Genomic DNA, 113068 nt, shown 5'->3' on the forward strand with positions numbered 1-113068 from the left:
GCCCGACCTCCGTCTCGTCGTGATGTCGGCGACGCTGGATGGCGAACGCATCGAGCGGTGGTTCGGAGCCCGGCGCATCGGCAGTCCGGGGCGAAGTTTTCCCGTGCGCATCGACCATCCACCGGCACGGCCGCAGGAAACCGTCGAGCAGCATCTCGTGCGTACGATCGGGCAGGCGTTGCGCGAAACGGACGGCGATGTGCTCGCCTTCCTTCCGGGACGTCGCGAGATCGAGCGAGCGCGCGGCATGCTGGAACGCCAGTCCGAAAGCGTCGAAGTCGTCGCGTTGCATGGCGAGCTCTCGCTCGCGGAACAACAACTCGCGCTTACGCCGGCCGATCCGGGTACGCGCCGCATCGTCCTCGCCACGAACGTCGCGGAGTCGAGCGTGACGCTCCCGGGCATCCGCGCGGTGGTCGACTCGGGGCTGGCGCGCGAGCCCCGCTTCGATCCGCGATCCGGCTTCGCGCGCCTCGAGACGGTGACGATCTCGCAGGCGTCGGCGGACCAGCGTGCCGGCCGCGCGGGCCGCGTCGCCGAGGGCGTCGCCTATCGCCTGTGGCCGCAGAGCCGGAGGCTGGAGCCCTCGCGAAGCGCGGAGATCGAGCACACGGAGTTATCCGGTCTCGCGCTGGAGCTCGCCGGGTGGGGCAGCGACGACCTGCCATGGCTGGACGCGCCGCCGGCGGGCGCGATGAGTCAGGCCCGCGATCTCCTTCGTCGACTCGGCGCGATCGACGACGCCTCGTCGATCACGCGCCTCGGGCGCGACATGCTCGCGCTCGGTGCGACGCCGCGTCTGGCGGCTGCCGCATTGCGCGCTCCGGTAGCACAGCGGGCACTCGTCGCCGACCTGCTGGCGCTCATCGAAGCGCGTTCGCCGTTGCGAGGCGAGCAAGGGCGCACCGACGACTTTCGCCAGCGGCTCGCCGCGCTGCACCTCTGGCGCGACGGCGGCGCCCGTGCGGCGCGCAACGGCGGCGCCGACGTCGGCGCGCTGGCGGCGATCGAAAAAGCATCGGCGGGCTGGCGTCGCCGCCTCGATGCGAGGACCGCGGCGAGCGGCGTGCCCACCGCTCATGCGGTGGGCGATCTGCTGGTTCACGCGTTTCCCGACCGCGTCGCGAAGCGCGACGATGCGAATCCGTCGAGGTACGCGCTGGCCAACGGTCGCGGCGCCCGTCTGCACGAGGCCAGCGCGCTTCACGGCGAGCCCTGGCTGGTCGTCCTCGACCTTCGCCTCGACGCACGCGACAGCCTGATCTTCGCTGGAGCGCCGTTCGACGCCGACGTGCTCGCGCGCGACCATGCGGACCGTTTCGTCACCGAACGCGTATTGCGATGGGATGAGGACCGCCAGATCGCCGAGGCGTTCGAGGAACGCCGCTTCGACGCCTTGCTCGTCGAACGCCGTGCGGTTCCTCTCGATCCGGCCGATGCCCTGCCTCTGTTGTTGGCGGCCATCCGGACACGTGGCATCGAAGCCTTGCCCTGGAGCGACAACGCGCGCGTCCTCCGCGCGCGCATCGGCGCGCTCCGTCTGTGGCGACCGGAACTCGATCTGCCCGATGTCGGCGACGACGCGTTGCTGCGAACGCTCGAGGCATGGCTCGCCCCGTACCTGCAGGGAAAGCGGCGCCTGGAAGCCATCGAGGCCTCGGAGCTCGGCGAGGCGCTCGCGTCGATGCTGGACTACGACCAGCGCAGGGCGCTCGACGCCCACGCGCCGGAGGCGCTGACGGTCCCCAGCGGCATGACGCGCCGGCTCGCCTATGGCACGCGCGACGACGATGCCGGCGCCCCGCCCATCCTCGCCGTGAAGCTGCAGGAGCTCTTCGGTCTCGCCGACACGCCGCGCGTCGGCGACGGAAGGGTGCCCGTGATGCTCCACCTCCTTTCGCCCGCCGGGCGTCCCATCCAGGTCACGCAGGACCTCGCGGGCTTCTGGAATCGCACGTACCCGGAAGTGAAGAAGGAACTGAAGGGCCGCTATCCGAAGCATCCGTGGCCGGACGATCCCTGGACGGCCACGGCGACGCACCGGGCGAAACCACGAGGCACCTGATCGTCCGGGCGTCCGCCCGGAGCGCCTCGTCGTTCGGCACCCTCCCGACGGTCGGGCGGAGCCCGACGGCTCGCGACCGACGACGACGCTACGTTTCGCGGGCTACGGAGCCAAGAATGGCCGGGCCGCGATCCACGCGGTCTGACAAGGACGATCATGATCTCAGGAGTAAGGGTTATGGCCAGCGCGCCCCGACGAGGGAGGCCTCGCGTTTCGCCGCGCATCCGGTACGCACTTGCCGTCGCGCTCGCATTGCCGGGCACGACCGTCGCCGCCGCGACGCTCGATCAGGGGTTCGGATACTCGACCGAGCCTGTGCCGTCCGAAGTGTTCTGGCGAAAGGACGCGGTGCTCGCCCTCCTGCGGGAGTACGCGGCGGCGGGGCAGACGCATGCCTACATCAACGAGTCGACCGATGCCTCCTACTCGCGATGGGTGTTCGGCGGCGACGAGACGCCTTATGCCGAACTCAGGGAGAACGTCTCGCTCTCACCGGTCGACGAACCGACGCGGGAGGCCATGTACCTCGTCGCGGAAGGCCGCGAAGCCATGACGCAGCGGCAGTTGCATGACTGGAAAGTCCGCGACCTCGGTTACACCAAGGCCACCGCGATGCGTGAAGCGCCTGTGCCGGACGACCTGCGCGACGGTGCGTGGGGCGTTCCCCACATCCTGAAGGCGGGTGTCGATGCGGATATCTACAAAGCGTGCATGCGCGGCATACTCGATATCGGCCGGCCGGCGATGCAGGCCAATTACGCGATGGCCCTGCAGGTGCTGCGAGAGAGGCTGCTCGGCACGCCGCGGGACGCCTGGTACGAGCGAGGTCTGCGCAGCGACGTCATCGGACGCTTCCTCGATCCCGCGCGTCATGGCCAGCCGCACCGGTCCGACATGCACTATCTGATCCAGCTCCTCGACGGCGAGCTCTCGACCTGGCGCGCGACGAGCGGCACCAATCGATACGGGTTCCCGGCGCTGCCTGCCAACCTGCGACTGGCGCGAATCGCGGCCGCGTATCGGGAGGGCATGCCGGGCGGCACCGACGCCTGCCTGCCGAACGGCAGGCACGATCCCGCGAAGGCCGGCATGGGCGGCGCGGATCCTCGCCCGCTGTGCCTTGCCGACGCGACCGACCGCGCGATCCACCGGTGGTACGGGCAGGCGATCATCGATGAAGTGCTGGCTGTCGGCGACATCTCCGGCGAGAGCCTGTCGACCCCGCTTCAGAACCTTGCCTCACCCCTGCAATCCAGCAGCCTGGGGCACCTCGGCATTCCACTCGACGGCCAGCTGGACGGCATCGTCAGTCTGGACATGGCGGAGGCCAAGGCAGCCAACCGGTTGGTATCGGTCGGCCAGATGTCCATGCGACAGGGCGACATGGTGCTGCGGCACGTCTCCATGAAACAGTGCGGGAGGACGCCATGACGCCGTCCACCATTCCCTCCTGGCGCCGGAGGTCCCTTTTCCGGCGCCGCATGCTGGGCGCGGCGATGCTCGCCACGCTCGTTGTCGGGGGCCTGCCGCGCCACGCGGAAGCAGGCGGGGACGGCAGGGTCACCATGCTGGCGGTCGCGAACGACGACGAGTACTTCATGCAGACATGGCTCGCCGTGCCCATGCGCCGCTATGCTTTCGGCATGCGGCGATGGTTGCAGGAAGCCTTCGCGGGCCACGGCGGACGCGCCGCCGACGCGGCCGAATTGCTGCGCTTCCAGCAGCAGATCCGCCGCGCCACCTTCTCGCATTTCCAGTACACCTATACCGTGGAGGGTGTGGAACACGCGCGCATCTATCTGGGTGTATCGGGCCGCCCCTTTTCCGAGCTCATCAATACGGCCTATCGCGGCGCGCGACACCTCGAGGTGCCGCCGATGCCGACGAGGAACTATTTCAACGAGGACAACGTCGTCAGCTTCGGTTCCGTCGGTGCGCCCACCTGGTCGGACGTGACGCCGCAACCGGTCACGCCCGGCACGCCGAATCGCGCCAACGACGCCGAGATCAAGGTCTTGCAGGCGATCATGCGCGACATATCCAGCGGTTTGATCCCGGCGGGCGGACGCCTCCTCGGGTTCGTCAGCCAGCAGCCATGCCCCTCCTGCCATGCCGCCTTCCAGCAGTTCTCGGTGGAAGCCCGGGCGGACGTGCACATCAACTACGTCGAAGGCAGTCCGCATTCGCCGCAAACGATGACGCCGGCACTCGCGGTCATCCGCAACCTGCGGAACGTCCTCGCCGACGAACTGACCACGCACTTCGCTCCGCCGGTCAACGTCGTGAGGATGAGTTCCGAGGTCGAGTCCACCGACGAAGCCTCCACGTCGATGTGCACGAACCGCTAGCTCCGCCGCGGACGTCCGCTCAGCCCAGGGGCCGCACGCGAAAGCTGCGGCCCTTGATCTTTCCGGCGCGCAGGCGCTCGAGGGCCTTGTTCGCGAGGTCCCGCCGGATCGCGACATAGGCGCGCGTGGCGTAGACGTCGATCTTGCCGATGTCCTTGCCGTCGAGACCGGCATCGCCGGTGAGCGCGCCGAGGATGTCGCCGGGCCGCATCTTGTCCTTGCGTCCGCCATCGATGACGAGGGTCTTCATCGGGGCGAGGTTCAGCACCTTGCGTGCCTCGTTCGCCGGTTTCGCCGGATGTCGCGGCAGCGGCGCGCCGATGCGTTCCTCGATCGCCCGCAGCTTGTTCAGTTCGCGCGAGCCGGCGAGCACGATCGCCAGCCCGCTCGCACCCGCGCGGCCCGTACGGCCGACGCGGTGCGTGTGCGTATCCGGATCGTGCGCCACGTCGAAGCTCACGACGAGCGGCAGGCCGGCGATGTCGAGGCCTCGCGCCGCGACGTCGGTCGCCACGAGCACCCCGCAACTGTGGTTCGCGAAGCGAACGAGCACCTCGTCGCGATCGCGCTGGTCGAGGTCGCCATGCAGGGCCAGGGCAGAAAAGCCGCGGCGGTCCAGTTCCGCCGCGACGGCTTCGGTGTCCTTGCGCATGTTGCAGAAGACCAGTACGGCCTCCGGCTTCTCCTGCGTGAGGATACGGGCGAGCACGTCGACCTTCACCGGCGGTTCGACCTCGACCACGCGCTGTTCGATCGTGGTCGCGTCGTGGCCTTCCTCGACGGTCACCTCCAGCGGATCCTTTTGCACCCGCCCGCTCACCGCGCGAATCGCATCCGGATAGGTCGCGGAAAACAGGAGCGTCTGGTGGTGCTTCGCGATGCGGCCGACGATGTCGTCGATCGCTTCCTCGAAGCCCATGTCGAGCATCCGGTCGGCTTCGTCGAGCACCAGCACCTTGATGCCGCCGCCGTGCAGGCTGCCGCGCTTGAGGTGCTCCTGCACGCGGCCGGGCGTGCCGACCACGATGTGCGGATCGTGTTCCAGCGACGCCAGCTGCGGACCGAGCGGCATGCCGCCGCAGAGGGTGAGGAGCTTGACGTTGGGGATGTTGACCGCGAGCCGGCGTATGGCCTTGCTGACTTGATCGGCGAGCTCGCGCGTGGGACAGAGCACGAGCGCCTGCAGGCGGATCTGCGAAACGTCGATGCGCTGGAGCAGGCCGAGGCCGAACGCCGCCGTCTTGCCGCTGCCCGTACGGGCCTGCGCGATGACGTCGCGGCCCTGCAGGATGGCCGGCAGGCTTTCACGCTGGATGGCCGTCATGCCGCCGTACCCGAGGGACTCGACGGTGGAGAGAAGGGCCGGATCGAGGCCGAGGGTCTGGAAATCGTTCATTCGCCCATGATCGCATGCCGCGAAAGATGGCGTGCGATCACGCCCGGCTACCAGCGCGTCCGGTCGGGCAACAGGCCCTTCAGCTCGGCCTCGGTGAGGTTGCGCCACTGGCCCACCTTCAGATGACCCAGCTTCACGTTGATGATCCGCACGCGGCGCAGTTGCGTGACGCGGTAGCCGAACGCGGCGGCCATCAGGCGGATCTGCCGGTTCAGGCCCTGCGTGAGCACGATGGAGAAACCGAACTTGGCGATGCGCCGCACCTTGCACGGCTTCGTCATCTGTCCGTGGATACGCACGCCGCGCGCCATCCCGGTGAGGAAGTCGTCCGTCACCGCCTTGTTCACCGCGACGAGGTATTCCTTCTCGTGGTTGTTCTCGGCACGGAGGATCTCGTTGACGATGTCCCCGTTGCTGGTCAGCAGGATCAGGCCCTCGGAATCCTTGTCCAGGCGGCCGATCGGAAAGATGCGCTGGGCATGGTCGACGAAATCCACGATGTTGCCGCTGACCGTGGTGTCGGTGGTGCAGGTGATGCCCACGGGCTTGTTCAGCGCGATGTACACGCCTCGGCTCTTCGCCGGGCTGGCGACGAGCGTGCGCGCTACGACGACCTCGCCGTCGACCTTGACGACGTCGCCGTCCAGCGCCTTGGCGCCCATGCCGACGACCTCGTCGTTGATCGTGACGCGCCCGGCGACGAGGAGCTCGTCGGCCTCGCGGCGGGAGCAGAGGCCGGCTTCGCTGATGTACTTGTTGACGCGCATCGCGGTTCCGTTACGAGCGGAGGCCGACGCCGCGCTTGAGCAGGCGCAGGGCGACCGCGGAAAGTCCGACGACGAACACGAGCATCACGACGAACGCGGTGGCGATCGGCACGTCGCTGACGCCGAGCACGCCGAAACGGAACGCGTTGACCATGTACAGGATGGGGTTCACCAGCGAGATGCTGCGCCACGGCTCGCCGAGGAGGTCCACCGAATAGAAGACGCCGCCGAGGTACGTCAGCGGGGTGAGCACGAAGGTCGGCACCAGCGCGATGTCGTCGAACTTCTTCGCGAACACGGCGTTGACGAAGCCGGCGAGCGAGAACACCGTGGCGCCGAGCATCACCGAAAGGAACGTGGTGACCGGGTGCGCGACGTGCAGGTCGGTGAAGAACAGGGCGATCACCAGCACCAGCGCGCCGACGATCACGCCGCGCGTCACCGCGCCCGTGACGTAGCCGAGGAGGATCACCCAGTTCGGCATCGGCGACACCAGCATTTCCTCCACGAAACGGCCGAACTTGGCACCGAAGAAGGAGCTGGAGATGTTCCCGTAGCTGTTCGTGATGATGCTCATCATGACGAGGCCCGGCACGATGTACTGCATGTACGTGAAGCCGTGCATCGTGCCGATGCGGCTGCCGATCAGCTTGCCGAAGATGACGAAGTAGAGCGTCATCGTGATCGCCGGCGGAATCAGCGTCTGCGTCCAGATGCGCAGGATGCGCACGATCTCGCGGCGGACGATGGTGCCCAGCGCGACGAGGTTGGTGGAGGCGCTCATGCCGCATTCTCCCGGCCGTGCTCGACCAGCCGCACGAAGAGTTCCTCCAGGCGGTTGGCCTTGTTGCGCATCGACGTCACGGTGACGCCATGCGCCGAGAGGGCCGCGAAGAGGGAGTTGAGGTCGTGCGATCGGGACATTTCGGCTTCGATCGTATGGTCGTCCAGCGCGCGGAGCACGACGCCGGGCAGGCTGGGCATGTCGGCGGGCACGCCGGAGACGTCGAGCACGAACGTCTCGACGTCGAGGGTGGCGAGCAGACTCTTCATCGACGTGTTCTGGACGATGCGGCCCTGGTCGATGATCGCGATGTTGCGGCAGAGCTGCTCCGCTTCCTCGAGGTAGTGTGTGGTGAGGATCACCGTGGTCCCGGCCTCGTTGATGCCGCTGACGAACTGCCACATGGAACGGCGGATCTCGATGTCGACGCCCGCCGTGGGCTCGTCGAGGATCAGCAGCTTCGGCTCGTTCATCATGGCGCGCGCGATCATCAGCCGGCGCTTCATGCCACCCGAGAGCATGCGCGCCTGGTGGTGCGCCTTGTCCCACAGGCGCAGCTCCTTCAGGTACTTCTCGGCGCGCTCCGACGCCTCGGCCCGGCCGATGCCATAGAAGCCGGCCTGGTTCACGCAGATGTCGAAAGGCTTCTCGAACTGGTTGAAGTTGATCTCCTGGGGTACCAGGCCGATCAGCCGCATGGCCTCGCTGCGGTTCCGGTGGATCGATACGCCGAACACCTCGGCGTCGCCCGACGAGGCGTTCACGAGGGACGAGAGGATGCCGATCAGGGTCGACTTTCCGGCGCCGTTGGGGCCCAGCAGGGCGAAGAAATCGCCGGGCTGGACGGTCAGGGAGATGCCCTTGAGGGCCTCGACCCCGTTGCCGTAGGTCTTGCGTAAATCGTTGACGTGCAAAGCGGGAGTGGTCATGGGCTGCGCCGGGATGACAAGCCGCCTATTATACCGGGCTTTGCCGGGCCGCCCCGTTCCCCGGCGTCAACAGAGACTTTCCATGGCCGAACAATTCCAGCTCCGCCTCGCCGACAGCTTCATGCTGGCGCCGACGGTGCGGCACCTGTCCTTCGAGCGGGTGGACGGCCAGCCGCTGGCCTTCGTGCCCGGCCAGTTCCTCCAGGTCCACTTCCACTACGACGACGGCAAGGCCACCAAGCGGAGCTATTCCGTGGGCACGGTGGGCGACGGCAAGAGCCCGGTGGACCGCATCGAGATCGCCGTGAGCTACGTCGAGGGCGGGGCCGCGACGAAGCTGCTCGGGGAGCTGGAGCACGGAGGCACGATCGACGCGAGCGGCCCCTACGGCCGCTTCTGTCTCATGGACGGCGACACGAACCGGCGCTACATCCTGATCGCCACCGGCACGGGCGTGACGCCGTATCGCGCCATGCTGCCGCAGATCGAGGCGCTGATCGCCAGCCGCGGCTGCCGTTTCGTGCTGCTCTACGGCGCGCGCAACGAGGGCGAACTGCTCTATGGCGAGGAATTCGAGGCGTTCGCGCGCGAACACGAGGGATTCGATTTCCACGCCTGCCTCTCGCGGGGCGCGCGCCCGAATCCGCGCCCACACGATCGCCTGGGCTACGTGCAGGACATGCTGGCCGAGCTCGAGCCGAGCGCCGAAGGTGACATCGCCTACCTGTGCGGAAACCCGAACATGGTGGATGCCGCGTTTTCGGCACTGAAGGAGCACGGGCTCGCCGTGCAGCACATCCGTCGCGAGAAGTACATCTCGTCGCGGTGATCCCGGGGCCATCGGCCTATACTTCCCGACCATGCACGCCCAGGCCGCCCCGTTCCACCTTTCGCCCGAGATGCAGCGTTACGCGGCGCTCGACCAGCGCCTGCTCGCGGCGGTCCGCACCATCCGCATCCTGCCCACGATTTCGTGGCCCGCGTCGGTCGAAGAGCGGCTGATCGCCGAATTTGGGGCCGGCCGGCTCTCGCTGCCCGACATCCGTTACAGGCCGCCCGACCTCGGCGACACGCGCGCTGAGCTCGAGGCGATCGAGGCCGAGGCCGACGAAGATCACCCGATCGCCGAATACCTCCGGCGGACGGCGGAATCCTGGCGCGTCGCGACTGGGATGCTGGACGCGGCAGGCACCGATGGCGTGACGCAGGCCTCGGTGGCGCTCTACGGGAAGCCTGGCGACGCCATCCCCGGCAGCAATCGCAGCAATCTGGACGCGGCCCGTTACTTTGTCGACCTGGCGGACGAGCTCGGCGCCGATCTCGAAACGGAGGACGCGACCGGCACGATTCCGGCCGAGGAACTGCGCCGCGACATGACCGAGCGGCTGGACGCGTTCTTCGCGCCCGGCACGATCGCCGTCGAGGTCGATCCCGAGCTCACCGCGAAGGCCGCGGCCGGCGCGACGCGCATCCGCCTGCGCGGTGGCGTGCGCTTCACGGAGTACGACCGTCACCAGCTGCTGGCGCACGAAGCGTTCGTGCATTCGCTCACGGCGCTCAACGGCAGGGAACAGCCGGTGCTCGCATCGCTGGCACGCACGTCGCCGCGCGTCACGGCGACACAGGAGGGCCTGGCGGTGTTCGCCGAACTGATGTCGGGCGCCATCGACATCTCGCGCCTGAAACGCATCAGCCTGCGCATCCTCGCGATCGACATGGCGCTCAACGGCGCCGATTTCGTGGAGGTGTTCCGTTACTTCCGCGAATGCGGCCAGAACGTCCCCGACAGCTTCCACTCCGCGCAGCGCGTGTTCCGTGGCGTGCCGCTGACCGGCGGGTCGGCCTTCGCCAAGGACAACGTCTACCTGAGCGGCCTGCTCGCCGTGCACACGTTTTTCCGCTGGGCGCTCCGCCAGCGTCGGCTCGATCTCCTGCGCAACCTGTTCGCCGGCAAGCTCGCGTTGCACGATGTGCTGAGCCTCGAATCGCACTTCGTCGCCGGCGACATCGCCGAACCGCGGTACCTGCCGCCATGGATGCAACACGTGCATGGACTGGCCGGCAAGCTCGCGTTTTCCCTGTTCGTCAATCACATCCACATGGCGGGCGTGGAGGCCGAGGAAATTTCCCTCGGCCTCTGACCGTTCGCTCAGCGGATTTCGATCTCCGGCGACAGCGCGAAGAAGCGACCGTCGGCGCATTCGACACGCAGGCGTGCGTTCCGAGTCGGCGTCATCTCCGCGGGGAGGGTGACGGTGGCGCGGCCCTTGTTGGCCACGGCGACCGCGAGTGGCGTGGCGAGGAACGTCTTGCCACCATCGACCGAGAGATCGATGTCGACCTTGGGGCAACCGATGGGAGCGACGGCGGTGCCGGCCACATTCCAGCGCACCTGTCGGGCCTTGCCGCGCCTCAGCACGGTGCCCGCGGCCGGAGCCTCGATCGCGAACGCCTCGCCCGTGTCGACCACGCGTACCGTGCGGTCGGCGCTCACGACGTGCGACCGGTGGTCGCGGTTGTCGCGTGCCGTCAGGCGGAAACGCAGGTTGCGGTCGTACTGCGGCAGGGCGTCGCCGAGACCCTCCGGCTCGTTGCCGAGCAGAACGTCCATGGCAGGGAAGGTCTGCTCGCCGCGGGCCTGCGGCGGTCGCGAGCGGAACAGGGCACCGCGCCTCAGGTCCACCAGATCCTCGTCCGCGGGCTGCAAGGGCCCCTTGTCCATCTGCTCGAAGGTATAGGTGATGTTCGCGCGCGGATCGGCGAACGATGCCACCGCCTGCAGGCGGAAAGGAGTCTGTGCGGGCACCAGGACCGGCTTGTTCCACCCCGTGGTATCGATGACGGGCACCGGCGCCGTATTGGGTCGCGTGGCGGCGCATTCGCCACCGATGCCGTCGAGCCACGTACCGATCTGCTCGATGCTGGCGGCGTGGAAGTAGGGGTCGCTATGGGCCTGCAGGTTGTTCCGGGGACAGATGCCCGCGTATCCCATGATCGTGGAACCGCTGCCCGGCTCCACGTTGGAGTCGGTGTCCTCGTGATCGCCGGTGCAGCCGTTGAACGTGTGGTGTGCGCCGAACTGATGGCCGAGTTCGTGCGCGACGAAGTCGACGTGGAACGCGTCGCCGAACGGATGCGCGCTGCCCGTCATGCCGGCCGCCTTCGCCTGGTGCAGGCGTGCCTCGTCACCCGACCACGGCATGCAGGTGTTCCCGATCTGGCCGGCCACGCCGGCATCCCGCCGGCCATCGAGCAGGTGGCCCACGTCGAACGCGTCTTCCCCGAGCTTTTCCCGGGTGACGAGGACGTTCATGGTGGCGGCGTCGAAGTCGGACAGGCCGGCGCCCGGCGCTGCGAGCTCGAACGGGTCGAGTGCCTTGTTCGGGAAAACGAGACGGTCGTTGTTCTCCGCGAGGACGAAGTGCACGCCGAGATCGTTCTCGAAGATCGCGTTGACGCGGTTGACCGTGCGAACGATGCCGGCGAGCCCGTCCTCGATCGTGCCGCCCATCTTCGCGGTGTAGCTTGATGTGGCGGTCATGGCCAGGCGGAACGTGCGCAGCACGGGTGTACCCTCCGGAGCGGCGCCACGGCGGAACGGTGCGGCGCCTGGGGCGATCGTGGCCGCGCTGCCGATGCCCGCGCTTTCGGTCCAGGCCGACATGGGCGCATCGGCGCGACGGAAGACGATGTGGCGATCGGCGCCCTTCGCGCGGCTACCGCCCGCGGATTCGGGGCGAAGCATCCAGTCGCCGGCTTCGTCGCGGACGATGGCGTGCACGCCATCGCGTGCGATGTCGAGGCGGACCTGGCGGCCCGCCGCGTCCTTGCCCTTGAGGCTTCGCAGGTTCGGGTATTTCGCCGCGAGGGAGGCCGGAAGGACGTTCGCGTCCTCCAGCTCGAACACGGTCTGCCCGCCATCGGGCAGCGGCAGTTCGAGGCGCGCGGGAGCCGCGCCGCGAGCGGAGCGCGTCGCCGCCAGCCCGGCCCGGTCGAGGATCACGCTGCGGTAGCGCGACGGCATGTCGGTATCCGCGGCCCGGGCCGCGGTCGTCGAGACCGTCGGGCCGTCACGCCACAGCGAGGCGGCGGTGGCGCTCATGGAGGCGGTGCCGAGGCATGCCGCGATGGCTAAGGAGAGCGTTGTTTTCAGGCGCATGGAGTGGACCTTCCTGGTGAGAACCGGCGGGAGCCGGAAAGGTGCCCATGAGGCCAGACGGGGCGGCGGTCGTGATGTCGGCGTCACCCGCAGTCAATGTCAGCGCGCCGCGCGCTTCACGACGGAAAAGTCCGACGTCGTCACTGCGAAGAACGGACGTCTGTCGCACCGGACCCGCACGCGCGCACGATCGCTGGCGATGTGGTCCGGCAACACCGGCGCCGCGTCGCCGTCGTTCGGTTCGTCCACGGCGATCGTGGTCCAGTCGTCACCGCCATCGAGCGACAGGTCGACGTCGACGAAGTGGCAGGCGATCGGGTCGGCATCGGTGCCGGCGACGTTCCAGCGCAGCGGCATCGGTTCGCCAGCCGTCGCCGTAGCGGGAACGTCGACGGCGAAAGCCTGGCCGGTATCGACGACGTGCACGCGCGCGTTCGCCTGGGCGAGCGTCGACGACTCGCCCGCGTTGTCGCGGACGGTCAGCGTGAAATCCAGCGTGCGCGTCGCCGTGGGCAGGCGCTCGCCCGTTCCGCCGTCCTGACCGCGCAACGCGTCCGCCATGCGCGGAAACGTGCGCCGGCCGGACGTGGTGGGCGGCCACGAGCGGAACAGGATGCCGTCGGTGTCCGTACCTGCGCCGCCATACGCGCCCATCTGTTCCCACGCGTACGTCAACCGGCGGCCGCGCTCGCCGGGTGTGGCGAGCGCCTCGAGCGCGAAGGGCGTGCGCGCGGGCACGACGATCCATTCGTCGAGCTGGCGTGGGTCGATCCACGGCGCGGTCGCACCGTTCAGCCGCTTCGTCGCACAGCGGCCGCCGCGCGACGAAAGCCAGTCGTGCATCTGGCCGATGCTCACGGCATGGAAGTAGCGATCCGCGCGCGCCTGCAGCGTCGCGGCGGGCGCGCAGGTCGCCGACGCGTATCCCATCGCCGTGCTACCGCTGCCAGGTTCGACCGCGTGATCGCCTAGCGCGTCGCGCTGGCACCCCGCGGCCGTCGGCCACGCGCCGAGCTGGCGCCCGAGGACGTGGATGAAGAAGTCGAGGCCCTGCGGCGACGTCGCCAGTTCCTTCGTTCCGCTCCATGCGGCCGCCTTGTGGGTCGCCATGAAGTCGGCGTCGCGGGCGTCGGTGCACGAGGTGCCGACCTCGCTTTGTCCGCCCGACATGTCCAGCAGCGCATGACCGATGTCGTAGTTCGCCCCACCGACGATGCCGTCGATCCATTCGACCGCCGTGGGGACGGGATCGCCACGCAGGAACGGATCCTGGCGTGCCCGTATCGGGATCAACCGGTCGCTGTCTTCCACGAGCGTGAAGTGGACGCCCATGTCCGTTTCGAACACCTCGTTCGCCCGGTTGACGAGGTGGACCACCTCGCCGAGCGTCTGCGCGACGGTACCTCCGGCCTTCGTCGCGTACCCGCTGTCCGTGGCGACCGCGAGGCGGAAGTCGTAACGCACGCCGCCTTGGGCACGGGCGTTGGCCCCGGACGCGTGTTCCTTGCGCGAACCCGCCTCGCCGGCGCCGAGGACTGGCGGCACCACCTTCGCGTCGGCCGTGTTCGGCGACGCCGGCGCCGTCCATCCGCCCCCCTTCGTGGCACGCGCCACCCATTCGTTCGCGCCGTCGCGGACCGCGAGCCGGAGATCGTCGTTCGCCAGATCGAGCCGGGCCGTGCGGCCGAGCGGATCCACGCCCCGGAAACTCCGCAGTCCCGGGAAGCGTCGCGCGAGGCCGGGCGGCACGGTGCGCGAATCGCGCATTTCGAAGGTGGACGAGGCGCCGTCGCCGACAGGCAGCTCGGCCGCCACGCCCGAATCGGGTGCGCCGATGGGCGGCGCGAGCAGGGCGTCGCGCAGGGCGTCGGGCGAGGCGTCGGTCGCCACGGCGGCGGGTGACGCGATGACGGCGAAGAGGGTGAGGAGCAGGGCGAAACGGCGCATGACGGCTCGTGCTTGCGAGAGGAGCCGGCGAGCGTACGCAGCCGCACGGCCGCGCAATGCCGGCACGCGTCCTTTCGAAAGGTCGTTTTCGATATCACTGCTTGTCGCAATGCATCACAACGTCGAGGGCGGAGCCCGCGTGGGGCGGTGCTACCATGGCCGCTTGCGCGGAGCCCGACGGCCCGCCAGCGCTCTTCCTTCCGTTATCACGTCCCACAGGATCCCATGGCCATCTCCGAGGAACTGAGGCAAGCCGCTCTCGAATACCACCGCCTTCCCCGTCCGGGAAAGATCAAGGTCACGCCGACCACGTCGCTGCTCACCCAGCGCGACCTGTCGCTCGCGTACTCGCCCGGCGTCGCCGCGGCGTGCGACGCGATCGTGGCCGATCCGCGCGAAGCGGCCGACCTGACCGCGCGGTCCAACCTCGTCGCCGTGATTTCCAACGGCACCGCGGTGCTCGGACTGGGCAACATCGGCGCGCTGGCGAGCAAGCCGGTGATGGAAGGCAAGGGCGTCCTGTTCCAGAAGTTCGCCGGCATCGACGTGTTCGACATCGAGATCAACGAGAACGATCCCGACAAGCTGGTCGACATCATCGCCAGCCTCGAGCCCACGTTCGGCGGGATCAATCTCGAGGACATCAAGGCACCCGAGTGCTTCATCGTCGAGCGCAAGCTGCGCGAGCGCATGAAGATCCCCGTGTTCCACGACGATCAGCACGGTACCGCGATCATCGTCGGCGCCGCCGTCATCAACGCGCTGCTCGTCACCGGCAAGAAGATCGAGGACGTGAAGCTGGCGACCACCGGCATGGGCGCGGCGGGCATCTCCTGCGTCGACATGCTGGTGACGCTCGGCATGAAGAAGGAGAACATCCTCGCGTTCGATCGCGACGGCGTGCTCCACAGCGGCCGCACCGATCTGGACCCCGACAAGCAGCGTTACGCGCGCGACACCGACAAGCGGACGCTCGCCGAGATCGTCGAGGGCGCGGACATCTTCCTCGGCCTTTCCGCCGGCGGCATCCTCAAGCCGGAAATGGTCGCCACGATGGCGGAGCGCCCGATCATCTTCGCGCTCGCGAACCCCAATCCGGAGATCCTGCCGGAAGACGCGAAGGCGGTGCGCCCGGACTGCATCATGGCGACGGGCCGTTCGGATTACCCGAACCAGGTCAACAACGCGCTGTGCTTCCCGTACCTCTTCCGCGGCGCGCTCGACGTCGGCGCGTCCGTCATCAACGAAGCGATGAAGGTGGCCTGCGTGCAGGCCATCGCCGAGCTGGCGCGTCGCGAGTCGTCGGACGTCAGCGCCCGCGCGTATGGCGGCAAGCCGCCGAGCTTCGGTCCGGACTACCTGATCCCGCAGCCGTTCGATCCGCGCCTCCTGATCCAGCTGCCGCCGGCCATCGCGCGCGCCGCGATGGACTCGGGCGTGGCCGAGCGTCCGATCGAGGACTTCCCGGCGTACATCGAGAAGCTGACGAGCTTCGTCTTCCGCACCGGGCTGCTGATGAAGCCGGTGTTCGATCGCGCGAAGGCCGATCCGAAGCGCGTCGTCTACGCCGAGGGCGAGGAAGAGACCGTGCTGCGCGCCGTGCAGACCGTCGTCGACGAAGGCCTGGCGCGTCCGATCCTCGTCGGTCGTCCCGACGTCATCGAGAAGCGCATCGCGCGGGCGGGCCTGCGCATGAAGCCCGGCGTCGACTTCGAGATGTGCAACATCCACTCGGATCCGCGCTTCGAGGACTACTGGCGCCTCTACCACTCGATCATGGAGCGTCGCGGCGTCACGCCCGCGTCGGCCAAGGCCGTGGTCCGCTCGCGTCCCACGGTGATCGCGGCGCTGATGGTCGAGCGCGGCGAGGCCGACGCGATGATCTGCGGCCTCGTGGGCACGTACCAGAGCAAGCTCGATTACATCTGCGACATCATCGGCCTGGACGAGGGCCTCGCCGAGGCCTCGGCCATGGCGGCCGTCGCCACCGAGAAGGGCACGTTCTTCTTCCTCGACACGTACGTGCAGGAGGACCCGACGGCCGCGCAGATCGCCGAGGCGACGCTCCAGGCCTCCATCCGCCTGAAGCTGTTCGGCATCCAGCCCAAGATCGCGCTGCTCTCGAACTCCAACTTCGGCAGCCGCGAGACGCGCAATTCGCGCAAGATGCGCGAGGCGCTCAAGCTGATCCGCGAGCGCGTGCCCAAGCTGGAAGTCGAGGGCGAGATGCAGGCCGACGTGGCGCTCACCCCCGAACTCCGCGAGCGGATCTTCCCGAACTCGCGGCTGGAGGGTAAGGCCAACGTGTTCGTCTTCCCGAACCTCGATGCCGCCAACACGGCCTACAACATGGTCCGCGTCCTCTGCGACGGCGTCGTGATCGGCCCGATCCTCATGGGCGTGGCCAAGCCGGCGCACATCCTGACGCCGCAGGCCACGGTCCGTCGCGTGGTCAACATGACCTCGGTGGCGTGCGTCGAGGCCCAGATCCGCGCAGGCAAGCCGCGGACCGTCGTAACCGATTGATTTGGTGACATCCCGGGGGCCTTTCGCCGATACGATCGGCTCCCACCCCTTCGGTAGGAAGGCTGCTACCGGAGGGGTGGGAGCCGATCGCATCGGCGATCCGGCGCAGCCGGCCAGCGCTCCCCGGTCGCCATTTGCATCGATCCAAACCGCCATACGGCCGCGTATCCGGAAACGTTGCGCTATCATGGAAAGGTTTTCCCGCCACCCCAGCGGCCTCCTTCAGTCCCCATGAGCGCGCGTCACGCGCGAGCGGAGCATCCATGGACCAGATCGACGATTCCCTGAATCAGGACCTCGACCCCACCGAAACCCGTGAATGGGTCGAGTCGCTCAACGCCGTCATCAACCACGACGGCACCGAGCGTGCGCACTTCCTGCTGGAGCGCATGGTCGACTCCACGCGTCGCGCCGGCGGCTACCTGCCGTTCGATCCGACCACCGAGTACGTCAACACCATCCCGCCGCACATGGAAGCGCGCAGCCCGGGCGACGCCGCGATCGAATGGCGCATCCGCTCCCTGATCCGCTGGAACGCGCTGGCGACGGTCGTGCGCGCCAATCGCAAGCCGGGCGACCTCGGCGGCCATATCTCCAGCTTCGCCTCGTCGGCGACGCTGTACGACGTCGGCTTCAACCACTTCTGGCGCGCGCCGAGCGCCGACCATCCGGGCGACCTCGTGTTCCACCAGGGCCACTCGGCCCCGGGCGTGTACGCGCGCTCGTTCCTGGAAGGCCGCCTGAGCGAAGACCAGCTGGACCTCTTCCGCATGGAAGTGGCCGGCAAGGGTCGTGGCCTGTCGTCGTATCCGCACCCGTACCTGATGCCGGACTACTGGCAGGCGCCGACCGTCTCGATGGGCCTCGGTCCCATCCAGGCGATCTACCAGGCGCAGTTCTGGAAGTACCTCGAGCACCGTGGCCTGATGCCGAAGACCGATCGCAAGATCTGGTGCTTCATGGGCGACGGCGAGTCGGACGAGCCGGAATCGCTGGGCGCGATCGCGCTCGCGGGCCGCGAGGGCCTCGACAACCTGATCTTCGTCATCAACTGCAACCTCCAGCGCCTCGACGGCCCGGTTCGCGGCAACGGCAAGATCATCCAGGAGCTGGAAGGCGTCTTCCGCGGCGCGGGCTGGAACGCGATCAAGGTCGTCTGGGGCAGCTACTGGGATCCTCTCCTGGCGCGCGATACCTCGGGCAAGCTGCGCCAACTGATGATGGAAACGGTCGACGGCGAGTACCAGGCGTGCAAGGCCTTCGGCGGCGCGTACACGCGCGAGAAGTTCTTCGGCAAGTACCCGGAGACCGCCGCGCTCGTCGCCAACATGTCCGACGACGACATCTGGCGCCTCAACCGCGGCGGCCACGATCCGCACAAGGTGTACGCGGCGTACCACGCGGCCGTGAACACCACGGGCATGCCGACCGTGATCCTCGCCAAGACGGTGAAGGGTTACGGCATGGGCGCGGCCGGCGAGTCGCAGAACCCGGCGCACAACACCAAGAAGATGGACGACGAGGCGATCCGCGCGTTCCGCGACCGCTTCAACATCCCCGTGCCCGACGACAAGCTCGCGGACGTGCCGTTCTACCATCCGGGCAAGGACTCGGAGGAAGTGCAGTACATGCTCGAGCGCCGTCGCGCGCTCGGCGGTTCGCTGCCGCAGCGTCGCCGTAAGGCCGACCAGTCGTTCAAGGCGCCGTCGCTCGACGCCTTCGAGCAGATCACCAAGGGCTCCGGCGATCGCGAGATCTCGACCACGATGGCGCTCGTTCGCGGCATGAACCTCATGCTCCGCGACAAGGAGCTCGGTCCGCGCATCGTGCCGATCGTCGCCGACGAAGCGCGCACGTTCGGCATGGAGGGCATGTTCCGCCAGATCGGCATCTACGCGCCGTTCGGCCAGAAGTACCGTCCGCAGGATGCCGACCAGCTGCTGTACTACCGCGAGGACCAGAAGGGCCAGGTGCTGCAGGAAGGCATCAGCGAAGCCGGCGGCATGAGCGCCTGGCTCGCGGCGGCGACGAGCTACAGCGTCAGCAACACGCCGATGCTGCCGTTCTTCATCTACTACTCGATGTTCGGCTTCCAGCGCATCGGCGATCTGTGCTGGGCGGCGGGCGACATGCGCGCGCGCGGCTTCCTCATCGGTGGCACCTCGGGCCGCACCACGCTCAACGGCGAAGGCCTGCAGCACGAGGACGGCCATTCGCACCTGCTCTCCGGCGCGATCCCGAACGTCGTGTCGTACGACCCCACGTTCTCGTACGAGCTGGCGGTGATCCTGCAGGACGGCACGCGCCGCATGATGCAGGAGCAGGAAGACGTCTACTACTACATCACCGTCATGAACGAGAACTATGCCCACCCCGACCTGCCGAAGGGCAGCGAGGAAGGCATCGTCAAGGGCATGTACCTGTTCAAGGACGGCGGCAAGGCGAAGAAGAACGAGCCGCGCGTGCAGCTGATGGGCTCTGGCACCATCCTGCGCGAAGTCATCGCCGCGGCGGAGCTGCTCGAGAAGGACTTCGGCGTCACGTCCGACATCTGGTCGGTGCCGAGCTTCTCGGAAGTGCGTCGCGAAGGCTTCGACGCCGAGCGCTGGAACCGTCTGCATCCGGAAAGCCCGCAGCGCGTGCCGTACGTCACCGGCCTGCTGGCCGATCGCCAGGGTCCGGCGATCGCCGCCACCGATTACGTCCGCGAGTTCGCCGACCAGATCCGTGCGTTCATGCCGGACGGCATGCGCTACACGGTGCTCGGCACGGACGGCTACGGTCGTAGCGATACCCGCGCCAACCTGCGTTCCCACTTCGAGGTCGACCGCTACTGGATCGCCCAGGCCGCGCTCGCCGCCCTCGCGAAGGAAGGCAAGGTCAACGCCAAGGACGTCAGCCGCGCCATCAAGGAATACAAGCTCGACATGGACAAGCCGAACCCGATGACGGTCTGACCGCCATCGAATGCGGACGCGACGAAGGCCGGAGCGATCCGGCCTTCGTCGTTTTCGCATCACGCCTCGTCCATACTGCGGCTGCTATTACCTGTGCCACAACGATTCAAGGGTCGCTCCGTCATGCGCATCGCACTTCCGGCCATCGCCGCTCTCGCCATCACCGCCTGTGCCACCGGTCCCGTCGAGCATGGCTCGCGCTCGCGGCTGCTCTACATCGCATCGACCAAGGCGCCGTGCACGAACGGTGTGATGAAGACGGAATGCCTGCAGTACCGCGAGGAGCCGACGCAGCCCTGGCAGCTCAATTACGCGCCGGTCGAAGGGTTCGAATGGAAGCAGGGCAACGAGTACCTGCTGAAGATCACCGAGGTGCACGCCAGCGACGCGCCCGCGGACGCGTCCCGCGTGACATGGCACGTCGACAAGGTGGTCGAGCAGCACCCCGTCCCCTGACGCGCGTTTCGCGAGGTCAAAAAAAAGCCGGGATCGCTCCCGGCTTCGCCCTGCCCTGCAGCAGGCATCAATCGTCGTCGCGCAGCGCGTGGCGGATCAGCAGGAACGTCCCGATCGCCGCGGCGGCGATGCCGATGGTCACACCCGGATTGCGGCGCACCTGCTTGCGCAGCTTGCGGTACTGGTACGTCGCCTCGTCGGCGAAGTCCTCGGCGAGGTAACGGACACGCTTGCCGTTGCCGCGGCTGGCAAGCTTGTTCGTGACGCGCCGGCTGCGGTCCAGCAGGTCGCTGCCGACACCCGTGGCCTCGTCGGCGTAATGACGGACGCGGCCGGAAACGCCGTTGACGGCGCTTTCCACCTGACGTGCGAATTCGCGATTTCTGCTCATCGGAAGGCTCCCTGTGAAGCTCGTTACGGACGGGTCCCGACTTTGCGTTCGCTGCCGTGAGCACGATGTAAACGTGGAAAGCCGGATTGAACAGGCATTCAGCGTGCGAGCGCGTACTCGCCGCCGCGCTCCAGCGCCGCGCGATAGGCGGGACGCGCATGGATCCGCGCGAGGAACGCCTTCAGGCGCGGTCGCGAGGCGTCCAGCCCGGCGCGGCTCGCGGCGGCCTCCAGCGGGAAGCTCATCTGGATGTCCGCCGCGGTCAGGGTGTCTCCCGCGAAATAGTCCGTGTCGGCGAGCTGCGATTCCAGATAATCCAGGTGCAGCTTCAGCTGCGGGTCGACGAAGGTCTTCTGCGCCCCGCGCGCGAGCATGCGCGCGATCGGCTTCGCGAAGAACGGCACCGGCGCGGTCTCCATGCGGCTGAAGACGAGCTTCAGCAGGAGCTGGGGCATCGCCGAGCCTTCCGCGTAATGAAGAAAATAGCGGTAGCGAAGCGCTTCCGGCGTCCCGGGCGCGGGCCTGAGCCGCCCTTCGCCGTAGCGGTCGACCAGGTATTCCACGATCGCGCCGGATTCGGCCACCGTCACGTCCCCGTCCACGAGAACCGGCGACTTGCCGAGCGGATGGACGTCGCGCAGCGCCTTCGGCGCAAGCATCGTCTTCGGGTCGCGCTCGTAGCGGACGATCTCGTAGGGGAGGCCGAGTTCTTCCAGCAGCCAGAGCACGCGCTGCGATCGCGAGTTGTTGAGGTGGTGGACGACGATCATGTGCCGGCTCTCTCGTGAGGGAGCCGGCAGCGTAACAGGTGCGGTCAGCCGGCCGACGTCAACGATGCCTGCAGTTTCTTCACCTGATCCGGAAACGCCTTGCCTTCGGCCGCCGTGGTGGCGGCGACCACCTTCTTCGCCTCCGCGTCCCGATTCGTGGCACGCAGCGCCTTCACCTGGAAGGTCGCGACGACGATGCGGTTCGCACCGTAGGCTTTCTTCGCGGCCGCATCGAGATAGGGAAGGGCTTCCGCGGCCTTGCCGCTTTCGACCAGGCGCCTGCCGTAGCGATAGTTGTAGACGTAGTCGTCGGGCCAGGCGGCGATCAGCTGCTTCTCCAGCGTGTCGAGTTCATCGCCGGCCTTCGCGCGGACGAGGTAGACGCGAAGGTTGTCGGCGAGGTTGCGGTCGCTGCGGAGATCGCCGTGCAGCTTCTCGCGGCTGAGATCGATGGCCTTGCGCAGGACCGCCTGCTCCCCGGTGGTATCGCCGAGGGCCGCGTCGAGATCCGCGGCGGTGAGTACCGCGCTCCGCTGATCGGCGCACGCGGGTGCGGCGGTGAAGACCTGGGTGGACAGGAACGATTCGTACGGTGCCTTCTGCGGCGCGAGCAGTGTCTTGCGATCGGCTTCGGGCTGCGACTTGCTGGCGCCGACGAGGTCGTCGAGCACGTAGGGACGCTCGCAGCCGATGTCGCCGGCCAGCACCTTCGTCGCGGCATCGACGATGCCCTTGTCGTCCTTCGCGTCCTTCGCCTGCAGCAGCAGGAGGCGTTGCTTCGCCAACGCCACGCGCTTGTCCTTGTCGGACACGTTCCGCACCATCGGCGGCAGGGTGGCGAACCAGGCCATGCCCTCCTTGCCGGCATAGTGCAGCTGGTAGGTATCGAGCACGTCGGCGACCGCCGCCATCGAGCCCTTCGCCGCATCCGCCTTCAGCTTCGACAGGCGCGCGTCGCCGGACAGGATGCCGGCCACCTCCTTGTAGAACGTGTCGCGCGGACGCTCCGCGAGGATGCGGCCTAGCTCTTCGCCGTCGGGGCCGATGGCGACATAGGTGGGCAGGAAGTGGACGTTCCACTTCGTCATCCAGGCCTTGTCGGCCGGCTTGTCGGCATCCGCCTCGTAGAACACGACCTTGCTGTTGAGGTCGTCCCACTCCTTGCCGTTGAGCACGTGGCTCGCCATGAAGTAGCACGAGTAACACCACACCGCCTGGAAATCGACGAGGACCGGCTTGTTCTCGCGCTTGCCCTGGGCGAGCGCGGCGTCGAGGCTGGCGGGCGACGTATGCGCCGCGAACGCGGGCGCGGCGGCGAGAACGAGAATGGCGACGAGCAGGCGCTTCATGGTGATACCGTCCCCTTTTGGAGGTATAGACGGCCAACCAATAGCACGTTTTTTCGTCCGTGTCAGATGGTACCGGTGGCGCCTTCGACCGGCTCCGGGTCGGATACCAGGCCTTGCCGGCGGCGCAGCGAGGGAAACCACCACATCCAGAGGCCCACCACGACCAGGGTGCCGATGCCGCCGATCAGGGTCGCGTTGACCGCGCCCAGGGCGGCGGCCAGCAGGCCGGATTCGAACTCGCCCAGCTGGTTGGAGGTGTTCACGAAGATCGCGTTGACCGCGCTGACGCGGCCGCGCATGTCGTCCGGGGTTTCCAGCTGGACGAGCGCGCCGCGGATGACCATGCTGACCATGTCGAACGCGCCGAGGGCGAAAAGGGCCGTCACCGAGAGCCACAGGGTGGTGGACAGGGCGAAGACCAGCGTGGCCACGCCGAATCCGGCCACCGAGGCGAACATGATCGGGCCGACCCGGCGTTCCAGCGAATGGCGTGTCAGCCAGAGCGACATCATGAGGGCGCCCACGGCGGGCGCCGCCCGGAGCACGCCGAGCCCCCAGGGGCCCGTGTGGAGGATGTCCTTCGCGAAGATCGGCAGCAGCGCCGTGGCGCCGCCCAGCAGCACCGCGAAGAGGTCGAGCGAGATGACGCCGAAGACCGCCGGCCGATGGCGGATGAAATGCACGCCCGCGAAGAGGGTTTTCAGCGTCGCCGGTTCGCGGCGCGGCGGCAGGTGGTCGTACGCGAGCCGTGTCATCAGCGCCAGCGCGACCAGGTAGAGCAGGGCGGACACGCCGTAGACCGTCGCGGCGCCGGCGACGTAGAGCAGGCCGCCGAGGGCCGGTCCGGCGATCATCGCGGCCTGGCCGGCCGCGGCGTTCGCGGCCATCGCACGCGGCAGCACCGTCGCCGGCACGAGCGCGGGAAGCATCGATTGCAGCGCCGGAAACTCGAAGGCCTTGGCGGTGCTCACGACGAAGACCAGCCCCAGGATGCCGGCTTCGTTCAGATGCCCCGACAGGCTGAAGCCGGCGAGCAGGGCGATGGCAATCCATTCGACGGCCTGGCAGACCGTGACGATGCGGCGGCGATCGAACTGGTCTGCGACGTGACCGGCGGGGAGGGCGAGGAGCACCGAGGGAATGAACTGCGCGAGGCCGATGAGGCCGAGGTCGAGGGCGCGGTGGGTGATCTCGTAGACCTGCCAACCGACCGCGACCGACATCATCTGGAAGCCGAAGCTGGAGGCGTTCTTCGCGAACCAGAACTGCACGAAGGCGCGATGGCGAAGCAGCGACACCGCTCCGGGGGAAGATGGCGGCATGGGCGTTCCTTTGAGGCGATCCCCGATTTTACTCCCGGCCGCCGCGCGAAATTGATCGGCGCGGCCCTATCGGCGAAGCTAGGCCCTTTCCTGCCGGGGGTTCGCAAGATCATGCGCCGTATCGCCATCCTTCTCGCCAGCGCCGCGCTCGCCACCGCCTGTTCGTCGCCGCAGGACCAGCAGGCCGCGCAGGCGCCCGCCGCGAACAACCAGGCCGAGGAAGCTGCGAAGAAGCTCGAGACCTACCAGCAGCTCGTCAAACTGCACAACGACGGCCCGGCGGTGCAGCTCGGCCACGAGATCGTCGACAAGTATCCGGACACGCCGGCGGCGGCCGAGGTGAAGAAGACGCTCGACGAGCTCGAAGCCAACTACAAGGCCACGAGCGAGAAGAATCGCCTGGCGGCGCTGTGGCTCTACCAGACCTCGCCCATGCAGGGCGGCACGCAGAGCACGGCGACGATCCAGTCGAGCCGGCCCACCGGCGACCAGACGGTGCGGCTGATCCTGCGCCGCCACACCGCCTGGGGGCAGAGCGTGTTCCTCTATGCCACGAGCGGGAAGGGCTTCGTCTGCAAGGGCGACTGCTCGCTGAAGGCGACGTTCGACGGCAAGGCGAAGACGATCAAGGCGTTCCGGCCGCCGACCGGCGAACCGGCGCTGCTGTTCCGCAACGACGCCCAGTTCCTGAAGGATCTGGCGAAGACGAAACGCCTGACCATCGACGTGGTCACCATCAGCCGCGGCGAAACCACGCTGACGTTCGAGACCGGCGGCTTCGATCCGGACAAGTGGACGGCGCTGCCGAAGAAGAAATGACCCGCCCCGTCGCACCGGCGCGGGCCGGTACGACGATCAGTGCAGGAACAGCTTCTCGGTGATCCGCGTCAGCGGCCACTCGAGCATCGTGTTGAGCTTCGGCGGAAGATCCAGCGGGCGCAGCAGCATCTTCACGGTCATCTCCGCGGGGATGTGTCGCTTGAGCAGGCCTTCCGCGCGCGCCGTGATCCGGCGGAACTCCGCGTCGTCGTGCGCCTTTTCCGGATAGCGCACGTTGAACACGTGGCGCAGCGCGATGTCGCTGTCCTCGTTCTTGATCTCGCGCAGGCGCTTGAGCAGCGTGCGGAAGGTGCTCAGGCGGCCGATGCGGTCGCGCGTGCGATAGACGCGGAAGTGCTGGTAGAAGTGCTTGTAATGACGCACCTCGTCGCTCTTGATGAGGTTGGTCAGCTCGCGCAGCACGGGTTCGTCGGTGACGTCGTTGAGCGCGCGATAGAGGCTCGCGGTGCCCGTCTCCACGACGCAGCGCGCCGCGAGCTCGAGGCCGCGGTTGGGCTCCAGCTCCTCGGCGGTGCACACCGAGCCGTAATGCGCGAAGAAGTTGCGGAAGCCGGTGTCCCAGTCGAATTCGGGCCAGACGTGCTTCACGTAGGCCGCGAGGGCGCGGCCGTGCTGGAGTTCCTCGTGCTCCCAATGATCGCGGAGCCAGCCCTGCAGTTCGTCGTCGCCGGCGAAGTGGTCGACGAGGTTGTGCGTGTAGAGATCGGACCCGCTCTCGACGAACGACGAGCTGCAGAGCAGCAGGAAAAGGTCTTCGTTGGCCCTGACCTTCTCGATCTCGATGCGCGAGAGGTCCAGTTTTTCGAGCGTCCATGGCAAGGTGGCGGCATAGCTCACTGCGGGTGTTCCTCGATCACTTGGTCGTGCGCCCCCTTCGGGCAATGACCGGATTGTGACAAAGGCGGGCCGTCAGCGCACCACGGTGACCGGCACATGGGCTTTCGCGAGCACGTCCGTCGAGGTCGAACCCACCAGCCAGCGGGCCAAGGCGCCCCGTTCGCTGTGGCCGATCACGATGTGATCCACGCCGTGCCGCGCGACATAGGAGAGCAGGGCGTCCCCCGGGCTCCCCTGGAGCAGCTCGACGTCGACCGGCACCCCGCCGCCCTGCGCGAGGCCGGCGACCTCGTCCCGCAGCGCGCGCAGCCGATCGTCGCTGTTGTCGGTCATGAGCAGGGCGGAAACGTCCGCCCCGTTCTCCAGCTGTTCGACCCGGATCACGTGGACCTTCGCCCCGGCGCAGGCCGCCAGTTCGAGGGCGAAACCATAGGCCCGGCGGGCGGTCGCGGAACCGTCGTAGCCGACGAGGATGTTCTTGGGCATGGGGATGGCCTCCTTGGGGTTGGGTCGATCTTAGGCCGAGCCCGAAGTCCCGGCGAGGGCGCTTCACGAACCGTCCGACAAACCCTCTCGTTCGCTGAACGGCCCTCGCGACGCTCCGTGTTTCTTCACATTCGTGAGCGGAGAATCCGCCCCGTAAGTGGTTGCGAGCCACCATGCCGCGCCATTCGTCGTCACCTCAAAAGCAGGGAGAACCACACATGATCAAGCGCATCACGGGTATCGCCGCCGTCGTCCTGGCCGCCGCGGGCGTCTTCGCCGCTCAGCCGTCGGCTGCCGCCGAGGCCGCGACCAAGTGCCACATGACGTTCAGCACCACGGGCTGGGCCGCCATCTACAAGAAGGCCGACGGCCGCGGCCATGTCCGCTGCGATAACGGGCAGAGCGCGGACGTGATCATCCACGTGCGTGGCGGCGGCCTCACCGCCGGCAAGTTCAGCATCGAAGGCGGCAAGGGCGAGTTCACCAACGTCAAGGGCATCAGCGAGATCTACGGCGAATACGCGAGTGGCGGCGCCAACGCGGGCATCGTGAAGTCGGCCGAGAGCGCCGCGATGACCAAGGGCGAAGTGTCCCTGGCCGTCACCGGCACGGGCCGCGGCTTCAACCTCGGCGTCGACCTGAGCAAGTTCGAGATCGAGCGTCTGAAGTAAGGCGCCAAAGGCGCCTTACGTGTAGGAGCGGACCTGGCCGCGATAGCTTTAGCGAAGCATTCAAGGACCGACATCGCCCCACTGAACGATTGCTTTCAGGCCGCACCAACCCGCCAAAGGCGCCTTACGTGTAGGAGCGGACCTGGCCGCGATAGCTTTAGCGAAGCATTCAAGGACCGACATCGCGCCACGGAACGATCGCGGCCAGGTCCGCTCCAACCGACCACCCAAAGCGCCCCCCGGGGCGCTTTTTCGTGCGCGCCATCCCATCGCCGCCACGGCGAGTACACTCACGCGATTCCACTCGTCCAGAGGTTCCCCATGCGTCGCCTCCTCAGCCTCATCGCGTTGTCCCTCGTCACCGTCTCGGCCTGGGCCGCCGGCCCCGCCGTGGGCGACAAGGCCCCCGATTTCCGCCTCCAGGACCAGAAAGGCGACTGGCACACGCTCGAGACCCACCAGGGCAAGTGGCTGGTCCTCTACTTCTACCCGAAGGATTTCACGGCCGGCTGCACGACCGAGGTCTGCACCTACCGCGACGACACCGCCAAGCTGCACAAGGCCGGCGCGGTGGTCCTCGGTGTCAGCCTCGACGACGTGAAGTCGCACGCCGAGTTCGCCGAGAAATACCACGTGCCGTTCCCGCTGCTCTCCGACGCCGACAGCGCGGTCGCTGTGAAGTACGACGTGCTGACCACGACCCCGACGGGCAAGAAGTACGCCCGTCGCGAGACGTTCCTGATCGACCCCAGCGGCAAGATCGTCAAGGTCTACAAGGACGTCGATCCGGAAAAGAACTCCGGCCAGGTGCTCGCCGACATCGCGGCCCTCAAGAAGGCGGGTGCCTGATCGTGCCCGTCGCCATCAGGGGGCCGAAGCGCACGCGGCCCTTCGCGCTCTGGCGCATCGTCGTATGGATCATGATGTTGCTCGCCGCGGTCGGCTTCGTGATCCATGCGTTCGCGGCCGTGGTCAGCGCCGGCGCCATCGGGGCGGTGAGCGCCGAGGCGCTGGCGGCCGGCGTGCCCGACCCGCGCGTGCGGCTGATGTGGTCGCTGGCTTATGCGCTCGCCGCGTTCGTCACGATCGCCGTCACGCTGTCGGCGCTGCGCTGGCGCGCCTGGAGCCGTTCCGTCCTGCGCGTGATCGCGCTCGTGCTCGCCGTCTGGTTCGCCTGGACGGCCTGGATCGAGTTCGGCCAGTGGAAGCAGGTCGGCGCGGTGCTGGCCCAGGCGGGGCTTTCGGCAGACGACCTGGCCGAGTGGACGCGCCGCCGGACGATCCTGCTTGCCGGCGTCGTGCTGAAACTCGTCTCGATACCGGTGCTCGCCTGGCTCGCATGGGTGCTTGGCAGCCTCCGCGTGCGTCAGCAGTTCGCGGCACCTTCCCTCTGAGCGCGGTTCAGCCCCTATTCGCGCGCTGGCCGCTATCGAGGGGTTTTCCGGGAAGGCATCCATGAACGCACGCCGCCTGCTGACCTTCGCCATCGCGATCGGCGCCACGTGCGCCGCTTCCGCCCAGGACCTCGCCACGACGTGCCGCGTGGCGAGCACCTACGACCTGACCGTGAAGCCCGAGGCCCTGCTCTTCGACCGCGCCGAGGGTGCGCCCCGCAGCGTGTCGATGCACGACGGCGCCCTGCGCACCGATGGCCGCGCGGTGACGTTACGTCCGGACGAGCAGGATCGCGTGGGCATGTTCGAAAGCCGCGTCCGCGCCCTGGTTCCCAAGGCGAAGGCGATCGCGAACGACGGGGTCGATCTCGCCGCCCGCGCCGTGCGCGACGAGGCGGCGACGGCCGCTCCGAACGCGGTGGCCAGCGGCGAGCTCGACCGCGTGCTCGACACGCGCGTGGCTGACATCAAGCGCCGCATCGCCGCGAGTCAGAGCACCCGCGACTGGCAGGAGGACGCGATGCGCGCCTACGCGCAGGAGATCGTCGCGGACGTCGGCCCCGTGCTGACCCAGGACGTGGGCAGCGAGGCGATGCAGCTGGCCATGAGCGGCGACCTGCAAGGCGCGGCCGCCTTGCGCGATCGCGTCGCCTCGGTATCGACGGGCGGTCAGGCTCGCGTGGTCGCCAGGCTGCAGGCGGCGCTGAAGCCTCGTATCCAGGCGCTGTGCCCGTCGATCCAGGAACTGGTGGACCTGCAGTCGGGCCTGAAAGATGCGTCGGGTCGGCCGTTGCAGTTACTCGAACTCGGTGAATGACCGCCCGCTGACCGGAATCCCTGACGTTTAGGACCGGCTAAGTGCCGTGGGTCTAACGTCTGGCCCATGGAACGCACTTCGACCCGAGTGGTAAATGGCCTGATCAGGCGAGTGATTGCGGACCGCGACCTCTACCGGCAAGCCGCGCGCGGCGTCCGCGAACCCGGCCTCAAGGCCATCCTCGAAGAATCAGCCGATGCATTGACCGCGATCGCCGGCGACCTGCAGTCGCAGGTGACGGCCACCGGCGCCCGCCCGGCCACCGCGGGTGGCCCCATGAGCGGCGTGCGCCGGACCATGATGGAGGCGTCGGTGAAGCTTTCGCACGATCCCGACGTGACCTACATCCGCACCCTCGAGCAGATGGAGCGGCGCCTGCTCGATACTTTCCTGAAACTCGAAGCGACATCGGGCGATCGCGCCCTGGTCGGACGCCACATCGCGCGTTTGCGCCTGCTGCACCTGGACATGACCAATCTGGGCGGCGCCGCCGGACGTTAGGCGGCGCGGAGCAGACCCAGCATGCGATGCAGGCAGCTGTCCGCCGACACCATGACCGGCTGCCGCGTCGCCAGCGTCTCGCGATCCGCGAAGAAGTTCGCGAATGCGATGGCATCGGCGGGGTCCTTCCGCACGGCGATCTGCATGCCCTCGCGAAAGATGCCCCAGCCGTCGCTCGTATCAGCGATGTGGTAATCGATGATCTCTGTCACGTCGGCCTTCCTCTGCAGTCGGCTTAGGATTTCGCTGACAGGATGGCGGAACGCGCCGGCACCGCATATCAGACTAGTCTGAAAATGAAGGCCGGATTTTTCAGACGTTTCTCAATCCTCGACGACAGAAGACGCTGCGATACGCTCCAGCCGGACGATGAAGCGCTCGAGCGCCGCGCGTATCGCGGGCAGTGCCTCGAGGCCGGCCACAGGGTCGCCGCGCAGTAACGTCAGCAGCGCTTCCGCCTGCATGCACTCGGGCGAGTCGCCGAACATGCGCATGCCGCCGAGCACCCGGTGTACCCACGCCGCGGCATCGGTGGCATCGACGACCCGGTCGAGGGCCTCCAGGTCGTTGCGCGTGGAGGCGATGAACCGCTCGACCATGGCCGGGAGCAATGCGAGATCGCCATACGTGCCTACCCACGCGTCGTCATCCCATGGCATCGGCAGGGAGGCGTCGGCCGCACGACGGAGCAGGGCGTCCAGCTCCGCGAGGCGGACCGGCTTGGTGACGAAGTCGTCCATGCCCAGCGCGAGGCAGCGCTCCCGTTCTCCCGGCATGGCGTTGGCGGTCATGGCCGCGATGCGAAGCGATGCGCCGCGCTCGCGCAAGGTCCGCGTCAACGTATAGCCGTCCATCACCGGCATGTGCAGGTCGGTGAGCAGGATGTCGACCTCGCGCGTCGCGAGCAGGTCGAGCGCTTCCCCGCCGCCGTGGACGACGTGACAGCGATGGCCGAGGCGTTCGAGCTGCACGGCGACGAGTTCGCGACTGATCGGGTTGTCCTCGGCCACGAGCACATCGAGCGGCCGTTGGGCATGCCGGGGTGCGCGTGTGCGGTTCTCGTTGGCGGAGCTTCCCGCCGCGATGTCGAGAGCGATATCGAGTGTCACGCAGGTTCCGACGCCCTCGTCGCTCGTCATTTCGATGCGTCCGCCGAGCAATTCCACCAGGCGTCGGCATATCGCGAGTCCGAGGCCGCTGCCACCGAAGCGGCGCGTGGTCGACGCTTCGGCCTGGCTGAAGGGTGCGAAGAGCCGTGCGACATGCTCCGCCGCGACGCCGATGCCGGTATCCCGCACGAGGATGCGCAGGTGCTGGCGCCCGTTCTCCGTGTCGACGACGTCGACACGCACGCCGATGCCGCCGGATGCGGTGAACTTGACGGCATTGCTCACGAGGTTGAGCAGCAGCTGGCGCAGCCGGGTCGCGTCACCCATGAGCAACGGGGCAAGCGCGGCATCGATCGCCACATCGAGCGTGAGCCCCTTTTCATGCGCACGCGCCCTGAACAGGTCGGCGACGGCGTTGACCACGTCGCGCAGGTCGAGCGGCGCGCGTTCGATGCTCAGCTTGCCGGCCTCGATCCGGGAGAAGTCCAGCACGTCGTCGAGGATGCGCAGCAGGCTCTCCGCGGAGTTCGACGCGGTATCGAGCAGGCGGCGCTGCCCGTGTTCCAGCGGCGTGTCCCCGAGCAGCTCCAGCATGCCGATCATGCCGTGCATCGGCGTGCGGATCTCATGGCTCATCACGGCGAGGAACTGGCTCTTCGCTTCCGCCGCCACCTCGGCGGCCCGTTTCGCTTCCGCGAGGTGTTCGGCGTGTTCGAGCCGGCGTCGCGTCTCCCTCCGCAGCCGGACATGGGCGTGAGCGAGACATCCGAGCGCCGCGAGCAGCGCGAGGCCGAACGGGCCCGCTTTCCGCGCGACGTCGCGCCACGACCCGCCCCAGGTATAGACCGAGCGGAGCCAGGTGTTGCGCAGGGAGTGGGCACGGCGCTCCGGGACCGCGGCGAGAGCGCGGTCGAGCAAGGGGACGAGGCGGGCGAGGCGTCGGTCGACGGCGATGGAGAGTTCGGCACGCTCGTCGGTCGCCGCCGCGAGCTTCAGCCGTGCCGCGTGATCGCGGCGCATGACGTACTCGGCGGTGGCGATATCCCCCATGTAAGCGTCCGCGCGACCCGCCCCGACCGCGTCGAGACCCTCCGCCACGGAGTGCACGTCGGTGGCGATGAGGTCCGGAAGCGCACCGACCGCCCGGGCGATCGCCCCCTGCGACAGGTTCGCCACGACGCGCCGACCGGCGAGATCCGTCGAACCCGCGATCGGAGCCGCATCGGCCCGCGTCACGACGACGATGGGGAACTCCGTATACGGCGCGGTAAACACGAAGCGGCGACCGAGCGCGTCGTTGTAGCGCGAGGCCGAAGCGAGCAAGTCGATATCGCCCGCGGTGGCGCGGGCGATCGTGTCAGGCCAGTCGCTCGTACGCACGACGACATGGCGCAGGCCGAGCGACGTCAGCGCGTCGGCGAGGTAATCGAGCGCGAGTCCGGTGGGAATGCCGTCCTTGCCATTGAACGAGATCGGCGCTGCCGTCGGATCCATGCCGACGCGCAACGGCGGAAGGCTGGCGAGCCATGCGCGATCGTCGTCGCTCAGCGGAGCGCCCTGGTCTGGCGCGCCGCAGCCCGGCGACTCCTGTCGTCCCCGAGCGTCTCGCTCCATGGCGTTCGTGGACGCGAGCGTGTCGGCCTCGCGTCGCTCTGGAGGTCCGATGTTCTCACACGCGCGCACCGGATCGGCATGAATCGCCCGCGCCTCATTGCCGGTAGAAAGGGGCGCCGCGTAGGCGTTCACGCAGGTCGCGGCGAGCCACAAAATGGGCAGTTTTCTCAATAGCGTCATGGCGTTCCTTCGACCACGCACAGGGGTTTCCTGTAATCTCCACGATGGTACGACGAGTAACACATCTCACGGAGGGCGGGTGCACCTTTCCGCCTGCGAGGAAACGCATGGTTCTGCGCACGATCATCGCCGACGATCACCCTGTGGTCCTGATGGGTACCCGCGCGGCGCTCGAAGGCACGGGCGATATCGACGTGGTCGGCGAGGCAGCCAATGGAGATCAGCTGGTCGATCTGCTGGCGACGCATCCGTGCGATGTCGTGGTCACCGATTTCTCGATGCCCGGCGGCCGCCACGGCGACGGCCTCGCGCTGATCGATCTCGTGCGTCGTCGCTATCCGCGCCTGCCCATCGTCGTCCTGACGATGGTGAACAACGCGGCCGTGCTCCACACGATGCGGTCGCGCGGCGCGCTCGGCCTGTGCGACAAGCGCGCACCGCTGAAGGAGGTCGCCGTCGCCGTGCGCCAGGCGGCGGCGGGTCGCGCGTTCCTCAGCGACACGATACGACGCCAGTTCGACGCCGCGGGCGTGCACGACACCTCCGAGGTGGCGCGGTTGTCGGCCCGGGAGATCGAGGTCGTGCGGCTCTACGTCAGCGGCATGTCGATCTCGCAGATCGCCGAGCGGCTCAGCCGCAGCGTCAAGACCGTCAGCCGGCAGAAGCGCGACGCGATGCGCAAGCTCGGCATCGATCACGACAGTCGCCTGTCCGAATACGCGCGCGAGCGAGGCCTGGCCTCCTGACCCTGCCGGAAGTCACCGGTGACGAACGACCCGCGCGCGGACGGGCCGCCGGGGTTTAAACCATCCCCGTGTCGGGCGCATCCGACGTTGCGCCTATTCGTCCCCGGGGAGAAGGACCATGCGTCATCCGCTGATCGCCATCGCCATCGCCACCACCGCGGCATTCGCGTCCGCGTCCGCCAGCGCGGCGGGCGGCGCCAGTTTCAGCACGGACACCTGCCGGTACGATTACTCGACGCCCTTCGACGTGGACGTCACCGCTGCCGGCCTGTCGTTCCACCGGACGGACGGCAGCCCCGCGAAGGTGTTCCTCCACGACGGCACCCTTCGGGTCGACGGCAAGCCGGTGATGGTGTCCGATGCCGACGCCGTGGCGTTGCGCCGTTACGAGGACGGCGTGCGGAAGCTCGTGCCCGAGGTGGCCGCGATCGCCCGTGAAGGCGTGTCGATGAGCTACGAGGCGATGACGAGCGTCACGCTCACCTTCGCGGAAGGCGACCAGCGTGCGGAGATCCTCGAGAAGCTCAAGCGCAAGCAGGCGGATTCGTTGCGGTCCATCGACGAGGGCATCGGCGCCGGGCACTGGTCGTCGAACCGCATGGCCGAGACGGTCGCGGGATCGGTGTCCGACGGCGTCGGCGAGCTCGTCGGTTCGGTGACGTCCAGCGCGGTGACGGCCGCGCTTTCCGGCGACACGTCGAAGGTCGCCGCGCTCCAGGCCCGCGCGGACTCGCTGGACAAGTCGCTCAATCGCGAGATGAACAAGCGATCCAGGGCGCTCGAATCGCGCACCGCGACCATCTGTCCGCGCCTCGACGCGCTGGCCGAGTTGCAGCGAGCCTGGAAAGTACGCCTTCCCGACGGAAAGCCGCTGGAACTGATGACGATCAAGCCGAAGCACGGTGGCGACAACGACCACGACAAGGTCGCATCGTTCTGACGCCCGTCCGCCTCCACTGGTCTGCCTTCGGGTGGAGCGCGAGCATCACCGCACCGCCGCCACCCGATCGAGCCACGCCACCAGATTCGTCACCGTGTCGCCATGGAACGTCCGGTACATCTCTTCGGTGACGTAGCCGATGTGCGGCGTCGCCAGCACGTTCGGCAACGTACGGAACGGATGGTCGGGCGGCAGCGGCTCCTCCGCGAACACGTCGATGGCCGCGCCGGCGATCCGCCGTTCGCGAAGCGCGTCGATCAACGCCGCCTCGTCCACGATGGGGCCGCGCGAACTGTTGACCAGGAACGCGGATCGTTTCATCGCCGCGAGCTGGTCGGCACCGACGAGGCCGCGGGTGCGGTCGCTCAGCCGCGTATGGATCGTGAGCACGTCCGATCGCGCGAAGAGCGCATCCTTCGGCACCCGTGTGGCGCCAGCCGCCGCCGCATCGTCGTCCGTGAGGTTCTGGCTCCACGCGATCACGTGCATGCCGAAGGCCTGGGCGATGCGCGCGACGCGGGAGCCGATCCTGCCGAGGCCGACGATACCGAGCGTCTTGCCGCGGAGCTCGGTGCCGAGACCCACCTGCCATCCTCCCGCGCGGACGGAGGCCGCCTCGGTCGCGATGCCGCGCACCAGGCCGAGGATGGCCGCCCAGGTGAACTCGATCGTGGGCGTGGAGGAGTAATGCGTGTGGACGACTTCGACGCCACGCGCCGCCGCGGCCTCCTCGTCGATCGAGGCGTTGCTTCCGCCGGTCGAGGCGATGAGCCGCAGGCGCGGCAGGGCCGCGAGGAGCGCCGCGTCCACCGGCGTGCGCTCGCGCATCACGCAGATGGCGTCGAACGGCGCGAGCCGCCGTGCCAGCGCCTCGCGATCGGCGAGGTGGTCGCGGAAGACCGTGACGTCGGCACGGCCTCGCAGTGGAGACCAGTCGGCGCTCGTCAGGGCGACGCCCTGGTAATCGTCGAGTATCGCGATGCGCTTCGTCGCGTCGTTCATGAGGGCGTCCCGGTCAGGCCGGCTGGATGAGATCCCAGCCGTTGCTGTAAAGATCGTCGAAGACCGCGACGGTGCCGTACGCCTCGTGGCGCGGCGCTTCGCGGAAGTGCACGCCATGCGCGAGCATGCGCGCATGATCGCCGGCGAAGTCGTCCGTGTGCAGGAACAGGAATACCCGGCCGCCGCCCTGCCGGCCCACGCAGGCGCGCTGCTCGTCGTTCACCGCGCGGCCCAGCAGCAGGCGCGTCGTGGAGCCGCGCGGTCCGACCGTCACCCAGCGTTTGCCGTCGCCCTGCGGCGTGTCCTCGAACAATTCGAATCCCAGCGCGTCGACGAAGAAGCGGATGGCTTCGTCGTACTCGCGCACGAGGTAGGTGACGGCGCCGAGTGAGGCCATGGGTGTGCTCGTGGGGAAGGGGAATGCCAAGCATCGCCGTTGAGCCGCCCGTGGGCAAGGCGCTGGCTCAGTGGGCGCGATGCTCGTCGTCGAGCGCCAGGCCACCGCCGAGGCCGAGGCCCGCGCCAGCGGCGCCTCCGAGCCCCGCGCCACCACCACCACCACCACTTCTGCCACCACCGCCTTCTCCCTTGCCGCCGCCGTCGCCCTTGCCACGCGCACTGGCGACGACGCGTGCCGGCCCCTGTTTCGGAATCGCGAGGTGTGTCGGTACGGGCTCGAGATCGAGCACCTTCCGGATGAAATCGCGCAACGACACGACGAGCGCGTCGGTATGGATGGGCCGTCCGGCGGCGAGGTCGTTCGCCGCGCGCGCCGCCAGTTCCACCTGTTCCTCGGTGCCCAACAGGATGATGTCCGAGAGCGCCGCTTCGACGGCGTCGCGCACGCGGCGTGCCCGCTCGCTGCGGCTGCCCGGATCCGTCGTGGGTGCATCGGTGGCGTCCGCGCTCGCCGCGCGCTGCAGGATGTCGCGCAGGTGCGTCGGATCGACGCTGAGATCGCCGGTGAACGAGCCACCGAGTGTCTTGTAGGCCGCGATCAGCGTGCGCAGCCGCTCGTTGATCTGCCGGTTTTCCCGCTCCCGCCGCTGCTGCACCGTCTGCTGCGCGATCAGACGGATGCCGACGCCGATCAACGTCACCACGGCCAGACCGATGAAGGTGGTGAGCAGGCCCTGCCAGGAACTGAAGTCGAGATTGCGCATGGAGGAATACTCGATTAGGTCTCACCGTAGCGACAGGCTCGATGAACGGCCGGAGTTCCACGAAGACAAGCCAGTAGGTAGTGAGCGGGAATCGGTGAAATCCGACCTGCCCCGGCGCCCTCTCCCGGCAGATGTCGTGCTCATGGAAAGCCAGTATACGCGGGCTGGATGAGCACCTCCCTTAGCAGCGTTCAAGACAATCAGGGGACTTCATGAACTACCGGATCATAATCGGCATGTTTGCCATTGCGTTTGCGTCGGGGGCAGTCGCGTCCGATCTCTTAAGCAGGGCGGAGGAGCGAGTGAACGTTATGACAGCGGCCATTCGTTCGAAAGACCAACTCCATGCTCACTTGAGCTCCGACCCAACATCGCCTCTCCTCGCGTTAGAGCCTTCGAAGCGAAAGTCTTTCGTTGAATCTCTTCTTTTTACCGACGCAGGTCTCGCGTCATATTCGTTCCTCGAACTCGAAGGCCTACCCTCGACGAGCATTTATAGGATTCTTACGCTCTTCGGAGTGCAGGCAGATACGGCCGATATACGTCGTTCAGTGGGTTTCGAAGACGCAGAGGTCGAGAACATCCTCAAGCGATACTCGCAGCGACCGAGAGATAACTTGCATAGGATGTGCGTTATTTCGCCGCATCGGCCGACTCGATGCGTGCCCAACACAGGAAGTCGTTGTCCGGCAGGCTGTGGCGTCGAAGGCCAGGATCCACGATGAATTGCGGTCGCGGTGACCTGGAGCGCCGGCGCTCGGCTCGCAGCCTCTGACATGGTCCGTCTCTCACGTTTACTGAAACGGGAGTCGGACCTTCGTCAATCAACCGGCGGATGGTTCGAATGTTACTTCACCTGAGCATGGCCTTTCTTTTGTCGACGTCAGCGGACGTATTTCCACCTGACCATTCGAGAGGGGTTTGGAGCGATCTGGCCATCATACGGAGCCAGAGTGACGAGCCCTCGGACAGAGCGCTGCTGTTCGCGGAGCTGTACCAACGAAGGCTTGCTCGCGAGCTGAGGAATCTGCCTGCGCTTCCTGAAGCCGAATTGCATGATTTGTTTCTCGTGCTGGACGCGGCATCGCGACTCTCGTCGGTTGCCGACTATGCCCGGCGCGCCGACTACCTGGACGGGATGCGCGCGGTCGTCGAGGAGCTTGGTCGGCGGGGGACCCGGCGGGAGCTGGAACTGGAAAAATATCTCGAGGCACTGGTGGCGCGCCGGCGGTTCGACGATGCCAGGCGCATGGAGACCCTTGTCGATCCATCCGTATTCCGTCGGTACAGTGGCTTCATGCAGCAAGGACGGCGCGTGTTCGAGGGGCCTTCGGGGTACACGTTGGGGCGTGGGGGGAAGCTCAGGCATCGAGCGATCGAACTCCCTGACGATGGATCCTATGTTGTCGTCGTCATTGGTTGCCACATCGCGGACAGGGCAGCGAAGGCGCTTTCGCTGGATCCGCGGCTCGCAGGGATACTAGGAGGCCCGCGCGTGGTGTGGTTGCTCGGCGATGCCGAAACCGACGTCGATGTGATCAGGCAGTGGAAACAGGATTTCCCCGCCTTCAAGGTCCATATTGCCTTCGACAACGCGTCGTGGCCGGGGATCGACTTAGCTTCGACCCCGTCGTTTTTCTTCTTCCGGCGTGGACAGTTGGTCCAGACCTTGGTCGGCTGGGGGGCGACCGTTGGTCCTGAGCAAGTGGCGGACGCGTTCGAAACCATAGGCCTGCTCGAGCCATCTCAAAAGTCGGGCAGTTCGGCGGAAGGACGGCCTGTCGATTCCCGGTTAGCCGGAGCCGGCCGGCGTTAGCTACGGCGTTTCCGGCAAGAGGTGGCGCGACGGCGTCGGGCCATGACTTCCAGCACATCGGCGCCGCATCGTGCGCCCGGATACTGCGGGTTCCACCGGCGAGGCATTCGGTATGGACGTGCAGGCTTTCCTGGGCAGTTCCGTTTCCTCCGCCCGCCGCTCGCGGCGATGGTGGCCTTGTCTCGCCTTCGTCGGGCTGAGTCTCGCCGCGGCCGGCGTGACCGCGACCGACGGGCCGCTCGCCGCGCTCGACCATGGCCTTCGGCCGACGGTCGTCGCACCCGGCGAACATATCCCGCGCTGGTCGATCGAAGAACGCATGCGGTTCCATAAGGTACCCGGCGTCGCGGTGGCCGTGCTGAAGAACGATCGTGTGGCGCAGGTTCGCGGTTACGGGGTGAAACAGGCCGGTATGAGCGACCGCGTGGACGCCGACACGCTGTTCTCCGTCGGCTCGATCAGCAAGGTCGTCACCGCCACGACGACCCTTCGGCTCGCCGCGCAGGGCACGCTCGACCTCGATCGCGATGTCGACGCCTACCTGAAACGCTGGAAGCTCCCCCCATCGCCCGCCGTGCCGCATCCGGAGGTCAGTCTGCGCATGCTCATGTCGCACACCTCGGGACTGGGCGTGCATGGCTTCGCGGATTACCAGCCGGCCGATCCCCTGCCGACGCTCGTGCAGGTGCTCGACGGTCAGCGTCCGGCCAAGGGCGAGGCGGTGCGATTCAAGGCCGCCCCTGGCAGCGTCGACGACTATTCGGGTGGCGGTGTCACCGTCGAGCAGATGACGATCGAGGACGCGACCGGTCGCCCTCTCGCCGACGTCGCTCGGGATCTCGTGCTGACACCGCTGGGCATGCGACGAAGCACTTACGAAAGTCCGCTCTCCGCCACACGTGGCAACATCGCCAAAGCCCATGACGCCAGCGGCGCGCCGACGGCGCTCCCGCGCGGATGGGAGAGTTTCGCGGAGGCCGGCGCCTCCGGCCTGTGGACGAGCGCGAACGACCTGGGGCGATTCGTCGCCGCGATCATCGGCAGCTACCGTGGTACCGACTCGTTTCTCCCCCAACCGCTGGCGACCGACATGCTGACGGAAGTCTCGCCCGGCCCGTTCGGTCTCGGCCCCCGCCTGGGCGGTGAAGGTCGTGGTCGCTACTTCTTTCATCTCGGAGCGAACGAAAGTTATCTCGCCCTCATGCAGGGATACCCGGAGACCGGCGACGGCTACGTCATCCTCACCAACGGCGCGAACGGCCTCGCGCTGATCGCCGAGGTGCGCAACGCGCTCGACGACGCGACCGGGCTGGGCGCGCGACCGCCGGTGATGACGATCAAGCCACGCGTGCCACCCGCGCCGGACTTCGCTGGCACGTACCGCCTCGACGCGTCGGTACCGATCGACGTGCGCCGCGCGCTCGCCGACAGCTTCGAGCACGCGTCGCTGGACGTGACGGTGAAGGGCGACGAGGTCTTGCTCACGTTGCCCGGACAGGAAAAGCCCGTCGTGCTGCAGGCCCTTGGCCCCGCGCAATTCGTGCAGTCCGGCATCTACGTCTTCCGCTTCGAGTTCCGCCGCGACGCCTTCGGCAAGGTGCGCGGCCTGACGGTGTCGATGCCGGAGACGGAATCGGTGGCGTATTACACCAAGGATGTCGCACCGGAGCCCGGTGCTTAGCGGTGCGTGGCGACATGTCGTCGCTAGTGCAGCCGCTCAGAGTGGGCGCATCAGAAGAGCAAGGGACAAGGAAATCATGAAGACCGCTACGAAGCCGTCGAGCAGGCGCCACGCCGAAGCGCTGCGAAACACCGGCACCAGCAGGCGGGAACCGTAACCCAGCGCCGAAAACCACGTCACGCTCGCGAGGCATGCGCCACCAGCGAACGCCCACCGCGATGCGCCGGGATACTGGGTCGACAGACTCCCCAGGAGGACCATGGTGTCCAGATACACGTGCGGATTGAGGAACGTGAAGGCCAGGCACGCCAGCAGCACCCGGCGCCAGCTCTTTTCTCCGGCGGAGCCCGGCGCCAGAGCCTCGCCTCCCTTCCAGGCTCGGCGGGCTGCCATCAACCCGTAGATCGCCAGAAACGCTGCGCCACCGATGCGCAGCGCCTGGAGGAGGGCCGGCCACTCGCGGACCAGCGCCCCAACGCCCGCCGTGCCGCTCACGATCAGGAGGATGTCTCCCAACGCGCAAGTGCACACGACGAGGCCGATGTGTCGTTGCAGCAGGCCTTGCCTGAGGACGAAGGCGTTCTGCGAGCCGATGGCGATGATGAGGCCGGCACTCGCGAAGAAGCCGGCAACGGCCGCAGCAATAAACATGGAGCGCACTCGAAGGGACGGCGCGTCAGATTGCATCGTCCCGGTCGGTTAGGAAAACTAATAATTCTGTAGAGTGTTTAGAAGTTCTAAGTAGGGGCGTCGTCGATGGATCTGCTGCATCCGCAACTTGCCGCATTCGTGGCTGTGCTTGACGAAGGTAGTTTCGAGGCTGCGGCGCAGCGCCTGTCGGTGACCTCATCTGCCGTCTCGCAGCGGGTCAAGGCGCTTGAAGATCGGCTAGGCCAGGTGCTGATCCTGCGCCAGACTCCGTCTCGCCCGACGCCTGCCGGCGAGCACTTGCTGCGGCGGGTGAGGCCGATGCAGGCGCTCGAGGCCGAGGCGCTGGCGGATTTCGCGCCGGCCCGAGAGTCGGGGCCGCGGTCCGTCGCGATCGCGGTGAACGACGACTCCCTGCAGACGTGGTTCCTGGGCGGACTGGCCGGGCTGCATCGACGCTTCGGCTACCTGTTCGATGTCCGGGTGGACGATCAGGATCACACCCTCCAGATGCTTCGAGACGGAACCGTGTTGGGCGCCGTCACGGCAGAGGCCCGGGCCATCCAGGGATGCAACGTCCATCCGCTCGGCACGATGCGTTATCACGCGATCGCATCGCCGGCATTCTCGAAAAGGAACTTCCCGGACGGGTTGAATGCGGAAGCCCTGGCGACAGCCCCCCTCATCGTGTTCAACCGCAAGGACGACCTGCAGTGGCGCTTCATGCGACGCATCACCCGCGCGCGTTTGTCTCCACCCACGCACTACCTGCCGACCGCCACCGGATTCGTCGAAGCCGCCGCGCTGGGACTCGGCTGGTGTCTGGCCCCGGAGTCGTTGATCGCCCCGGCGGTCGAAGCGGGACATGTGGTCAATCTCGACCCAGCGCGATGGCTCGACGTGTCGCTGTACTGGCAGTACGCGGCGGTGCGCTCGGACACGCTGGAGCACATTGGCCGCGCGATGCGCGACGCGGCCCGGACTGCGCTACGACCGTGATCATGTCCGGGAAGGCGACGAGACGGGCGAAAGACATGGCTGCGACGGACATCCCGGTCGCGACTCGCCGGCGCAGGTGGGATGAAGCATGTGCCGTACAATGGCCGACCACCCTGCGGACGCGCGGTCCAGCGCCGAAGAACGGGGGTATGAATGGGGGTGCTTTACAGCCGTCCCCTGCCACGTGGCAATGAAAACAAATGGTTAGGTCAGCTATGCTCCTCATGATCGACAACTATGACTCCTTTACCTTCAACCTCGTCCAGTACCTCGGCGAGCTGGGGCAGGAGGTCAAGGTGGTGCGAAACGACGCCCTGACGGTCGCGGACATCCGGGCGCTGAAGCCCTCGCGGATCATGATCTCGCCGGGGCCGGGCACGCCGGACGACTCGGGCGTGTCGATCGACATCCTGCGCGAGATGGCCGGGGAGCTGCCGATCTTCGGGGTCTGCCTGGGCCACCAGGCGATCGGCCAGGTGTTCGGGGGCAAGGTGATCCGCGCGCGCGCGATCATGCATGGCAAGACCTCGCCGGTCCGGCACCTGGGGCAGGGCGTGTTCGCCGGCCTGCCGGATCCGTTCGAGGCGACGCGCTACCACTCGCTGGTGGTGGAGAAGGACTCGGTGCCGGACTGCCTCGAGGTGACCGCCTGGACGGAGCGCGAGGACGGCTCGATCGACGAGATCATGGGCCTGCGCCATCGCACGCTCGACATCGAAGGCGTGCAGTTCCACCCCGAGTCGATCCTCACGCAGCACGGCCACGACCTGCTGCGCAACTTCCTCGGCATGCCGCTGCCGCTCGCCGCGTAAGGATTTCCCGTTCCATGCCCATGACTCCCTCCGAGGCGCTCCAGCGCACGATCGAGCATCGCGAGATCTTCCACGACGAGATGATCGAGCTGATGCACCAGATCATGCGCGGCGACGTCAGTCCGCTCATGACGGCCGCGATCCTCACGGGCCTGCGCGTGAAGAAGGAAACCGTGGGCGAGATCACCGGCGCGGCGCGCGTGATGCGCGACCTTTCCGCGAAGGTCGACGCCGGTCCGCACCCGCATTTCCTGGACATCGTCGGCACCGGTGGCGACGGCGCGTCGTCGTTCAACATCTCGACCGCGTCGATGTTCGTCGCGGCGGCGGCTGGCGCGCGCGTCGCGAAGCACGGCGGGCGCAGCGTCTCGTCCAAATCCGGCAGCGCGGACGTCCTGGAGTCGCTGGGTGCCCGGATCGACCTGCTCCCGGCCCAGGTGGCGGTCTGCATGGGCGAGACCGATATCGGCTTCATGTTCGCGCCGAACCACCATCCGGCGATGAAGGTGGTGGCGCCCGTGCGCCGCGAGATGGGCGTGCGCACCATCTTCAACATCCTGGGCCCGCTGACGAATCCCGCCGGCGCGCCGAACATCCTGATGGGCGTGTTCCATCCCGATCTCGTCGGCATCCAGGTCCGCGTGCTGCAGGCGCTCGGCGCCCGGCACGCCATGGTGGTGTGGGGCCGCGACGGCATGGACGAAATTTCCCTCGGCGCGGCGACGCTGGTGGGCGAGCTGCGCGACGGCGCCGTCCACGAATACGAGATCGAGCCGGAAGACTTCGGGCTCGCGATGGCGTCGAGCCGCAACCTTCGCGTGGAGGATCCGGCGGAGTCGAAAGCGATGCTGCTGGACGCGATCTCGGGCGTGCCTGGCGTGCCGCACGACATCGTCTGCCTCAATGCCGGCGCGGCGCTGTACACGGCGGATGTCACGCCGACGATACAGGCGGGCATCGACCTGGCCCGCGCCACCATTGCAAGCGGCGCGGCTCGTGCAAAAATGGAAGCGTTCGTAGCCGCGACGCAGCGGCTCGGCGCCTGATATCGTCGGGGTGTCCCCATACCCCGGCCTTACCCAAGGAAGCCTTTCCGATGCCCGACATCCTCCATCGCATCCTCGACCGCAAGCGCGAAGAGATCGCCGAGCGCGGCCGCAGGCGCACGCTGGACGATATGGCCGCGCTCGTCGCCGACCTGCCCGAAACACGGGGCTTCGTCGCGGCGATCGATGCGCGCCTGCACGACGGCCACCCCGCCGTCATCGCCGAGATCAAGAAGGCCAGCCCCAGCAAGGGCCTGATCCGCGCCGACTTCGATCCGGCGGCCATCGCCCACAGCTACGAGGCCGGTGGCGCGACCTGCCTGTCCGTGCTGACCGATGCCGATTTCTTCCAGGGGCACGAGGATTTCGTGAAGCAGGCGCGCGACGCGTGCTCGCTGCCGATCCTGCGCAAGGACTTCATCATCGACGAGTACCAGGTGTACGAGGCGCGCGTGATCGGCGCCGACTGCATCCTGCTCATCGTCGCGGCCTTCGCGGACAAGGATGGCGACGATGTCATCTACCGCGAGGACGAGCTGCTCGAACTCTCGATGCTGGCGGCGGAGCTCGACCTGGACGTGCTCGTGGAAGTGCACAACGAGGACGAACTCGAGATCGCGCTCGGTCTGCCCGCGCCGCTCATCGGCGTGAACAACCGCAACCTGCGCACGTTCGAGACCTCGCTCGGCACGTCCCTGAAGCTGAAGGACCGCGTGGGTTCGGAAACCGCCATCGTCGCGGAATCCGGCATCCACACGCCGGAAGACGTGCGCAAGCTGCGCGAGGCCGGCATCCATACCTTCCTCGTCGGCGAGGCGTTCATGCGCGCGGCCGACCCGGGTTCGGAACTGCAGAAGCTCTTCGGCGCGCCGCCGCAGTCGCACCTGCCTCACAAGCATCGGTAAGCGCGAGATGGATCAGGGGAACGGCACGGCGGTCGTCGACGACACCGCCGCGGACACGCGACGCGTCGTGTTGTTCGATTTCGATGGCGTGATCGTGCGGCACCAGACCCTCGAGCTCTTCTTTCGCGAGCGGCTCGCGGGCATGGGGCGCTGGCGCCTGCTGCTGGCGTTTCCGCTCGTTCCCTTCGTCCCCTTGCTGAAACGAAGCGCGGCCGGCACGCGGATGCTGGGCCGCGTGTTCCTCCGCGTCGTCACCTTCGGCCGTCGCGAGGCCGCCTATCGGCGCCTCGTCGCGACGTTCGGCCGGGCGTACGCGCGCCGGCCGGGCGTGTTCTGCCGGGACGCCGTGGCGGCGCTCCGGCGTCACGCGGACGCCGGCGATCGCGTGATCATCGTCACCGGGAACGACGGGCATCTGGTGGAGGCGATCCTCGACGAGGTGAACCTCGCCGGCTACGAGCTGGCGGGGTCGCAGACGCGCGGCGGCCTGTTCGGCGTGCGCTTCGTGCGCCACAACGTCGACGGCGTGAAGGTGCGCACGCTCGACCAGGCGGGCATCGCGCGGCCCTGGGCGATCGCGTACGGCGACTCGCTGTCCGACATCCCCATGCTGAAGGCCGCGGACGCGGCGCGGCTCGTCAATCCGACGCCGAAGACGGCGAAGAAAGCGGCCCGGGTCCTGGGCGACAAGCTCGAAGTCCTGCACTGGTACTAGCGCAGCAGCAGATTCCCCAGCTGGTACACGCTGATGCCGACGATCAGCAGCCCCACGGCCGTCATCACGTAGCGCGGCGGCAGGTGCTTCACCAGCCACGCCGCGAAGGGCGCGGCGATCACGCCACCCGTCAGCAGGCCGAGCACGATGGGCCAGTGCTGGATGCCCATGTGCGCGACGAGCGTGGTCGAGATCGCGATGGTCACCACGAACTCCGCCGCGTTGACGGTGCCGATCGTCTGCCGCACGGCGCCGCCGCGGGCGAGCAGGGTGGACGTCGCGATCGGGCCCCAGCCACCCCCGCCGATGGCGTCGAGGAGTCCGGCGAAGAACCCCAGCAAGCCCTTGTGCTTCACCCGATGGTGCGACACCACGCGCCCCGCGGCGCGAACGAGCACCACGACGCCCAGGATGAGCAGATAGGCGTAGACGTAGGGCTTCAACGCCTCGCCCGGCACGCTGGCGAGGAACCACGCACCGACGATGCCGCCGATCACGCCGGGGATGGCCAGTCGCCGGAACGCCTTCCAGTCGACGTTGCCGAAGAACGCGTGCGCGCCGCCGGAGACGCCGGCGGTGAAGACCTCGGCGGTATGCACGGTGGCGCTGGCCACCGCGGGCGGCAGGCCGAGGGCGAGCAGCACCGAATTGGAAACGATGCCGTAGGCCATGCCCAGCGCGCCGTCGACGAGCTGCGCGAGCAGCCCCACGCCGACGAAGGTCAGGAATTGCGTCCAGTCCATGTGTCATCTCATCCCGGGAGTCCGCCTCCACCATATACGACGGCGCTGCGTTCGCCCGATGAAGGTGACGTTCGTCGCTTGCGTGCGGCATCGCGCCGTCCTAGCCTGATCGTTCACGTCCCCCGTCCCCTGGATCGCCGATGTACCTCTCTTCCCTGCGCGAACTGGCGCTCGGCAGTCGTCTCAAGGCCCTGAGCGATCATTTCTACCAGGCCGTGGACGAGGTCTACCGGGCGAGCGGGGCCGGCATCGAGTCGCGCTGGTTTCCCGTGCTCCGGTACCTGCGCGACGTGGGCCCGACCACCGTGACCGACATGGCGCTCGCGATCGGCCAGACGCACTCCGCCGTGAGCCAGCTCGCCGATCGCCTGGTGGAGGCCGGCATCGTCACGCGCCAGCGCGACCCGCACGACGGGCGGCGCAGCGTGCTGGTGCTGACCGTCGCCGGCGAACGCGCGCTGGGCGATCTCGGGCCGGTCTGGCTCGCGATCCGTCGCGGCATGGCCGAGTCCCTCGGTCCGCGCGGCGTGGCGTTGCTGGATGCGATCGACGGCTGCGAGCAGGCGCTGGCGGAACGGCCGCTCGTGGCCGCGATCCTCGACCAGCGTGCGGTGCTGTCGCAGGCGGTGGTCGAGGTCGTGCCTTACCAGCCGGCGTTGCGCGAGCACTTCCGGCGCCTCAACCAGCAGTGGCTCGAGCGCCAGTTCCGGGTCGAGGACGTCGATCGCGCCCTGTTCGCCGATCCGGAAGGGATGATCATCGCGCCGGGCGGCGCGATCCTGTTCGCCCTCTACGCCGGCGAGGTCGTCGGCACGTGCGCCCTCATGCACGAGGGTGGCGGGGTCTACGAGCTGTCGAAGATGGGCGTCGACGAGAACTATCGCGGCCTCGGGGCGGGCCGGAAGCTGCTCGACGAGGCGATCGCCACGTTCCGCCGCCGCGAGGGCCGGGAGCTGTTCCTCGAGTCGAACAGCCGGCTCGAGCGCGCCCTGGCCATGTACGAGCGCGCCGGCTTCGAGCGGCAGCCGGGCATCCGCCCCGGTTCGCATTACGCGAGGGCGGACGTCTACATGGTCTACCGGGGCGACTGAGCCGGCGCGGGCGCCCTCAGCGGGTGCCGCGCACCACGATCGTCTTGCCCGAGACGTCGATCATGCGCTCTTCCTCGAGCTGCTTGAGCACGCGGCCCACCATCTCGCGCGAGCATCCGACGATCCGGCTGACTTCCTGGCGGGAGATGCGGATCTGCGTGCCGTCCGGGTGCGTCATGGCGTCCGGCTCCTGGCAGAGGTCGAGCAGGGTCCGCGAGACGCGGTTGGTCACGTCCATGAACGCCATGCGGCTGACCTGGCGGGACGTGCGGAGCAGGCGGTGGGTCAGCTGCGAGCCGATGGCGAACAGGAGCTTCGGGCATTCGGCCGCCAGCGGGCCCTCGAGCAGCTGGAACAGCCGCTCGTAGCTGATTTCCGCCATCTCGACGGCCGTGCGGGTCCGGACGAGCGATTCGCGCTGCGCCTGCTCGACGAACAGGCCCATTTCGCCGATGAACTGGCCCCGGTTGATGTAGGCGAGGATCAGCTCACGGCCTTCCTCGTCCTCGGTGCAGACGGCGAGCGAGCCCTCGACCACGTAGTAGAGCGTGTTGGCGGGATCGCCCGGCCGGATGATCGCGGTCTTCCCCGGATAGCGACGACGGTGGCAGGCGTCGAGGAAACGGCCCATGGCAGCCGGGTCCGGCGCGAAGCTCGAAGGAGCCTGCGACCGTTCGAACGCCTGTTGCAACAGATATTTAAGTTGAGCCACAGCTGATTCCGATGAGTCTCAATGGCATGGCGCCCCCGTCCAGCGGTCGGCCGACGGTTTTCCGTCAGGCGTCGCCGACTCGCCATGTCCCCGGCCGATTATTGCAGACAAAGGGCCCGTGAAATCCACCCATTTCGAGAGACTGTGGACGGCGTGTTCAAATCCTCGCCAACTTGCCCCATAATTTCACCCCCTCGGCGTCCGGACCCCCTGTCTCACGCCGTACACAAGCGCCGGGCACACTTCGCCGTCCGGTGCTTTTCATTTTGCGGGGACCCTTGCTGCTAACCCGCGTCTGCTGCTGGCCGATCCCCCGGCCTCGGAGAGTCGCTGTGGTCAAACCGCTTCCCCGCCTTCGCCTGCAGGGTTTCAACAACCTGACGAAGGCACTGAGCTTCAACATCTACGATATCTGCTATGCCGTTTCCGAACAGCAGCGGCAGAACTACATCGAGTACATCGACGAGCAGTACGACGCCGATCGCCTGACCCAGATCCTCACGGATGTGGCCGAGATCATCGGCGCGAACATCCTGAACATCGCGCGTCAGGACTACGACCCGCAGGGTGCGTCGGTCACCATCCTCATTTCCGAGGAGCCGGTGGTCGAGAAGCTCGGCCGCGACACGATCTCGGGCGCCGTCGTGGCGCACATGGACAAGAGCCACATCACCGTCCATACGTACCCGGAAACGCATCCGCACAACGGCATCGCCACGTTCCGCGCCGACATCGACGTCGCCACCTGCGGCGTGATCTCGCCGCTGAAGGCCCTGAACTACCTGATCGACAGCTTCGAGTCGGACATCGTCATCGCCGACTACCGCGTGCGCGGCTTCACGCGCGACGTGAAGGGCAAGAAGCACTTCATCGACCACAAGATCAACTCGGTGCAGGACTACCTGGCGAAGCACATCCGCCAGAAGTACGAGATGTTCGACGTGAACGTGTACCAGGAAAACATCTTCCACACGAAGATGCACATCAAGGACTTCGACCTCGACACCTACCTGTTCGAGGCCCAGGCGGACGACCTCTCGTTCAAGGAGCGCCAGCGCATCGAGTCGCTGCTCCGCCGGGAGATCGAGGAACTCTTCCACGGCCGCAACCTGATGTGACGAAAAACCCCGCGAAAGCGGGGTTTTTTTTACACCCGGCGTCATGGTCCGGGCCTTCACGCCCGCCCCGCTAGCGTCGTCCCATGCGCGCGCTGCTGCTCCTCGTCCTGCTGCTGTCCCTCTGCGCGCTGGTCTGGACCAGCGGCTGGCGGCCGCCCGACCGCTACAACCCCTGGGCGCCGCTGGACCTGCGCGCGACGCCGGATGCCTTCCTGCGTTTCAAGCTGGCGCGGCTCGACGACGATCCGGCGATGTGTCGCGCGGCGATCCGAGAGGGTGGGGCGGCTTTCGTACCCGTCCCGGATCGACATGAAGCCAGCGGCTGCGGCTGGACGGATGCCGTGCGTCTCTCGGCGATCGGCCCCGCCACGTTCGCGTCGCCCGTCACCGTGACCTGTCCGCTGGCGGCGTCGCTCGTGCTCTTCCACCGCCACCTGCTGCAGCCCTCGGCGGAGCAGGCGTTCGGTGCGCCGGTGCGGCGCGTCGAGCACGTGGGCTCGTATGCGTGCCGCAACGTCTACCACCGCGATCAGGCGCCCCTGAGCCGCCACGCCGTCGCCGACGCGATCGACGTCACCGGCTGGCGCCTGGCCGATGGACGGCGCATCACCGTGGAGCAGGGTTGGTCCGCGCCCGGCGAGGCCGCCTTCCTGCATGGATTGCAGACGGACGGCTGCCGCTACTTCGGCGCCTTCCTCGGTCCGGATTACAACGCCGCGCACCGCACCCACTTCCACCTGCAGGGGCGCGGCTTCGGCCTCTGTCGTTAGATGCGGTAGGCCACGGTCTTCATGACGGCGGACGCGGCGTGCATCAGTCGCGGCAGCGGCCAGGGCAGGTCGACGCCGCCGCGGGCCTGCGCCGCGTCGGCGTGGCGGATCTCGTCCGCCTGCATCTGGCGCAGGATCGCCCGCGAGCGTTCGTCCTGCGCGGGCAGGCGTTCCAGGTGCTCCGCCAGATGGGCCTCCACCTGGCGCTCGGTTTCCACCACGAAGCCCAGGCTGATCGGATCGCCCACCGCGGCCGCCGCCACACCGATCGCGTAGCTGCCCGCGTACCAGAAGGGGTTGAGCAGGCTGGGCCGGCTGTCGAGCTGCTTCAGGCGTTCGGCGCACCAGGCCAGGTGGTCGGTCTCTTCCTGCGCCGCGTGCATGAGGTGCTGGCGCGTCTCGTCCGTGCGGGCGAGGGCGGCCTGGCCCACGTAAAGCGCCTGCGCGCATACCTCGCCGACATGGTTGATGCGCATGAGGCCGGCCGCGTGCCGGCGCTCGGCGTCGTCCAGCGGCGCATCCGCGATCGCGTCTCCCGGCGATCGGCGCGAGGGCTCGGGCGAGCCGGCCACGGCCTCCATGGCGCGCTCCAGGCCGGCGAGCAGGCGGTCGAGGGGGCTCAGGATGCGTGCGGACATGGAAACTCCAGGCATGCGGGGACGACACACGGTACAATGCCCGCCGTCCGATCCCGAGTGAAGGCACTGCGGCCGCTTGTCGCGCAGGGCATCCCATGCACCGGGAAGGGTTGTGATCATGCCGTCAACCCGTGCTATGATTGTCGGCCCAAAGCTCACTATCGACGTGGGCTTGCGCGATGAGGGAAAAGTCCGCTATTCTCTCGCGCCTTTGCTTTCACCGATTCCGTGTTCCGCCTCTTTGGCGGCAAACCAGGTATTTTCGAAATGAAAACGTTCAGCGCCAAGCCGGAGAGCGTCAAGCGCGATTGGTTCGTGATCGACGCCACGAACAAGACCCTGGGTCGCCTGTCGACCGAGGTCGCGCGCCGTCTCCGCGGCAAGCACAAGCCCGAGTTCACCCCGCACGTCGATACCGGCGATTACATCGTCGTGATCAACGCCGAGAAGGTGGCGGTCACCGGTGCGAAGCTGGACGACAAGATGTACCACCGCTTCACCGGCTACGTCGGTAACCTGAAGACCACGAGTCTGAAGGACCTCCTCGCCACGCACCCGGAGCGCGTGATCGAGATCGCCGTCAAGGGCATGCTGCCGAAGAACCCGCTGGGTCGCGCCATGTACCGCAAGCTCAAGGTGTACGGCGGCGCCGAGCACCCGCATACCGCACAGCAGCCGCAGGCGCTGGAAATCTAAGGAATCGACATGGCTACCCAGCAGAATTACGGTACCGGCCGCCGCAAGACCTCCGCCGCCCGCGTCTTCATCCGCAAGGGCACCGGTGGCATCGTCGTCAACGGCAAGCCGCTCGACCAGTTCTTCGGTCGTGAAACCTCGCGTATGATCGTCCGTCAGCCGCTCGAGCTGACCGAGAACACCGAGAAGTTCGACATCATGGTGACGGTCGCCGGTGGCGGCATCACGGGTCAGGCCGGCGCGATCCGCCTCGGCATCGCCCGCGCTCTCGTCGAATACGACGAAGCCCTGAAGTCGCCGCTGCGCAAAGCTGGTTTCATGACCCGCGACGCCCGTGAAGTCGAGCGTAAGAAGGTCGGTCTCCACAAGGCACGTCGCGCAACGCAGTTCTCCAAGCGCTAATTTTCTAGTAGAATTCGCGCTTCAATTCGGTGCTTCAAGGTCAGAGCGCATCGAATCCCGGTTTATTGGGAGATCGTCTAACGGTAGGACAACGGACTCTGACTCCGTTTATCTAGGTTCGAATCCTAGTCTCCCAGCCAAACGCAGAAAGGCCCCGAGGAATCGGGGCCTTTTTGTTTGCGCGCTTCGCGGAGCGTCGGGAACGGCGCGGGCCGCGACCGCTTTCGCGACGCCGCACGACGAACGTCTGCAAGGGACGTTCATGGGACCGGTGCTGGTCGCTGTCCGGCTTATCCGGCAGACTGCCTGCGCGCGTCAGTAACGGCGCGATGCTTTTCAGTCGAACCACGACACGCACCGAGGGGCGGACCCATGCTTATCCGGGTGAGGGTGGCGGGAGCGAGCGGCGTGGTCGGTAGCCGGGCAAGCGCCTGGGCGACGACCGGCGCCGGGTGTCGATGAAAACGATCATTCCAGGCCATTCCGGCAGGCGGACGCGTGCCGCGTCGGCGTGCGTGCCGCAAAAAGGCCAGTGTATTCGACGCTGATCGATATCCATCGGAAAGCAGGGAAGGGCGCGCCTGGACCCGGAGGGGGCCGACTCGCAACACAGCCGTCCAAGCTATGCGCGGATTCGGCAGGTGCCCCCAAGCGACCGCGGTCGATGCGGGAAAGTGGCGGTATCGGCCATGGGTTCGCCATGGGCGACACACGGAACCCGGGGCAGTAAGACATCGGGGCCGTACTTCCATCACACAGGAGTATCCATCATGCGCACGCACAACCGCCTCTTGCTCGCCTCGCTCATCACGCTCTCCCTCGGCATCGGCGCCGCCCACGCACAGACCGCCGTGACCGGCCTCGGCCAGTCCTGGCCCAACACGACCGACATCAGTGCGAACTCCGGTTACCACGTCTACAAGTTCAAGAAGGGCAACATCACGTACTTCCAGGTCAACGACGCGAACGGCACGGTTCGCGGCGCCTTCATGCGCACCGTCACCGGTGACATCACCGGGCTGCCGATCGGTACCGACGCGTCCAACCTCGCCACGGCCGACGATCGGCTGCCTGCACCGGCGAGCACCGCCTACACGGTCGTCTACCAGGATGCCGCGACGCAGATCGCGGTGGCGCCGCAGTCCGATGGATCGATGCGCATGATGGCGGTCGCCGTGGAGTGCAAGAACCCCGTGGAGTGCACGAGTCGGTAACGATCGCGCGGGCATGTCCGCGTGCCGACGGCACGCGCACTGGAAAGGACATCAGTGGCGATGAAAACCCGAGGACAGGTCCTGCGCGAGCAGGACTTGTCTTGCGGCCGCCTGGCGACGTGCGACACGCACGCCGAACAGCAGCGATGTCGAAAGCACGAAGGCGATCACCGTCTGCGCCTGGATCATCGCGGGATCCAGCAGGCTGAACGAGGTGGATGCCATCGCGACGCTCGCGAAAAGACCGCCGAGCGATGTGCCATGCCAGCCATGACGCAGCGTGAGGGCGACGACGGGTAATGCCATCGCCATGCGGGTGGCCTGCAGGGCCGTGCCTTCGGTCTGCGAGGCGATACCCATCAGCAACGCCAGCGATGGCACCGCGATCAGGAGCAGGTCGCGGGCCAGCGTGCTATGACGGATGGCGTCCCATGTGACGGTCCGCTTCGGTTGCGCGGCGAGACGTTCACGCAACGCGAGGATGCTCGGCGTCAGGGTGAGCGCGCCCAGGTACAGGCCGAGGAACCACGCGAGGAAGATCTGCGGCGTCACGCTCGGTGCCGGTGAGCCATCGTCCATGCGGATGAGGCTCAGCACGACCGAGTTCTCGGCCGCGTTCATCACCGCGCACAGCAGCGTCGCCAGGACGATCATGCCGATGTTCACCTCGCCGCCGGCACGGATGATCGGCAGGCGCGATTGCAGCCAGGCCACGATGGGCATGCAGAAGACGATCGGAGGAACGGTGTTGGCCACGGCCCAGGCCACGCCATAGTCGGACATGTGCACGAAGGCCATCTCGGCGATGGGCAACGCTTCGCCGACGGCGAGGGCCGGCCAGAACTTCCGGGGAACGAGCAGCAGGCACGCCATGCGCAGCCCGGCGGTGAGCATCCAGTGCGAGAACGAAAAATTGCGGGTCAGCTCGTAACAGGCCGCGTAGGCGCCCGCGACGGCTACGTATCGACCCCACACCAACGCGTCCCTGTTCATTCCGCCCACGGTAGTCCCCCTAGGTCGATCTTGTCCTTACATGGTTGGTCGTTCGCCTGTCTGGCGCGTTTCGTCGGCTGGCCGGAGCCACGCGGACCCCTGTCACACACCCGCTCCCGTGAGGGTAGTCTGAAGGTATATCGGCCCGTTCGCCATGGATTGGACACGTTTTTGAAGGATTTGCCGATTAAGGGCCCCGTTTGTTCTCGAGGGTCGGCTGCGCGAGCCTCCCGACCCCCTTGCCGCGGGTCTAGGACTGCCCCCAGGGCGCCCGACCGTGCCGTGCGGGGCCGCGTCCCGCACTAAAATCCCCGGATGACCCACGCCCCCCACCTCGCCCACGGCCTCGCCGGCGACCAGCTCGAGCCCGACTGGCCGGCCCTGCGCCGTGACGAAGTCGCCGCGATCGTCGAATGGCTCCCGTCGCTCGGCACGCTTCGCTCGCTGGACTGGCGCAGCCCGCGGCCGCTGTCCGCGGCGGCCCTGGTGACGACGGAGCGGGGGCGCTACTTCGTGAAGCGGCACCATCGTTCCGTCCGGGACGAACACACGCTCGCCGAGGAACATCGCTTCGCGACGCACCTGCGCGAACGCGGCATTCCCGTACCGGGCATCGTGCGGGCCGGGGACGGCACATCCGTGTTCTCCGCCGGCGACTGGGTCTACGAAGTGCACGAGGCGGCGCGAGGCCTGGATGTCTACCGCGACGCGTATTCCTGGTCGCCGATCGATGGCGAGCACCACGCGCGCGGGGCGGGCGCCATGCTGGCCCGCCTGCATGACGCCGCACGCGGCTACGCCGCGCCGCAGCGCGAGACGCACATCCTCGTCGCGCGCGCGGAGATCCTCGCGGCGGCCGAGCCGGCTCGCGTCATCGACGCGCAGCTTCCTTCACGTCCGGCGCTCGCGCGCTACCTGCGGGAGCGCGACTGGCGAGCCGAACTCGCCGACGCGATCGCACCCTGGCACGCGCGCGCCATCCGTGGCATCGCGACGCAGCCCCGCCTGTGGACCCATGGCGACTGGCACGTCTCCAATCTCTGCTGGAGCGGCGCCGGCGACGACGCTTCGATCACCGACGTCCTCGACCTCGGCCTCTCGGCGGAGACGTTCGCGCTGTTCGACCTCGCCACCGCGATCGAGCGCAACGCGATCGCCTGGCTCGACGTCGATCGCGGCGACATCGGGCGAGCGGATCTCGCCCGCGCGATCGTTGACGGCTACCGGTCCGTGCGGCCGCTCGCGGCGGGCGACCTCGCGCTCCTCGCCGATCTGCTGCCGCTGGTGCACATCGACTTCGCCCTCTCCGAGGTCGAATACTTCGAGGGCATCACCGGCCGCCGCGACCATGCGGACGTGGCCTACCACACGTTCCTGCTCGGCCACGCGCGCTGGTTCGCCACCGGGCACGGCCGTACGTTCCTCGACCGGATTGTGGTTCAATAACGGTTCTAGAAGCGGGGGTGCCCGGCGATCGCCGGGCTGAGAGAGTCCCTTGGAACCTGACCCGGTTAGTACCGGCGTAGGGAGCTTGCAGATCCACGGATGGCCCGGCCGGGCCCGTGGTTCGCCGTCGCTTCGTCCATGGACCCGAAGACGACGATGATCCTTGCCCGTACCCCGCTCGCCCTTGCCATCCTTGCGCTCGCCGCCGCGGCGCACGCCGCGGACGACGCGCCTCCGCAGGCGCGCACGCTGCCCACCGTGGACGTCCACGCGACGACCACCGACAGCTACCGCGCCGCCGACTCGCAGCTGGATACGTTCGGCAGCTTCGGCAGCGCGCCGTTGCATGACACCCCCGCGGCCATCACGGTCATCACGCGCGCGCAGATCGACGATCGCCAGCCCCGCACGCTGAGCGAACTGGTGCGTGGCGACGCCGCGATCACCGACAACTACGCGCCGGCGGGTTACTACCAGGACGTCTCGATCCGCGGCTTTCCGCTCGATCTCGCCACGGGGTTCCGCTTCAACGGGATGATCATGTCGGCGGAGCAGCTGCTCGCGCTCGAAGGCAAGGAACACGTCGAGGTGCTGAAGGGGCTGGGCGGGCTCGAGGCCGGCGTGGTCGAGCCCGGTGGCCTCGTCAACTACGTCAGCAAGCGTCCGGCGGACGTGCATAACGTGACGATCGGAACCGATTCGCACGGCTCGAACTACGAGGCCCTCGACCTGGGCGCCTGGTTCTCGCCGTCGTTCGGCCTGCGCGTCAACGCGGCGAACGAGAAGACGCACTCGTACATCGAACACGCGGATGGCCGGCGCAGTTTCGTCTCCATCGCGGCCGACTGGAAGATCACCGATAAGGCGACGCTGCTGCTGGACACCGATTACCAGACGAGCGGACAGCGCTCGGCGTCCGGCTACCAGCTGCTCGGCGGCACGACGGTGCCCGCCCATGCGAGCCGCACGCGCCTGCTCGGCTACCAGTCGTGGCAGCGGCCGGTGGGCATCCATTCCAGCAATACGTCGCTGCGCTTCAACTACCGCTTCAGCGACAACTGGAACGCGCAGGTCTCGGCGGGGCACAGCCACACCGTCATCGACGACAACGTCGCGTTCGCCTACGGCTGCTTCTACGCCGAATCCTGCGCATCCGGCGCCACGCCCGGTTACTTCTTCGCGCCGAACGGCGACTACGACGTCTACGATTTCCGCAGCCCCGACGACACGCGGCAGAACGACGAAGTACGCGGCGTCGTCACCGGCAGCTTCGCGACGGGAAGCGTCGACCACGAGCTCAACGTCGGCGCCACGAGCTTCCGCCGGACCATCGACCGCCGCGCCTACGTGTACGACTACGTCGGCACCGCCAACATCTATGACCGTGTCGTGCCGTCGTTCGCACCGTCGCCGAACGAGCCGGGTCCGTCGGTCCGCCGCCTGACGAGCTGGCAGCGCACGCTGTTCGCGATCGACCGGATCCACCTGGGCGAGCAATGGCAGGTGCTCGCCGGCACGCGTTTCGTCCGCCTCGACGAAAGCGCCTACGACGACACCGGCGCGATCGAACGCCACACGCGGAGCAGTCAGTCGCTGCCGCAGGCGGCGCTGCTCTGGCAGCCGACCGCGCCGTTGACGACCTACGTGAGCTACGGCGAGGGCCTGTCCCTCGGCCGCGAGGCGCCGTATTGGACGTCGAACGGCGGCACCACGCTGGCGCCGTTGCATTCGCGTCAGGTGGAGGCGGGCGTGAAGTACGCCATCGGCGAGGGCCTCGACCTGCAGGCGGCGGTGTATCGCATCCGTCAGGCGTACCAGTTCGCGCGTCCGGACGACACGGCGGAAGGCTTCACGTTCGTGCAGCAGGGCCAGGAGGTGCACACGGGCGTGGAACTCAACCTCGCGGGGCGGATCACGGAGAACCTGCGCCTCACCGCCAGCCTGAACGCGATCCGCGCGCGCGCCGAGAACACGGGGGCGCCGACGTACGAAGGTCATCAGGTGGTCAACGTACCCCGCTGGCGCAGCGCCGTGTACGCCGATTACAGCCTGCCGTTCGCGCCGGGCCTGGCCATCCTGGGCGGCTGGCGCTACGCGGGCAGCAACGTGGCGACACCCGACGGCGCCACGCGCGTGCCGGCGTACAACGTGTTCGACGCGGGGCTGCGGTTCGCCACGCAGGTGGGCGGCCATGCGCTGACGTGGCGCCTGAATGTCGATAACGTGTTCAACCGGTTCTACTGGCGCGACACGGGCAGTTCCGGTGGCGACAGCTATCTGTTCCCGGGCATGCCGCGACTGGCCCGCCTGTCGGTGACCTATGAGCTTTGAGCTGTCCCTGTTCGAGCTGTTCGCCGCGCTGGTCAGCGCGGCGGGCGTGTGGCTGACGGCGCGGCGCAGTCCGTGGTGCTGGCCGGTGGGCCTGGTGTCGGTGGTCGCGTACGCGTGGATCTTCGTCGACGCGCGGCTTTACTCGGACACGCTGCTGCAGGCGATCTTCGCCGTGCTCATCCTGTATGGATGGCATCGATGGACGCGCAACCTCGACGGCAGCGGCCACGTCCGCGTCGCGGCGCTCGCTCCACGCGAGGCCATCGCCCATCTCGCCCTCGGCACGGCCGCGGCGCTCGCGCTCGGTTATGCCATGCACCGTTACACCGATGCGTCGCTGCCCTGGCTCGACGCCGCGCTCACCGCGTTCAGTCTCGTCGCGCAGTGGTGGCAGGCGCGACGCCATGCCGCCGCGTGGTGGCTGTGGATCGCGGTGGACGTGATCTACGTCGGCGAGTACCTCTACAAATCGCTCCCGGTCACGGCGGTGCTCTACGCGGGCTTCGTCGTCCTCGCCGCCATCGGGTTGCGTGCGTGGCGCGCGGAGCGGTCGGTGCCTGCGCAGGCTTAGGTCAAGCCACCGTGAAATCCGACCGATTTTTCAGAAAACTTCCATATCCGAACTGCGGCGGACCACGCAAAATTCACTGGTCGCCGCGGGTTGGACGTGTTTGCTCAAGGATTTGAGCCCTGTACCAACCGGTGAACGGCAACGGCCGGGGCGTGGGACGCGCCCCGGCCGTTCTTCGTTGGAGGGTTCACTTCGTGCGCGGCGTCGTGCCCCAGTCCTCGGGCTGGAAGCTCAGGTGCAGCACGGCCCGCGTTCCGTTCTCGAGAGGCGGGTTGTATTCGAGCGTCGTGCAGCCCGTGGCCTGTTGCCGCGCGGCGGCCAGTGACATCACCTTGGCGAGCTGGCTACGGGTGGATGTCGAGCCCGCGCGGTTCGCGGGTAACAGCACGCGATACCCATCGGCGCTCACGCCGTCCTTCAGGTCGGCCGGCGGCGCCTGGCCGGGCGTCGCCATGAGGATGTCCATCCGCCGCCCGCAATTGCCCACGCTGACGATGTCGACGCCATCGAGCAGGCTCGCGACGAAACGATCCGCGTTCTCCGCCAGGCTGTCGACGGCCTCGACCGCGGTGCTCAGGCGGATCTTCACGAAATAGAGCTTGCGGTAGAACAGGTACGCACGGGAGGTGAGCATGTCCTGCTGGGCGTCGAAGACGATCGGCAGGAACCGGCCTTCGGCCTTCCTGCCACCGGCGAGGTTGGCGGTGTAGGCGCTTTCGTCGCCCCACCACACGTTGCGGTAGATCTGCTGGCGTTCGGCGAACGCCACCGATTCGCGGAAATCTTCCGCCGCGCGCTTGAGCATGGCCGCGTTGTCGCCTTCGCCGGCCGGGTAGATGAAGACGTCGGCGATCAGCCAGTCGGCGTTGTCGATGTGATAACGCAGCGATACACCCGCGGCGATGTCGCCTTCGTCGGCGTAGTTCTTCACCGCGGCGAGCGTCGCATCGGCGAGACGCCGCGGCGCGACGATCCAGGTGTCGTCCACCACGCCGCGATGCTCCTGCATGTCCGGCAGGCTGACGGGGCCGGCGTTCGCCGCTTCCTGGGCATGCACGCCCGCGCCGGCCAGCAGGCCGAGCAGGACGGGAACGAGCTTCCATCGAGACATCTTCACCACGACCCCTGACTCATCGAACCCCTTCCCCGTGCGCGCACTATAGCCATCCATTCGTCTCAACGGGAGCGCTTCGACGCACGTAGCCGTCGGCGCAGAAAAGCCAGGGTGGACGCTTCCAATTTTCGGGGATAGCGGAGACCCGCCGGCGGTACGCAGCGATGCAGTTTGCCCTCGGTCCAGCCGGTGAAGACCTCCGGGTGGATGTACGAAGCGCGGCATACCGCCGGAGTGTTGCCAAGCACGGCGGCGACCTGCTTGACGGCCTGCGCGAGGGCCGCCTTGATCGCGCGCTCGCCGCCCTCGTCGGGCAGCGCCGTCGTGCCGAGCACGCCCATCGCGTGCACGGTGCCGCCCCAGGTGCGGAAGTCCTTCGCGGTGAATTCGCCGCCGGTCACCTCGCGCAGGTAGTCGTTGACCATGCCCGAGTCGACGGGCTGCGGGTGGCCGTCGTCGTCGATGTACTGGAAGAGCCGCTGCCCGGGCAACTCCTGGACGCGGCGCACCGCTTTCACGAGTCGCTTGTCGTCGAGTTCGACGTCGCGCCATAGCCCGCTCTTGCCGCGGAAATGAAACGTGATGCGACCCTTGCGCATGGCGACGTGTCGCGAGCGCAGCGTCGTCAGGCCATACGAGTTGTTCTGCTTCGCGTAGGCGTCGTTGCCGACGCGGATCATCGTCTCTTCCAGCAGGCTGACGACCAGCGCGAGCACCTTCTCGCGCGGCAGGCCGGGCAGCGCCAGATCCTTGCGCAGGCGGCGACGAAGGCGGGGCAGGGCCTCGCCGAACTCCACGATGCGCTCGAACTTGCCCTGCGAGCGCGTGTCGCGCCAGCGCGGGTGATAACGGTACTGCTTGCGTGCCCGCGCGTCGCGCCCGGTCGCCTGCAGGTGGCCGCGCTCGTCGGGGCAGATCCAGACGTTCGTGTACGCCGGGGGGATCGCCAGCGAGCGGATGCGCGCGATCACGTTCTCGTCGGTGATCCTGCGGCCATCCGGCCCGATGTAGGCGAAGCTCTTTCCGCGCTTGCAGCGCGTGATGCCTTCATCGGTGTCGCAGACATAGACGAGGCCCGCCGCTTTCGCGTGGGCCTTCTCGACGCTCGCCGCCGCGAGGGCGTTGGCCGGTGGGTTCCTGGACATGGCCGGGACTATGTCCCGGCGACCGATCAAGGCCGGGTGAACGCCTCGTCAGCCGACGCGGCAGAACACCGCCTTGAGGTAGCGGTTCTCCGGGACGTTGCTCGCCACCGGATGGTCGGGGCCGGCACCGGCGACGTCGAGCACCTGGATGTCGCGCCCGGCGTTGAGCGCGACGCGGCGGATCATCTCGAGGAAGTCGCTTTCGCCGACCAGCCCGGTGCACGAGCAGGTCAGCAGGATGCCGCCCGGCGCCAGGACGTCGAGCGCCGTCCGGTTCATCGCGAAGTACTTCTTCAGCGCGTTGACCACCTGGTTGCGATCGCGCGTGAGCTTGGGCGGATCGAGCACGACCGCGTCCCACGTCTCGCCGCGGGCGATCGCGGCGCGCAGCCACTCGAAGACGTCGCCCTGCTCGAAGGTGGCGGCCACGCCGTTCATGCGGGCGTTCTCGCGCGCGACCTCGAGGATCGCCGCGTCGGCGTCGACGCCGGTGGCCTCGCGGGCGCCGGCCTTCATCGCGTGCACGGCGAAGCCGCCGGCGTTGCAGCAGAGGTCGAGCACGCGGCGGCCGCGCGCCAGTTCGGCGAAGCGGCGGCGGTTGTCGCGCTGGTCGGCGAAGAACCCGGTCTTGTGGCCGAGGCCCGGCGCGGCGTGGAACGCCAGGCCGTGCTCGTGCACGTCGACGGCCGTCGGCGCGTCGTTGGAGCGCACGTCGAAGGATTCCTGGCGCTGCACGTGCTGCTCGGCGAACCAGTACAGGGAAGCACCGGGGAAATGACGCTGCAGCGCCGCGTGGATCGTCTCGCGGAAGCGCCACATGCCGGCGGCGAAATACTCCACCACCAGGTGATCCGCATAGCGGTCGACGACGAGGCCCGAGAGGCCGTCGCCTTCGCTGTGGACGACGCGCCACGCGTCGCTCACCTCGTCCAGGCGCAGCAGCTCGCGGCGCAGTTCGACGGCGCGCGCGATGCGCTGCGCGATCCAGTCGTCGTCGATGGCGACGTCGGGGTCGGTCGTCAGCAGCCGCAGCGCGACGCGCGCGTGGCCGTTCCAGAAGCCGCGGCCGACGAAGCGGCCCTTCGCGTCGTGCACGTCCACGACGCTGCCGGGCGGCAGGCGGTCGTCGGGCTTCACGATCTGCGCGGACCAGACCCAGGGATGACCGGGGACGCGGTCGGACTTCAGGCGGATGACGGGGAGTGCGGGGCTGTTCATCGGTGAATGATACCGGGGCTCAACGCCCGAAGCGCAGGACGAGCCAGGAGCCCAGTGCCAGCAGGTTGATGCCGATGTGGGCCGCGGAAGGCCCGGCGAGCGCCAGCAGCCAGCCGTGCTCGGCGATGGACCAGTCGAAGCCGAGACGCGGCGAGCGCTGCAGCGTCATCGACAGGTTGGCGAAGGCGCCGCTCGACAGCGCGTAGCTGAAGAAGGGCGTGGCGAGGAGCGGAGCCTGGAGGAACTGCGCCCAGATCGAGAACGAGGTGCCGCGGCCGTCGTTGCTGGCCAGCAGCACGCCGGCGACGAGGATGAAGCCGAACAGCAGCACGCCGAGCACCGCGACGATCGCCTCCATGCCGACCACCCGCGAGCCGAGCAACCGGTCGAACTGGTGGACGAGGCCGAACAGGCCGCCGGCGATCTCGAACACGGCGATGACGCGGGTCAGGAAGGAATGCATGGAAGGTCCTGGTCAGAGCGGGGGACGATTATGGCGTGTCGCATCGGTCGGAAGTCCGCTGGCGCGCGGACGAGCCGGTTCCGGTTCACAGACCGTCGGCCAGCTCGTGCAGGTCGGCGATGTGCTGCTCCCACCAGCGCGCCTCGGCCGCGAAGGGGAACGCGGCCGGAAACGCGGGATCGTGCCAGCGCTCGGCGATCCATCCCGCGTAATGCACCTGGCGCATCGCGCGAAGCGCGGGGATCAGCGCGAGCTCGCCGGGGTCGAGTTCGCGGAACTGCCCGTAGCCCTCGAGCAGCGCGTCCAGCATCGCATCGTCGGACGCGAGCATCCACAGGTCCTGCACCGCGGGGCCCATGCGCGCGTCGTCCAGATCGACGAAATGCGGGCCCGCGTCGGTCCACAACACGTTGCCCGGATGGCAGTCGCCATGCAGGCGGATGCGGCGCACGGGGCCGACGGCATCGAAGCGGGCCGCCACGGCGTCGTCCACGCGGCGCGCCGCGTCGCGATAGGCGTCGAACAGGTGCGCGGGCAGCAGGTCCGAGCCCAGCGCCGCCCGCACCGGGCCCTCGATCATCGTGGCACGGTCCAGCGTGGTGCGCGCGGTGAAGCGTTCGCGCGCGCCGATCGCATGCATGCGGCCGAGCAGGCGCCCCAGCCATTCCAGCTGGTCGGTGGATTCGAGGGAGGGGGCGCGGCCGCCGCGCCGCGGATACAGCGCGTAGCGATAGCCGGCCTCGCGCAGCAACGTACGGCCCTCGACCACGAGTGGCGCCACCATCGGCAGCTCGGCTTCCGCGAGCTCGCGCGCGAACGCGTGCTCCTCCTCGATCGCGGCATCGGTCCAGCGGCCGGGCCGGTAGAACTTCGCCACGACGAAGCCGCCGTCTTCCAGGCCGACCTGGAAGACGCGGTTCTCGTAACTGTTCAGCGCGAGCAGACGGCCATCGCTCCAGGCACCGCCGGCATCCACCGCCGCCAGGACCACGTCCGGGGACAGGCCCTCGTAGGGCGCCGCCTCGCTCACGCGCGGAGGTTCCCGGGCGCGCCGCCCGGTGAGGGGATCACCGCCATGGTCAGGCGCGACAGGCACACCAGCTTGCCCTGTTCTTCCTCGATCCGGATCTCCCAGACCTGCGTCGTCCGGCCGAGGTGCACCGCCTTCGCGGTGCCGGTGACGAGGCCCCCGCGCACGCCACGGATGTGGTTGGCGTTGATGTCGAGGCCCACGGCGACCTCCTTTTCCACGTCGAGAGTGAGCAGGGCCGCCGAGCTGCCGAGCGTCTCGGCCAGCACGACGGACGCGCCGCCGTGGAGCAGGCCGAAGGGCTGCTGGGTACGGTGGTCGACCGGCATCGTGCCGCGCAGCCAGTCGTCGCCGAACGCGGTGAACCGGATGTCCAGCGCCTCCATCATCGTGCCGCGGCTCCACGCGTTGATGCGGGCGAGGTCGAGGGGTTGTTTCCAGATGGAGGTCATGAGGGGTGCGATCCTGTGGGGCAAGCCGTCATTGTCCTACAATGGGCGGGTGCCCACCGTAACCCTGACATCGTCCGGCAAGCGATTCGACGCCGCCGACGGCGAAACCGTGCTCGAAGCCGCCCAGCGCGCGGGAATCGCCCTCCCGTATTCGTGCCGGGGCGGCGTGTGCGGAAGCTGCAAGGCCACCCTCGTCGAGGGCGCGTGCAGCTACCCGCGGAATCCGCCCGTCGCGCTCTCGGCGACGGCGCGCCTGCATCACGCGATCCTGCTCTGCCAGGCCGTGCCGGAGGGCGACATCGCCATCCAGGCGCGCGAGATCGCCTCGGTGGAGGACATACCGCATCGCCGTCTGGAGGTGGAGGTGGTCGAGCGCGCCGCGCTGGCGCCTGACGTCGTCGGCGTCTGGTTGCAGCCGCTCGACGGCGACCGCCTCAATTGGCTGCCCGGCCAGTACCTCGACGTGATCCTCGAGGACGGCCGTCACCGCCCGTTCTCCATCGCCAGCGGTCCGCGTCCGGACGGACGCATCGAACTGCACGTCCGCCACGTACCGGGCGGCGGCTTCACGTCCTGGGTGTACGAGTCGCTCCAGGTCGGCGACCGCCTCACGATCGAGGCGCCCCTCGGCACGTTCGTCCCGCGCGAGGATTCCGAGCGCCCGATGCTGTTCGTGGCGGGCGGCACCGGCTTCGCGCCCGTGAAGGCCATCGTCGAGCACTTCATCGCGCTGGGCACGCGCCGGCCGATGCACGTCTACTGGGGCGCGCGCAGCGTCGCCGACCTCTACCTCGCCGACCTCGCCGCCGGCTGGACGCGCGCCGCGCCCACGATCCGCTTCATTCCCGTGCTTTCCGATCCGGAGGAAGCGCAGGCCAGCGGCCTGCGCGAGGGCCTGGTCCACGAAGCCGTGCTGGAGGACCATCCGGACCTCTCGGCCTTCGACCTGTACATGAGCGGCCCGCCGGCCATGATCGCGGCGGGTCGCGAGCTCTTCATCGACGCGAACCTGCCGGAAGACCGGCTGTACTTCGACTCGTTCGACGTCGCACCCGACGTGCTGGATGCCATCCTCCGCGGTCGCGCGGGCATCCACGGGCTTTGATTGTCAGCCATGCTCCGCCTGCAGGAGCGGCCCTGGACGCGATGGCGCTCGCGGAAGCGTAGCGACTATGCGACCCAGCTTCCCTTCGAAAGCGGTTTCAGATGATTCAACGATATGAATCCGCCCGGGGTCACCTTATACGTCTCCGGCGTGATGATCATGGCGAGGACCCTCGACGATGTGGCATCGAATCGTTCCGGAGGCGGCATTCCGTCGAAAGTCTGCGGCATTCCGTCGTCGCGAACCTGGCGCAGCAAGGACATGAAGCCGACATCTCTGTCCACCGTCTTGTCCAGATCTGGAACCGCGGGGTAATTCTGCCAACCGCGAGGTGGTTCCAGACGCCAGTACTTGTCTTTTTCCGCATCGCCGAATGTCCGGCTGACCGCCTGATTGAATTCGCCGGCAAGTTTCGCCAGACGTGGGAACTGAGCGATGCGGGATTCAAGCCACGCAAGATCGTCGGGATGCACGTCCTTACCCGTTGCTTTCAGACGGCCCTCGTCGAGATGCAGGTCGAAATCCATGGCCACCACGCCCGGTCGCTCCAGCGTCAGCGATGCGAGGAAAGGGACGAGCGCGTCCGTAAATGACGCCAGGCGTCTTCCGAGATCTTTCTGCTCGGCCAAAGAATGGGATATGGAGGCCAGCAGGCGCTCCGACAGTTCGTGACTGGAGGGCCCTTCCGGTGGTGGTCGCAGGCGCTGATCATCGGCAACGGCTGGTTTTGCGTCGCTAATGGCCGTGCTTGCATGCGACGCCCGGGAATCGATCGAGCTACGAATGGTCAGGGTTTCCATGGGCGATGCATCCTGAAGGTTTCTTTGCAGATGTGTTCGAACCTGAGAGGTCTTGTCGCATCGGAGGTATCGCTACCGTCGACCCAGGCGATCACAGCGCCCGACGGGTTGTATTCGATGTCCCAGAAATCGGGTGGGTTTCCACGCGTAGGCACCGTGATCGGCCCGATGGCTCCGCCCTTGCACGGACCAACGTTGAGCGTGGTGCGCGCTATACCGCGTTCGTCGGTAACAGTCGTCAGTTCCGTCAGAAGCCAATGACCGTTCGTGCCGACGTCATAACCCTCGAATTTGACGACATAGCCCGCACCGACGGGCGTTGCCCGGTCGCCTTCGAAAACCTGTGCTTCGACCTCGGCGACTCGCGCGACGTTGGCCCCGCCCGGCATCGTCGAGCCCAGAGCCGGGGCGAGGTGGCTGATGTTTTCATTGCTTCGAACCATCGTGACGACCGCTGTCGCGCCGGGATCGCGCAGCGCGATCGTGTACCGCGCACCGACGGTGCTGGCACCGCCTTTGATCTGCACGAAGACGGGTCTGGACGAATCCACCCGAAAGGCCGATCCACCACGAAGCTCGCCGGTCTTCTTCGCCCCGTCGACGACTATGCCGACGACGCCCGGGGGTGCTTCGAGTTCGAGGTTCGCGGTGTTCTGGTCGGGGCGGAACGTGATGAGGAAGTTGTCGCCGTCGCCAGCGTTGTCGAGGTTGCCTTCGATGCGCTGGTTGCCCTCCAGCTTCGTCATCGTCGTGAAGGCATCGTTCGGCTCATGGCGATCGGCGCCTGTGGCGAGGGTCCCCTGCATCTGGAATGGAGAGGCCTCGCCGCCTTTGGGTCGCCCGACGAGAAGCAGCCAGCGCGTGGAGGCGTCGCTGATCGCCTGCAGGATGCGGTAGGCGTCCATCGACGCGTCGGTCGCCGCGGCGCGGGTGCTGCCGTCGCTATCGACGCGCACGAGGCTGACGTCGTGCAGTTCTCCCGCCCGGAAACCGGCGAGGTTGACGTCGACCTTGGACGCCGCCGGCGTGGCCGGCGTCACGAACTGGAAGCAGCCGAGCGTGGCGCCGGTGGACAGGGAGGCGTCGTAGGCCGGACCGATGTCCATGGGTGCGCACCCGTCGACGGGCGGAGCCGTCGACTGCGCATTCGCCAGCAGCGGGAAGAGCGCCATGGCGATGGCGCCGGGGAACAAGGTGGGTCGCATGGTCGCTCCGAGTTCGGGAGAGCGATCAGGCTAGGTCGAGCGGGGCGCCGTGGATGTCCGCAGGATTCGTCGAATCCCACCGTCGTCGCCCGCTATAGCCGTAGGAGCGGCTCCGTCCGCGACGGATCCCGCGAGAGCACCACGAAAGGCTTGCGGGTCTGTCGCGACCCGTCTCCCGGCCGTGTGCGTGGCGGCCTTATTTCTTGCCCTTGACCACCGGCAGCTGCGCGGTCTGCCAGGCGTAGGTGCCGCCTTCGAGCACGAAGACCTTAGGGAAACCGGCCTTGATCAGACGATTGGCCGCCTTGCCGACGCCGCGGCCGTCCTTGTCGACGAGCACGACCGGCAGTTCCTTCGCCTTCGACAGATCCTTCTGCGTTTCCGGATCGAACTGGCTCATGGCGACGTTCTTCGCGCCCGGAATGTGGGCCTTCTCGAAGTCGGCGCTGGCCGAGAGGTCGACGATCAGCGGCGTGTCGCGATTGATCAGCTGCGTCAGGCCGGCCGGCGTCAGGGTCTTCCACTTGCGGAACAGACGGCCGACTTCGGTGGCGACGAGCGCGACCAGGATCACCACGAACAGGGCGACCAGCGCGGTGTGGTTGCTCACGAAAGCGGGCAGCTTCTGCAAAACGTCGTTCATCGTGTCTTTCCGCGTCCCAGGAGGGGATAAACGGCCGATTATATCGGCTTTAGCGGGGCGTGAAGTCCGGCAGGCCGGTCATCAGGGTCCATTTGTTCTTTTCGCGATCGTAATGCCAGCGCTGGCGGTCGATGACGCTGCGCTCGGCCTGCGTGTTGATGTTGACCACGTTGACCTGGACCACCTGGATCACGTCGTCGTCGCCGTCGGGCTTGGGGCCCGCGCCTTCGTCGTAGCCCGTGACGCGCAGCTGTTGGAGGCGGCCCTGCTCGATCGAGCTGATCGGGTGTTCCTGCAGGTAGTCCTTGTCGATGAACGCCTGCGCGCTGGTGAAGTCGCCCCAGCGGATCGCCGAGGCGTAGCTCATCAGCGTCTTGTTCAGCGCCTGGTTGCGCTTGTCCGTGGCACAGCCGGTGAGGGCGAGGAAGGCAAGGGCGACAGCGGGCAGGGCGTACGGGCGCATGGCGGATTCCATCGGGGCGTCGGGCGGCATTATGCCCGGCGTTTGGCCACGAAACGCGCATCCAGGCTCGCCAGCGCCTTGCCGTTCTCCCCCGGCACCACGCAGGTGAAGTCGGCCCGGGCACGGCCGCGCGCGTCGAGCGTGGCGAAGAACGTGGCCCAGTCGGCGCCCGGCGCCAGCGTGGCCTCGGCGCGCAGGTCGTCCCACACGGGGTCGAGGTAGCGGACGGTGGAGTCGGCCACGAAGACGTCGCAGTCGGCGCCGCGCTCGCGCAGACGGGCTTCCACCAGCGCCCAGCAGGCGAGGGTCATCAGCGTGACGAGGCTGCCGCCGAAGGCGCAGCCCTTGTCGTTGATGTTCGGCTGGAGCGGCGCCGTCATGGTCAGCCGCTCGCCGTCGAAGGCCTCGATCGCGACGTCCATGGCGCGGGCCAGCGGAATGCTGTCGCGGATGAACCGTCCGAGGTCGGCGAGAGGGGTCTGGATCGTGGTCATAAGCCGGCAAGTCTACGTTCGTGCGCGGCCCGTTCGCATCCGTATGGGCGACCCAACCTTCGGCATTGGTGACGGCGTCCCCACGTTCCTATGCTGAGCCGTCGATCGCAGGATGCATTACGTGAGCCGGACCCTACCGTTACGCAACGTCACCGTGGTCATTACCCGCCCCGCGGGCACCGCCGGCCCGCTGGCGCGGCGGGTGCGCAAGCTTGGCGGCATTCCCGTCAGCGTGCCGGGCCTGTCCCTGCGGGCGACGGAGGATGCCACGGCGGTGGACGCCGCGCTGCGCAAGGCGCTGGAAGGCGACATGCTGATCTTCACGAGTCCCGCCGCCGTGCGCTTCGCCGCCGACGTCCTGCCGCTGGCCACGCGCGCCACGGTGGTGGCAGTCGGCCGCGGCACGGCCCGCGCTTTGAAGACGGCCGACGTGGTCGACGTGCGATTCCCCGAAACGTCTCAGGACAGCGAGGGCGTCCTGGCCTTGCCGGAGCTGGCGAACGTCACCGGACGTCGCGTGTCGCTGATCGGCGCCCCCGGCGGGCGGGGCCTGCTTCGCGAGCGACTGGCCGCGCGTGGTGCGGACCTGGAGGAGATCCACGTCTACCATCGCGTCGCGCCGCGGATCGACCGCCGCCACATCGATCCGCTCCTGAAGCTCGGCCGCCGTTCGGCGGTGCTGCTTTCCAGCGCCGAGGCGCTCGATCACCTGCATCGCGCGCTGGTGGCGCCGGCCTGGCGACGGCTGGTCCAGGCCGTGGCCGTCGTAAGCAGCGAACGCCTGCGTGGCATCGCGCTGGAAGCCGGGTTCGAGCGCGTCGCGGTCGCCCGGTCCGCGCTACCCACCGACCTCCTCGCCGCCGCCGCAGGGGTCTCGTTCACCCGCCGTTGAGGGATGTGTTCCGTGCGTTGGCGTATGGCCTGCTAGCATGCCCGCCATGACGACCGAGACCCCCCCGACCGATACCGCTCCGGCGACGCCGGCCCCGGCCGCCGCCGCCCGTACCACCGTGCCGCCACGGCGCGTCGATCCGGCGCCTCGGCGCGGCGGTGGCGCGCTGGCGATCGCCATCCTGCTTTCGCTTGCCGCCCTCGGCGCCGCGGGCTACACCGCCTGGACCGCCTGGCAGATGCGCCAGGACCTCGGCGCGGCCAACGGCCTGCGCGGGCAGGTCGATACCTTGCAGGCCGCGGTCGACGCCACGCGCGAGGAGAACGCGAACCTGCGCCGCCGTCTCGGCGACGCGGATGCCGTGAGCCGTTCGGCGCGCGAAGAGATGCTCGGGATGTCCGAGCGCACGCGCAATCTCGAGGACGCGGTGGCGAACCTGTCCGAGCGCAGCCTCAGCGGCCACGACGCCATGTTGCTCGACGAAGCGGAATCGCTGCTGCGCATGGCGAAGGAGCGCTTCGCGCTGTTCGGCGACGCCAGCGGTGCGCTGTCCGCCTACGATCTCGCCGACAAGACGCTCGCCGCCGTCAACGACGCGGCGTTCGCGGCGGTCCGCCAGAACGTCACCGCGGAGCGCGAGGCGCTCTCCGCCATCGCGCCGCGCGCCCGCGCGAACGACCTCGCGACGCTCGCGGCCCTGCGTGGCGAGCTGACGACGCTGCCGCTGAAGAGCGACGACACGAAGACCGCCGAAGGCGCGGAGCAGGGCTTCTGGCAGCGCGCGGGTTCGGCACTGGGCAGCATCGTGCGCGTGAGCCACGACGACGGCACGCCGATCGGTCTCGCGGACGACCGCATCGCGCGCGAACTCGCGGCGCTCGACGTGGCGCACGCCGAAGCGGCCGTGCTCGCTTACGACGACGTCGGCCGTCAGGCGGCGCTCAAGCGCGTCGACGCCGTGCTCGCCGCACGCTTCGACACCACCGCTCCGTCCGTGCAGGCGGCGCGCGCCCACATCGCCGCGCTGCTCGCCAGCCAGGCGAAGGGTGCCGAACCGAAGCTCGGCGCCGCGCTCGCCGAACTGCGCAACCTGCGCTCGGTGCACGCGCTCCAGGGTGGCGCGCCGACCTCCGGGCCGGCGAAGGCATCGTCCACCCCGGCGCCCGCGCCGGCCGCCAGCACCGACGCGCCGCACGAGGCCACGCCATGAAGCCGTGGCGCTGGGTCGTCGGACTGATTCTCGTCGCGGTCGCCGCGGCGTTCGCCTGGCACTGGGTCGCGGAGGATCCGGGCTACGTGCTCGTGCACCTGCGCGGCACCAACGTGCAGACGACCGTCGTGACCGCCGTGGTGCTGCTCCTGCTCGCCTGGGCCGTGATCACGGCGCTCGTGGCGCTCATCCGCTGGCCGTTCGGCGCGATGACGCGCCGCCATCGCCGGGTGAGCCGCCGGCGCCTCGCCGATGGTCTCGTGTCGCTGATCGAAGGCCGTCACGGCGAGGCGGAGCGCGACCTCCATCGCGCCGCGCGGTATCCCTCCTTGCGTGGTCCGGCGTTGCTCGCCGCCGCGGAAGCCGCGGAGCGGCACGGCGACACCACGCGTGCGCTGGAGACGCTGGACGAGGCCGCGCAGGAAACGCCGCGCGCCGCGCGCATCCTTCGCGCACGTCTGCTGCGTCGTTCGGGCCGCGCGTCCGAGGCCGTCGCCCTGCTCGCGCCGGAGGCCGCCGCCGGCGGTCTCACGCCCGCGGGCTGGGTCGAATACGCCGAGGCGTCGCTCGACACGCACGACGCGCGCAGCGCGATGCGGGCGCTGGAGCCGTTGCAGAAGAGCGGCGAGCTCGGCGCCCGCGCATATGCCGCCTTCGAAGCGCGTGTGATCGCGGCTTACGTCGGCAGTGCCTCGGATGGCGCGTCGCTGGCGACGCTGTGGTCGCAGCTTCCGAAGGGACAGCGTCGCCTCCCCGCCGCGATCGACGCCTACGCGCGGCAGGCAGCGCGCTTCGGCCAGACGATGGCCGCGATGGACGAGATCGAGACCGCGCTACGTCGCGACTGGTCGCCCGTGCTGGTCGCCACGTACGGCGGCATGGGCGCCGAAGACATCGAACAGCGCCTGCGCCGCGCGGAAGGCTGGATCGACACCCATCCCAACGACGCCGTGCTGCTGACCGCCGTCGGCCGCATGTGCGCCCGGGTGCGCCTGTGGGGCAAGGCGAAGCCGTACCTCGAGCGCGCGCTGGCCATCGAGCCCAGCGCCGACGCCTGGGAAGCGCTCGGCGATGTCTACGTCGGCGAGAATCATCCGGAACTGGCGCAGCGTTGCTACCGCAATGCCCTCGCGCTCGCCCGCGGTGACGCCACGGAAGCGCTGCCGGAGGAACTTCGCGCCCGCCGCATCGACACGCGCGTCACCGCGGTGGAAGAGCGCGACCAGCACGGCGTGCCACGACTGTCGCCCTGACACCTGAGGGAAGCGCGCCCGGTCACCGCAACGTGCGACCCTTCAGGTGGGAGCGCGTTCACGCGCGAACGGGCGTCACCGACGAAGCGCCCCGTGCCAGAGCGCGAACGCGCACAGCGCCAGCGCGACGGCGATCAGCACGACGGCACGCCATGCCTTGCGTCGACGATCGCGATCCGGCGGTGCGGCCGCGGTCGACAGGCGTGACTCCGCACCGGGCGCGACCCGCTTAGGGCGATCACGCGACGACGCCGGCAACGCATCGAACGCCGCCTCCCAGTTCGCCAGCGTGCCCGTCGACACGAAGAGCCCGATCAAGGTCGGAAACCGCTCGCGCATGATGCGCATCTCGGGCCAGCGCGGTACGAGCGGCGCATCGAGCCCCGCCTCCCCGAGCCCGGCGAGATCGAGCCATTCGAACCGGCGCCTTTCGTCGAGGGCGAGCCAGTCGTCGCCTTCGGTGAGCACGCGGCGAATCCAGTCGCCTCGTGAGCCAAGTGCGTCGAGGTGATCCGCGAGCCGCCAGTGGAACGCGTCGGCCGCCGTTTCGAACACCGCCACGCGTTGCCCGATGCGCTGGGTGACGAGCAGGTCGATCAGGTGCTCCTCGAACTGGCCGGGCGCATCGATGTAGCGCTTGCGCAGCTCGGCGAGCGCGTTCGCCAGCAGTCCCTGCACGGCGGCGACCGGTTGTTTGCCGACGTCGGCGGCGAAGCCCAGCGCCAGGTCCAGTGTCGGGTCGGAAGACGAGGTTACCGAGGTTGCCGTGGACGACGAAGCGACCGTCGGCGAGGCGCGGCTGCCGGTCTCCAGGACGTCGAGTCCGCGTAGCGCGCGATCTCCCATCGCGATCCCCGCCTGCACCGCGGCGCCGATGGCGGCGATGTGCATGGGATCGATCGTCGTCGTCGGCTCCCGCGCGAACATCTGCGTCGCGAGCGCACGGATGACCGGCATCCGCGTCGCACCTCCGGCGAGGATCACGTGGTCGAGGTCCGCCGCGCGGATTCGCGCAAGGCGCATGGCGCGTTCGATCGGATACCACAGACGATTGAGCAAGGGCTGCGTCAGCGTGGCGAACGTGTCGCCATTCAGCACGACGCCGACGCTCGTCTCGCCGTAGGTCGCCTCGAGATGCGCCGTATCGCGGCGGGTCAGCTCGCACTTCGCCGTTTCGGCGAGGGCGAGCAGTTCGCGCATGAACGCCACGCTCTCGCCAGCCGCCTCGGGCAGGCCACTGGCGAACGCCTGCGTCGCGATCAGCGCGGTGAAGTCGTCGCCGCCGAGCGAATCGTCGCCCGCGCTGGCGCGCACGCCGATCATGCCGTCGGTGAGCTGGGCCACCGCCACGTCGAAGGTCGCCGCGCCGAGACGAAACACGAGGAACCGGGCCTCGTCGGTGACCAGGTCCACGGCGTGCGCCAGCGCGGCGGCGGTCGCCTCGCTGAGCAGCCGTTCGACCTTGATGCCCGCCAGTTCGCAGGCGGCACGCGTCGCCTCGCGCTGCTCACCGGAGAAGCATGCCGGCACGGTGACGACGGCCTCGGTGACCGGTGCTCCGAGAAACGCCTCCGCATCCCGCACCAGCGTGCGCAGCACCAGCGCCGCGAGCTCCTCGGGCCGGTAATCGCGCACGCCGAGGCGCACCGCGTGCGGGTGCCCGAGGTGTCGCCGGAAGCGTGTCGCCGTATCCCAGGGATGCGTTTCGCGACGCGCGAGGGCGGCCTTGCCGACGAGGATGCGTCCGTCGTCTCCGACGCCCACGCACGAAGGCGTGAGCACCTCGCCCGCGCCGTTCGGAATCAGGCGCGGCGCGCCGTCGATCCATGCGGAGACGAGGCTGTGGGAGCTACCCAGGTCGATACCGACGATCACGCGATCCTTCCCCTCTGCGTCCGCATCCTCCGGACGCGCCGTCGCAATCGTGGCGACGCGGCTAGCTTCCGTTCCGCGCGACGCCCGTCAGAGCGCGGTGAGGTTCGCGTAAGCGTAAACCAACCACTTGCTGCCGGCATCCTCGAAGTTGACCTGCACGCGCATGTGCGCGCCGGCGCCTTCCGCGCTGACGATCGTGCCCTCGCCGAACGTCGGGTGCCTGACGCGCTGGCCCAGACGAACGGGCGAGGGCTCCTCCAGCGACGACGCGGCGAAGCGGTCCGCATAGGCCGGACGCGACACCTGCACGCGCGGGCGCAGTTCGTCGATGAGTTCGGGCGGGATCTCGCCCAGGAAGCGCGACGGCCGGGCGAGCATCTCGGTGCCGTGCATGCGGCGCGACTCGGCGTGCGACACGTAGAGGCGCTCGCGGGCACGCGTGATGCCCACATAGGCCAGGCGGCGCTCTTCCTCCAGCCGGTTTTCTTCCTCGGTGGAGCGCTGGCTGGGGAACAGGCCTTCCTCCATGCCCACGAGGAACACGACGGGAAATTCGAGGCCCTTCGCCGAATGCAACGTCATGAGCTGCACGCAGTCGTCCCAGGCCTCGCCCTGGCCTTCGCCGGCTTCGAGCGCGGCGTGCGACAGGAAGGCGGAGAGCTCGTTGAGACCGGCGTCGACATCTTCCGGCGTCATCTCGAAACGGCTGGCGACGTTGACCAGCTCGTCCAGGTTCTCGACGCGCGCCTCGCCGTTGCCGCGCTTGTCGTTCTCGTAGAAGTCGCGCAGGCCGGTGTGGACGATCGCGTGTTCGATCTGCTCGGCCAGGTCCAGCGCGGTCGGTTCCTCGTCGGCCTCGGCATCGCCGCGACCGGCGAACGTGCGCGCCAGATTGTCGATCAGACCGATGAAGGCCTTGATGGCGTTCTTCGCGCGTCCGGCCAGCGAACCGATCGAGGCCTCGGTCAGCGAGGCCTCCCACATCGAGCTGCCGTCGGCGCGCGCGCGGCGGCGCAACTCGTCGAGCGTGCGGTCGCCGATGCCACGCGGCGGCGTGTTCACGGCGCGCTCGAAGGCGGCGTCGTCGTGGCGGTTGGACGCGAGGCGCAGGTACGCGAGCGCGTCCTTGATTTCCGCGCGATCGAAGAAGCGCAGTCCGCCGTACACGCGATAGGGCAGGTCGCGCTGGATCAGCTGTTCTTCGAAGTTGCGGGACTGCGCGTTGGAGCGGTACAGGATGGCGCAGTCGCGCGCGTTGCCGTGCTCGGCGATGTATTCGCGGATGCGCTCGATGACGAAGCGTGCTTCGTCCTGCTCGTTGTAGGCCGCATACAACGCGATGCGCTCGCCTTCGCCGCCGTCCGTCCACAGCTGCTTGCCAAGACGGCCACCGTTGCGCGCGATGACCGCGTTGGCCGCGTTGAGGATCGTCGACGTCGAACGGTAGTTCTGCTCGAGGCGGATGGTCTTCGCGCCGGGGAAGTCGCGCAGGAACTGCTGCACGTTCTCCACCTTCGCGCCGCGCCAGCCATAGATCGCCTGATCGTCGTCGCCCACCACGAAGGCCTGGCCGGTATTGCCCGCGAGCACGCGGATCCACGCGTACTGCAGCGTGTTGGTGTCCTGGAATTCGTCGATCAGCAGGTAGCGCCAGCGATCCTGGTAGTGCCTCAGCACCTGCGGATCCTTCAGCCAAAGCTCGTGCGCGCGCAGCAGCAGCTCGGCGAAATCGACGAGACCGGCGCGCTGGCATTGCTGCTCGTACGCCTTGTAGATCTCCACGAAGGTGCGCGTCACCGGGTGGTCGCGGTGCTCGATCGCGTCCGGGCGCTTTCCCTCGTCCTTCCAGTTGTTGATCTGCCAGGACGCCTGGCGAGGCGGAAAGCGCGCCTCGTCGAGGCCCATGCCCGCGATCACGCGCTTGATGAGGCGTTGCTGGTCGTCGGAATCCAGGATCTGGAATCCCTCGACGAGGCCCGCCTCGCGCCAGTGCCGACGGAGCAGACGGTGCGCGATGCCGTGGAACGTGCCGACCGTCAGCCCCTGCGTGCCGCCCGGAATCAGTCCGTCCAGGCGCGCGCGCATCTCGCCGGCCGCCTTGTTGGTGAACGTCACCGCGAGGATCGCCCACGGCGGTACCCGTTCGACCTGGGTCAGCCAGCCGATGCGGTGGGTGAGGACGCGGGTCTTGCCGGAGCCGGCGCCCGCGAGGATCAGGTAGTGGCCGGGCGGGGCGCTGACGGCCTCGCGCTGGGCGTCGTTCAGGGAGTCGAGCAGGTGGGAAACGTCCATCGGGACATTGTAGCGGAGGGGCACGGGCGGCCTGCGCCGCAGGCCTGGGAGATGGGAGGTGGGAAATGGGGGCGCACTGATGACTGGCTTCGATGTCGAGAGCCGTCACGACGCCAGCCCCCTCAGTCGACCAAGGCGCCGCCCCCAACTCCCATCCCCCAACCCCCCGACGATCATTTCTTCCGCGCGATCCCCGCCACCGCCACGATGCCGCCGATCACGATGCCGGCGATGCCGACCCACTGCGGAATGGCCTTGTCATGGGTGGCTTCGATCTTGGCGGGGCCGATGGACGCCACCGTATCGGTCTTGCTGTAGCTGCCGTTACCCAGGGTCACCCAGAGACCGAGGCCGATGAGGATGACGCCGACGACGATGAGACCTGCACGCATGTGGATTCCTCCCATTGAATGTGGCGCCGAGGATGCGTGGGCCCATGTCGAGGGATCGTGTGGGCAAAAAAAACCCCGAGAGCCAGGGGAGCTCTCGGGGCCGGTGACCGACATGACCCAGGGGAAGATCGTGCCGGCCGCAGGGTGACCCCAGGGAGGCGGAGTCCACCGATGGGACGCCGTTGCGTGCGTCCGAAGCTTTAGACGGCCGGAGCCATGGAAAGTTGCAACGCCAGGCCGAAAAAAGTCAGTTGGCGTTCATCGGTAATGCTTTCAGACGCTTGCGGACCCGACGATGGCTTGCCCTTAGGGAAATTTAACGCCGGAAGGTCTCAGTGCGCCTCGTCCCAGTTGGCTCCCACGCCGATGTCGACCTGCAGCGGCACGCTCAGGCTGGCGGCGCCGGTCATGTGTTTCTCGATACCGGCGCGGACCTCGTCCACGGCGTCCTCGCGCACCTCGAAGACGAGTTCGTCGTGCACCTGCATCAGAAGGCGCACGTCGTCGCGCGGCTCGATCCACGCCGCCACCGCGATCATCGCGCGCTTGATGATGTCCGCCGCCGTGCCCTGCATCGGCGCGTTGATCGCCGCGCGCTCGGCGCCGGCGCGTTGCGCCTGGTTGCGCGACTTGAGGTTCTCCAGGTACAGCCGGCGGCCGAACAGCGTCTGGACGTAGCCATCGCGATGGGCCTGTTCGCGGGTGGCGTCCATGAAGGCGCGCACCCCGGGATAACGCGAGAAGTAGCGGCCCATGTAATCGGACGCCTCGCCGCGGTCGACGCCGAGCTGGCGCGCGAGGCCGAACGCGCTCATGCCGTACATCAGGCCGAAGTTGATCGCCTTCGCGGCGCGGCGCTGGTTCGGCGTGACCTCGTCGGGCGTCACGCCGAAGACTTCCGCCGCCGTGGCGCGGTGCACGTCGCCGCCTTCGCGGAACGCGCGCACGAGGCCTTCGTCGTTCGACAGGTGGGCCATGATCCGCAGCTCGATCTGCGAGTAGTCGGCGGCGACGATGCGCCAGCCGTCGGGCGCGACGAACGCCTGGCGGATGCGCCGGCCTTCCTCGGTGCGCACGGGGATGTTCTGCAGGTTCGGGTCGGACGAGCTGATGCGTCCCGTCGCGACGGCGCCCTGGTGGTAGCTCGTGTGCACGCGGCCCGTGCGCGGATTGACGATGCCCGCGAGCTTGTCGGTGTACGTGGAGCGCAGCTTGGCGAGACCGCGGTATTCGAGGATCAGCCGCGGCAGTTCGTGCGCATCGGCGATCGCCTCCAGCGCTTCCTCGTTGGTCGAGGGCTGGCCGGTGGGCGTCTTGATCTTCGCCGCGAGGCCGAGCTCGTCGAACAGCACGGCCTGCAGCTGCTTCGGCGAGTCGAGGTTGAACTCGTGGCCTGCGGACGCGTACGCCTGCTGTTGCAGTTCGACCATGCGCTTGCCGAGCTGCTGGCTCTGCATGCGCAGGTTGTCCGCGTCGATCAGGACGCCCGTGCGCTCCATCTTCGCCAGCACCGGCACGAGCGGGATCTCGATGTCCGTGTACACGCTGCGCAGCGAAGGCTCCGCTTCGAGCTTCGCCCAGAGCGCCTGGTGCAGGCGCAGCGTGATGTCGGCATCCTCGGCGGCGTAGCGGCAGGCGATGTCGCAGTCCACGTGCGAGAACGGGATCTGCTTCGCCCCCTTGCCGGCCACTTCCTCGTACTTGACGGTCGTGTAGCCGAGGTAGCGCGAGGCGAGGGAATCCATGTCGTGGCGCGTCGCCGTGGCGTTGTAGACATACGACTCCAGCATCGTGTCGTGCGCCAGGCCGCGCAGCGCGATGCCGTAGTGCGACAGCACGTTGATGTCGTACTTGCCGTGCTGGCCGACCTTGGGCCGCGTGGCGTCCTCGAGGATCGGCTTCAGCGCGCCCAGCACGTGCTCCGTCGACAGCTGCTGCGGCGCGCCGGGGTAATCGTGCGTGAGCGGCACGTACGCCGCCTTGCCCGGCTCCACCGCGAGCGAAAGGCCCACGATGTCGGCGCGCATCGCGTCGATGCTCGTCGTTTCGGTGTCGAAGGCGATCAGGGGCGCGGTCTCGAGCTTCTCGAGCCACGTCGCGAGCGCGGCCTCCGTGACGACGAGCTCGTACTCGCCGTCCACGGAAAGCGCGGCGTCGACCACCGGGGCGGGGGACGCCGGGGTTGCCGCGGCGGGAGCCGGTGCGGCGGCATCGCCGCCGGCTTCCAGTTCCTTCAACGCCGCCTTGAAGTCGTAGCGGGCGTAGAGCTCGCGCAGCGCCTCGACGTCGCGCTCGCGCATCGCCAGGTCGGTCGGCCCCTGCTCGAGCGGCACGTCGGTACGGATCGTGACCAGTTCGCGGGACAGGGGCAGGCGCGGCATCGCGGCGCGCAGGTTCTCGCCGATCTTGCCGCCGATCTTGTCCGCGTTCGCGAACAGGGCATCGAGCGTGCCGTACTCGCCGAGCCACTTGGCCGCGGTCTTCGGGCCGCACTTCTCCACGCCGGGCACGTTGTCGATGCTGTCGCCCATCAGCGTGAGGTAGTCGACGATCTGCTCGGGGCGCACGCCGAATTTCTCGATCACGCCGTCGATGTCCATCGTCGTGTTCGACATCGTGTTGATCAGCACGATGTGCGCGCCGACGAGCTGGGCGAAGTCCTTGTCGCCGGTGGAGATGATCGTGTCGATGCCTTGCGCGGCGGCCTGCACGGCCAGCGTGCCGATCACGTCGTCGGCTTCGACGCCCGGCACGCAGAGGATCGGGAAGCCCAGCGCGCCGACGATCTTCATCATCGGTTCGATCTGCGCGCGCAGGTCGTCGGGCATGGACGGCCGGTTCGCCTTGTAGTCGGCGTAGAGGTCGTCGCGGAACGTGCGGCCCGGCGCGTCGCAGACGAAGGCCACGTAGTCGGACCCGGCCTTCATCGTCGTGCGCAGCATGTTGACGATGCCGAACAGCGCGCCCGTGGGCTCGCCGAAGGTGTTGGTCAGGGGAGGCAGCGCGTGGAACGCGCGGTACAGGTACGAGGACCCGTCGATGAGCGTGAGCGTAGGCATCCCCGGATTCTCTCACGGCCCCGCGTGGGGCGTCCGTTCACGCCGCCGCGGGCGCCGGAATTGCTATCCTCGACTCCCCGTACGGAGACCCTCCATGAACCGCTCGCACGCTCTCGTCGCCGCGCTTGCCCTGGCCCTGGCGCTCCCCGCCGCCGCCCAGAACGCCACGGATCCCAAGCTGAAGGCCCTGCCGCCGCCGGCGCTCAACGATCCGGGCCATCAGCCGGGCGAGCCGGACCGCTCGGGGCAGAAGCCGGTCCCCCGTCCCGTGCCCTACGACCAGGCTCAGGACGCCGACCAGTACAAGTCCACGCCGGCCACGTCGGACGCGCAGGGCTCGAAGGTCTCCGCCGCCAACCTGCCGGACCTGGGTTCGGACGGCGTGCCGGAGATCGTGGAGAAGCAGGAGGGCGAGAACAAGATTCAGGAGTTCCGCCAGAACGGCAAGCTCTACCAGGTGGTCGTCGTCCCGAAGAACGGCATCCCGCAGTACTACGACGTCGACGACGCGGGCAACCGCACGCTCCGCGGCACGATGCAGAACGGCGTCCGCCCCACAGAGTACAAGGTGTACGAGTGGGGCAACGCGCCGAAGCCGGTCGATTCCAACTGAGTGGCGTTACCCGTCGAGCTCCGGGTAATGCCGGAAGATCCCGTTCGTGTTGAACGGGATCCGCCGTTCCGAAGCGAGGTAGGCGGCGACGTTCGGCCGGTCGGCGACGCGCTTCGCGAGGTCGCGCAGCAGCGGCACCTTCTGCCGGGCCATCGCCTTCGGGAACGCGTAGTCGAGGCCGGCCATCACCTGGAACAGCGACAGGTCGACATAGGAATGCTGGCGTAGCGGGAAGCGGCCGCCGCCGCGGTCGATCGTCTTCTCGAAATAGGCCAGAAACTTCGGCACGCGGTTCTCGCGGAAATCCTTCGCGCGCCGCTTCGCCTCGTCGCGCTGGTCCTCGTAATACTCGGACGACGATACCGGATGATGCGAGTCGTGCACCTCCGCGACGAAGTCCGTGATCGTCAGTTCCAGTTGGTGCGCGTACAGCGCGGCCGCCTCGCCTTCGGGTACCAGGCCGTGCCTGGGTCCGAGGTAATGCAGGATGTTCGCCACCTGCGCGATCACCAGCCGGCCGGACTTCAGGAACGGCGGCGCGAAGGGCAGGGCGCCCGCGTGCTCGCCGTCGAGGAACGGCATGATGGCGTCGTCGCCTTGCTCGCGCGCCACGTCGACGTACGGCGCCGCGGCGTCCTCGAGGCACAGGCGGACGAACTCGCCGCGTCCCTGCAGGCCCGTCCAGTAATAGAGCTGGTACGCCATCGCGATCCTCCGTCGGGTCAAAACCGGACGATGCCGCGCAGTCGCTCAAGCCAGCGTGAGCGCGGCGTCCCGGAAGGTGTCCCACGCCGTCTGGGCGGGCGGCGACAGCGAACGCGCCCGCCGGCGAACGAGCGTCACCTCGCGATGCACCTCGGGGTTGAGGCGCAGCGCGACCAGCCCCGGCCGCATCGCGTCCAGCGAGAGCGCGGGCGTGACCGTGACTCCGAGCCCGGCCTCGACCATGCGGAACGCCGTGTGCGGATGGCCGACCTCCAGGGTCACGTTCACCGGTATGCCGCGCGATGCGAAGGCGGTGTCGATCAGGCGGCGGCTGCCGGAGGCGTGGTCGAGCAGCACGAGGTCTTCGTGCGCCAGCGCCTTCCACGCCACGGCGCTTCTCGACGCCAGCGGGTGATCCTCGCGACAGACGAAGCGGAAAGGATCGCGAAGGATCGTCTCCGTATCGAACTCCTCCGCGGTGGCCGGTTCGACGCTGAGGCCGAAATCGACCTCGCCGCCCCGCACCGCGTCGAGCACCTGCGCCTGCGTCTGATCGCGCAGCAGGATCTCCAGCGAAGGATGGTCCTTCGCGCAGCGCGCGATGCCCAGCGGGACGAGCGCGGCGGAAAGGGTCGGCACGGCCGCGATGCGCACCCGGCCCCGGAGCGGATCCGCCAGCGCCCGGGCGTGCGCGAGCACGCCGTCCAGCTCGTCGAGCACGCGCGACAGCGCCTGTTCGAGGTAGCGGCCCGCTTCCGTCGGCACCACCTCGCGCGTGCTGCGGTCGAACAGCCGCACGTCGAGTTCGGCTTCGAGATCGGCGATGAGCCGGCTCACCGCGGGCTGCGTGAGATGCAGGGCGTCCGCGGCCCGGCGGAAATGGCGATGGCCCGCCACGGCGAGGAAGGCGCGAAGCTGGCGCATCGAGACATTCATGCCGTAAATCTATCACCGAATCAGATAAAACGATTTGCCTTATGGATCGCCCGGCGTTGCAATAGGCTCCACTCCCGCGCCGACCGACACGCCGCCATGCGCCGCTTCCTGCCCGATGGATTCACCCTGTCGCTGATCGCGACGGTGCTGCTCGCCAGCGTTCTCCCGTGCCGAGGGGCGGTCGCCAGCGTCTTCGGCGTCGTCACGGACCTCGCGATCGCGCTGCTGTTCTTCCTGCATGGCGCGAAGCTGTCGCGCGCCGCGGTGGTGGCCGGCATGACGAACTGGCGGCTCCACCTCACGGTGCTCGCCAGCACGTTCGTGCTGTTCCCGCTGCTCGGCCTGCTGCTGAAGCCCGTGCTGGCGCCGCTCGTGTCGCCCGATCTCTACCTCGGCATCCTGTTCCTGTGCACGCTGCCGTCCACCGTGCAGTCGTCCATCGCTTTCACGTCGATCGCGCGCGGCAACGTACCCGCGGCGATCGTGTCCGCGTCGGCGTCGAGCATGCTGGGCATCTTCATCACGCCGCTGCTGGTGGGCGTGCTGATCGCGGGTTCGGGGCAGGGCGCCCTCTCGTGGGATTCGATCGGCGCCATCGTGCTGCAGCTGTTCGTCCCGTTCGTCGCGGGTCAGGTGGCGCAGCGCTGGATCGGCGGCTGGGTGACGCGCCATGCCGCGCTGCTCACGTATGTCGATCGCGGTTCGATCCTGCTGGTGGTGTACACCGCGTTCAGCGCGGCGGTGCTGCAGGGTCTGTGGCATCAGTTGCCCATGCCCGTCCTCGCCGGGCTGATCGTGGTCAACGCGGTGCTCCTGGCCTGCGCGCTGCTGATCACCCGCTACGGTTCGCGCGCGCTCGGCTTTTCGAAGGAGGACGAGATCGCGATCGTCTTCTGCGGCTCGAAGAAGAGCCTCGCCTCGGGCGTGCCGATGGCGAAGGTGCTCTTCGCCGGCCATCCGCTGGGCCTGATCGTGCTGCCGATCATGCTGTTCCACCAGATCCAGCTGATGACCTGCGCGGTGCTGGCGCGACGTTACGCGTTGCGCCGCGAGGAAGGGACGCACCTGAAGGCCGCCGTGCGCTGAGTCGCCCTTCGGCAGCGACGTGCCTGCCGAAGGGTGGGAGCCGATCGCATCGGCGATCCGGGATCGCCTCAGTGGCGGAAGTGCCGCACGCCCGTGAACACCATCGCCATGTCGTGCTCGTCGGCCGCGGCGATCACCTCGCTGTCGCGCATCGAGCCGCCCGGCTGGATCACGGCGCGGATGCCCGCCGCGGCGGCGGCGTCGATGCCGTCGCGGAACGGGAAGAACGCATCGGAGGCCATCGCGCTGCCCGGCACCACGAGCCCGGCTTCCTCGGCCTTGAGGCCCGCGATCTTCGCACTGACGACGCGGCTCATCTGGCCCGCGCCGATACCGATCGTGCGGTTGTCCTTCGCGTAGACGATCGCGTTGGACTTGACCATCTTCGCCACGCGCCAGGCGAACAGCAGGTCGTCGAGCTCGGCCGTCGTCGGCTGGCGCTTGCTGACGACCTTGAGCTCGTCGCGCCGCACCTGGCGATGGTCGGCCGTCTGTACCAGCAGGCCCGAGCCGACGCGCTTCACGTCGTGGGTGTTGCGGCCGTCGCCCGGCGGAATCTCCAGCACGCGGACGTTCGCCTTCTTCGCCGCTTCCTCCACGGCGCCGGCGTCGACCTGCGGGGCGATCAGCACCTCGACGAACTGGCGTTTCAGGATCGTGCGCGCCGTCTCGGCGTCGAGCGGGCGGTTGAACGCGATGATGCCGCCGAACGCCGACGTCGGATCGGTCGCATAGGCGAGTTCATAGGCGGCCAGCGGGTCCGTCGCGACGGCGACGCCGCACGGATTGGCGTGCTTCACGATCACGCAGGCGGGGGCGTCGAACTGGCGCACGCATTCCCACGCGGCATCCGCGTCGGCGATGTTGTTGAACGAGAGTTCCTTGCCCTGCAGCTGGCGGAACGTCGCGAGCGTGCCCGGCGCGGGATACAGATCGCGGTAGAACGCGCCGGCCTGGTGCGGATTCTCGCCGTAGCGCAGGTCCATCACCTTCACGAAGCGGCCGTTCGACTGCTCAGGGAATTCGTTGCGGCCCGCGATCTTCGTGTGGGTCTCGTCGAGCGTGACGCCCGAGAGATAGTCGCTGATCGCGCCGTCGTAGTTCGACACGCGATTGAACGCCGCGACGGAAAGACGGAAGCGCGTCGCGCGGGTCAGGCCGCCGTTGCCTTCGATCTCGGCGAGCGCCTCGTCGTACTGCGCGGGATCCGTGAGCACGCCGACGTCGTTCCAGTTCTTCGCCGCCGCGCGAAGCATCGCGGGGCCGCCGATGTCGATGTTCTCGATGGCGTCTTCCAGCGTGCACGCCGGATCGGCGACGGTGCGCTCGAACGGATAGAGGTTCAGCACCAGCAGGTCGATCGGCAGGATGCCGTGTTCGGCCATGACGGCGTCGTCGGTACCGCGGCGGCCGAGCAGGCCGCCATGCACGCGCGGGTGCAGCGTCTTCACGCGGCCGGCCATGATCTCGGGAAAGCCGGTGAGGTCGCCGACGTCGCGCACGGGGATGCCCGCGTCGCGCAGCGCCTTCGCTGAGCCACCGGTGGAGAGGATGTCGACGTTCGCGGCGACGAGGCGACGGGCGAGTTCCGTCAGGCCCTGCTTGTCGGACACGCTGACGAGCGCACGGCGGACGGGAACGAGATCGGGCGTGGACATGGGCACTTCCGGGGAGGAAAGCGCGCCATTATAGCCGCCCGAACGTCCGCGCGGCCCGGCGGGTGGACGGATCAGGAAATGCCGTGCGCGGCGAGCTTCTTGCGCAGGGTGGCGCGGTTGATGCCGAGCGCCACGGCGGCGCGGCTCTGGTTGCCTTCGTGGAAGGCGAGCACTTCGCGCAGCAGGGGACCTTCGACTTCACGGATCACGAGGGCATGCAGGCCTTCGCCGAACTCGGTGTCACCGATGTCGGCCAGGTAGCGACGGACCGTGCGGCTGACGCATTCGCTGAGGGCACTCTGCATGGAGGTTTCGTTGGCAGCCTCGACAGCAGTCAGTCTCACAGCGTTCAAGGCATTCCCCTCTCGCAGGCCGAAGCGGGCGCCTCGGTCGGTTCGTGTTCGTTTCGGTCGCTTGGATGTGCGCTCGGGACACGTCCTTCCGGACGGTCGCGAAGTCGCGAAGGGGACCGAGTCTACTCGCCCCCGGGAGCGAATTGCAGACTTGCAAAAAGAAATTTTTTCGAACGGCTCAGTCGAAGCTGAAGGCGAAAGCGACGGCCCGCTGGCCCGGGTCTTGCACTTCGAACACCATCGCCGAGGTGGCGCCCGCCGCCATGCCGCGTGAACGGGTGCCGGCGTCGCCCACGTAGTCCTCGGGCTGGAAGCGGCGCATCGCCAGGCGATGGCCTTCGGCGTCGGAGAGCGCGATCGTGACGACGGGATACGGTTGGGCGAACGTCGCATCGTTGCGCACGCTCGCCGTGATGAGCAGGCCGTCGGTGACGGACGGATGCTGTTCGACGTCGCGCGCGAGCAGGCGCAATTGCGACGGCGCCGCGACGAGCGGAAGATGGCAGCCCACCATCGCGCAACCGCTCGCGAGCATCGGCCCCACCGTCGCGTCGGCGATCAGCACGTCGCGTTTCGCCCAGGCCAGTTGCGCGCCGAGACCGAGCACCAGCACCGTGCACGTCGCGATCCACGCGGCGGTGCGCCACGAGCGTCGCTTCGCGCGCGCGAAGCGTGGTGTGAACGTCAGCTGCGAGAAATCCTCCTCGACCGCGTCCTCCGTCGCGACCGGTTCGTTCGTGACGGCCTCCGCCGCGTCGGCGGGCGTGTCCGTCCAGGGCTCCGGCACCGGCTCCGGCTCGGGCCGCGGCCGGAACACCGCCACGTCGGCGAGCGGCGGCTCGCGATCCAGCGCGTGCTCCTCCAGTCGCGTGAAGGGCTCCGGAGGCAGCTGGCCGGCGAGCGTCCCGAGCGCGTTGAAGACGGTCTCGCAATGGCCGCAACGCAGGCAGCCGCAGGCGGGCACCAGCAGCTCGGCTTCCAGCTTGTAGACGGTGAGGCACTCGGGGCACTGCGTATACATCGGCCGATCATAACGGCCGCGCCGCGTCCTTGCGCGGCTAGAATGAGGCCCCGCTTCCCCGATGGTCCCGTCCATGCCCTGGCTCGAACTTTCCCTGACGATCCGTGCCGCCGAACAGCCGCGCGTCGAAACCGCGCTCGAAGACCTCGGCGCGCTTTCCATCACGCTGCAGGACGCCGACGCCGAGACGCCGGACGAGGAAGCGATCTTCGAGCCGGGCGTCGGCGAGATTCCGCTGTGGAACCAGATCGTGCTCAACGCGCTGTTCGACGCGGATGCCGACCGGCGCGGCCTCACCGCCGCGATCGCCGACGACCTGCCGTTCATCGAGCCCGCCAACATCGTCTGGCGCGTCGTCGACGACCAGGACTGGGAGCGCGCGTGGATGGACCAGTTCAAGCCGATGCCGTTCGGCCGGCGCCTGTGGGTCTATCCGTGGAACATCGAGCCACCCGTGGAGGGCGACATCGTCGTCGTGCGCCTCGATCCCGGCCTCGCGTTCGGCACCGGCACCCATCCCACGACGGCGATGTGTCTCGAGTGGCTCGACGGCCAGCAGCTGGCCGGCAAGACCGTCCTGGACTACGGCTGTGGCTCCGGCATCCTCGCCATCGCCGCGCTGAAGCTCGGCGCGTCGCGGGCGGTGGGCATCGACAACGATCCGCAGGCGCTGCTCGCCTCGCGCGACAACGCGGAGCGCAACGGCGTCGACGCGGACCTCCAGGTCTACCTCCCCGGCGAAGCTCCCGCCGTGCCCGCCGACGTCCTCGTCGCGAACATCCTCGCGGGCCCGCTGGGTGAACTGGCCCCGACGTTCGCCGCGGCCGTGAAGCCCGGCGCGCCGTTCGCCCTCTCCGGCATCCTGCAGGGCCAGCACGAGGAACTGCTGGTGCGTTACGCCGAGTGGTTCGACGACCTGGACGTGCGCACGATGGAGGACTGGGTGCGCATCAGCGGCCGCCGCAAGGCCTGAATCGCCAGGACGCCATCAAAAAGAAAGGGCCCCGAGGGGCCCTTTCTTCATTCGACCTTGGGGTCGTTCTGCTTTTCCCAGGAGTGCTGCTCCTGAAGGAGCTTGTCCGGGTCGAAGCCCTGGTCGTCGTTCAGGCCCTGCATCTCCTCGATCGCCGAGGCCGGCGGGTTGCCGTAGTAGATGTTGTACAGGCGCTGCTGGCGGTAGGCGTCGCGCACGAAGACGTACGGGTCGTAGGCCGAGGCGAGGAAGCTCTCCGCGTCGATGCCGCGCGAGCGCAGGGTCACGAGGTAGAGCAGCTGCGGCACGTACTGCTGGCCGTACTTGAAGTCGTGGTTGCGGCTGTAATAGCTGAGCGGGTCGAAGAAGTAGCTGTCGACCGGCAGGCGCCAGACGTCGCGGACCGTGGTCGGGCCGACGAACGGCAGCACGAGGTAGTCGCCCTCGGGCACGCCCCAGCGCGCCAGCGTCACGCCGAAGTCGTTGTCTTCCAGCGGGATGCCCAGCAGGCTGGCGGGATCCTTGAAGCCGAGGAAGCCGATCGTCAGGTTCACCACGAAGCGGCCAGTCGTCTGCAGCGCCTGCTTCGGACGGAACTGGAGCAGGTCGTTGGCGACCGTAATCGGCAGGCGGATGTTGGTGTAGAAGTCGCTGATCGCCGTGCGCACCGGCGGGTTCGTGACCTTCCGGTAGCCGACCGCGACCGGGCGGATGACCGCCTTGTCGAGCTTGTCGTTGAACGCGTACACCTTGCGGTTGAACTTCTCGTTCGGGTCGTCGGTGCGTGGCGGGGCGACGTGACAGGCCGCGAGCAGCGCGACGGCCACGAGGCCGAGGAGGGTGCGGGCGGTCCGGGCAATCCGGTGCGGGGTCGTGGGGCGCATCGCTGGGGCTTTAGGGGTGGGGCGGTGGTTTAGTGTACCGCGCGGTTTTATTATTTGCACTAAAAGCCGTCCGTCCTGGTCAGAACCGCGCATGATACCCCTACCCCGATTGCCAGCCAACGGGCCGGACCGGTAAACTGCACGGTCAGAAGTGTCTTTATTGTCAAGGATTTGAAATGGCCCGTATTACCGTCCAGGACTGCCTCGAGGTAGTCGACAACCGCTTCGAGCTCGTGCTCATGGCGACCAAGCGCGCCCGTCAGCTGTCCAAGGGCGCCGAGCCGACGCTCGATCCGAACAACGACAAGCCCACCGTGCTCGCCCTGCGCGAGATCGCCGCGCGTCGCGTCAACGACGACATGATCGACGAAATCGACCGCGCCGCGCGTGAACGCGCCGAGCGTGAAGCCCTCGAGTGGGCCGCCACCGAAGTGGACGACGACCTCTCGAAGGGTGGAGATGACTGATGACGCCGGGTCGCTGTCGGCCCTGCATTCATCCGTATTCCGCGCACGTTGATGCGCGGCCGCTGAAGCCGCGCGCGGGAGGCGTCGCCCTCTGAGGCGATCGATCCTTCCATGGAAGTCATCCCTGCGAAAAAGCTGACCGACGTGGTCGATGACGGACCGGTGCCTCCGTATGTGCAGGCGCTGGAAGAGCGCGTGGGCGCGTATCTGCCGCACGATCAGGTGATGCGCATCCGCCGCGCGTTCCTCGTCGGCGCGGCGGCGCACGAAGGCCAGACGCGCAAGTCCGGCGAGCCGTACATCACGCATCCGGTCGCGGTGGCGCAGGTGCTCGCGGACCTCGGCCTCGACGCCGAGACGATCATCGCGGCGATCCTGCACGACACCCTCGAGGACACCCGCCTCGAACGGCCGGAACTCGCCGGCGAGTTCGGCGAGACGGTGGCCGAGCTGGTCGACGGCGTCACCAAGCTCGACAAGATGCGCTTTTCCAGTCGCGCCGAGGCCGACGCCGAGAGCTTCCGCAAGATGCTCCTGGCGATGGCGCGCGATCTGCGCGTCATCCTGATCAAGCTCTCCGACCGCCTGCACAACATGCGCACGCTCGGCGCGAAGGATTCCGACTCGCGCCGCCGCATCGCGCGCGAAACGCTCGAGATCTACGCGCCGATCGCGCAGCGCCTCGGCATGAACAAGTTCAAGGCCGAGCTGCAGGACCTCGGCTTCAAGGCGCTGTATCCGGACCGCCACCGCATCATCGGCGAGCGCATCCGCGCCGCGCTCGGCAATCGCCGCGAAGCGATGGCCAAGATCGAGATGGCGCTCGAGGGCCGCCTCGCCGCGGAGAAGATCCCCGGCCGCGCCGTCAGCCGCATCAAGTCGGCCTGGAGCATCTATTCGAAGATGCGCAGCGAGCACAAGTCGTTCGCGCAGCTGATGGACGTCTACGGCTTCCGGGTCATCACCGATTCCGCCATGCACTGCTACATGGCGCTCGGCGCCGTGCACGGCCTGTACAAGCCGGTCGACGGCCGCTTCAAGGATTTCATCGCCATTCCCAAGGGCAATGGCTACCAGTCGTTGCACACCGTGCTGCTCGGGCCGTTCGGCGCGCCGATCGAGATCCAGATCCGTACCTCGGAGATGGAATCCGTCGCGGAGCGCGGCGTCGCGGCGCACTGGGCGTACAAGAGCGATTCGGGCCCCGCGAACAGCGCGCAGGCGCGCGCCCGCGAATGGCTCTCCGCGCTGGCCGACAGCCAGGCCAACACGCCCTCGGCGTCGGAGTTCCTCGAGGCGGTGAAGATCGACCTCTTCCCGGACGAGGTCTATCTGTTCACGCCGCGCGGCGACATCTTCTCGCTGCCGCGCAACGCCACGGCGCTCGACTTCGCCTACGCCGTGCACACCGACGTCGGCGACCACGCGGTCGCCGCGCGCGTCGACAAGAAACTCGTGCCGCTGCGCACGCGCCTCGTCTCCGGGCAGCAGGTGGAGATCATCACCGCGCCGTCGGCCGTGCCGAACCCGGCATGGCTCGAGGCCGTGGTCACCGGCAAGGCGCGCACCGCGATTCGCCAGTACCTCAAGCACCTCCAGCACGAGGACGCCGTCGATTTCGGTCATCGCATGCTCGATCGCGCGCTCGACGCGCGTGGCACGAGCCTCGACTCGATCCCCGCCGGCGTGCTCGACCGTTTCCTCGACGAGGCCAAGCTCAAGCGGCTCGAAGAATTGCTCTCGGAGATCGCGCTGGGCAACCGCTTCGCCGATCAGGTCGCGACGCAGCTGATGGGGCTGCTCGGTCCCCGCGAGGACGAACCCCACGCGCATGCCGAGCACGCGGCGGAGAAGATCCGCATCAGCGGTGCGGAGCGTGGCGTCCTCAGCTTCGGCAACTGCTGCCACCCGCTGCCGGGCGACGAGATCGTCGGTTTCCTCTCGTCGGGCAAGGGCATCGTGGTCCACCGCGTGGAGTGCCCGAACGTCGCCGAGTTCCGCAAGACGCCGGAGCGCATCGTCGCCATCGAATGGGATCGCGACGTGTCGGGCGACTACCGCGCCGAACTGCGCATCGAGGTGCTCAACCGTCCGGGCGTGCTCGCCACGGTCGCGGCGGCGATCGCCGACGCCGGCTCGAACATCGAGAACGTCGAGTACATCGAGCGCGACAGCACGGCCGCGACGCTGCTCTTCGCCATCGAGGTGAAGGACCGCAAGCACCTCGCGGACGTCATGCGCCGCGTGCGCCGCACGGGTGTCGTCAGCGGCGTGTATCGCCACCCCCTCTGACGATAGACTGTCCCGATACCCCATCGAGGACGTCACATGACCCGCAGCATCATCGCCACCGACAAGGCGCCTTCGGCCATCGGCCCGTACTCGCAGGCCGTGCGCGCCGGCAACACCGTGTACTTCTCGGGCCAGATTCCGCTCGATCCGGCGACGGGCAACCTCGTCGAAGGCGACATCACGGCGCAGACCCGCCGTGTCTTCGACAACCTGACCGCCGTCGCCGAAGCGGCCGGCGGCAAGCTGTCCGACATCGTGCGCGTGGGCATCTACGTCACCGACCTCGGCGACTTCGCCGCGGTGAACGCCGTGATGGCCGAGTACTTCCAGCAGCCGTACCCGGCGCGGTCGACGATCGAAGTCTCCGCCCTGCCGAAGGGCGCGAACGTCGAAGTCGACGCGATCCTCGTCCTGCCCTGAGTCCGCCAGCGATCGCCGTGCCCCGCAGCCTGGCCCCGACCACCGCCGCGCCACCCGCGGACGCGGCCCATGCGCCCCTGACGACGCTCGGGGGCGTCGGTCCCGCGCTCGCCGAAACGCTCGGCAGGCTGGGCCTGCGCACCGTGCAGGATCTCTGGTTCCACCTGCCGTTGCGTTACGAGGATCGCACCCGCGTGGTGCCGATCGGCGACCTGCGCCCGGGCGACCGCGCGCAGGTCGAAGGTACCGTGGACTTCGTGGAGCGCGGCTTCCGCTTCCGCCCGCAGCTGAAGGTGATCGTCGGCGACGAATCGGGCAGGGCGCTCCTGCTGCGGTTCTTCCACTTCCGCAAGTCGCAGGTCGACCAGTTGCCCAAGGGCGCGCGCCTGCTCTGCTTCGGCGAAGTGCGCCAGGGCCCGCAGGGTCTGGAGATGGTGCATCCGCAATACCAGCGGATCGAACCGGACGATCCCGTGGTGGTCGACGAGCGGCTCACGCCGGTCTATCCGACGACGGAAGGGCTCGGGCCGCGACGCCTCGCGGGCGTCGTGTCGCGCGCACTGACCCATCTGCCCGCCGACGATCGGCTGGAACTCATTCCCGACGACGCGGGCCTGCCGCCGGGCATGACGTCGCTGCGCGATGCCCTGCTCTACGTGCATCGTCCGCCGCCGGAAGTCGACCTGCGCCAGCTCGGCGAAGGCGCGCATCCCGCGCAGAAACGCCTCGCGTTCGAAGAACTCCTGACGCAGCACCTCACGCTGCGACGCATGCGCGCCGCGGTGAAGAAGCGCAAGGCGCCCGCGCTGAAGAGCGCCGGTGCCTTGCGCAATCGCCTGCTCGCCGGGCTCCCGTTCGCGCTCACGGCGGCGCAGTCTCGCGTGTCGCAGGAGGTCGCACGCGATCTCGTGCGCGCGCACCCGATGCTCCGTCTCGTGCAGGGCGACGTCGGCAGCGGAAAGACCGTCGTGGCCGCGCTCGCCGCGGTGGCGGCGGTGGAGGCCGGCTATCAGGTGGCGCTGATGGCGCCGACCGAGCTGCTGGCCGAGCAGCACCTGCGCAATTTTCGCGCATGGCTGGAACCGCTGGGTCTCAAGGTCGAATGGCTGGCCGGCAAGGTGCAGGGCAGGGCGCGCAAGACGGCGCTCGGGCATGCCGCCGATGGCAGCGCGCACGTCGTCGTCGGTACGCACGCCCTGATGCAGGAGGGCGTGGCGTTCGCGAAGCTCGGCCTCGTGATCGTGGACGAGCAGCACCGCTTCGGCGTGCACCAGCGCCTCGCGCTGCGCGACAAGGGCGCCGAGGGCGAACTCATCCCGCACCAGCTCGTGCTCACCGCGACGCCGATTCCGCGCACGCTGGCCATGAGCGCCTACGCCGACCTCGACGTCTCGTCCATCGACGAGCTGCCGCCGGGTCGCACGCCGGTGCAGACCTCCGCGATCTCCAGCGAGCGCCGCTACGACGTGATGGAGCGCATCCATGCCGCGTGCATGCAGGGTCGGCAGGTCTACTGGGTGTGCACGCTGATCGAGGAATCCGAACAGCTCGTCGCGCAGGCGGCCGAAGTCGCGCATGCGGAGCTGACCACCGCGTTGCCCGACCTCGCGGTCGGCCTGATCCACGGCCGCATGAAGCCGAAGGAAAAGCAGGCCGTGATGGACGCCTTCAAGGCCGGCGAACTCTCGGTGCTCGTCGCCACGACGGTGATCGAGGTGGGCGTCGACGTACCGAACGCGAGCCTCATGGTGATCGAGAACAGCGAGCGCCTTGGCCTCGCGCAGCTGCACCAGCTGCGTGGTCGCGTGGGACGCGGGTCGGTCGCCTCGAACTGCGTGCTGCTCTACCAGACGCCGCTGTCGCGCCTGGCGAAGGAGCGCCTGCAGGTGATGCGCGAGACGAACGACGGGTTCCGCATCGCGGAGAAGGATCTGGAACTGCGCGGCCCGGGCGAAGTGCTCGGCACGCGCCAGACGGGCCAGCTGCAGTTCCGCATCGCCGACCTCGCGCGCGACGCGCACCTGATGCCCGACGTGCAGCGCGTGGCCGAGGCCATGATGAAACACCATCCGGATCGTTGCGAACGCCTCATCGCGCGCTGGGTCGGCGACGCCGCCCGCTACGTCGACGCCTGATCGGCGATCCCGCGGCAGCGACATTGGTGGGAGCCGATCGTATCGGCGATCCCGCGGCAGCGGGCCGAGAGCGGTTGACGCCGTACGCTTCAGCCAAGCCCCAGATGCCGCCGCACTTCCGCCGCGATCGTCTCGGTCTCGCGCAATGCCGGCTGCCGATCGGGCGTCGCCGCATCGATGGCATGCAGCAGCCCCGCCGCGCGAAGTTCGGCATGGAAGCGCTCCAGCTTCGGCGGCAACGGCGAGGACACCACCGTATGCACCGGACGACCCGTGGCGCAGGCCTCCGACAGCATGTTCACCGAATCCGGCGTCACGACGAGCCGGTCCGCCCAGCCAAGGATGCCGGGATAAGGATTGGGTCCGTCGGCCGTCCCGGTCCACACCAGCCCAGGGACACCCGCGAAGGCTTCCCGAAGGCGCGGCAGGAAGGCGGCCGGCGTCCGCCGCGACGCGACGGCGAGCACCGACCCTCCCTCCGAGACATGTCGCGCGCGCACCGCGGCGAGAAACGCGTCGAAGGCACGCGGATCCGCGGGGGCGCCGTGCCGGTCGCCACCGATCAGCACGCCGAGGCGCGGCCGCGGCAGCTCCCCGAACGACGGGAACCCCGCGCGTCCGTCTTCGAGCCATGCGTCATCGATGGGATGCAGCGACCCGAGCGGCGAGAGCACGTTGTCGCCATGCAGGCCGTCGTGCCGCGGCGCCACGACCAGATCCCAGTGCGCGGTATCGATGCGCGGATCGAGGATCTGCACCGCGAGGGTCGCGCCGGCCGACCAGCGGTGGATCAGCCGCGTCGCCCAGGCGGCCTGCCGGCCGCATCCGATGGCGAGCCGCGGCCAGGGCGGAAGCAGGGCGTCCTCGCCGCGCGCCAGCGCCATTCGCGGCCCCGGCAAGAGGCGCGGCGCCAGCCAGGACCATGGCGCGCGCAGATCGATGGCGATTTCGCGGAACGACGGGGTGAGCGCCTCGGCGAGGGCGAGGGCCTGCCGCCGATTGCCGGCCGCGCCATCCGTCAGGACCCAGCAGGCGTCGCGTGGCAGGCCGTTCATGGCCGCGCCGTGCGGTGGATTGTTGTCGATTTCGGCACAGTTCGTTCCCTGGCTGACCGTTCATTCGCGCGTCGTGGCGCTTACACTCTCACGGTGCCGGCGATCCGGCGTACCGCCACTGTACAAGGATACCCATGAGCTCTCCGCTGAACGATGCCGCGCTCGACCAGATCTTTCGTAACGCGCGCACCTACAACGCCTGGCAGGACAAGGAGGTGCCCGAGGCGCTGCTCCACCAGCTCTACGACCTGGTGAAGATGGGCCCGACCTCCGCCAACTCCTCGCCGATGCGTCTGGTGTTCATCCGCTCGAAGGACGCGAAGGAGCGCCTGCGCCCGTTCCTCTCGGAGGGCAACCTCGCCAAGACGATGGCCGCGCCGGTCACCGCGATCGTCGCGACGGATTTCGCCTTCTACGACAAGCTGCCCGAGCTGTTCCCGCATGCCGACGCCCGCAGCTGGTTCGTGGGCAACGAGGCGCTGGTCCAGGCCACGGCGTTCCGCAACAGCTCGCTGCAGGGCGCCTATCTGATCCTGGCCGCCCGCGCGCTGGGCCTCGATTGCGGTCCGATGTCCGGTTACGACCAGGCGGGCCTCGACGCCGAGTTCTTCGCCGGCACCCCGGTGAAATCGAACTTCCTGGTCAACATCGGTTACGGCGACGCGGAAAACGGCCTGTTCCCGCGCAACCCGCGCCTGGCGTTCGACGACGCCGCCCAGATCCTCTGATACCTTTCGGGCGGCGACCCGATGCTGCCGCCTTTACATGGCCGTACTTAAACTTCACTGCAGGAGTCACACCATGCGCGTCCTTCGTTATGTCGCCCTCGCGGGCCTGCTCGCCACCGCCGGCACCGCCGTCGCCGCCCCGGTCACGTACAAGCTCGACCCGGGCCATACGATGGTCCTGTTCAGCTGGAACCACTTCGGCTTCTCCAACCCGTCGGCCAACTTCGGCGACGTCGACGGCACGCTCGTCTACGACGAGGCCGACCCGTCCAAGGCCACCGTCGAAGCCACGCTGCCGCTGTCGGGTCTCGACAGCTTCGTGCCGAAGCTCGACGAGCACCTGAAGTCGGCCGATTTCCTCGATGCCGCCAAGTACCCGAACGTCACCTTCAAGAGCACCAAGGTCGTCCCGGCCGGCAAGGGCAAGCTGAAGGTCACGGGCGATCTCACCGTGCACGGCGTGACCAAGCCGGTCACCCTCGACGTCACGCTGAACAAGTCCGGTCCGCACCCGATGATGAAGGTGCAGACGGTCGGCTTCGACGCCACCGCCACGATCAAGCGCTCGGACTTCGGCGTCGGTCAGTACGTGCCGAACGTGTCGGACGAGATCAAGATCCGCATCACCACCGAAGCGCACGACGCCTCGGCGAAGAAGTAAGCCCATCCTTCAACGGATGAAGACGAACCCGCGCCAGCGATGGCGCGGGTTTTCTTTTGCTTGACACGATGGGCTCGCCTGTCTAATCAATGCCTGCATGAGTTCGCGACACCCCACGAATCCGCCACGCATCGCCCTCGTCGAGGACGACCTCGCGTTGCGCGACGGTATCCTCATGCCCGGGCTGCGCGGGTACGGATTCGACTGCGTGGCACTGGGCAGCGCGGCGGAGCTGGATGCCGCGATGGACGGCGGCGCGTTCGACATCGTGATCCTCGATGTCGGGCTGCCGGATACGAATGGCTTCGACCTCGCGCAGCGGCTGCGTCGCGCGTCGCGCGTGGGCATCGTGATGCTCACGGGCCGTAACGGTAGCGCCGACCGCATTCGCGGCCTGAACGACGGTGCCGACGCCTATCTCGCCAAGCCCGTCGATCTGGGCGAACTCGCAGCGACGCTGCACAGCCTGTTGCGTCGCCTGCGCCCCGAGCCGTCGCCGGGCGGCGGCTGGCGCCTCGACGCGAATGGCTGGTGCCTGGTTTCGCCGGGCGACCGGCGTGTCGCGCTGAACGAGGCCGAGCGCAAGGTGCTCGCCCTGCTGATGGCGACGCCGGGCGCGGTGGTGAGCCGCGACGACATGGCGGCGGCGCTGACCGGCGACATCTACGACTTCGACCCGCATCGTCTCGAGGTGATGGTCCATCGCCTGCGTGCCAAGATCGCCGACCGCAGCGGCGAAGCCTTGCCGCTGCGCGCGGTGCGCGGCAGCGGCTACGTCATGCTGGCCTGAGCGTTCGCCGCCATGCGCCGTACGCGGTCGACGAGGGCCGTCGGCGCGAACGGCTTCGGCAGGCAGCTCACGTGCCTGCCGGCATCGTGCAGACGCCTGGCCTCCGCTTCCGCGCTGGCGGAGATCAGCACGATGGGCAGGTCGACCGCGTCGAGCCACGCCAGCCGGCCATGCTCCGTTCCGGGCAGGTGGCAGTCGCTGACGATCACCTGCAGCGAGTCGCCCGCGTCGCGTAGCAGGCGCAGCGCGTCCGTGGCGTTGTCGGTGGCGATCGCGACGCAGCCTGCGTCGTCCAGGGCGTGGAGCAGCAGCTCGCGCAGGTCTTCGTCGTCTTCGACGAGCAACACGCGCACCGCCGCGCACGCGGGTTCCGGGACCTCCGGTGCGGCCACGGCCGGTAGCCACAGCAGGAAGCGCGTGCCCTCGCCGGGCTCGCTCTCCACCTCGATCCAGCCGCCGCCCGCACGCATCGTGTCGCGCACCACCGCGAGGCCGAGTCCCGTGCCCGAGCCCGCGGGCTTGGTGGTGAAGTACGGCTCGAAGATGCGCCTGCGCACCGCCTCCGTCATGCCCTCGCCCTCGTCGCGCAGTTCGATGGCGACACCGTCCACGCCCGCGTGGCGGACGGCGCGCAGGCCGACATCGAGACGTCCGCCCGACGGCATCGCGTCGCGCGCGTTGGCGGCGATGTTCAGCAGCGACAGCTCCAGCTGGCCGCGATCCATGCGCACATGGCGAGGCGTGTCGAGCGCGTCGTCGATGCGGACGCGACTGCCGTCGACGAACAGCTGGCGCAGCATCGGGGCGATGTCGCGAAGCGCGTCCGCGACATCGAACACCTCCATCCGGATCGACTCGCGGCGGCTGAAATTCAGCAGCTTGCGCGTCACGGCGGAGCCGCGCCGCGCGGCGGCGGCCATGCCTTGCACCGCCTCGCGCAGATGCGCCGTCTCCGCGCTGTCCTGCACCTGCTCGGCGTAGCCCTCGATCACCGCCAGCACGTTGTTGAAGTCGTGCGCCACGCCGCCGGCGAGGCGCCCCACGCTTTCCATCTTCTGCGCGTGCAGCAGGTTTTCCTGCGCGCGTTCGCGAGCCGTCATCTCGTCGCGCAGCGTCGCGTTGCTCGACGCCAGCGCGCGCGTCAGGCGGCGCGACTCGTCCAGCGCCCCGCGCAGGGCCGCGACGCAGCGGTCGACCACGAGCGTGATCGCGAAGTAGCTGATCGCCAGCGACGGCAGGTTGGCCGCGCCGATCCACGGCCGTGGATACGCGCGCCCCGAGAGGGTCATGACGTCGACGAGACCGCCGAGGCAGAACATGGCCATCAGCAGCGCGTAGATCGTCCACAGCTCGCGTCGCCCGAGCACGAGGCCGCCCAGCACGATCGTGAGCACGGGATAGGTCTGGTCGAGCAGCTGGCGCGTGAGGCCGATCGACGCGTACATGGTCGTCAGCGACAGCAGCATCGCGCCGACGAACACGAAGGTCGCGCGTCGCAGGACGCCGCGACGGATCAGCCACAACGCGAAGGCGGCCGCGCTCCACACCAGCACGTCGACGCCGACGTCCACGATCACGTCGCGGCGCATCGGCGTGCGCACCACCGCGAGGTGATAAGCCCAGTTGCCCGGAACGGTCACGAGGATGAACGCCATCAGGACCTGCAGCACCGGGGCGTGGCGACGCTCGATCGGGTCGGTGACGGGCACGTCGCGCAGCCAGCGCACGATGCCGCGGAGATTGTCCCGCAAGGCGGAATTCGAAGGTCGGAGAGGATCGGTGAGCATCGGTAAGCGTCGGTGCGTGTGACGGGAGGATGACAACCCTAGGATGGCCCGATGCCGGCGCAACGCCGGTCGATCAGGACATTCCGGCGCCTGCACGTGGAAGGACTCCCGGGGGAAAGCGGCAGGCGCCTCATTCGTTTTCCGTGGGGAGTGGAAACGTGGGACATCCATATGTGACGTTCGGGCGCCTTGGAATTGCAATGGCGGTGGCGGCGGCCTTGCCCGTGATGGCGATGGCCGACGAGGTGAAGACGACGCCGGCGGTCGCCGCGCGTGCGCAGGCGGCCGCGGCCGATGGCTACGTGGCGGTCGACGGGGCGGGCGACGGCAGCGACGACGCCTATGTCGAGCCCGGCACCCAGGGTGTCGCCGTCGGCGCCGCGAGCGGGGCGATGGGCGTCGCGAGCGCGGCCTTCGGCTATGCGAGCCAGTCGTTCGCCGATTACGCCGTGGCGCTCGGCTCCTACAGTCTTTCCACCGGCATCGGCGCCGCGGCCGTGGGCAGTCTCGCGACCGCGACGGGCGATAGCGGCGTGGCCGTCGGCTACGGCAGCCTCGCCACCGCGACCGGCGCCATCGCCGTCGGCGGCGCGGCCGCCATTCCCGACCCGACGGGCAGCTTCCTCATCGATGCGAGCACGAGCGCGCGCGGTTACGCCGCGATGGCGCTGGGCGCGGGTGCCACCGCGGAATCCAACTTCGGCCTCGCGGTCGGCACCGGTGCCTACGCGTACGGCGACCAGGCGGTGGCGGTCGGCCTGCAGGCGCAGTCGCTCGGGCCGGCGACGATCGCCATCGGCAACTACGCGAGCGCGGACGGACTCGTGGCCATGGCGCTGGGCAATCGCGCGAAGGCCCTGGGCGAGGGCACCGTCTCGATCGGCGCCAGCGCGGACGCGCTGGCCGAGGGCGCGACCGCCATCGGTGCCAACGCCTATGCCTCCAGCCAGTACGGGTACGACACGGCGGTCGGCAACAACGCGTACGCGTCGGGTTCGTCGTCGACGGCCATCGGCTTCTCGGCGCTGGCGCTGCACACGGGCGCGATCGCCATCGGTCCGTCCACCGCGCTCAGCGACTATGCGATGACGATCGGCATCGAATCGCAGGCGGACGGCCGGTCGAGCATGGCGTTCGGCTTCGGAGCGCGCACCGGCGGACAGCGGCCCGAGCCGCCCTCGGACGGCGGCGGCGACGAGCCGTGCTGGATCTGTCGCGCCGCCAGCCCCTATGAAACCGCCGACTACGCCATCGCGTTCGGCGATCACGCGCAGGCGTTCGGCAACGGCATCGCCTTCGGCGCGCGCAGTCTCGCGCTCGGGGCCAACAGCGTCGCGCTCGGTGCCGGATCGCGTTCGGATCGCGACGACTCGGTCTCGGTCGGCACGTCCGAAGCGTGGACCGACAATCAGGGCGAGGTGCACGAGGCGCATACGCGGCAGATCACCAACGTGCGCGCCGGCACCGACGACTTCGACGCGGTGAACGTCGGGCAGATGAACACCGCGCTGCAGAGCGTGACGGGCGGCGCGGAACTCAACGGGCTCGCGATCGCGGCGGCCTTCGGTGGCGGGGCGTCGTACGCCGGTGGCGTCATGACGGCGCCGGCGTATCTCATCCAGGGCAACCCGTATTCGGACGTCGGCCACGCGCTGTCCGCGCTGGACGTCTCGTTGACGGGCGCGCTGCGGGACATCCAGGACCTGCAGGCGCAGGTGGGTGATGGCGGCCCCGGACAGGGCGGCCCGGGTCATGGCGGGCCGGGGCACGGCGGGCCCGGGCACGGCAACGGCCTGTCGCTGGGCGAAGGCAGCGTCGCGAAGGACAGCCGCGACACGGCGATCGGCACCGGCGCGACGGTCAGCGCGGACGGCAGCACGGCGGTGGGCAGCAACGCGACGATCGACGCCGCGGCCACCAACGCGGTGGCCGTGGGTGCCGACACGCACGTCACCGCGGCGTCGGGCACGGCACTGGGGCAGGGCGCGTCGAGCACCGCGGCGAACAGCGTCGCGCTCGGCGCGGACTCGGTCGCCGACCAGGCCAACACGGTCTCGGTCGGCAACGCGGGCCAGCAGCGTCGCATCACCCAGGTGGCGGCCGGCACGGCCGCGACGGACGCGGCCAACGTGGGACAGGTCGACCAGGCGCTGCAGTCGGCGAAAAGCTATGCCGACACGGGCGACCGCAGCACGCTCGAGACCGCGAAGCGTTACACCGATCAACGCTTCACGCAGATGGACGACCGCTTCCACGCCGTGGATCGCCGCCTCGATCGCATCGGCGCGATGAGCACCGCGAGCACGCAGATGGCGATCAACGCGGGCGGCGTCACCTCGCGCGCGGGGCGCATCGCGGTCGGCGCCGGCGTGCAGAGCGGGCAGAAGGCGCTCGCGGTCGGCTACGCCACGCAACTGGGCGAGCGCACGCGCATGAGCATCGGCGGCGCCTTCAGCGGTTCCGAGAACTCCGCCGGCGTCGGCTTCGGAGTCGACCTGTGACGTCACGCCCACCACGATCCCCGAGGAAACCTTCCATGAAAACGACGCGCTCCCGTTCCTTCGGCGTGCTGGCGCTCGCGCTTCTCGCCGGCCTGCCCGGCCTCGCGCTGGCCGCCACGACGGATGCCAAGGTCGCCCTGGGTGGCATCCGTGCCGATGGCCATGTCGACCGCTTCATCGTGCGCTACCGCGACGGCAGCGCGGAACGTCGCGATACGTCGATCGCCGGCCAGTCGTTCGCGGCGGCCCTCTCGCGCAGCGCCGGCAGCCGCGCGCGGGCATCGGCGCCGCTCACCGCGCGGGCCCTGCAGCGCCTCGCCGTCGGCGGCACCGTGTTTCGCGTGTCGCGCAAGCTGGGCGCGAGCGAGGCGACGGCGCTGATGAAGGCGATCGCGGCCGATCCCGCCGTCGTCCACGTGGAGCCGGACGTCCTGCTGCACGCCGTCCGCGACGTGCGCGCCACCGACGCGGCATCGCCGCCGGACGATCCGAACTACACGGTCGCCCAGTGGAATTTCTTCGATCCCACGGGCGGCGCGAACCTGCCGGGCGTCTGGAGCGCGTTCCCCGGCGTCGACGGCAGCGGCGTGACGGTGGCCGTGATCGACACGGGTGTCACGGCGCATGAGGACCTCGATACGTCGCTCGCCGACGCAGGCTACGACTTCATCGTGGATCCCTTCGTGTCCGGACGGGCCACCGAAGGCCGGGTGCCGGGCGGCTGGGACATCGGCGACTGGACGACGGACGAACCGTGGCTGAGCGAATGCACCAGCGACGACCATCCCGCGGAGTTCAGCAGCTGGCACGGCACCAACGTGGCCGGCATCGTGTCCGAGCTCACCAACAACGGCATCGGCATGGCCGGCGCCGCACCGGGCGCGAAGGTGCTTCCCATCCGCGCGCTCGGCCATTGCGGTGGCTACACCTCCGACATCGCCGACGCCATCGTCTGGGCGGCCGGCGGCCATGTCGACGGCGTGCCCGACAACACGCATCCGGCCAGCGTCATCAACCTGAGCCTCGGCGGCAGCGGTCCCTGCGAATACGACGGCGTCACGTCGGCCGCGGTGGCCGATGCGCTCGCTCGCGGTGCGACCGTGGTGGTCGCCGCCGGCAACGCCGCGGACGATGCCGGCAACTACACGCCGGCGAGTTGCCCCGGCGTGGTCAGCGTCGGTGCCACGGGCATCACGGGACGTCGCGCGTTCTATTCCAACTTCGGTTCGACGGTGACGTTGTCGGCGCCGGGCGGCGGCATCTATCCGAACGACGGGTTCGGCGGCTCGCCCTCCGTGCCCAACGGCTTCATCTGGGCGGCGTACAACTACGGCACGACCACGCCGGTCTCGGTGGCCGACGGCGGTTCCGTCTACGCCGGCATGGCGGGCACGTCGCAGGCCACGCCGCACGTCAGCGCGACCGTCGCCCTGATGCTCGACGCCACGCGTCTGGCCGGCCTGCCGGCGCCGTCGCCGGCGGCGATCCGGACGATGCTGGCCTCCAGCGCGCGGCCGTTCCCGCTGACCATCGACCGGCCGATGGGATCGGGCATCCTCGATGCGCAAGGCGCCGTCGCCGCGGCGCTCGGCGTGACGCTGCCGCCGCAGGTGGTCGCGCTCGCGCAGGGACGTCTCTCGCCGCCACAGCAAAGGGCCGCCGGCAGCAGCGCGCTGCTCTCCATCGAGGTGCCCGCCGGCGCCCGCAACCTCGTCATCCGCAGCGTGGGCGGCACGGGCGACGCGTCCCTGTTCGTGAAGGCCGGTGCGCTCCCGGCGGAAGACGGCAGCGACGCCGGCTACCGCTCGGCGCGCCCCGGCAACACCGAAAGCGTCGTGGTCCCGGCGCCGGCGGCGGGCACCTGGTACATCCGTCTCGCGGCGGTGAAGGACTTCGCGAACGTGAACGTCGTGGCGACGTTCGTGCTGCCCTGATCCCGGCGATTCCGCCAGGGAACCTGGGTGTGGGAAGCCCGCTCGCGGGCGAACGGGTGCTCGCCGCATGCCCCGTTCGCCCGCAAGCGGGCTTCCCACATCCTTTGCGGCGCGTCGCCGGGTGGGGCGTTCCTGCTAACATCGCCCCTTGTCCCCGTTCCAACGCATCGCCGGAGTTTTCCCATGCGCCCCAATCCCGCGGCCGCGCCGCTGATCCCGGCGAACGCCGAAAATCGTTACGAAGTGACGCGTGCCGACCTTCCGCTGTCGTGCCCGATGCCCGGCATGTACCTGTGGAACTCGCATCCGAAGGTGTACCTGCCGATCGTCGACGACGGCGGCACGTCCAAGTGCATGTATTGCGGCGCGACGTACGTCCTGAAAGACTGATCGACCCGCGCGGGCATGCTTCGTGCATCGCCTGCGCGTCTCCCACCCCATCCGGACCGCCCATGGCCACCGTCTCTCCCTCCCGGACGATGACCGTCGTACAGCTCATACCCGCCCTTCATTCCGGTGGCGCCGAGCGCTCGACCCTGGAAATCGCCAGGGCCCTGGTCCGGGCCGGCCATCGCTCGGTCGTCGTGTCCGCCGGCGGACGCATGGTGGCGCAGCTGGAGGCCGAGGGTAGCCAGCACATCACGCTGCCCATCGGACGCAAGTCGCTCGCCACGCTGTTCACCGTCGGCAAGCTGCGCCGCATCCTCCGCGACATCCAGCCCGACATCGTGCACGCGCGTTCGCGCGTGCCCGCCTGGATCGGCTGGTGGGCCATGCGCGGCGTGAAGCCGCGGCCGCATTTCGTCACCACGGTGCACGGCCTGAACAGCCCCGGTCGCTACAGCGCGATCCTGCTGCGCGGCGAGCGCGTGATCGTGGTTTCGCAGACCCTGCGCGACTACGTGCTGCGTCATTACCCGGACGACATCGAGGCGTCGCGCATCGCCGTCGTGCCGCGCGGCATCGACACGGACGCCTTCCCGTACGGCTACCGTCCGGACGATACCTGGCAGCGCGCGTTCTTCGAGCAGTATCCGCAGCTGGCGGGAGCGCCGCTGCTGACCTTGCCCGGCCGCGGCACGCGCCTGAAGGGCCATGCGGACGCGATCGAGCTGGTGTCGGATCTGGCGCAGCGCGCCATCGACGTGCGCCTGCTCCTGCTCGGCGCCGACGAGCCGGGCCGCGAAGCGTACGTGGCCGAGCTGCGCTCGCTCATCCATAACCGCGGGCTGGACGACAAGGTGGTGATCTCGCCCCCGCGTTCGGACGTCCGCGACATCTACGCGATGTCCGACCTGATCCTGCAGCTGTCGGTCCGTCCCGAATCGTTCGGCCGCACGGTGGTCGAGGCCCTCGCGCTGTGCCGTCCCGTGATGGGCTACGCGCATGGCGGTGTCGGCGAGCTGCTGGCGGAGCTCTATCCGGCGGGCCGCGTGCCGCCGGGCGATCGCGAGAAGCTCGTGGAGCGAGCCGCCGAACTGCTGCGCTTCGCGCCGTCGATCCCGCCGCCGCGCAGCTATCGTCTCGCCGACATGCAGTCGGCCACGCTCGCGATCTACGACGAGGTGGTGGCCGGCGTGGCCGCGGCGTGAGCGGCACCGGTTTCGGCGCTTCGATCCGCGCGGGGCTCGCGTCGCCGCTGCTCCCGGTCTGGCTGGTTCCCGCGTTGCTGCCCTTCGGTCGCAGCGCGGAGCTTGGCGTGTTCCTCGCGCTCGTCGGCGCGATCCTCCTCGTCGTCCGCGAACCCGAGGCGGTCCGTCATCATCCGGGCGCCCGGCTGTTTCTCGCGCTCTTCGCGGCGTACGCGCTGGCGGCGCTGGTCTCGGCGATCGACGCCGTCGCGCCGGGGAAGAGCTGGGGCACGGTGGCCGGGATCCTTCGTTTCGCGCCGCTGGGCGTCTACACCTGCTTCGCCATGCGCCGGCCCGGCAAGGTCCGCGCGCTGTACAGGGCGACGGCCGTCGTGGTCGCCGTCTGGGTCGCGGACGCATGGGTCCAGGCGCTGACCGGCTACGGCCTCGCGGGCGCCTCGCACCCCGAGCGCCTCTCCGGCATCTTCGGCGACACCAATCTCAAGCTCGGCCCGGCCCTTTCGGCGCTGGCGCCTTTCCTGCTGTGGGCCGCGCGCGAACGCTGGGGTCGCCGCGGCCTCGTGCTGGCGTTCCTGCTGGCGCTCGGGCCCGTGCTGCTTTCCGGCTCGCGCGCTTCGTGGCTCTGCTACGGCATCGTGGCGCTGGCGTTCCTGTGGAGCGAGGCCGGCACGTTCCGGCGTTTCGCCGTCGCCTGCCTCGGTGCCGGGGCGGTGGTCGCGCTCGTGGCGGCGCTGGCCTGGCAGGTCTCGCCGCGTTTCCGCGACCGGGTGGCGCACACGGTGCCGGCGCTGTCGGGCACGTCGGCCGGCATCGACGCCGCGCTGACCGGTCGGCTCGACATCTGGACGACCAGCCTCCGGCTCTATGCAGCGCACCCGGTGAACGGCGTGGGCGTGCGCGGATTCCGCGTCGCGTATCCGGCGTACGCCGCACCGGGCGATCATTTCCTCACGATCGAGAAATGCGGGGACGGCGAGGGCGCCTGCCACGCGCACCAGGTGCTGCTCGAGGTCGCGACGGAGACCGGCACGCTCGGACTCGTCGCGTGGCTCGTCGCGGCGATCGTCGCCGCGCGGGCGTGGTGGCGCGCAGGCGCGGAAGCGCGTCGCCGCGCGTTCCCGCCGACGGTGGCGCTGGTCGCGATCCTGTTCCCCCTGAACACGCACATGGCGTTCTACTCGGCGTGGTGGGGTCTGCTCGCCGCGTGGCTGGTGTCCGTGTGGTGCGCGGCGCTGTTCGCCGACCTTCCGGACGAGGCGCCCGTTCGTGCGCGCTGAGCCGCTGTCGGTCGTCGTCACGACGTTCGACAACGCCGACACGATCGGCGCGTGCCTGGCCTCCGTCGCCTTCGCCGACGACATCGTCGTGCTCGATTCCGGGTCCGCCGACGCCACGCGCGAGATCGCCTGGCGTCACGGGGCCCGCGTGGCGGTGCAGCCGTTCGCCGGCTACAGCGCGCAGAAGCAGGCGGCGATCGACCTCGCGGTCCATCGCTGGGTGTTGCTGCTGGATTCGGATGAATCGCTGCCGGCCGATGCCGGGCCACGGCTGCGCGCCGCGCTCGCGGCGCCGCGCGCCGCCGGTTTCGTGCTGCTCCGGCGAGAGTGGGTGTTCTGGCGCTGGCAGGCCGATCGGGCGCGGATGAACCATTACGTCCGCCTGTTCGATCGCACGCGCGCACGCATGAGCGGCCACGAGGTGCACGAGAGCGTCGTCGTGGACGGTCCCGTCGAGCGCCTCGACGTGGTGATCGATCACTACGGCGAGCGTGATATCGAGGGGCGCGTCGACAAGGCCAACCGCTACTCGTCGTTGCAGGTGCGCGACCGCGACGCGCGCAAGCCACGCTTGCTGCGCACGCGCATGGTGTTCTACCCGGCGGTGGCCTTCGCGCGGTATTACTTCTGGCGCGGCCACTGGCGCGCGGGATGGGCCGGTTTCGTCGCCGCCCGCGTGCACGCGTTCTACGCGTTCCTGAAATACGCGAAGCTGTACGAGTCGCAGCGCTCAGGCGGCGAGGGCGAGCGCCGGCCGCCGGACGCCGAACGCGGCGACGATTAACTCGCACGCTTCGTGCCGCAGCGCCTCGCGCCGGCGGAACTCGCTGCGCCGCTTGCTTTCGACATCCATCGCGCTACGCACCGGGTCGCGCGGCGGGAGCACGAAGAATCCATCGTCGCCAGGCACGCCGTCGGATTCGATCCAGAACGCGTCGTAATCCGCCTTGACCTTGTCGGGAATGCCGGCGAACACGTGCTTGCCGTTGCCGATGCCGATCACGCGCTCGACGTCGAACGCATCGGCCAGCGCGCGGATCATCGACAGCAGCAGGTTCTTCGGGCGCAACCCATGGCACTGCCGCGTCAGGTCGCGTACCACGTCACGCCCCGCGTTGTTCGCCGCACCCTGGAGGCAACCGATCGCGATCGTGCGGCCGCCATCGATGAAGGAGATCGTGGCGTAGGAAATCTGCAGGCCGTTCTCGTCGGTGAGCGACAGGCTGAGCTCGCCCTCGCGGCTGCGCCGCATCGGTGCCTTCACGATGAGTGAGAGCCTGCCGCCGTCGCGCAGCGTGAGCTCGCCGGCGACGACCTTGCGTTCGCGATAGAGCATGTGGAAGAACGGGCGTGGGAAACGCGCGAGCGCGAACTCGTAGTGGTCGCGCACGGCGCGCAGGCGACGCTCGCGCGTGAACGCCTTGCTCAGGTAGCGATGCTGGTAGCGCTCGGGAAGCACCGTGTCGATCGCGGCGATGCCGAGCATCGGCGTGGACTCGAGAAACGCCAGCCAGTCGTCGTGCTCGCGCCAGCGCGACACGCTGCGTCCGACATACGTCAGTACCGCCCCGACGGCATGCGACCGCGTGCTGTGCCACCCGGTACGACCGCGCAGGGAACGCACGAAACGAAAGATCGATTGCATGGCGGAACGGTCCATCCGGTGACGATGGCCATCGTTCTACGCTGTCGTTTTTTCGCGTGGCTTTCGAAAGGTCGGGGCTGTTGGGCGGGTGTTGTGTGTCCGGAAAGATGGGTGAAAGGCCGCGGAAAGCCGCGGCGCCTCATGCGGTGTTGTGGGAAGCGCGCTCGCGCGCGAACGGTCGGAGCGCGCCCTCGAGTCACAGCCACACCGTATGCCAGTAAGGGTATTCCATCACAGACGGGGCGATACCTGCACGAACGGGATTCGCAACGATGTAGCGCGCCGCGGCGTGAAGATTCTGATCGCTCCTCAGGCACCGATCGTGAAAGCCTTCCTGCCACATTCCGCTCCGATGCAGTTCACGTGCGACAGCGGCCTTGAATCGCCCCATGACCCTGCCAAGTGGTTCATCGCCGAGTTCGATCAGCCCGTGCCAGTGGTCGGGCATGACGATCCATGCGAGGCAGGTCGAGGTATGCCAGGTGTCCTGGCGGTGGCAGATGCGCGAGGCCACGCGAGCGCATGCGTGGTCGGCGAAATACGGTATGCGCCTTAGCGTGGCCGTCGTCACCAGGTAAGTCCGCCCCCTTTCAGATCGCCGACCTGAGCGAAGCGTGTGACTGTGGTATCTGCCATGCATGCTTCGAGCATGATGGATCGTCGCTCTGTCTTCGATCAGCGACCCGACATGAGGGGAGTCGGCCGCGTCGCCGTTCGCGCGCGAGCGCGCTTCCCACAGAAAGTCCCCTCCTCGGGCTGTCGAGGTTGTCTCAGTAAACCTTCGCCGCGCCCGGAGGGCGCGTCTTGAAGCGCTTGTGTACCCAGAGGTATTGCTCGGGTGCTTCGCGGACCATCTGCTCGATCTCTCCGTTCACGCGCGCGGTGTCCAGCGCGGCGTCCTTGCTCGGGAAGTCGGTCATCGGCGCGCCGAGGCGCATCGCGTAGCCGGCGTCGCCGGGGAGGCGGCGATGGTAGAAGGGGATGACCACCGCGCCGGAGAGGCGGGCGAGGTGGTGCGTGGCCGTGATCGTGGCCGCGGGCACGCCGAAGAAGGGCACGAACACGTTGTCCTTGCTGCGCATGTCCTGGTCGGGCGCGTACCAGAGCGTGCCGCCGGACTTGAGGTACTTCACCGTCCCGCGGATGTCGTCCTTCTCGAACATCGCGGCCGCGTAATGCAGTCGCGAGCGCAGCACCGCGAATTCGAAGACGTCGGAATCCATGCGCCGGTACATGCCCGAGATGCGGATGCGCTGCGACACCAGGCGCGCGCACAGCTCCAGATGCGAGAAGTGGCCGCCGACCAGCAGCACGCCCCGGCCTTCCGCCCGCGCGGCCTCGAGGTGCTCCAGCCCCTCGACGGTCACCGGCACGTTGGCGATCGCGCGGTCGGAACCCATCCACCCCAGCGCGAACTCGGCGAGCATCATGCCGACGTCGCAGAGGTTCGCCCGGACCAGCGCCTTCTGCGCCGCGGGATCGAGCTCCGGGAAGCACAGCGCGATGTTGATCGCGGCGACCCGCCGGCGTTCGGGGTTCAGGTGGAGCGCCAGCCGGCCGGCAAGGCGTCCCAGCCGCATCAGCAGCCGGAAGGGCAGGCGCGCGATCAGCCAGATGACGGCCACGCCGAGCCACGCCGGCCAGTGGCGGGGCGTCAGGAGGGCGCGGGTCAGGTGGGGGCGGGGCATACCGGGCATGGCCGGTCATTGTAGCGAATGGGGGCGGCTATACTGCGCGGTCACGGGCAAACCCAGGATCCGCGTGCTGCTGCGCCTGCTCTACAACCTCGCGATGTACCTGTTCACGCCGTTGGTGATGCTGCGACTGATGGCGCGCGGCATGCGCTACGGCGACTATCACGTGCGCTGGCGCGAGCGCTTCGGCCGGTTCCGCGAGCCGCGGCTCAACGGTTGCCTCTGGGTCCACGCCGTCTCCGTGGGCGAGGTCAACGCCGCGGAGCCGCTGGTGAAGGCCTTGATGGAGGCCTATCCGCAGGCCCCGATGCTGGTGACCACGGTGACGCCCACGGGCTCGGAGCGCGTGCGCCAGCTCTTCGGCGACACCGTCCACAGCGTCTATCTGCCGTACGACCTGCCGTTCGCGGTCCGGCGCTTCCTGCGCAGCACGCGCCCGCGGCTGGCCGTGATCGTCGAGACGGAGATCTGGCCGAACCTCTACTTCGCCTGCCGCCGCCACGGCATCCCGCTGCTCATCGCCAACGCGCGGCTGTCCGAGCGCTCCTTGCGCGGCTACGCGCGCATGAGTTCGCTGGTGAAGCGCGCGCTGCGCTGCGTGAGCCACATCGCCGCGCAGTCGCGCACGGACGCGGCGCGCTACCGCCTGCTCGGCGCGGAGCCCAGCCAGCTCACCGTCGCCGGCAACCTGAAGTTCGACATGCCGGTACCGAGCGCGGCCCTGGAGGCCGGCACCGCGATGCGCGAATCCTGGGGCAACGGCCGCCCGGTCTGGATCGCGGCGAGCACGCACGAGGGCGAGGAGATGTGCGTGCTCGAGGCGCACCTCGAGGTGATGCGCCGCCTGCCGGACGCCTTGCTGTTGATCGCGCCGCGGCATCCGGAGCGCTTCAGGGCCGTGGAGGCGTCGGTGCGCAGCCTCGGATTCCACGTCGCGACGCGCAGCGGCGACAAGCTGCCGGGACACGGCACGCAGTGTTTCGTCATCGATTCGATGGGCGAGCTGTTGCGCTTCTTCGCGGCGGCGGACGTGGCCTTCGTCGGCGGCAGCCTCGTCGCGATCGGTGGCCACAACGTGCTGGAACCGGCCGCGTTCGGCAAGCCGGTGCTCGTGGGTCCTTACACGTACAACTTCGAAGAGATCACGCAGCTGCTGCTCGACGAGAAGGGCGGCCAGCGCGTCGCCGACGGCAGCGAGCTCGGCGCCGAGGTGCTGTCGCTGCTACGCGACCCCGCGCGGCGTGCCGCCATGGGCGCGGCGGCGCGTCAGGTGTTCGAGAGCGAGCGCGGCTCGGTAGGCAAGGTCATGGAGCTGGTGGACCGCCTGCTGCAGGAATGACGCCGTCCGCGAGGTTGGCACGTTCTCCAACGAAGAAGCCCCGGGTCTCCCCGGGGCTTCTTCGTTGCGACCGTTCGCCGCGGATTACTGCAGCAGCGCGTTGATCGCTTCGAGGTCCTTCACGTCCACCGTTCCGGCCGTCTGCTTCAGCAGCAGCTTGTCGAGGATGAACTGGTGGCGGGCCTGCGAGTAGTCGCTGAGCGCCTGGGTGAGGTTCTGCTGGGCGATCAGGACGTCGACGATCGTGCGCGTGCCGACCTCGAAGCCGGCCTGCGTGGCGTCGCGCGCGCTCTCGGAGGACTCCACGGCCGCCTTGGTCGCTTCCACCTTGCTGATGCCCGCCACGACCGAACGGTAGTAGTTGAGCGTGTCGCGCACGACCTGGCGGCGGGTGGCCTCCAGCGAATCCTGCGCGGCGTCGCGCTGGTAGATCGACTGGCGGACACGCGACTGCGTGGCGCCGCCGGAGAAGATCGGCACGTTCAGCGTGACGCCGACGGTCGTCTGGCCACGGCCGTTACCGTTCAGGCGGTTGATCGCCGACGAGGCGCCGTTGCCGCCGTTCTCGTACCACTGGGTCGACTTGCCGTAGCTCGCCGTGGCGTCGATCGTCGGCAGATGGCCGGCCCGCGCGGAGGAAATGCTGTGCTCGCTCGACTCGACGTTGTACTGCGAGGCGATGATCTGCGGGTTGCTCTTGACCGCTTCGGCGACCCACGCCTTCGGATCGTTGGGCGAGGGCGCGTCCATCGGCAGCTGCTCGCGCAGCTTCTTCAGGTTGTCCGCCGGCTTGCCGGTGATCTGCGTGAGCGCTTCGCGCGAGTCGGCCAGCGTGTTCTCGGCCGTGATGACGGCGGCCACGGCGGTGTCGTGCTGGGCCTTGGCGTCCTGCACGTCGGTGATCGCGGAGAGACCGACGTCGAAGCGCTGCTGCGCCTGTTCGAGCTGGCGGGCGAGCGCCTGCTCGTTGGCCTTCGCGAAGGTCAGCGCGTCGTCGTTGGTCAGCACCTGGAAATACGCGGTGGCGACGCGGGTAGCCAGCTGCTGCAGTGCCGCTTCGTACGTGGCGTCCTGCGCCTCGGACGACGACTTCGCCGCCTTCAGATCGGCGTACTTGCTGAAATCGAGCACGCTCTGGCTGATCGTCGCCTGCTGCGTGCGCGTGCGGACGTGGCCGAGATCCGGTCCGATGACGGTGTTGCCGTTGGCGTCCTGACCGGCGGAGCGATTCGGACCGTTGACGTCCGTCTGGCTCAGGCCGAGCTGCGCGTTGATCTGCGGCAGCAGCAGGGCACGGGCCTGTACCACCGTTTCACCGGTGGCGAGGCGGGTGGAATCCGCCTGCGACAGCGTCGGATCGTTGGCCCGCGCCTGCCGGTAGGCGTCCAGCAGGTCTTCCGCATGGCTGGCAAAGGGCATCGCAGCCAATGCCAACGCGACGGTGAGCAGCTTCAAGCGCATGGTTTCGCCTCGTGTGTGATGGGGATCTGGTGGGTCAGAGCACGAAGCGCTTCACCGGCGCGGCATGCGCCAGGTAGGGAAGGTCCGTTTCGAGCAGCGATTCCTCGCGGTAGCGGCCGTCACCCTCGTGGGTGAGCAGCACGGCCGTCTGCGCGGGGGAATCGCCGCGCACCACGAACATGCGCCCGCCGGGCTTCAGCCAGCGCACGAACTTCTCCGGAACCGCATGGACGGCGCCGGTCACCACGATGGCGTCGAAAACGGTCTTCGGGTCGTAACCGTTGACGGCCTCGGCCGTCGCCAGCGTGACGTTGGTGACGCCGGCGGCGGCGAGGCGCTGGCGCGCGGCCTCGACGAAGTCGGCATGCATGTCGATGCTGGTGACCTTGCCGGCGAGGTGGGCGAGGCAGGCGGTCAGGTAGCCGCTGCCCGTACCGATCTCGAGGACCTCGTCGGTCTTGTTGAGCGCCACGGCCTGCAGGGTCCGGCCCTCGATCACCGGCTTCATCATCACTTCGCCATGGCCGATGGGCAGCGTGAGGTCGGCGAACGCCACGTTGCGATGCTCGGGAGCCACGAAATCCTCGCGACGCACGGCCTTCAGGGTATCGAGCACATCGAAATCGAGGACTTCCGCGGGGCGGACCTGGTTCTCGACCATGTTCTGCCGGGCCTGCTCGAAATTCATCGCCATGGTTGGTATTCCGTACGAAAGCTGCAAAAAGATTTGGAAGGATAAGCGGTTAGGACCCGTTTTCCCAATGATGCAAGGCTGCTGCGCCGTCGCCGCCGGGCGAAGTGCCGGAAGTCACCGGACGGAACCGACACAAGTCATGGTTCCTGCCGCGCCGCCGGCCGCTGGCGCCTGAACGGTCGCTGCGTGGGCCCCTTGCCGTCCATGGGGAACCGCCGGAGCGCCCCCACCTTGCATTCTAAGGTAGAAGGACGGCGGGACTCTTGTTCTTACGGCCCTCGCGATGCCAACCGCGACGTGCTGGAAATAACTGAACCGCTGCGTATAATAAAGTCATAATCTTAGTTTGTGAAGGTGCAGCCATGAACGCCAGCCCGAAACTCAAGGCCCAGGGCCCGGGCCGTCCCAAGGACATGGAGAAGCGCGCGGCCATCCTCGATGCCGCGAAGGCGCTGTTCACCCAGGGCGGGTTCGCCGGCACCAGCATGGACGCCGTGGCCGCCGCCGCCAGCGTGTCCAAGCTCACCGTTTACAGCCACTTCGGCGACAAGGACAACCTCTTCCGCGAGGTGATCCGCGCCCACGTGCAGGAGCGCCTGCCCGACGACCTGTTCGATTTCAGCCCGGGCGCCGACATCCGCGTCACGCTGACCAACATCGCCAGCCGTCACGCCGCGATGGAGACCAACACCGAATCGGTCGGCACGTTCCGCGCGATCCTTTCCGACTGCCAGTCGGGAGGCAATCCGCGCTTCGGTCGGCTCGTGTGGGAAGAAGGTCCCGTCCGCATGCACAAGCTCATGCAGCGCCTGCTCGAGGGCGCGGCGGCGCGCGGGCAGCTCGACATTCCCGATCCGTCTCGTGCGACCACGCAGTTCCTCGCGCTGCTCAAGGGCGACCTGCTGATCCGCCGCCTGTTCGGTTGCGAGGATTGCGCCGTGCAGTTCGGCGAAGAGGTCAAGGCCAATGCGCTGGCCGCCGTCGACATGTTCATGCGCGCGTACTCGCCGCGCCACGTGAGCGTCTGATCCCGCTCGACGATCGTTCGTCCGCCGGACCGCATGGGTTCGGCCGTCAAGCTGACGCACGACGGCGCCCATGTCGCCATGGCAGCCATCCACGCGCGTCGGGCGATGTGGACCCCAGCGCCTTCACCCAGTCTTTCCAGGAAGCGCCCTAACGTCTGGCCGATCATTCCCACTCTCCCAGGAGACCAGGCCATGTCCAGCGTGAAGCCCTTCGTCAGCGACATCGAGAACATCCGCAAGCGCGCCCGCGAGCACATCGACAACGGCGCGGTGACGTCGGGCTACCGCGCGGATCGCGAAACGGTGATCAAGCTGCTCAACGAAGCGCTCGCCACGGAGATCGTCTGCGTGCTGCGCTACAAGTACCACTACTACATGGCGCCCGGCATCCACTCGCAGAGCGTCAAGGCCGAGTTCCTCG

105 protein-coding genes, 1 tRNA gene and 1 riboswitch (2 of these 107 cut by a window edge) are annotated in these 113068 nt (G+C 68.4%); of the genes, 56 read left to right on the forward strand and 50 right to left on the reverse strand.

The genetic code is table 11. The features are described 5' to 3' along the window. The 3 genes from hrpB to J2X58_RS16650 all read left to right on the forward strand — a co-directional run. Positions 1 to 2065, forward strand: the 3' portion of a protein-coding gene (gene hrpB, locus J2X58_RS16640; RefSeq protein ID WP_310049587.1) for an ATP-dependent helicase HrpB. It extends 446 nt beyond the left edge of the window; the window shows 2065 of its 2511 coding nt (coding positions 447–2511); its start codon lies beyond the left edge, outside the window; its stop codon occupies positions 2063 to 2065. A 177-nt stretch (positions 2066 to 2242) separates the two neighbouring features. Then, positions 2243 to 3496, forward strand: coding sequence for a hypothetical protein (locus J2X58_RS16645; protein ID WP_310049590.1), 1254 nt, complete (start codon positions 2243 to 2245; stop codon positions 3494 to 3496). Beyond that, entirely contained in the window at positions 3493 to 4413 is a 921-nt protein-coding gene (locus J2X58_RS16650; RefSeq protein ID WP_310049593.1) for a hypothetical protein, read from the forward strand. The genes J2X58_RS16645 and J2X58_RS16650 overlap by 4 nt, the downstream gene beginning before the upstream one ends. A 19-nt stretch (positions 4414 to 4432) precedes the next feature. On the opposite strand, the gene dbpA is transcribed toward J2X58_RS16650, so the two are convergent. From dbpA to J2X58_RS16670, 4 genes are read right to left on the reverse strand one after another with little or no spacing between them, the layout of a single operon-like run. Continuing rightward, on the reverse strand, positions 4433 to 5809 hold the full coding sequence (gene dbpA / locus J2X58_RS16655; RefSeq protein WP_310049596.1) for an ATP-dependent RNA helicase DbpA: 1377 nt from the start codon (positions 5807 to 5809) through the stop codon (positions 4433 to 4435). A 47-nt stretch (positions 5810 to 5856) separates the two neighbouring features. Then, positions 5857 to 6576, reverse strand: coding sequence for a pseudouridine synthase (locus J2X58_RS16660; RefSeq protein WP_310049598.1), 720 nt, complete (start codon positions 6574 to 6576; stop codon positions 5857 to 5859). A 10-nt stretch (positions 6577 to 6586) separates the two neighbouring features. Next, a complete protein-coding gene (locus J2X58_RS16665) occupies positions 6587 to 7360 on the reverse strand; it encodes an ABC transporter permease (RefSeq protein ID WP_310049601.1) in 774 nt (257 codons plus the stop codon). After that, the gene (locus J2X58_RS16670) at positions 7357 to 8289 is read right to left on the reverse strand and encodes an ABC transporter ATP-binding protein (RefSeq protein WP_090057396.1); all 933 of its coding nucleotides are present in this window, start codon (positions 8287 to 8289) and stop codon (positions 7357 to 7359) included. The genes J2X58_RS16665 and J2X58_RS16670 overlap by 4 nt, the downstream gene beginning before the upstream one ends. An 82-nt stretch (positions 8290 to 8371) precedes the next feature. Here J2X58_RS16670 and J2X58_RS16675 point away from each other — a divergent pair, with 82 nt between their 5' ends. Together J2X58_RS16675 and J2X58_RS16680 are read left to right on the forward strand one after the other, a co-directional pair. Beyond that, entirely contained in the window at positions 8372 to 9118 is a 747-nt protein-coding gene (locus tag J2X58_RS16675) for an FAD-binding oxidoreductase (protein ID WP_310049604.1), read from the forward strand. A gap of 31 nt (positions 9119 to 9149) precedes the next feature. Further along, complete coding sequence (locus J2X58_RS16680; protein ID WP_090057391.1) at positions 9150 to 10430, forward strand: flavohemoglobin expression-modulating QEGLA motif protein; 1281 nt, start codon at positions 9150 to 9152, stop codon at positions 10428 to 10430. An 8-nt stretch (positions 10431 to 10438) separates the two neighbouring features. Here the strand turns inward: J2X58_RS16680 and J2X58_RS16685 are convergent, their stop codons facing one another. Continuing rightward, entirely contained in the window at positions 10439 to 12448 is a 2010-nt protein-coding gene (locus J2X58_RS16685; protein WP_310049609.1) for a reprolysin-like metallopeptidase, read from the reverse strand. Between the two features lie 99 nt (positions 12449 to 12547). Next, entirely contained in the window at positions 12548 to 14395 is a 1848-nt protein-coding gene (locus tag J2X58_RS16690; protein WP_310049612.1) for a reprolysin-like metallopeptidase, read from the reverse strand. A gap of 225 nt (positions 14396 to 14620) precedes the next feature. Here J2X58_RS16690 and J2X58_RS16695 point away from each other — a divergent pair, with 225 nt between their 5' ends. The 3 genes from J2X58_RS16695 to J2X58_RS16705 all read left to right on the forward strand — a co-directional run bounded on the left by J2X58_RS16695 (position 14621) and on the right by J2X58_RS16705 (position 20334). Further along, the gene (locus J2X58_RS16695) at positions 14621 to 16921 is read left to right on the forward strand and encodes an NADP-dependent malic enzyme (protein ID WP_310049614.1); all 2301 of its coding nucleotides are present in this window, start codon (positions 14621 to 14623) and stop codon (positions 16919 to 16921) included. A 263-nt stretch (positions 16922 to 17184) separates the two neighbouring features. Further along, positions 17185 to 19878 (forward strand): pyruvate dehydrogenase (acetyl-transferring), homodimeric type, encoded by a 2694-nt coding sequence (gene aceE / locus J2X58_RS16700; RefSeq protein ID WP_090057380.1) that lies wholly within the window; start codon positions 17185 to 17187, stop codon positions 19876 to 19878. Positions 19879 to 20001: 123 nt separating this feature from the next. After that, positions 20002 to 20334, forward strand: coding sequence for a DUF4377 domain-containing protein (locus J2X58_RS16705; protein ID WP_310049617.1), 333 nt, complete (start codon positions 20002 to 20004; stop codon positions 20332 to 20334). A gap of 67 nt (positions 20335 to 20401) precedes the next feature. Here J2X58_RS16705 and J2X58_RS16710 read toward each other — a convergent pair whose 3' ends face one another. The 4 genes from J2X58_RS16710 to J2X58_RS16725 form a co-directional block, all read right to left on the reverse strand. Beyond that, positions 20402 to 20725: a hypothetical protein gene (locus J2X58_RS16710; RefSeq protein WP_310049620.1), complete on the reverse strand. Its 324-nt coding sequence runs from the start codon at positions 20723 to 20725 to the stop codon at positions 20402 to 20404. A gap of 98 nt (positions 20726 to 20823) precedes the next feature. Continuing rightward, the gene (locus tag J2X58_RS16715; RefSeq protein WP_310049622.1) at positions 20824 to 21495 is read right to left on the reverse strand and encodes a glutathione S-transferase; all 672 of its coding nucleotides are present in this window, start codon (positions 21493 to 21495) and stop codon (positions 20824 to 20826) included. A 44-nt stretch (positions 21496 to 21539) separates the two neighbouring features. Then, positions 21540 to 22844, reverse strand: a complete 1305-nt coding sequence (locus J2X58_RS16720; RefSeq protein WP_310049624.1) for a thioredoxin family protein — start codon at positions 22842 to 22844, stop codon at positions 21540 to 21542. A gap of 62 nt (positions 22845 to 22906) precedes the next feature. Then, positions 22907 to 24166, reverse strand: coding sequence for an MFS transporter (locus tag J2X58_RS16725; RefSeq protein ID WP_310049625.1), 1260 nt, complete (start codon positions 24164 to 24166; stop codon positions 22907 to 22909). Between the two features lie 111 nt (positions 24167 to 24277). On the opposite strand from J2X58_RS16725, the gene J2X58_RS16730 reads away from it, so the two are divergent. Continuing rightward, positions 24278 to 24985 (forward strand): hypothetical protein, encoded by a 708-nt coding sequence (locus J2X58_RS16730; RefSeq protein ID WP_310049627.1) that lies wholly within the window; start codon positions 24278 to 24280, stop codon positions 24983 to 24985. Positions 24986 to 25021: 36 nt separating this feature from the next. Here the strand turns inward: J2X58_RS16730 and J2X58_RS16735 are convergent, their stop codons facing one another. Together J2X58_RS16735 and J2X58_RS16740 are read right to left on the reverse strand one after the other, a co-directional pair. Then, positions 25022 to 25843 (reverse strand): ferritin-like domain-containing protein, encoded by an 822-nt coding sequence (locus J2X58_RS16735; RefSeq protein WP_090057365.1) that lies wholly within the window; start codon positions 25841 to 25843, stop codon positions 25022 to 25024. Positions 25844 to 25915: 72 nt separating this feature from the next. Further along, positions 25916 to 26329 carry a universal stress protein gene (locus J2X58_RS16740; RefSeq protein WP_090057363.1) on the reverse strand — a complete coding sequence of 138 codons (414 nt, stop codon included), beginning with the start codon at positions 26327 to 26329 and terminating at the stop codon, positions 25916 to 25918. A gap of 218 nt (positions 26330 to 26547) precedes the next feature. Between J2X58_RS16740 and J2X58_RS16745 the strand changes: the two genes are divergently transcribed. The 5 genes from J2X58_RS16745 to J2X58_RS16765 all read left to right on the forward strand — a co-directional run bounded on the left by J2X58_RS16745 (position 26548) and on the right by J2X58_RS16765 (position 29712). After that, the gene (locus tag J2X58_RS16745) at positions 26548 to 27000 is read left to right on the forward strand and encodes a hypothetical protein (RefSeq protein ID WP_090057361.1); all 453 of its coding nucleotides are present in this window, start codon (positions 26548 to 26550) and stop codon (positions 26998 to 27000) included. 321 nt (positions 27001 to 27321) lie between these two features. After that, positions 27322 to 27849 (forward strand): peroxiredoxin, encoded by a 528-nt coding sequence (locus J2X58_RS16750; RefSeq protein WP_090057358.1) that lies wholly within the window; start codon positions 27322 to 27324, stop codon positions 27847 to 27849. Between the two features lie 2 nt (positions 27850 to 27851). Then, positions 27852 to 28394 (forward strand): hypothetical protein, encoded by a 543-nt coding sequence (locus tag J2X58_RS16755; protein WP_310049634.1) that lies wholly within the window; start codon positions 27852 to 27854, stop codon positions 28392 to 28394. 61 nt (positions 28395 to 28455) lie between these two features. Beyond that, a complete protein-coding gene (locus J2X58_RS16760) occupies positions 28456 to 29211 on the forward strand; it encodes a DUF2884 family protein (protein ID WP_310049637.1) in 756 nt (251 codons plus the stop codon). A 66-nt stretch (positions 29212 to 29277) separates the two neighbouring features. Further along, on the forward strand, positions 29278 to 29712 hold the full coding sequence (locus J2X58_RS16765; protein WP_310049639.1) for a PA2169 family four-helix-bundle protein: 435 nt from the start codon (positions 29278 to 29280) through the stop codon (positions 29710 to 29712). Here the strand turns inward: J2X58_RS16765 and J2X58_RS16770 are convergent. Then, the gene (locus tag J2X58_RS16770) at positions 29709 to 29924 is read right to left on the reverse strand and encodes a hypothetical protein (RefSeq protein WP_090057350.1); all 216 of its coding nucleotides are present in this window, start codon (positions 29922 to 29924) and stop codon (positions 29709 to 29711) included. The two genes, J2X58_RS16765 and J2X58_RS16770, sit on opposite strands and share 4 nt — an antisense overlap. Positions 29925 to 30035: 111 nt before the next feature. Then, positions 30036 to 32435, reverse strand: coding sequence for an ATP-binding protein (locus J2X58_RS16775; RefSeq protein ID WP_310049641.1), 2400 nt, complete (start codon positions 32433 to 32435; stop codon positions 30036 to 30038). Between the two features lie 287 nt (positions 32436 to 32722). Between J2X58_RS16775 and J2X58_RS16780 the strand changes: the two genes are divergently transcribed. Both J2X58_RS16780 and J2X58_RS16785 read left to right on the forward strand, forming a co-directional pair. Continuing rightward, positions 32723 to 33361 (forward strand): response regulator, encoded by a 639-nt coding sequence (locus tag J2X58_RS16780; RefSeq protein WP_254779386.1) that lies wholly within the window; start codon positions 32723 to 32725, stop codon positions 33359 to 33361. A gap of 118 nt (positions 33362 to 33479) precedes the next feature. Beyond that, a complete protein-coding gene (locus J2X58_RS16785) occupies positions 33480 to 34301 on the forward strand; it encodes a DUF2884 family protein (protein WP_310049645.1) in 822 nt (273 codons plus the stop codon). A 45-nt stretch (positions 34302 to 34346) separates the two neighbouring features. Here the strand turns inward: J2X58_RS16785 and J2X58_RS16790 are convergent, their stop codons facing one another. From J2X58_RS16790 to J2X58_RS16800, 3 genes are all read right to left on the reverse strand, one after another. After that, complete coding sequence (locus tag J2X58_RS16790; RefSeq protein ID WP_310049647.1) at positions 34347 to 35303, reverse strand: D-2-hydroxyacid dehydrogenase family protein; 957 nt, start codon at positions 35301 to 35303, stop codon at positions 34347 to 34349. A 13-nt stretch (positions 35304 to 35316) separates the two neighbouring features. Then, positions 35317 to 35700 (reverse strand): VOC family protein, encoded by a 384-nt coding sequence (locus J2X58_RS16795; RefSeq protein ID WP_310049650.1) that lies wholly within the window; start codon positions 35698 to 35700, stop codon positions 35317 to 35319. A gap of 67 nt (positions 35701 to 35767) precedes the next feature. Next, positions 35768 to 36466, reverse strand: a complete 699-nt coding sequence (locus J2X58_RS16800; protein ID WP_310049652.1) for a hypothetical protein — start codon at positions 36464 to 36466, stop codon at positions 35768 to 35770. Positions 36467 to 37310: 844 nt separating this feature from the next. Between J2X58_RS16800 and J2X58_RS16805 the strand changes: the two genes are divergently transcribed. Next, positions 37311 to 38282: a hypothetical protein gene (locus tag J2X58_RS16805; RefSeq protein ID WP_310049653.1), complete on the forward strand. Its 972-nt coding sequence runs from the start codon at positions 37311 to 37313 to the stop codon at positions 38280 to 38282. Between the two features lie 112 nt (positions 38283 to 38394). Next, positions 38395 to 39963, forward strand: a complete 1569-nt coding sequence (locus J2X58_RS16810; RefSeq protein WP_310049655.1) for a serine hydrolase domain-containing protein — start codon at positions 38395 to 38397, stop codon at positions 39961 to 39963. Positions 39964 to 39999: 36 nt separating this feature from the next. On the opposite strand, the gene J2X58_RS16815 is transcribed toward J2X58_RS16810, so the two are convergent. After that, complete coding sequence (locus J2X58_RS16815) at positions 40000 to 40614, reverse strand: LysE/ArgO family amino acid transporter (RefSeq protein WP_310049657.1); 615 nt, start codon at positions 40612 to 40614, stop codon at positions 40000 to 40002. 105 nt (positions 40615 to 40719) lie between these two features. Between J2X58_RS16815 and J2X58_RS16820 the strand changes: the two genes are divergently transcribed. From J2X58_RS16820 to J2X58_RS16840, 5 genes are all read left to right on the forward strand, one after another. Continuing rightward, positions 40720 to 41610, forward strand: a complete 891-nt coding sequence (locus J2X58_RS16820) for a LysR family transcriptional regulator ArgP (protein ID WP_310049659.1) — start codon at positions 40720 to 40722, stop codon at positions 41608 to 41610. A 215-nt stretch (positions 41611 to 41825) separates the two neighbouring features. Continuing rightward, on the forward strand, positions 41826 to 42422 hold the full coding sequence (locus J2X58_RS16825) for an aminodeoxychorismate/anthranilate synthase component II (RefSeq protein ID WP_310049662.1): 597 nt from the start codon (positions 41826 to 41828) through the stop codon (positions 42420 to 42422). A gap of 14 nt (positions 42423 to 42436) precedes the next feature. Then, complete coding sequence (gene trpD / locus J2X58_RS16830) at positions 42437 to 43468, forward strand: anthranilate phosphoribosyltransferase (RefSeq protein ID WP_310049666.1); 1032 nt, start codon at positions 42437 to 42439, stop codon at positions 43466 to 43468. A 50-nt stretch (positions 43469 to 43518) separates the two neighbouring features. Further along, positions 43519 to 44373: an indole-3-glycerol phosphate synthase TrpC gene (trpC, locus tag J2X58_RS16835; protein ID WP_310049670.1), complete on the forward strand. Its 855-nt coding sequence runs from the start codon at positions 43519 to 43521 to the stop codon at positions 44371 to 44373. 7 nt (positions 44374 to 44380) lie between these two features. Further along, positions 44381 to 45088, forward strand: coding sequence for a haloacid dehalogenase-like hydrolase (locus J2X58_RS16840; protein WP_310049672.1), 708 nt, complete (start codon positions 44381 to 44383; stop codon positions 45086 to 45088). On the opposite strand, the gene J2X58_RS16845 is transcribed toward J2X58_RS16840, so the two are convergent. After that, positions 45085 to 45831, reverse strand: coding sequence for a sulfite exporter TauE/SafE family protein (locus J2X58_RS16845; RefSeq protein ID WP_310049675.1), 747 nt, complete (start codon positions 45829 to 45831; stop codon positions 45085 to 45087). The two genes, J2X58_RS16840 and J2X58_RS16845, sit on opposite strands and share 4 nt — an antisense overlap. Before the next feature lie 140 nt (positions 45832 to 45971). On the opposite strand from J2X58_RS16845, the gene J2X58_RS16850 reads away from it, so the two are divergent. Next, positions 45972 to 46922: a helix-turn-helix domain-containing GNAT family N-acetyltransferase gene (locus J2X58_RS16850; protein WP_310049676.1), complete on the forward strand. Its 951-nt coding sequence runs from the start codon at positions 45972 to 45974 to the stop codon at positions 46920 to 46922. 16 nt (positions 46923 to 46938) lie between these two features. On the opposite strand, the gene crp is transcribed toward J2X58_RS16850, so the two are convergent. Next, positions 46939 to 47553, reverse strand: a complete 615-nt coding sequence (gene crp / locus J2X58_RS16855) for a cAMP-activated global transcriptional regulator CRP (protein ID WP_254779384.1) — start codon at positions 47551 to 47553, stop codon at positions 46939 to 46941. Between the two features lie 413 nt (positions 47554 to 47966). Here crp and speD point away from each other — a divergent pair, with 413 nt between their 5' ends. Together speD and J2X58_RS16865 are read left to right on the forward strand one after the other, a co-directional pair. Continuing rightward, on the forward strand, positions 47967 to 48752 hold the full coding sequence (speD, locus tag J2X58_RS16860) for an adenosylmethionine decarboxylase (protein ID WP_036109987.1): 786 nt from the start codon (positions 47967 to 47969) through the stop codon (positions 48750 to 48752). A gap of 83 nt (positions 48753 to 48835) precedes the next feature. Then, positions 48836 to 49522: an extensin family protein gene (locus tag J2X58_RS16865; protein WP_310049679.1), complete on the forward strand. Its 687-nt coding sequence runs from the start codon at positions 48836 to 48838 to the stop codon at positions 49520 to 49522. Here J2X58_RS16865 and coq7 read toward each other — a convergent pair. Further along, positions 49519 to 50175 carry a 2-polyprenyl-3-methyl-6-methoxy-1,4-benzoquinone monooxygenase gene (coq7, locus tag J2X58_RS16870; protein ID WP_310049681.1) on the reverse strand — a complete coding sequence of 219 codons (657 nt, stop codon included), beginning with the start codon at positions 50173 to 50175 and terminating at the stop codon, positions 49519 to 49521. The genes J2X58_RS16865 and coq7 overlap by 4 nt on opposite strands. Positions 50176 to 50427: 252 nt before the next feature. Here coq7 and rplM point away from each other — a divergent pair, with 252 nt between their 5' ends. From rplM to J2X58_RS16890, 4 genes are all read left to right on the forward strand, one after another. Beyond that, a complete protein-coding gene (rplM, locus tag J2X58_RS16875) occupies positions 50428 to 50856 on the forward strand; it encodes a 50S ribosomal protein L13 (RefSeq protein ID WP_072323841.1) in 429 nt (142 codons plus the stop codon). A 9-nt stretch (positions 50857 to 50865) separates the two neighbouring features. Then, on the forward strand, positions 50866 to 51258 hold the full coding sequence (rpsI, locus tag J2X58_RS16880; protein WP_089981021.1) for a 30S ribosomal protein S9: 393 nt from the start codon (positions 50866 to 50868) through the stop codon (positions 51256 to 51258). Between the two features lie 66 nt (positions 51259 to 51324). Beyond that, positions 51325 to 51398: transfer RNA gene (locus J2X58_RS16885), tRNA-Gln, on the forward strand. 630 nt (positions 51399 to 52028) lie between these two features. Beyond that, positions 52029 to 52472 carry a hypothetical protein gene (locus J2X58_RS16890; RefSeq protein ID WP_090057299.1) on the forward strand — a complete coding sequence of 148 codons (444 nt, stop codon included), beginning with the start codon at positions 52029 to 52031 and terminating at the stop codon, positions 52470 to 52472. Between the two features lie 51 nt (positions 52473 to 52523). Here the strand turns inward: J2X58_RS16890 and J2X58_RS16895 are convergent, their stop codons facing one another. Beyond that, a complete protein-coding gene (locus tag J2X58_RS16895; RefSeq protein ID WP_310049686.1) occupies positions 52524 to 53447 on the reverse strand; it encodes an MASE1 domain-containing protein in 924 nt (307 codons plus the stop codon). 333 nt (positions 53448 to 53780) lie between these two features. On the opposite strand from J2X58_RS16895, the gene J2X58_RS16900 reads away from it, so the two are divergent. From J2X58_RS16900 to pnuC, 3 genes are all read left to right on the forward strand, one after another. Then, positions 53781 to 54911: a phosphotransferase gene (locus J2X58_RS16900; protein ID WP_310049689.1), complete on the forward strand. Its 1131-nt coding sequence runs from the start codon at positions 53781 to 53783 to the stop codon at positions 54909 to 54911. Positions 54912 to 54914: 3 nt separating this feature from the next. Beyond that, a riboswitch (TPP riboswitch) is annotated at positions 54915 to 55011 on the forward strand. Between the two features lie 56 nt (positions 55012 to 55067). Then, the gene (locus J2X58_RS16905) at positions 55068 to 57242 is read left to right on the forward strand and encodes a TonB-dependent siderophore receptor (protein ID WP_310049691.1); all 2175 of its coding nucleotides are present in this window, start codon (positions 55068 to 55070) and stop codon (positions 57240 to 57242) included. A gap of 1 nt (position 57243) precedes the next feature. Continuing rightward, positions 57244 to 57813 carry a nicotinamide riboside transporter PnuC gene (gene pnuC, locus J2X58_RS16910; RefSeq protein WP_310049817.1) on the forward strand — a complete coding sequence of 190 codons (570 nt, stop codon included), beginning with the start codon at positions 57244 to 57246 and terminating at the stop codon, positions 57811 to 57813. A gap of 187 nt (positions 57814 to 58000) precedes the next feature. Here pnuC and J2X58_RS16915 read toward each other — a convergent pair whose 3' ends face one another. The 6 genes from J2X58_RS16915 to J2X58_RS16940 form a co-directional block, all read right to left on the reverse strand. Continuing rightward, positions 58001 to 58924: a hypothetical protein gene (locus J2X58_RS16915; protein ID WP_143070486.1), complete on the reverse strand. Its 924-nt coding sequence runs from the start codon at positions 58922 to 58924 to the stop codon at positions 58001 to 58003. A gap of 65 nt (positions 58925 to 58989) precedes the next feature. Beyond that, positions 58990 to 60072, reverse strand: coding sequence for a DNA topoisomerase IB (locus J2X58_RS16920; protein ID WP_090057291.1), 1083 nt, complete (start codon positions 60070 to 60072; stop codon positions 58990 to 58992). Between the two features lie 48 nt (positions 60073 to 60120). After that, on the reverse strand, positions 60121 to 61290 hold the full coding sequence (locus J2X58_RS16925; RefSeq protein ID WP_310049695.1) for a class I SAM-dependent rRNA methyltransferase: 1170 nt from the start codon (positions 61288 to 61290) through the stop codon (positions 60121 to 60123). 19 nt (positions 61291 to 61309) lie between these two features. Continuing rightward, positions 61310 to 61753, reverse strand: a complete 444-nt coding sequence (locus J2X58_RS16930; RefSeq protein WP_090057285.1) for a hypothetical protein — start codon at positions 61751 to 61753, stop codon at positions 61310 to 61312. Positions 61754 to 61838: 85 nt separating this feature from the next. Further along, a complete protein-coding gene (locus tag J2X58_RS16935) occupies positions 61839 to 62783 on the reverse strand; it encodes a serine/threonine protein kinase (protein ID WP_310049699.1) in 945 nt (314 codons plus the stop codon). Continuing rightward, positions 62780 to 63235 carry a hotdog fold thioesterase gene (locus tag J2X58_RS16940; protein WP_310049702.1) on the reverse strand — a complete coding sequence of 152 codons (456 nt, stop codon included), beginning with the start codon at positions 63233 to 63235 and terminating at the stop codon, positions 62780 to 62782. Before J2X58_RS16940 ends, J2X58_RS16935 begins: the two co-directional genes overlap by 4 nt. Before the next feature lie 49 nt (positions 63236 to 63284). Between J2X58_RS16940 and J2X58_RS16945 the strand changes: the two genes are divergently transcribed. Beyond that, complete coding sequence (locus tag J2X58_RS16945) at positions 63285 to 64340, forward strand: 2Fe-2S iron-sulfur cluster-binding protein (RefSeq protein ID WP_310049705.1); 1056 nt, start codon at positions 63285 to 63287, stop codon at positions 64338 to 64340. A gap of 65 nt (positions 64341 to 64405) precedes the next feature. Here J2X58_RS16945 and J2X58_RS16950 read toward each other — a convergent pair whose 3' ends face one another. The 5 genes from J2X58_RS16950 to J2X58_RS16970 all read right to left on the reverse strand — a co-directional run bounded on the left by J2X58_RS16950 (position 64406) and on the right by J2X58_RS16970 (position 67945). Continuing rightward, a complete protein-coding gene (locus tag J2X58_RS16950) occupies positions 64406 to 65140 on the reverse strand; it encodes a hypothetical protein (protein ID WP_310049707.1) in 735 nt (244 codons plus the stop codon). Next, positions 65128 to 66345 (reverse strand): hypothetical protein, encoded by a 1218-nt coding sequence (locus J2X58_RS16955; RefSeq protein WP_310049710.1) that lies wholly within the window; start codon positions 66343 to 66345, stop codon positions 65128 to 65130. The genes J2X58_RS16950 and J2X58_RS16955 overlap by 13 nt, the downstream gene beginning before the upstream one ends. A gap of 196 nt (positions 66346 to 66541) precedes the next feature. Next, the gene (locus J2X58_RS16960; RefSeq protein ID WP_090057272.1) at positions 66542 to 66988 is read right to left on the reverse strand and encodes a rhodanese-like domain-containing protein; all 447 of its coding nucleotides are present in this window, start codon (positions 66986 to 66988) and stop codon (positions 66542 to 66544) included. Between the two features lie 49 nt (positions 66989 to 67037). Next, on the reverse strand, positions 67038 to 67451 hold the full coding sequence (locus J2X58_RS16965; RefSeq protein WP_310049713.1) for a hypothetical protein: 414 nt from the start codon (positions 67449 to 67451) through the stop codon (positions 67038 to 67040). 29 nt (positions 67452 to 67480) lie between these two features. Next, complete coding sequence (locus J2X58_RS16970) at positions 67481 to 67945, reverse strand: YiiD C-terminal domain-containing protein (RefSeq protein ID WP_090179576.1); 465 nt, start codon at positions 67943 to 67945, stop codon at positions 67481 to 67483. Between the two features lie 121 nt (positions 67946 to 68066). Between J2X58_RS16970 and J2X58_RS16975 the strand changes: the two genes are divergently transcribed. The 3 genes from J2X58_RS16975 to J2X58_RS16985 are packed head-to-tail and all read left to right on the forward strand — an operon-like array spanning position 68067 to position 71300. Beyond that, a complete protein-coding gene (locus tag J2X58_RS16975; RefSeq protein ID WP_255364571.1) occupies positions 68067 to 68837 on the forward strand; it encodes a uroporphyrinogen-III synthase in 771 nt (256 codons plus the stop codon). 46 nt (positions 68838 to 68883) lie between these two features. Continuing rightward, positions 68884 to 70047: a uroporphyrinogen-III C-methyltransferase gene (locus J2X58_RS16980; protein ID WP_310049718.1), complete on the forward strand. Its 1164-nt coding sequence runs from the start codon at positions 68884 to 68886 to the stop codon at positions 70045 to 70047. Continuing rightward, positions 70044 to 71300, forward strand: a complete 1257-nt coding sequence (locus tag J2X58_RS16985; RefSeq protein WP_310049719.1) for a heme biosynthesis HemY N-terminal domain-containing protein — start codon at positions 70044 to 70046, stop codon at positions 71298 to 71300. The genes J2X58_RS16980 and J2X58_RS16985 overlap by 4 nt, the downstream gene beginning before the upstream one ends. Positions 71301 to 71375: 75 nt before the next feature. Here the strand turns inward: J2X58_RS16985 and J2X58_RS16990 are convergent, their stop codons facing one another. The 4 genes from J2X58_RS16990 to polA all read right to left on the reverse strand — a co-directional run bounded on the left by J2X58_RS16990 (position 71376) and on the right by polA (position 78918). After that, complete coding sequence (locus J2X58_RS16990; protein ID WP_310049722.1) at positions 71376 to 73175, reverse strand: Hsp70 family protein; 1800 nt, start codon at positions 73173 to 73175, stop codon at positions 71376 to 71378. 87 nt (positions 73176 to 73262) lie between these two features. Next, positions 73263 to 75467, reverse strand: a complete 2205-nt coding sequence (uvrD, locus tag J2X58_RS16995) for a DNA helicase II (protein ID WP_310049724.1) — start codon at positions 75465 to 75467, stop codon at positions 73263 to 73265. 173 nt (positions 75468 to 75640) lie between these two features. Continuing rightward, on the reverse strand, positions 75641 to 75859 hold the full coding sequence (locus J2X58_RS17000) for a hypothetical protein (protein ID WP_090179564.1): 219 nt from the start codon (positions 75857 to 75859) through the stop codon (positions 75641 to 75643). 332 nt (positions 75860 to 76191) lie between these two features. After that, positions 76192 to 78918 (reverse strand): DNA polymerase I, encoded by a 2727-nt coding sequence (polA, locus tag J2X58_RS17005; protein WP_310049728.1) that lies wholly within the window; start codon positions 78916 to 78918, stop codon positions 76192 to 76194. Between the two features lie 94 nt (positions 78919 to 79012). Between polA and J2X58_RS17010 the strand changes: the two genes are divergently transcribed. After that, entirely contained in the window at positions 79013 to 79531 is a 519-nt protein-coding gene (locus tag J2X58_RS17010) for a DUF2782 domain-containing protein (protein ID WP_175472877.1), read from the forward strand. 6 nt (positions 79532 to 79537) lie between these two features. Here the strand turns inward: J2X58_RS17010 and J2X58_RS17015 are convergent, their stop codons facing one another. Continuing rightward, positions 79538 to 80236, reverse strand: a complete 699-nt coding sequence (locus tag J2X58_RS17015; protein ID WP_310049731.1) for a glutathione S-transferase — start codon at positions 80234 to 80236, stop codon at positions 79538 to 79540. A 45-nt stretch (positions 80237 to 80281) separates the two neighbouring features. After that, the gene (locus J2X58_RS17020; protein WP_310049732.1) at positions 80282 to 81172 is read right to left on the reverse strand and encodes a LysR family transcriptional regulator; all 891 of its coding nucleotides are present in this window, start codon (positions 81170 to 81172) and stop codon (positions 80282 to 80284) included. A gap of 96 nt (positions 81173 to 81268) precedes the next feature. Here J2X58_RS17020 and J2X58_RS17025 point away from each other — a divergent pair, with 96 nt between their 5' ends. Continuing rightward, positions 81269 to 82258 carry a bile acid:sodium symporter family protein gene (locus J2X58_RS17025; protein WP_310049734.1) on the forward strand — a complete coding sequence of 330 codons (990 nt, stop codon included), beginning with the start codon at positions 81269 to 81271 and terminating at the stop codon, positions 82256 to 82258. 68 nt (positions 82259 to 82326) lie between these two features. Here the strand turns inward: J2X58_RS17025 and purH are convergent, their stop codons facing one another. The 3 genes from purH to J2X58_RS17040 form a co-directional block, all read right to left on the reverse strand. After that, entirely contained in the window at positions 82327 to 83916 is a 1590-nt protein-coding gene (gene purH / locus J2X58_RS17030) for a bifunctional phosphoribosylaminoimidazolecarboxamide formyltransferase/IMP cyclohydrolase (RefSeq protein WP_310049736.1), read from the reverse strand. 71 nt (positions 83917 to 83987) lie between these two features. Continuing rightward, complete coding sequence (locus J2X58_RS17035; protein WP_090057246.1) at positions 83988 to 84221, reverse strand: helix-turn-helix domain-containing protein; 234 nt, start codon at positions 84219 to 84221, stop codon at positions 83988 to 83990. Between the two features lie 226 nt (positions 84222 to 84447). Next, entirely contained in the window at positions 84448 to 85290 is an 843-nt protein-coding gene (locus tag J2X58_RS17040) for a zinc-ribbon and DUF3426 domain-containing protein (protein ID WP_310049738.1), read from the reverse strand. 73 nt (positions 85291 to 85363) lie between these two features. Here J2X58_RS17040 and prmA point away from each other — a divergent pair, with 73 nt between their 5' ends. Then, positions 85364 to 86263 carry a 50S ribosomal protein L11 methyltransferase gene (prmA, locus tag J2X58_RS17045; RefSeq protein WP_310049740.1) on the forward strand — a complete coding sequence of 300 codons (900 nt, stop codon included), beginning with the start codon at positions 85364 to 85366 and terminating at the stop codon, positions 86261 to 86263. Positions 86264 to 86310: 47 nt separating this feature from the next. Here prmA and J2X58_RS17050 read toward each other — a convergent pair whose 3' ends face one another. Then, the gene (locus J2X58_RS17050; protein ID WP_090057239.1) at positions 86311 to 87147 is read right to left on the reverse strand and encodes a VacJ family lipoprotein; all 837 of its coding nucleotides are present in this window, start codon (positions 87145 to 87147) and stop codon (positions 86311 to 86313) included. A gap of 176 nt (positions 87148 to 87323) precedes the next feature. On the opposite strand from J2X58_RS17050, the gene rpoZ reads away from it, so the two are divergent. The 4 genes from rpoZ (at position 87324) to recG (ending at position 92461) form a co-directional block, all read left to right on the forward strand. After that, a complete protein-coding gene (gene rpoZ / locus J2X58_RS17055) occupies positions 87324 to 87614 on the forward strand; it encodes a DNA-directed RNA polymerase subunit omega (RefSeq protein WP_090057237.1) in 291 nt (96 codons plus the stop codon). A 111-nt stretch (positions 87615 to 87725) separates the two neighbouring features. Continuing rightward, the gene (locus J2X58_RS17060; protein WP_090057234.1) at positions 87726 to 89906 is read left to right on the forward strand and encodes a bifunctional (p)ppGpp synthetase/guanosine-3',5'-bis(diphosphate) 3'-pyrophosphohydrolase; all 2181 of its coding nucleotides are present in this window, start codon (positions 87726 to 87728) and stop codon (positions 89904 to 89906) included. A 36-nt stretch (positions 89907 to 89942) separates the two neighbouring features. Next, positions 89943 to 90326 (forward strand): RidA family protein, encoded by a 384-nt coding sequence (locus J2X58_RS17065; protein ID WP_090057232.1) that lies wholly within the window; start codon positions 89943 to 89945, stop codon positions 90324 to 90326. A gap of 29 nt (positions 90327 to 90355) precedes the next feature. After that, positions 90356 to 92461: an ATP-dependent DNA helicase RecG gene (recG, locus tag J2X58_RS17070; protein ID WP_090057827.1), complete on the forward strand. Its 2106-nt coding sequence runs from the start codon at positions 90356 to 90358 to the stop codon at positions 92459 to 92461. Between the two features lie 89 nt (positions 92462 to 92550). Here recG and J2X58_RS17075 read toward each other — a convergent pair whose 3' ends face one another. Further along, entirely contained in the window at positions 92551 to 93516 is a 966-nt protein-coding gene (locus J2X58_RS17075) for a mitochondrial fission ELM1 family protein (protein ID WP_310049746.1), read from the reverse strand. Between the two features lie 134 nt (positions 93517 to 93650). Here J2X58_RS17075 and J2X58_RS17080 point away from each other — a divergent pair, with 134 nt between their 5' ends. From J2X58_RS17080 to J2X58_RS17090, 3 genes are all read left to right on the forward strand, one after another. Then, on the forward strand, positions 93651 to 94244 hold the full coding sequence (locus tag J2X58_RS17080; protein WP_090057228.1) for a malonic semialdehyde reductase: 594 nt from the start codon (positions 93651 to 93653) through the stop codon (positions 94242 to 94244). A gap of 73 nt (positions 94245 to 94317) precedes the next feature. Beyond that, complete coding sequence (locus J2X58_RS17085) at positions 94318 to 94905, forward strand: YceI family protein (protein WP_090057226.1); 588 nt, start codon at positions 94318 to 94320, stop codon at positions 94903 to 94905. A 97-nt stretch (positions 94906 to 95002) separates the two neighbouring features. Next, positions 95003 to 95695 (forward strand): response regulator transcription factor, encoded by a 693-nt coding sequence (locus J2X58_RS17090; RefSeq protein ID WP_310049751.1) that lies wholly within the window; start codon positions 95003 to 95005, stop codon positions 95693 to 95695. Here J2X58_RS17090 and J2X58_RS17095 read toward each other — a convergent pair. Then, positions 95677 to 97446, reverse strand: a complete 1770-nt coding sequence (locus J2X58_RS17095) for an ATP-binding protein (RefSeq protein ID WP_310049753.1) — start codon at positions 97444 to 97446, stop codon at positions 95677 to 95679. The genes J2X58_RS17090 and J2X58_RS17095 overlap by 19 nt on opposite strands. A gap of 236 nt (positions 97447 to 97682) precedes the next feature. On the opposite strand from J2X58_RS17095, the gene J2X58_RS17100 reads away from it, so the two are divergent. The 6 genes from J2X58_RS17100 to J2X58_RS17125 all read left to right on the forward strand — a co-directional run bounded on the left by J2X58_RS17100 (position 97683) and on the right by J2X58_RS17125 (position 105570). Continuing rightward, on the forward strand, positions 97683 to 99983 hold the full coding sequence (locus J2X58_RS17100; protein WP_310049755.1) for a hypothetical protein: 2301 nt from the start codon (positions 97683 to 97685) through the stop codon (positions 99981 to 99983). Between the two features lie 35 nt (positions 99984 to 100018). Continuing rightward, positions 100019 to 101917: a S8 family serine peptidase gene (locus tag J2X58_RS17105; RefSeq protein ID WP_310049758.1), complete on the forward strand. Its 1899-nt coding sequence runs from the start codon at positions 100019 to 100021 to the stop codon at positions 101915 to 101917. A 183-nt stretch (positions 101918 to 102100) separates the two neighbouring features. After that, positions 102101 to 102307: a zinc-finger domain-containing protein gene (locus J2X58_RS17110; RefSeq protein WP_090057215.1), complete on the forward strand. Its 207-nt coding sequence runs from the start codon at positions 102101 to 102103 to the stop codon at positions 102305 to 102307. 62 nt (positions 102308 to 102369) lie between these two features. Further along, positions 102370 to 103509, forward strand: coding sequence for a glycosyltransferase (locus J2X58_RS17115; protein ID WP_310049761.1), 1140 nt, complete (start codon positions 102370 to 102372; stop codon positions 103507 to 103509). Beyond that, entirely contained in the window at positions 103506 to 104786 is a 1281-nt protein-coding gene (locus J2X58_RS17120; RefSeq protein WP_310049763.1) for an O-antigen ligase family protein, read from the forward strand. Before J2X58_RS17115 ends, J2X58_RS17120 begins: the two co-directional genes overlap by 4 nt. After that, the gene (locus tag J2X58_RS17125; RefSeq protein WP_310049765.1) at positions 104776 to 105570 is read left to right on the forward strand and encodes a glycosyltransferase family 2 protein; all 795 of its coding nucleotides are present in this window, start codon (positions 104776 to 104778) and stop codon (positions 105568 to 105570) included. Before J2X58_RS17120 ends, J2X58_RS17125 begins: the two co-directional genes overlap by 11 nt. On the opposite strand, the gene J2X58_RS17130 is transcribed toward J2X58_RS17125, so the two are convergent. From J2X58_RS17130 to lpxL, 3 genes are all read right to left on the reverse strand, one after another. Further along, positions 105517 to 106431 carry a DUF535 family protein gene (locus tag J2X58_RS17130; protein ID WP_310049767.1) on the reverse strand — a complete coding sequence of 305 codons (915 nt, stop codon included), beginning with the start codon at positions 106429 to 106431 and terminating at the stop codon, positions 105517 to 105519. The genes J2X58_RS17125 and J2X58_RS17130 overlap by 54 nt on opposite strands. A 196-nt stretch (positions 106432 to 106627) precedes the next feature. Beyond that, positions 106628 to 107071: a transposase gene (locus J2X58_RS17135; RefSeq protein ID WP_310049769.1), complete on the reverse strand. Its 444-nt coding sequence runs from the start codon at positions 107069 to 107071 to the stop codon at positions 106628 to 106630. 130 nt (positions 107072 to 107201) lie between these two features. Beyond that, complete coding sequence (gene lpxL, locus J2X58_RS17140; protein ID WP_254779375.1) at positions 107202 to 108128, reverse strand: LpxL/LpxP family Kdo(2)-lipid IV(A) lauroyl/palmitoleoyl acyltransferase; 927 nt, start codon at positions 108126 to 108128, stop codon at positions 107202 to 107204. 70 nt (positions 108129 to 108198) lie between these two features. Here lpxL and waaA point away from each other — a divergent pair, with 70 nt between their 5' ends. Next, complete coding sequence (gene waaA / locus J2X58_RS17145) at positions 108199 to 109464, forward strand: lipid IV(A) 3-deoxy-D-manno-octulosonic acid transferase (RefSeq protein ID WP_310049819.1); 1266 nt, start codon at positions 108199 to 108201, stop codon at positions 109462 to 109464. 84 nt (positions 109465 to 109548) lie between these two features. On the opposite strand, the gene J2X58_RS17150 is transcribed toward waaA, so the two are convergent. Both J2X58_RS17150 and J2X58_RS17155 read right to left on the reverse strand, forming a co-directional pair. Next, entirely contained in the window at positions 109549 to 110925 is a 1377-nt protein-coding gene (locus J2X58_RS17150; RefSeq protein WP_090057203.1) for a TolC family outer membrane protein, read from the reverse strand. 34 nt (positions 110926 to 110959) lie between these two features. After that, positions 110960 to 111619 carry a protein-L-isoaspartate O-methyltransferase gene (locus J2X58_RS17155; RefSeq protein ID WP_310049774.1) on the reverse strand — a complete coding sequence of 220 codons (660 nt, stop codon included), beginning with the start codon at positions 111617 to 111619 and terminating at the stop codon, positions 110960 to 110962. A gap of 362 nt (positions 111620 to 111981) precedes the next feature. Here J2X58_RS17155 and J2X58_RS17160 point away from each other — a divergent pair, with 362 nt between their 5' ends. Both J2X58_RS17160 and J2X58_RS17165 read left to right on the forward strand, forming a co-directional pair. After that, the gene (locus tag J2X58_RS17160) at positions 111982 to 112647 is read left to right on the forward strand and encodes a TetR/AcrR family transcriptional regulator (RefSeq protein WP_090057199.1); all 666 of its coding nucleotides are present in this window, start codon (positions 111982 to 111984) and stop codon (positions 112645 to 112647) included. Positions 112648 to 112839: 192 nt separating this feature from the next. Further along, positions 112840 to 113068 carry the 5' end (the start) of a ferritin-like domain-containing protein gene (locus J2X58_RS17165; protein WP_090057196.1) on the forward strand. 341 nt of this gene lie beyond the right edge of the window, so the window shows 229 of its 570 coding nt (coding positions 1–229); its start codon is at positions 112840 to 112842; the stop codon falls past the right edge of the window.

The sequence above is a fragment of the Luteibacter sp. 3190 genome (genome assembly GCF_031456385.1).
Taxonomy (GTDB): Bacteria; Pseudomonadota; Gammaproteobacteria; order Xanthomonadales; family Rhodanobacteraceae; genus Luteibacter.

Bases quoted from the DNA above. Each gene is read 5' to 3' on its own strand.
- J2X58_RS16645 (WP_310049590.1), top strand. From the start codon at position 2,243: ATGGCCAGCGCGCCCCGACGAGGGAGGCCTCGCGTTTCGCCGCGCATC.
- J2X58_RS16650 (WP_310049593.1), top strand. From the start codon at position 3,493: ATGACGCCGTCCACCATTCCCTCCTGGCGCCGGAGGTCCCTTTTCCGG.
- dbpA (WP_310049596.1), bottom strand. From the start codon at position 5,809: ATGAACGATTTCCAGACCCTCGGCCTCGATCCGGCCCTTCTCTCCACC.
- J2X58_RS16660 (WP_310049598.1), bottom strand. From the start codon at position 6,576: ATGCGCGTCAACAAGTACATCAGCGAAGCCGGCCTCTGCTCCCGCCGC.
- J2X58_RS16665 (WP_310049601.1), bottom strand. From the start codon at position 7,360: ATGAGCGCCTCCACCAACCTCGTCGCGCTGGGCACCATCGTCCGCCGC.
- J2X58_RS16670 (WP_090057396.1), bottom strand. From the start codon at position 8,289: ATGACCACTCCCGCTTTGCACGTCAACGATTTACGCAAGACCTACGGC.
- J2X58_RS16675 (WP_310049604.1), top strand. From the start codon at position 8,372: ATGGCCGAACAATTCCAGCTCCGCCTCGCCGACAGCTTCATGCTGGCG.
- J2X58_RS16680 (WP_090057391.1), top strand. From the start codon at position 9,150: ATGCACGCCCAGGCCGCCCCGTTCCACCTTTCGCCCGAGATGCAGCGT.
- J2X58_RS16685 (WP_310049609.1), bottom strand. From the start codon at position 12,448: ATGCGCCTGAAAACAACGCTCTCCTTAGCCATCGCGGCATGCCTCGGC.
- J2X58_RS16690 (WP_310049612.1), bottom strand. From the start codon at position 14,395: ATGCGCCGTTTCGCCCTGCTCCTCACCCTCTTCGCCGTCATCGCGTCA.
- J2X58_RS16695 (WP_310049614.1), top strand. From the start codon at position 14,621: ATGGCCATCTCCGAGGAACTGAGGCAAGCCGCTCTCGAATACCACCGC.
- aceE (WP_090057380.1), top strand. From the start codon at position 17,185: ATGGACCAGATCGACGATTCCCTGAATCAGGACCTCGACCCCACCGAA.
- J2X58_RS16705 (WP_310049617.1), top strand. From the start codon at position 20,002: ATGCGCATCGCACTTCCGGCCATCGCCGCTCTCGCCATCACCGCCTGT.
- J2X58_RS16710 (WP_310049620.1), bottom strand. From the start codon at position 20,725: ATGAGCAGAAATCGCGAATTCGCACGTCAGGTGGAAAGCGCCGTCAAC.
- J2X58_RS16715 (WP_310049622.1), bottom strand. From the start codon at position 21,495: ATGATCGTCGTCCACCACCTCAACAACTCGCGATCGCAGCGCGTGCTC.
- J2X58_RS16720 (WP_310049624.1), bottom strand. From the start codon at position 22,844: ATGAAGCGCCTGCTCGTCGCCATTCTCGTTCTCGCCGCCGCGCCCGCG.
- J2X58_RS16725 (WP_310049625.1), bottom strand. From the start codon at position 24,166: ATGCCGCCATCTTCCCCCGGAGCGGTGTCGCTGCTTCGCCATCGCGCC.
- J2X58_RS16730 (WP_310049627.1), top strand. From the start codon at position 24,278: ATGCGCCGTATCGCCATCCTTCTCGCCAGCGCCGCGCTCGCCACCGCC.
- J2X58_RS16740 (WP_090057363.1), bottom strand. From the start codon at position 26,329: ATGCCCAAGAACATCCTCGTCGGCTACGACGGTTCCGCGACCGCCCGC.
- J2X58_RS16745 (WP_090057361.1), top strand. From the start codon at position 26,548: ATGATCAAGCGCATCACGGGTATCGCCGCCGTCGTCCTGGCCGCCGCG.
- J2X58_RS16750 (WP_090057358.1), top strand. From the start codon at position 27,322: ATGCGTCGCCTCCTCAGCCTCATCGCGTTGTCCCTCGTCACCGTCTCG.
- J2X58_RS16760 (WP_310049637.1), top strand. From the start codon at position 28,456: ATGAACGCACGCCGCCTGCTGACCTTCGCCATCGCGATCGGCGCCACG.
- J2X58_RS16765 (WP_310049639.1), top strand. From the start codon at position 29,278: ATGGAACGCACTTCGACCCGAGTGGTAAATGGCCTGATCAGGCGAGTG.
- J2X58_RS16775 (WP_310049641.1), bottom strand. From the start codon at position 32,435: ATGGAGCGAGACGCTCGGGGACGACAGGAGTCGCCGGGCTGCGGCGCG.
- J2X58_RS16780 (WP_254779386.1), top strand. From the start codon at position 32,723: ATGGTTCTGCGCACGATCATCGCCGACGATCACCCTGTGGTCCTGATG.
- J2X58_RS16785 (WP_310049645.1), top strand. From the start codon at position 33,480: ATGCGTCATCCGCTGATCGCCATCGCCATCGCCACCACCGCGGCATTC.
- J2X58_RS16790 (WP_310049647.1), bottom strand. From the start codon at position 35,303: ATGAACGACGCGACGAAGCGCATCGCGATACTCGACGATTACCAGGGC.
- J2X58_RS16795 (WP_310049650.1), bottom strand. From the start codon at position 35,700: ATGGCCTCACTCGGCGCCGTCACCTACCTCGTGCGCGAGTACGACGAA.
- J2X58_RS16800 (WP_310049652.1), bottom strand. From the start codon at position 36,466: ATGCGCAATCTCGACTTCAGTTCCTGGCAGGGCCTGCTCACCACCTTC.
- J2X58_RS16805 (WP_310049653.1), top strand. From the start codon at position 37,311: ATGTTACTTCACCTGAGCATGGCCTTTCTTTTGTCGACGTCAGCGGAC.
- J2X58_RS16810 (WP_310049655.1), top strand. From the start codon at position 38,395: ATGGACGTGCAGGCTTTCCTGGGCAGTTCCGTTTCCTCCGCCCGCCGC.
- J2X58_RS16815 (WP_310049657.1), bottom strand. From the start codon at position 40,614: ATGTTTATTGCTGCGGCCGTTGCCGGCTTCTTCGCGAGTGCCGGCCTC.
- J2X58_RS16820 (WP_310049659.1), top strand. From the start codon at position 40,720: ATGGATCTGCTGCATCCGCAACTTGCCGCATTCGTGGCTGTGCTTGAC.
- J2X58_RS16825 (WP_310049662.1), top strand. From the start codon at position 41,826: ATGCTCCTCATGATCGACAACTATGACTCCTTTACCTTCAACCTCGTC.
- trpD (WP_310049666.1), top strand. From the start codon at position 42,437: ATGCCCATGACTCCCTCCGAGGCGCTCCAGCGCACGATCGAGCATCGC.
- trpC (WP_310049670.1), top strand. From the start codon at position 43,519: ATGCCCGACATCCTCCATCGCATCCTCGACCGCAAGCGCGAAGAGATC.
- J2X58_RS16840 (WP_310049672.1), top strand. From the start codon at position 44,381: ATGGATCAGGGGAACGGCACGGCGGTCGTCGACGACACCGCCGCGGAC.
- J2X58_RS16845 (WP_310049675.1), bottom strand. From the start codon at position 45,831: ATGGACTGGACGCAATTCCTGACCTTCGTCGGCGTGGGGCTGCTCGCG.
- J2X58_RS16850 (WP_310049676.1), top strand. From the start codon at position 45,972: ATGTACCTCTCTTCCCTGCGCGAACTGGCGCTCGGCAGTCGTCTCAAG.
- crp (WP_254779384.1), bottom strand. From the start codon at position 47,553: ATGGGCCGTTTCCTCGACGCCTGCCACCGTCGTCGCTATCCGGGGAAG.
- J2X58_RS16865 (WP_310049679.1), top strand. From the start codon at position 48,836: ATGCGCGCGCTGCTGCTCCTCGTCCTGCTGCTGTCCCTCTGCGCGCTG.
- coq7 (WP_310049681.1), bottom strand. From the start codon at position 50,175: ATGCCTGGAGTTTCCATGTCCGCACGCATCCTGAGCCCCCTCGACCGC.
- rplM (WP_072323841.1), top strand. From the start codon at position 50,428: ATGAAAACGTTCAGCGCCAAGCCGGAGAGCGTCAAGCGCGATTGGTTC.
- rpsI (WP_089981021.1), top strand. From the start codon at position 50,866: ATGGCTACCCAGCAGAATTACGGTACCGGCCGCCGCAAGACCTCCGCC.
- J2X58_RS16890 (WP_090057299.1), top strand. From the start codon at position 52,029: ATGCGCACGCACAACCGCCTCTTGCTCGCCTCGCTCATCACGCTCTCC.
- J2X58_RS16900 (WP_310049689.1), top strand. From the start codon at position 53,781: ATGACCCACGCCCCCCACCTCGCCCACGGCCTCGCCGGCGACCAGCTC.
- J2X58_RS16905 (WP_310049691.1), top strand. From the start codon at position 55,068: ATGATCCTTGCCCGTACCCCGCTCGCCCTTGCCATCCTTGCGCTCGCC.
- J2X58_RS16915 (WP_143070486.1), bottom strand. From the start codon at position 58,924: ATGTCTCGATGGAAGCTCGTTCCCGTCCTGCTCGGCCTGCTGGCCGGC.
- J2X58_RS16920 (WP_090057291.1), bottom strand. From the start codon at position 60,072: ATGTCCAGGAACCCACCGGCCAACGCCCTCGCGGCGGCGAGCGTCGAG.
- J2X58_RS16925 (WP_310049695.1), bottom strand. From the start codon at position 61,290: ATGAACAGCCCCGCACTCCCCGTCATCCGCCTGAAGTCCGACCGCGTC.
- J2X58_RS16930 (WP_090057285.1), bottom strand. From the start codon at position 61,753: ATGCATTCCTTCCTGACCCGCGTCATCGCCGTGTTCGAGATCGCCGGC.
- J2X58_RS16940 (WP_310049702.1), bottom strand. From the start codon at position 63,235: ATGACCTCCATCTGGAAACAACCCCTCGACCTCGCCCGCATCAACGCG.
- J2X58_RS16950 (WP_310049707.1), bottom strand. From the start codon at position 65,140: ATGGAAACCCTGACCATTCGTAGCTCGATCGATTCCCGGGCGTCGCAT.
- J2X58_RS16955 (WP_310049710.1), bottom strand. From the start codon at position 66,345: ATGCGACCCACCTTGTTCCCCGGCGCCATCGCCATGGCGCTCTTCCCG.
- J2X58_RS16960 (WP_090057272.1), bottom strand. From the start codon at position 66,988: ATGAACGACGTTTTGCAGAAGCTGCCCGCTTTCGTGAGCAACCACACC.
- J2X58_RS16965 (WP_310049713.1), bottom strand. From the start codon at position 67,451: ATGCGCCCGTACGCCCTGCCCGCTGTCGCCCTTGCCTTCCTCGCCCTC.
- J2X58_RS16970 (WP_090179576.1), bottom strand. From the start codon at position 67,945: ATGACCACGATCCAGACCCCTCTCGCCGACCTCGGACGGTTCATCCGC.
- J2X58_RS16980 (WP_310049718.1), top strand. From the start codon at position 68,884: ATGACGACCGAGACCCCCCCGACCGATACCGCTCCGGCGACGCCGGCC.
- J2X58_RS16985 (WP_310049719.1), top strand. From the start codon at position 70,044: ATGAAGCCGTGGCGCTGGGTCGTCGGACTGATTCTCGTCGCGGTCGCC.
- uvrD (WP_310049724.1), bottom strand. From the start codon at position 75,467: ATGGACGTTTCCCACCTGCTCGACTCCCTGAACGACGCCCAGCGCGAG.
- J2X58_RS17000 (WP_090179564.1), bottom strand. From the start codon at position 75,859: ATGCGTGCAGGTCTCATCGTCGTCGGCGTCATCCTCATCGGCCTCGGT.
- polA (WP_310049728.1), bottom strand. From the start codon at position 78,918: ATGCCTACGCTCACGCTCATCGACGGGTCCTCGTACCTGTACCGCGCG.
- J2X58_RS17010 (WP_175472877.1), top strand. From the start codon at position 79,013: ATGAACCGCTCGCACGCTCTCGTCGCCGCGCTTGCCCTGGCCCTGGCG.
- J2X58_RS17015 (WP_310049731.1), bottom strand. From the start codon at position 80,236: ATGGCGTACCAGCTCTATTACTGGACGGGCCTGCAGGGACGCGGCGAG.
- J2X58_RS17020 (WP_310049732.1), bottom strand. From the start codon at position 81,172: ATGAATGTCTCGATGCGCCAGCTTCGCGCCTTCCTCGCCGTGGCGGGC.
- J2X58_RS17025 (WP_310049734.1), top strand. From the start codon at position 81,269: ATGCGCCGCTTCCTGCCCGATGGATTCACCCTGTCGCTGATCGCGACG.
- purH (WP_310049736.1), bottom strand. From the start codon at position 83,916: ATGTCCACGCCCGATCTCGTTCCCGTCCGCCGTGCGCTCGTCAGCGTG.
- J2X58_RS17035 (WP_090057246.1), bottom strand. From the start codon at position 84,221: ATGCAGAGTGCCCTCAGCGAATGCGTCAGCCGCACGGTCCGTCGCTAC.
- J2X58_RS17040 (WP_310049738.1), bottom strand. From the start codon at position 85,290: ATGTATACGCAGTGCCCCGAGTGCCTCACCGTCTACAAGCTGGAAGCC.
- prmA (WP_310049740.1), top strand. From the start codon at position 85,364: ATGCCCTGGCTCGAACTTTCCCTGACGATCCGTGCCGCCGAACAGCCG.
- J2X58_RS17050 (WP_090057239.1), bottom strand. From the start codon at position 87,147: ATGCGCCCCACGACCCCGCACCGGATTGCCCGGACCGCCCGCACCCTC.
- rpoZ (WP_090057237.1), top strand. From the start codon at position 87,324: ATGGCCCGTATTACCGTCCAGGACTGCCTCGAGGTAGTCGACAACCGC.
- J2X58_RS17060 (WP_090057234.1), top strand. From the start codon at position 87,726: ATGGAAGTCATCCCTGCGAAAAAGCTGACCGACGTGGTCGATGACGGA.
- J2X58_RS17065 (WP_090057232.1), top strand. From the start codon at position 89,943: ATGACCCGCAGCATCATCGCCACCGACAAGGCGCCTTCGGCCATCGGC.
- J2X58_RS17075 (WP_310049746.1), bottom strand. From the start codon at position 93,516: ATGAACGGCCTGCCACGCGACGCCTGCTGGGTCCTGACGGATGGCGCG.
- J2X58_RS17080 (WP_090057228.1), top strand. From the start codon at position 93,651: ATGAGCTCTCCGCTGAACGATGCCGCGCTCGACCAGATCTTTCGTAAC.
- J2X58_RS17085 (WP_090057226.1), top strand. From the start codon at position 94,318: ATGCGCGTCCTTCGTTATGTCGCCCTCGCGGGCCTGCTCGCCACCGCC.
- J2X58_RS17090 (WP_310049751.1), top strand. From the start codon at position 95,003: ATGAGTTCGCGACACCCCACGAATCCGCCACGCATCGCCCTCGTCGAG.
- J2X58_RS17100 (WP_310049755.1), top strand. From the start codon at position 97,683: ATGGCGGTGGCGGCGGCCTTGCCCGTGATGGCGATGGCCGACGAGGTG.
- J2X58_RS17105 (WP_310049758.1), top strand. From the start codon at position 100,019: ATGAAAACGACGCGCTCCCGTTCCTTCGGCGTGCTGGCGCTCGCGCTT.
- J2X58_RS17110 (WP_090057215.1), top strand. From the start codon at position 102,101: ATGCGCCCCAATCCCGCGGCCGCGCCGCTGATCCCGGCGAACGCCGAA.
- J2X58_RS17115 (WP_310049761.1), top strand. From the start codon at position 102,370: ATGGCCACCGTCTCTCCCTCCCGGACGATGACCGTCGTACAGCTCATA.
- J2X58_RS17130 (WP_310049767.1), bottom strand. From the start codon at position 106,431: ATGCAATCGATCTTTCGTTTCGTGCGTTCCCTGCGCGGTCGTACCGGG.
- J2X58_RS17135 (WP_310049769.1), bottom strand. From the start codon at position 107,071: ATGCATGGCAGATACCACAGTCACACGCTTCGCTCAGGTCGGCGATCT.
- lpxL (WP_254779375.1), bottom strand. From the start codon at position 108,128: ATGCCCGGTATGCCCCGCCCCCACCTGACCCGCGCCCTCCTGACGCCC.
- J2X58_RS17150 (WP_090057203.1), bottom strand. From the start codon at position 110,925: ATGCGCTTGAAGCTGCTCACCGTCGCGTTGGCATTGGCTGCGATGCCC.
- J2X58_RS17155 (WP_310049774.1), bottom strand. From the start codon at position 111,619: ATGGCGATGAATTTCGAGCAGGCCCGGCAGAACATGGTCGAGAACCAG.
- J2X58_RS17160 (WP_090057199.1), top strand. From the start codon at position 111,982: ATGAACGCCAGCCCGAAACTCAAGGCCCAGGGCCCGGGCCGTCCCAAG.